General features: G+C 72.4%; 104 protein-coding genes, 1 tRNA gene and 5 pseudogenes (1 of these 110 cut by a window edge). 57 read left to right on the top strand and 53 right to left on the bottom strand.

Annotated elements, in window-relative coordinates; genetic code table 11:
- Window positions 1–83: 83 nt before the first annotated feature.
- Window positions 84–1,352: an Ig-like domain-containing protein gene (locus OG799_RS22110; protein WP_406037074.1), complete on the bottom strand. Its 1,269-nt coding sequence runs from the start codon at window positions 1,350–1,352 to the stop codon at window positions 84–86.
- A 187-nt stretch (window positions 1,353–1,539) separates the two neighbouring features.
- Between OG799_RS22110 and OG799_RS22105 the strand changes: the two genes are divergently transcribed.
- Window positions 1,540–1,615 (top strand) — tRNA-Lys (locus OG799_RS22105).
- 82 nt (window positions 1,616–1,697) lie between these two features.
- On the opposite strand, the gene xerC is transcribed toward OG799_RS22105, so the two are convergent.
- From xerC to OG799_RS22090, 3 genes and pseudogenes are all read right to left on the bottom strand, one after another.
- Entirely contained in the window at window positions 1,698–2,837 is a 1,140-nt protein-coding gene (gene xerC, locus OG799_RS22100) for a tyrosine recombinase XerC (RefSeq protein ID WP_406037072.1), read from the bottom strand.
- Entirely contained in the window at window positions 2,834–2,938 is a 105-nt protein-coding gene (locus tag OG799_RS22095) for a hypothetical protein (RefSeq protein WP_231929916.1), read from the bottom strand. Before OG799_RS22095 ends, xerC begins: the two co-directional genes overlap by 4 nt.
- Window positions 2,938–4,658 (bottom strand): annotated as a pseudogene (locus OG799_RS22090) (replication initiator). Before OG799_RS22090 ends, OG799_RS22095 begins: the two are co-directional and overlap by 1 nt.
- A gap of 24 nt (window positions 4,659–4,682) precedes the next feature.
- Here OG799_RS22090 and OG799_RS22085 point away from each other — a divergent pair.
- From OG799_RS22085 to OG799_RS22075, 3 genes and pseudogenes are all read left to right on the top strand, one after another.
- Window positions 4,683–4,928 (top strand): annotated as a pseudogene (locus tag OG799_RS22085) (sigma factor); the annotation flags it as partial.
- 127 nt (window positions 4,929–5,055) lie between these two features.
- Window positions 5,056–5,265 (top strand): sigma-70 family RNA polymerase sigma factor, encoded by a 210-nt coding sequence (locus OG799_RS22080; protein ID WP_406046369.1) that lies wholly within the window; start codon window positions 5,056–5,058, stop codon window positions 5,263–5,265.
- A 2-nt stretch (window positions 5,266–5,267) separates the two neighbouring features.
- Window positions 5,268–6,434 carry a hypothetical protein gene (locus tag OG799_RS22075; RefSeq protein ID WP_406046517.1) on the top strand — a complete coding sequence of 389 codons (1,167 nt, stop codon included), beginning with the start codon at window positions 5,268–5,270 and terminating at the stop codon, window positions 6,432–6,434.
- Between the two features lie 132 nt (window positions 6,435–6,566).
- On the opposite strand, the gene OG799_RS22070 is transcribed toward OG799_RS22075, so the two are convergent.
- Window positions 6,567–6,698, bottom strand: coding sequence for a hypothetical protein (locus tag OG799_RS22070; RefSeq protein ID WP_406037069.1), 132 nt, complete (start codon window positions 6,696–6,698; stop codon window positions 6,567–6,569).
- 324 nt (window positions 6,699–7,022) lie between these two features.
- On the opposite strand from OG799_RS22070, the gene OG799_RS22065 reads away from it, so the two are divergent.
- Window positions 7,023–7,937, top strand: coding sequence for an IS982 family transposase (locus tag OG799_RS22065; protein WP_406037067.1), 915 nt, complete (start codon window positions 7,023–7,025; stop codon window positions 7,935–7,937).
- A gap of 249 nt (window positions 7,938–8,186) precedes the next feature.
- Here OG799_RS22065 and OG799_RS22060 read toward each other — a convergent pair whose 3' ends face one another.
- Complete coding sequence (locus tag OG799_RS22060) at window positions 8,187–8,450, bottom strand: YrhB domain-containing protein (RefSeq protein WP_406037065.1); 264 nt, start codon at window positions 8,448–8,450, stop codon at window positions 8,187–8,189.
- A gap of 122 nt (window positions 8,451–8,572) precedes the next feature.
- On the opposite strand from OG799_RS22060, the gene OG799_RS22055 reads away from it, so the two are divergent.
- From OG799_RS22055 to OG799_RS22040, 4 genes are all read left to right on the top strand, one after another.
- On the top strand, window positions 8,573–8,869 hold the full coding sequence (locus OG799_RS22055) for a hypothetical protein (RefSeq protein WP_406037063.1): 297 nt from the start codon (window positions 8,573–8,575) through the stop codon (window positions 8,867–8,869).
- A gap of 293 nt (window positions 8,870–9,162) precedes the next feature.
- On the top strand, window positions 9,163–9,672 hold the full coding sequence (locus OG799_RS22050; RefSeq protein WP_406037061.1) for a hypothetical protein: 510 nt from the start codon (window positions 9,163–9,165) through the stop codon (window positions 9,670–9,672).
- Between the two features lie 261 nt (window positions 9,673–9,933).
- Window positions 9,934–11,223, top strand: coding sequence for an MFS transporter (locus tag OG799_RS22045; RefSeq protein ID WP_406037059.1), 1,290 nt, complete (start codon window positions 9,934–9,936; stop codon window positions 11,221–11,223).
- A 791-nt stretch (window positions 11,224–12,014) separates the two neighbouring features.
- A complete protein-coding gene (locus tag OG799_RS22040) occupies window positions 12,015–12,425 on the top strand; it encodes a hypothetical protein (protein WP_406037057.1) in 411 nt (136 codons plus the stop codon).
- A gap of 1,199 nt (window positions 12,426–13,624) precedes the next feature.
- Here the strand turns inward: OG799_RS22040 and OG799_RS22035 are convergent.
- Genes OG799_RS22035 through OG799_RS22025 form a run of 3 tightly spaced genes read right to left on the bottom strand, consistent with a single transcriptional unit; the run spans window position 13,625 to window position 15,564 of the window.
- Window positions 13,625–14,293: a lysophospholipid acyltransferase family protein gene (locus OG799_RS22035; RefSeq protein WP_406037055.1), complete on the bottom strand. Its 669-nt coding sequence runs from the start codon at window positions 14,291–14,293 to the stop codon at window positions 13,625–13,627.
- 15 nt (window positions 14,294–14,308) lie between these two features.
- A complete protein-coding gene (locus OG799_RS22030; RefSeq protein ID WP_406037053.1) occupies window positions 14,309–14,944 on the bottom strand; it encodes a DJ-1/PfpI family protein in 636 nt (211 codons plus the stop codon).
- 26 nt (window positions 14,945–14,970) lie between these two features.
- Window positions 14,971–15,564, bottom strand: a complete 594-nt coding sequence (locus OG799_RS22025; protein WP_406037051.1) for a TetR/AcrR family transcriptional regulator — start codon at window positions 15,562–15,564, stop codon at window positions 14,971–14,973.
- 150 nt (window positions 15,565–15,714) lie between these two features.
- Here OG799_RS22025 and OG799_RS22020 point away from each other — a divergent pair, with 150 nt between their 5' ends.
- The gene (locus tag OG799_RS22020; protein ID WP_406037048.1) at window positions 15,715–16,170 is read left to right on the top strand and encodes a MaoC family dehydratase; all 456 of its coding nucleotides are present in this window, start codon (window positions 15,715–15,717) and stop codon (window positions 16,168–16,170) included.
- A gap of 536 nt (window positions 16,171–16,706) precedes the next feature.
- On the opposite strand, the gene OG799_RS22015 is transcribed toward OG799_RS22020, so the two are convergent.
- Both OG799_RS22015 and OG799_RS22010 read right to left on the bottom strand, forming a co-directional pair.
- On the bottom strand, window positions 16,707–17,426 hold the full coding sequence (locus OG799_RS22015; protein WP_406037046.1) for a sulfite exporter TauE/SafE family protein: 720 nt from the start codon (window positions 17,424–17,426) through the stop codon (window positions 16,707–16,709).
- A 346-nt stretch (window positions 17,427–17,772) separates the two neighbouring features.
- A complete protein-coding gene (locus tag OG799_RS22010; protein ID WP_406037044.1) occupies window positions 17,773–19,197 on the bottom strand; it encodes an RNA-guided endonuclease InsQ/TnpB family protein in 1,425 nt (474 codons plus the stop codon).
- A gap of 137 nt (window positions 19,198–19,334) precedes the next feature.
- On the opposite strand from OG799_RS22010, the gene OG799_RS22005 reads away from it, so the two are divergent.
- Window positions 19,335–22,478 (top strand): BTAD domain-containing putative transcriptional regulator, encoded by a 3,144-nt coding sequence (locus tag OG799_RS22005; protein ID WP_406037042.1) that lies wholly within the window; start codon window positions 19,335–19,337, stop codon window positions 22,476–22,478.
- 91 nt (window positions 22,479–22,569) lie between these two features.
- On the opposite strand, the gene OG799_RS22000 is transcribed toward OG799_RS22005, so the two are convergent.
- Window positions 22,570–22,974 (bottom strand): hypothetical protein, encoded by a 405-nt coding sequence (locus OG799_RS22000; RefSeq protein ID WP_406037040.1) that lies wholly within the window; start codon window positions 22,972–22,974, stop codon window positions 22,570–22,572.
- Between the two features lie 419 nt (window positions 22,975–23,393).
- On the opposite strand from OG799_RS22000, the gene OG799_RS21995 reads away from it, so the two are divergent.
- A complete protein-coding gene (locus OG799_RS21995; protein ID WP_406037038.1) occupies window positions 23,394–23,609 on the top strand; it encodes a hypothetical protein in 216 nt (71 codons plus the stop codon).
- A gap of 26 nt (window positions 23,610–23,635) precedes the next feature.
- The gene (locus tag OG799_RS21990) at window positions 23,636–26,770 is read left to right on the top strand and encodes a BTAD domain-containing putative transcriptional regulator (protein ID WP_406037036.1); all 3,135 of its coding nucleotides are present in this window, start codon (window positions 23,636–23,638) and stop codon (window positions 26,768–26,770) included.
- Here OG799_RS21990 and OG799_RS21985 read toward each other — a convergent pair.
- From OG799_RS21985 to OG799_RS21970, 4 genes are all read right to left on the bottom strand, one after another.
- Window positions 26,754–27,503, bottom strand: coding sequence for an ABC transporter permease (locus OG799_RS21985; protein WP_406037034.1), 750 nt, complete (start codon window positions 27,501–27,503; stop codon window positions 26,754–26,756). The genes OG799_RS21990 and OG799_RS21985 overlap by 17 nt on opposite strands.
- A complete protein-coding gene (locus OG799_RS21980) occupies window positions 27,500–28,441 on the bottom strand; it encodes an ATP-binding cassette domain-containing protein (protein WP_406046368.1) in 942 nt (313 codons plus the stop codon). Before OG799_RS21980 ends, OG799_RS21985 begins: the two co-directional genes overlap by 4 nt.
- A gap of 199 nt (window positions 28,442–28,640) precedes the next feature.
- Window positions 28,641–29,216 carry a flavoprotein gene (locus OG799_RS21975; RefSeq protein ID WP_406037032.1) on the bottom strand — a complete coding sequence of 192 codons (576 nt, stop codon included), beginning with the start codon at window positions 29,214–29,216 and terminating at the stop codon, window positions 28,641–28,643.
- The gene (locus tag OG799_RS21970) at window positions 29,213–30,559 is read right to left on the bottom strand and encodes a hypothetical protein (protein ID WP_406037030.1); all 1,347 of its coding nucleotides are present in this window, start codon (window positions 30,557–30,559) and stop codon (window positions 29,213–29,215) included. Before OG799_RS21970 ends, OG799_RS21975 begins: the two co-directional genes overlap by 4 nt.
- Window positions 30,560–30,978: 419 nt before the next feature.
- Between OG799_RS21970 and amcA the strand changes: the two genes are divergently transcribed.
- From amcA to OG799_RS21955, 3 genes and pseudogenes are all read left to right on the top strand, one after another.
- Complete coding sequence (gene amcA, locus OG799_RS21965) at window positions 30,979–31,146, top strand: multiple cyclophane-containing RiPP AmcA (RefSeq protein WP_406037028.1); 168 nt, start codon at window positions 30,979–30,981, stop codon at window positions 31,144–31,146.
- Window positions 31,143–31,490 carry a hypothetical protein gene (locus OG799_RS21960; protein WP_406037026.1) on the top strand — a complete coding sequence of 116 codons (348 nt, stop codon included), beginning with the start codon at window positions 31,143–31,145 and terminating at the stop codon, window positions 31,488–31,490. The genes amcA and OG799_RS21960 overlap by 4 nt, the downstream gene beginning before the upstream one ends.
- Window positions 31,491–31,498: 8 nt before the next feature.
- A pseudogene (locus OG799_RS21955) lies at window positions 31,499–31,633 on the top strand (radical SAM protein); the annotation flags it as partial.
- 51 nt (window positions 31,634–31,684) lie between these two features.
- On the opposite strand, the gene OG799_RS21950 reads toward OG799_RS21955, so the two are convergent.
- A complete protein-coding gene (locus OG799_RS21950) occupies window positions 31,685–32,572 on the bottom strand; it encodes an aldo/keto reductase (RefSeq protein WP_406037024.1) in 888 nt (295 codons plus the stop codon).
- Window positions 32,550–33,521, bottom strand: coding sequence for a reductase (locus OG799_RS21945; protein ID WP_406037022.1), 972 nt, complete (start codon window positions 33,519–33,521; stop codon window positions 32,550–32,552). Before OG799_RS21945 ends, OG799_RS21950 begins: the two co-directional genes overlap by 23 nt.
- A 71-nt stretch (window positions 33,522–33,592) precedes the next feature.
- Here OG799_RS21945 and OG799_RS21940 point away from each other — a divergent pair, with 71 nt between their 5' ends.
- Complete coding sequence (locus tag OG799_RS21940) at window positions 33,593–34,516, top strand: LysR family transcriptional regulator (RefSeq protein WP_406037020.1); 924 nt, start codon at window positions 33,593–33,595, stop codon at window positions 34,514–34,516.
- An 82-nt stretch (window positions 34,517–34,598) separates the two neighbouring features.
- Complete coding sequence (locus OG799_RS21935; protein ID WP_406037018.1) at window positions 34,599–35,333, top strand: Clp protease N-terminal domain-containing protein; 735 nt, start codon at window positions 34,599–34,601, stop codon at window positions 35,331–35,333.
- Window positions 35,334–35,383: 50 nt separating this feature from the next.
- Here the strand turns inward: OG799_RS21935 and OG799_RS21930 are convergent, their stop codons facing one another.
- The 5 genes from OG799_RS21930 to OG799_RS21910 all read right to left on the bottom strand — a co-directional run bounded on the left by OG799_RS21930 (window position 35,384) and on the right by OG799_RS21910 (window position 39,557).
- A complete protein-coding gene (locus tag OG799_RS21930) occupies window positions 35,384–35,902 on the bottom strand; it encodes a hypothetical protein (RefSeq protein ID WP_406037016.1) in 519 nt (172 codons plus the stop codon).
- Between the two features lie 116 nt (window positions 35,903–36,018).
- Window positions 36,019–36,204, bottom strand: coding sequence for a DNA repair protein (locus tag OG799_RS21925; protein ID WP_406037014.1), 186 nt, complete (start codon window positions 36,202–36,204; stop codon window positions 36,019–36,021).
- 64 nt (window positions 36,205–36,268) lie between these two features.
- On the bottom strand, window positions 36,269–37,291 hold the full coding sequence (locus tag OG799_RS21920; protein WP_406037012.1) for a sensor histidine kinase: 1,023 nt from the start codon (window positions 37,289–37,291) through the stop codon (window positions 36,269–36,271).
- Window positions 37,284–37,976, bottom strand: a complete 693-nt coding sequence (locus OG799_RS21915; protein ID WP_406037011.1) for a response regulator transcription factor — start codon at window positions 37,974–37,976, stop codon at window positions 37,284–37,286. Before OG799_RS21915 ends, OG799_RS21920 begins: the two co-directional genes overlap by 8 nt.
- A 132-nt stretch (window positions 37,977–38,108) precedes the next feature.
- Entirely contained in the window at window positions 38,109–39,557 is a 1,449-nt protein-coding gene (locus OG799_RS21910) for a hypothetical protein (RefSeq protein WP_406037010.1), read from the bottom strand.
- Between the two features lie 148 nt (window positions 39,558–39,705).
- Between OG799_RS21910 and OG799_RS21905 the strand changes: the two genes are divergently transcribed.
- The 4 genes from OG799_RS21905 (at window position 39,706) to OG799_RS21890 (ending at window position 42,654) form a co-directional block, all read left to right on the top strand.
- Entirely contained in the window at window positions 39,706–40,377 is a 672-nt protein-coding gene (locus OG799_RS21905) for a glycosyltransferase family 2 protein (RefSeq protein WP_406037009.1), read from the top strand.
- Window positions 40,374–41,147, top strand: coding sequence for a DUF2064 domain-containing protein (locus tag OG799_RS21900; protein WP_406037008.1), 774 nt, complete (start codon window positions 40,374–40,376; stop codon window positions 41,145–41,147). Before OG799_RS21905 ends, OG799_RS21900 begins: the two co-directional genes overlap by 4 nt.
- Window positions 41,144–41,815: a class I SAM-dependent methyltransferase gene (locus OG799_RS21895; RefSeq protein WP_406037007.1), complete on the top strand. Its 672-nt coding sequence runs from the start codon at window positions 41,144–41,146 to the stop codon at window positions 41,813–41,815. Before OG799_RS21900 ends, OG799_RS21895 begins: the two co-directional genes overlap by 4 nt.
- A gap of 173 nt (window positions 41,816–41,988) precedes the next feature.
- Complete coding sequence (locus OG799_RS21890) at window positions 41,989–42,654, top strand: GNAT family N-acetyltransferase (protein ID WP_406046367.1); 666 nt, start codon at window positions 41,989–41,991, stop codon at window positions 42,652–42,654.
- A 41-nt stretch (window positions 42,655–42,695) separates the two neighbouring features.
- On the opposite strand, the gene OG799_RS21885 is transcribed toward OG799_RS21890, so the two are convergent.
- From OG799_RS21885 to OG799_RS21875, 3 genes are read right to left on the bottom strand one after another with little or no spacing between them, the layout of a single operon-like run.
- Window positions 42,696–43,409 (bottom strand): TetR family transcriptional regulator, encoded by a 714-nt coding sequence (locus OG799_RS21885; RefSeq protein WP_406037006.1) that lies wholly within the window; start codon window positions 43,407–43,409, stop codon window positions 42,696–42,698.
- Window positions 43,336–43,857 (bottom strand): thiol-disulfide oxidoreductase DCC family protein, encoded by a 522-nt coding sequence (locus OG799_RS21880; protein WP_406037005.1) that lies wholly within the window; start codon window positions 43,855–43,857, stop codon window positions 43,336–43,338. Before OG799_RS21880 ends, OG799_RS21885 begins: the two co-directional genes overlap by 74 nt.
- A complete protein-coding gene (locus tag OG799_RS21875; protein WP_406037004.1) occupies window positions 43,854–44,375 on the bottom strand; it encodes a hypothetical protein in 522 nt (173 codons plus the stop codon). The genes OG799_RS21880 and OG799_RS21875 overlap by 4 nt, the downstream gene beginning before the upstream one ends.
- A gap of 222 nt (window positions 44,376–44,597) precedes the next feature.
- Here OG799_RS21875 and OG799_RS21870 point away from each other — a divergent pair, with 222 nt between their 5' ends.
- On the top strand, window positions 44,598–44,723 hold the full coding sequence (locus OG799_RS21870) for a hypothetical protein (RefSeq protein WP_406037003.1): 126 nt from the start codon (window positions 44,598–44,600) through the stop codon (window positions 44,721–44,723).
- Between the two features lie 146 nt (window positions 44,724–44,869).
- Here OG799_RS21870 and OG799_RS21865 read toward each other — a convergent pair whose 3' ends face one another.
- Genes OG799_RS21865 through OG799_RS21855 form a run of 3 tightly spaced genes read right to left on the bottom strand, consistent with a single transcriptional unit; the run spans window position 44,870 to window position 48,283 of the window.
- Window positions 44,870–46,321 carry a glycoside hydrolase family 3 protein gene (locus OG799_RS21865; protein ID WP_406037002.1) on the bottom strand — a complete coding sequence of 484 codons (1,452 nt, stop codon included), beginning with the start codon at window positions 46,319–46,321 and terminating at the stop codon, window positions 44,870–44,872.
- 16 nt (window positions 46,322–46,337) lie between these two features.
- Window positions 46,338–47,711: an IS607 family element RNA-guided endonuclease TnpB gene (tnpB, locus tag OG799_RS21860; protein WP_406037001.1), complete on the bottom strand. Its 1,374-nt coding sequence runs from the start codon at window positions 47,709–47,711 to the stop codon at window positions 46,338–46,340.
- Window positions 47,708–48,283, bottom strand: coding sequence for an IS607 family transposase (locus OG799_RS21855; RefSeq protein ID WP_406037000.1), 576 nt, complete (start codon window positions 48,281–48,283; stop codon window positions 47,708–47,710). The genes tnpB (OG799_RS21860) and OG799_RS21855 overlap by 4 nt, the downstream gene beginning before the upstream one ends.
- 218 nt (window positions 48,284–48,501) lie before the next feature.
- Here OG799_RS21855 and OG799_RS21850 point away from each other — a divergent pair, with 218 nt between their 5' ends.
- Window positions 48,502–49,677, top strand: coding sequence for an ROK family protein (locus OG799_RS21850; protein WP_406036999.1), 1,176 nt, complete (start codon window positions 48,502–48,504; stop codon window positions 49,675–49,677).
- A 153-nt stretch (window positions 49,678–49,830) separates the two neighbouring features.
- On the opposite strand, the gene OG799_RS21845 is transcribed toward OG799_RS21850, so the two are convergent.
- Both OG799_RS21845 and OG799_RS21840 read right to left on the bottom strand, forming a co-directional pair.
- Window positions 49,831–50,841 carry an ABC transporter permease subunit gene (locus OG799_RS21845; RefSeq protein WP_406036998.1) on the bottom strand — a complete coding sequence of 337 codons (1,011 nt, stop codon included), beginning with the start codon at window positions 50,839–50,841 and terminating at the stop codon, window positions 49,831–49,833.
- Window positions 50,838–51,857 carry an ABC transporter ATP-binding protein gene (locus tag OG799_RS21840; protein WP_406036997.1) on the bottom strand — a complete coding sequence of 340 codons (1,020 nt, stop codon included), beginning with the start codon at window positions 51,855–51,857 and terminating at the stop codon, window positions 50,838–50,840. The genes OG799_RS21845 and OG799_RS21840 overlap by 4 nt, the downstream gene beginning before the upstream one ends.
- Before the next feature lie 125 nt (window positions 51,858–51,982).
- Here OG799_RS21840 and OG799_RS21835 point away from each other — a divergent pair, with 125 nt between their 5' ends.
- A complete protein-coding gene (locus OG799_RS21835; protein ID WP_406036996.1) occupies window positions 51,983–52,825 on the top strand; it encodes an ABC transporter ATP-binding protein in 843 nt (280 codons plus the stop codon).
- Window positions 52,826–52,842: 17 nt separating this feature from the next.
- The gene (locus OG799_RS21830) at window positions 52,843–53,742 is read left to right on the top strand and encodes a ribokinase (protein ID WP_406036995.1); all 900 of its coding nucleotides are present in this window, start codon (window positions 52,843–52,845) and stop codon (window positions 53,740–53,742) included.
- Between the two features lie 23 nt (window positions 53,743–53,765).
- On the opposite strand, the gene OG799_RS21825 is transcribed toward OG799_RS21830, so the two are convergent.
- A complete protein-coding gene (locus tag OG799_RS21825; protein WP_406036994.1) occupies window positions 53,766–54,452 on the bottom strand; it encodes a hypothetical protein in 687 nt (228 codons plus the stop codon).
- A gap of 1,230 nt (window positions 54,453–55,682) precedes the next feature.
- Between OG799_RS21825 and OG799_RS21820 the strand changes: the two genes are divergently transcribed.
- On the top strand, window positions 55,683–56,120 hold the full coding sequence (locus OG799_RS21820) for a nuclear transport factor 2 family protein (protein WP_406036993.1): 438 nt from the start codon (window positions 55,683–55,685) through the stop codon (window positions 56,118–56,120).
- Here OG799_RS21820 and OG799_RS21815 read toward each other — a convergent pair.
- A complete protein-coding gene (locus tag OG799_RS21815; RefSeq protein WP_406036992.1) occupies window positions 56,066–56,584 on the bottom strand; it encodes a DUF6232 family protein in 519 nt (172 codons plus the stop codon). The genes OG799_RS21820 and OG799_RS21815 overlap by 55 nt on opposite strands.
- Before the next feature lie 98 nt (window positions 56,585–56,682).
- Here OG799_RS21815 and OG799_RS21810 point away from each other — a divergent pair, with 98 nt between their 5' ends.
- The 3 genes from OG799_RS21810 to OG799_RS21800 all read left to right on the top strand — a co-directional run bounded on the left by OG799_RS21810 (window position 56,683) and on the right by OG799_RS21800 (window position 60,311).
- On the top strand, window positions 56,683–57,456 hold the full coding sequence (locus OG799_RS21810) for an enoyl-CoA hydratase-related protein (protein WP_406036991.1): 774 nt from the start codon (window positions 56,683–56,685) through the stop codon (window positions 57,454–57,456).
- A 109-nt stretch (window positions 57,457–57,565) separates the two neighbouring features.
- Window positions 57,566–59,188 (top strand): acetolactate synthase, encoded by a 1,623-nt coding sequence (locus OG799_RS21805; protein ID WP_406036990.1) that lies wholly within the window; start codon window positions 57,566–57,568, stop codon window positions 59,186–59,188.
- 148 nt (window positions 59,189–59,336) lie between these two features.
- On the top strand, window positions 59,337–60,311 hold the full coding sequence (locus OG799_RS21800) for an ATP-binding cassette domain-containing protein (RefSeq protein WP_406036989.1): 975 nt from the start codon (window positions 59,337–59,339) through the stop codon (window positions 60,309–60,311).
- Window positions 60,312–60,429: 118 nt separating this feature from the next.
- Here OG799_RS21800 and OG799_RS21795 read toward each other — a convergent pair whose 3' ends face one another.
- Window positions 60,430–61,542 (bottom strand): RNA-guided endonuclease InsQ/TnpB family protein, encoded by a 1,113-nt coding sequence (locus OG799_RS21795; RefSeq protein ID WP_406036988.1) that lies wholly within the window; start codon window positions 61,540–61,542, stop codon window positions 60,430–60,432.
- Between the two features lie 100 nt (window positions 61,543–61,642).
- Between OG799_RS21795 and OG799_RS21790 the strand changes: the two genes are divergently transcribed.
- Window positions 61,643–62,455, top strand: a complete 813-nt coding sequence (locus OG799_RS21790) for an ABC transporter permease (protein ID WP_406036987.1) — start codon at window positions 61,643–61,645, stop codon at window positions 62,453–62,455.
- Here OG799_RS21790 and OG799_RS21785 read toward each other — a convergent pair.
- From OG799_RS21785 to OG799_RS21770, 4 genes are read right to left on the bottom strand one after another with little or no spacing between them, the layout of a single operon-like run.
- Window positions 62,439–62,627, bottom strand: a complete 189-nt coding sequence (locus OG799_RS21785) for a hypothetical protein (protein WP_406036986.1) — start codon at window positions 62,625–62,627, stop codon at window positions 62,439–62,441. The genes OG799_RS21790 and OG799_RS21785 overlap by 17 nt on opposite strands.
- 38 nt (window positions 62,628–62,665) lie before the next feature.
- Window positions 62,666–63,076: a PLDc N-terminal domain-containing protein gene (locus OG799_RS21780; RefSeq protein ID WP_406036985.1), complete on the bottom strand. Its 411-nt coding sequence runs from the start codon at window positions 63,074–63,076 to the stop codon at window positions 62,666–62,668.
- Window positions 63,077–63,104: 28 nt separating this feature from the next.
- Complete coding sequence (locus tag OG799_RS21775; RefSeq protein WP_406036984.1) at window positions 63,105–63,404, bottom strand: DUF202 domain-containing protein; 300 nt, start codon at window positions 63,402–63,404, stop codon at window positions 63,105–63,107.
- On the bottom strand, window positions 63,401–63,787 hold the full coding sequence (locus OG799_RS21770) for a YidH family protein (RefSeq protein ID WP_406036983.1): 387 nt from the start codon (window positions 63,785–63,787) through the stop codon (window positions 63,401–63,403). Before OG799_RS21770 ends, OG799_RS21775 begins: the two co-directional genes overlap by 4 nt.
- Before the next feature lie 41 nt (window positions 63,788–63,828).
- Between OG799_RS21770 and OG799_RS21765 the strand changes: the two genes are divergently transcribed.
- The 4 genes from OG799_RS21765 to OG799_RS21750 all read left to right on the top strand — a co-directional run bounded on the left by OG799_RS21765 (window position 63,829) and on the right by OG799_RS21750 (window position 67,172).
- On the top strand, window positions 63,829–64,626 hold the full coding sequence (locus OG799_RS21765; RefSeq protein WP_406036982.1) for a GNAT family N-acetyltransferase: 798 nt from the start codon (window positions 63,829–63,831) through the stop codon (window positions 64,624–64,626).
- 2 nt (window positions 64,627–64,628) lie between these two features.
- Window positions 64,629–65,033 carry a hypothetical protein gene (locus OG799_RS21760; RefSeq protein WP_406036981.1) on the top strand — a complete coding sequence of 135 codons (405 nt, stop codon included), beginning with the start codon at window positions 64,629–64,631 and terminating at the stop codon, window positions 65,031–65,033.
- A gap of 388 nt (window positions 65,034–65,421) precedes the next feature.
- Entirely contained in the window at window positions 65,422–66,201 is a 780-nt protein-coding gene (locus OG799_RS21755) for an electron transfer flavoprotein subunit beta/FixA family protein (protein ID WP_406036980.1), read from the top strand.
- 11 nt (window positions 66,202–66,212) lie between these two features.
- On the top strand, window positions 66,213–67,172 hold the full coding sequence (locus OG799_RS21750; protein ID WP_406036979.1) for an electron transfer flavoprotein subunit alpha/FixB family protein: 960 nt from the start codon (window positions 66,213–66,215) through the stop codon (window positions 67,170–67,172).
- Window positions 67,173–67,295: 123 nt separating this feature from the next.
- Here OG799_RS21750 and OG799_RS21745 read toward each other — a convergent pair whose 3' ends face one another.
- A complete protein-coding gene (locus OG799_RS21745; protein ID WP_406036978.1) occupies window positions 67,296–67,628 on the bottom strand; it encodes an anti-sigma factor in 333 nt (110 codons plus the stop codon).
- Between the two features lie 37 nt (window positions 67,629–67,665).
- On the opposite strand from OG799_RS21745, the gene OG799_RS21740 reads away from it, so the two are divergent.
- A complete protein-coding gene (locus tag OG799_RS21740) occupies window positions 67,666–68,841 on the top strand; it encodes a cysteine desulfurase family protein (RefSeq protein WP_406036977.1) in 1,176 nt (391 codons plus the stop codon).
- Between the two features lie 37 nt (window positions 68,842–68,878).
- Window positions 68,879–69,952, top strand: a complete 1,074-nt coding sequence (gene mnmA, locus OG799_RS21735) for a tRNA 2-thiouridine(34) synthase MnmA (protein ID WP_406036976.1) — start codon at window positions 68,879–68,881, stop codon at window positions 69,950–69,952.
- Here mnmA and OG799_RS21730 read toward each other — a convergent pair.
- The gene (locus tag OG799_RS21730) at window positions 69,942–70,448 is read right to left on the bottom strand and encodes an FBP domain-containing protein (RefSeq protein ID WP_406036975.1); all 507 of its coding nucleotides are present in this window, start codon (window positions 70,446–70,448) and stop codon (window positions 69,942–69,944) included. The two genes, mnmA and OG799_RS21730, sit on opposite strands and share 11 nt — an antisense overlap.
- A gap of 71 nt (window positions 70,449–70,519) precedes the next feature.
- Here OG799_RS21730 and OG799_RS21725 point away from each other — a divergent pair, with 71 nt between their 5' ends.
- The 4 genes from OG799_RS21725 to OG799_RS21710 are packed head-to-tail and all read left to right on the top strand — an operon-like array spanning window position 70,520 to window position 73,651.
- Window positions 70,520–71,128: a TetR/AcrR family transcriptional regulator gene (locus tag OG799_RS21725; RefSeq protein ID WP_406036974.1), complete on the top strand. Its 609-nt coding sequence runs from the start codon at window positions 70,520–70,522 to the stop codon at window positions 71,126–71,128.
- A gap of 50 nt (window positions 71,129–71,178) precedes the next feature.
- Window positions 71,179–72,183: a methionine synthase gene (locus OG799_RS21720; RefSeq protein WP_406036973.1), complete on the top strand. Its 1,005-nt coding sequence runs from the start codon at window positions 71,179–71,181 to the stop codon at window positions 72,181–72,183.
- A gap of 36 nt (window positions 72,184–72,219) precedes the next feature.
- Complete coding sequence (locus OG799_RS21715) at window positions 72,220–72,588, top strand: VOC family protein (RefSeq protein ID WP_406036972.1); 369 nt, start codon at window positions 72,220–72,222, stop codon at window positions 72,586–72,588.
- Window positions 72,589–72,637: 49 nt separating this feature from the next.
- Window positions 72,638–73,651, top strand: a complete 1,014-nt coding sequence (locus tag OG799_RS21710; RefSeq protein ID WP_406036971.1) for an ADP-ribosylglycohydrolase family protein — start codon at window positions 72,638–72,640, stop codon at window positions 73,649–73,651.
- Between the two features lie 151 nt (window positions 73,652–73,802).
- On the opposite strand, the gene OG799_RS21705 is transcribed toward OG799_RS21710, so the two are convergent.
- Window positions 73,803–74,372: a type II toxin-antitoxin system PemK/MazF family toxin gene (locus tag OG799_RS21705; RefSeq protein WP_406036970.1), complete on the bottom strand. Its 570-nt coding sequence runs from the start codon at window positions 74,370–74,372 to the stop codon at window positions 73,803–73,805.
- Between the two features lie 402 nt (window positions 74,373–74,774).
- Between OG799_RS21705 and tnpB (OG799_RS21700) the strand changes: the two genes are divergently transcribed.
- The 5 genes from tnpB (OG799_RS21700) (at window position 74,775) to gatA (ending at window position 82,961) form a co-directional block, all read left to right on the top strand.
- Window positions 74,775–76,160: an IS607 family element RNA-guided endonuclease TnpB gene (gene tnpB / locus OG799_RS21700; protein WP_406036969.1), complete on the top strand. Its 1,386-nt coding sequence runs from the start codon at window positions 74,775–74,777 to the stop codon at window positions 76,158–76,160.
- Between the two features lie 54 nt (window positions 76,161–76,214).
- On the top strand, window positions 76,215–78,350 hold the full coding sequence (gene ligA, locus OG799_RS21695) for an NAD-dependent DNA ligase LigA (RefSeq protein WP_406036968.1): 2,136 nt from the start codon (window positions 76,215–76,217) through the stop codon (window positions 78,348–78,350).
- A gap of 154 nt (window positions 78,351–78,504) precedes the next feature.
- Window positions 78,505–81,036 (top strand): putative bifunctional diguanylate cyclase/phosphodiesterase, encoded by a 2,532-nt coding sequence (locus tag OG799_RS21690; protein ID WP_406036967.1) that lies wholly within the window; start codon window positions 78,505–78,507, stop codon window positions 81,034–81,036.
- A 147-nt stretch (window positions 81,037–81,183) separates the two neighbouring features.
- Complete coding sequence (gene gatC / locus OG799_RS21685; RefSeq protein ID WP_334483069.1) at window positions 81,184–81,489, top strand: Asp-tRNA(Asn)/Glu-tRNA(Gln) amidotransferase subunit GatC; 306 nt, start codon at window positions 81,184–81,186, stop codon at window positions 81,487–81,489.
- Window positions 81,486–82,961 (top strand): Asp-tRNA(Asn)/Glu-tRNA(Gln) amidotransferase subunit GatA, encoded by a 1,476-nt coding sequence (gene gatA, locus OG799_RS21680; protein WP_406036966.1) that lies wholly within the window; start codon window positions 81,486–81,488, stop codon window positions 82,959–82,961. The genes gatC and gatA overlap by 4 nt, the downstream gene beginning before the upstream one ends.
- 95 nt (window positions 82,962–83,056) lie before the next feature.
- On the opposite strand, the gene OG799_RS21675 is transcribed toward gatA, so the two are convergent.
- On the bottom strand, window positions 83,057–84,016 hold the full coding sequence (locus OG799_RS21675) for a helix-turn-helix domain-containing protein (RefSeq protein WP_406036965.1): 960 nt from the start codon (window positions 84,014–84,016) through the stop codon (window positions 83,057–83,059).
- Window positions 84,017–84,120: 104 nt separating this feature from the next.
- Between OG799_RS21675 and OG799_RS21670 the strand changes: the two genes are divergently transcribed.
- The 3 genes from OG799_RS21670 to OG799_RS21660 all read left to right on the top strand — a co-directional run bounded on the left by OG799_RS21670 (window position 84,121) and on the right by OG799_RS21660 (window position 89,326).
- A complete protein-coding gene (locus OG799_RS21670) occupies window positions 84,121–85,221 on the top strand; it encodes a WD40/YVTN/BNR-like repeat-containing protein (protein WP_406036964.1) in 1,101 nt (366 codons plus the stop codon).
- A gap of 137 nt (window positions 85,222–85,358) precedes the next feature.
- Window positions 85,359–86,858: an Asp-tRNA(Asn)/Glu-tRNA(Gln) amidotransferase subunit GatB gene (gatB, locus tag OG799_RS21665; protein WP_406036963.1), complete on the top strand. Its 1,500-nt coding sequence runs from the start codon at window positions 85,359–85,361 to the stop codon at window positions 86,856–86,858.
- A gap of 110 nt (window positions 86,859–86,968) precedes the next feature.
- Window positions 86,969–89,326 (top strand): transketolase-like TK C-terminal-containing protein, encoded by a 2,358-nt coding sequence (locus OG799_RS21660; RefSeq protein ID WP_406036962.1) that lies wholly within the window; start codon window positions 86,969–86,971, stop codon window positions 89,324–89,326.
- A gap of 433 nt (window positions 89,327–89,759) precedes the next feature.
- On the opposite strand, the gene OG799_RS21655 is transcribed toward OG799_RS21660, so the two are convergent.
- The 3 genes from OG799_RS21655 to OG799_RS21645 form a co-directional block, all read right to left on the bottom strand.
- Entirely contained in the window at window positions 89,760–91,373 is a 1,614-nt protein-coding gene (locus OG799_RS21655) for a metallophosphoesterase (protein WP_406036961.1), read from the bottom strand.
- 121 nt (window positions 91,374–91,494) lie between these two features.
- Complete coding sequence (locus tag OG799_RS21650) at window positions 91,495–92,670, bottom strand: PQQ-dependent sugar dehydrogenase (protein WP_406036960.1); 1,176 nt, start codon at window positions 92,668–92,670, stop codon at window positions 91,495–91,497.
- A 100-nt stretch (window positions 92,671–92,770) separates the two neighbouring features.
- Window positions 92,771–93,052, bottom strand: coding sequence for a SpoIIE family protein phosphatase (locus OG799_RS21645; RefSeq protein WP_406036959.1), 282 nt, complete (start codon window positions 93,050–93,052; stop codon window positions 92,771–92,773).
- Window positions 93,053–93,150: 98 nt separating this feature from the next.
- Here OG799_RS21645 and OG799_RS21640 point away from each other — a divergent pair.
- Both OG799_RS21640 and tnpB (OG799_RS21635) read left to right on the top strand, forming a co-directional pair.
- Window positions 93,151–93,414, top strand: a pseudogene (locus OG799_RS21640) (IS607 family transposase); the annotation flags it as partial.
- Window positions 93,411–94,832, top strand: a complete 1,422-nt coding sequence (gene tnpB, locus OG799_RS21635; RefSeq protein ID WP_406036958.1) for an IS607 family element RNA-guided endonuclease TnpB — start codon at window positions 93,411–93,413, stop codon at window positions 94,830–94,832. The pseudogene OG799_RS21640 and the gene tnpB (OG799_RS21635), both read left to right, overlap by 4 nt.
- Here the strand turns inward: tnpB (OG799_RS21635) and OG799_RS21630 are convergent.
- From OG799_RS21630 to OG799_RS21620, 3 genes are all read right to left on the bottom strand, one after another.
- A complete protein-coding gene (locus OG799_RS21630) occupies window positions 94,808–95,989 on the bottom strand; it encodes a GAF domain-containing protein (RefSeq protein ID WP_406036957.1) in 1,182 nt (393 codons plus the stop codon). The two genes, tnpB (OG799_RS21635) and OG799_RS21630, sit on opposite strands and share 25 nt — an antisense overlap.
- A 127-nt stretch (window positions 95,990–96,116) precedes the next feature.
- Window positions 96,117–96,332 carry a hypothetical protein gene (locus tag OG799_RS21625; protein ID WP_406046516.1) on the bottom strand — a complete coding sequence of 72 codons (216 nt, stop codon included), beginning with the start codon at window positions 96,330–96,332 and terminating at the stop codon, window positions 96,117–96,119.
- A 42-nt stretch (window positions 96,333–96,374) separates the two neighbouring features.
- Window positions 96,375–97,577, bottom strand: a complete 1,203-nt coding sequence (locus tag OG799_RS21620; protein WP_406036956.1) for a low temperature requirement protein A — start codon at window positions 97,575–97,577, stop codon at window positions 96,375–96,377.
- Between the two features lie 189 nt (window positions 97,578–97,766).
- Here OG799_RS21620 and OG799_RS21615 point away from each other — a divergent pair, with 189 nt between their 5' ends.
- Window positions 97,767–98,693, top strand: coding sequence for a 2-hydroxyacid dehydrogenase (locus tag OG799_RS21615; RefSeq protein ID WP_406036955.1), 927 nt, complete (start codon window positions 97,767–97,769; stop codon window positions 98,691–98,693).
- A gap of 10 nt (window positions 98,694–98,703) precedes the next feature.
- On the opposite strand, the gene OG799_RS21610 is transcribed toward OG799_RS21615, so the two are convergent.
- Window positions 98,704–99,081 (bottom strand): PH domain-containing protein, encoded by a 378-nt coding sequence (locus OG799_RS21610; protein WP_406036954.1) that lies wholly within the window; start codon window positions 99,079–99,081, stop codon window positions 98,704–98,706.
- Window positions 99,082–99,329: 248 nt separating this feature from the next.
- On the opposite strand from OG799_RS21610, the gene OG799_RS21605 reads away from it, so the two are divergent.
- The gene (locus OG799_RS21605; protein WP_406036953.1) at window positions 99,330–101,768 is read left to right on the top strand and encodes a putative bifunctional diguanylate cyclase/phosphodiesterase; all 2,439 of its coding nucleotides are present in this window, start codon (window positions 99,330–99,332) and stop codon (window positions 101,766–101,768) included.
- A gap of 10 nt (window positions 101,769–101,778) precedes the next feature.
- On the opposite strand, the gene OG799_RS21600 is transcribed toward OG799_RS21605, so the two are convergent.
- Together OG799_RS21600 and tnpB (OG799_RS21595) are read right to left on the bottom strand one after the other, a co-directional pair.
- The gene (locus tag OG799_RS21600; RefSeq protein ID WP_406036952.1) at window positions 101,779–101,904 is read right to left on the bottom strand and encodes a hypothetical protein; all 126 of its coding nucleotides are present in this window, start codon (window positions 101,902–101,904) and stop codon (window positions 101,779–101,781) included.
- Window positions 101,905–101,986: 82 nt separating this feature from the next.
- A pseudogene (gene tnpB, locus OG799_RS21595) lies at window positions 101,987–103,249 on the bottom strand (IS607 family element RNA-guided endonuclease TnpB); the annotation flags it as partial.
- A 301-nt stretch (window positions 103,250–103,550) separates the two neighbouring features.
- On the opposite strand from tnpB (OG799_RS21595), the gene OG799_RS21590 reads away from it, so the two are divergent.
- From OG799_RS21590 to OG799_RS21580, 3 genes are all read left to right on the top strand, one after another.
- On the top strand, window positions 103,551–105,992 hold the full coding sequence (locus tag OG799_RS21590; protein ID WP_406036951.1) for a glycoside hydrolase family 2 protein: 2,442 nt from the start codon (window positions 103,551–103,553) through the stop codon (window positions 105,990–105,992).
- 253 nt (window positions 105,993–106,245) lie between these two features.
- The gene (locus OG799_RS21585) at window positions 106,246–106,584 is read left to right on the top strand and encodes an ArsR/SmtB family transcription factor (protein WP_406036950.1); all 339 of its coding nucleotides are present in this window, start codon (window positions 106,246–106,248) and stop codon (window positions 106,582–106,584) included.
- A gap of 26 nt (window positions 106,585–106,610) precedes the next feature.
- Window positions 106,611–108,257, top strand: coding sequence for a SulP family inorganic anion transporter (locus OG799_RS21580; RefSeq protein WP_406046366.1), 1,647 nt, complete (start codon window positions 106,611–106,613; stop codon window positions 108,255–108,257).
- On the opposite strand, the gene OG799_RS21575 is transcribed toward OG799_RS21580, so the two are convergent.
- Together OG799_RS21575 and ilvD are read right to left on the bottom strand one after the other, a co-directional pair.
- Window positions 108,254–108,964: a hypothetical protein gene (locus tag OG799_RS21575; protein ID WP_406036949.1), complete on the bottom strand. Its 711-nt coding sequence runs from the start codon at window positions 108,962–108,964 to the stop codon at window positions 108,254–108,256. The two genes, OG799_RS21580 and OG799_RS21575, sit on opposite strands and share 4 nt — an antisense overlap.
- 55 nt (window positions 108,965–109,019) lie before the next feature.
- Complete coding sequence (ilvD, locus tag OG799_RS21570) at window positions 109,020–110,867, bottom strand: dihydroxy-acid dehydratase (protein WP_406036948.1); 1,848 nt, start codon at window positions 110,865–110,867, stop codon at window positions 109,020–109,022.
- A 129-nt stretch (window positions 110,868–110,996) separates the two neighbouring features.
- Between ilvD and OG799_RS21565 the strand changes: the two genes are divergently transcribed.
- Window positions 110,997–112,406, top strand: the 5' portion of a protein-coding gene (locus tag OG799_RS21565) for a putative bifunctional diguanylate cyclase/phosphodiesterase (RefSeq protein WP_406046365.1). Its footprint extends 1,035 nt past the window's final position; only the first 1,410 of its 2,445 coding nucleotides appear in the window; the start codon lies at window positions 110,997–110,999; its stop codon lies off the right edge, out of view.

Here is a 112,406-nt window from a genome sequence, read left to right as displayed (position 1 = left end):
ACGTCTCCATCGACGGCGGCCGAGCGCGCCTCCATCGTCACGGACCGTTGCCCGACGGGCCCGCCGGGCAACGGTACCCCCGCTCAGAAGGCCGGGCCCGCACCGCCATTCGGCACCGGCAGCGCGCTGCCCGCGATGAACTCCGACCAGCTCATGCTCCACGCCGTCCAGCCGTTGCCCGGCACCAGCTTCCGCGGGGTGCCGGTGACCGTGATCGGGTCTCCGACCAGCGTCCGGTCGAAGAGCCACTTGCCGTTCGCCATGGAGACGTTCACGCAGCCGTGCGAGACGTTCACCCGGCCCTGCACCCCCTCGGACCAGGGCGCGGCGTGGATGTACTCGCCACCCCAGGTGATCCGCTGGGCGAAGTCGATCTTCGTGACGTACTGGTTGTTCGGGTCCGGGTCGTCCCGGGTGTCGAAGACCGTCGACTCCTTCTTCTCCATCACCACCATGGTGCCGCTGGAGGATGGGGTGCTCTTCTTGCCGAGGCTCACCGGCACGGTCCGGATCACCGCGCCGTTCTCGTACACCGTCATCTTCTTGCTGGCGTTGTCGACCTTCATCTCGAAGGCGCGACCGATCTTGGCCGTCGCCGTCCGGTCGACGTTGCCGTACCGGCCGTTGCTCAGCGGGATGCCGGCCAGGGCCAGCCGGACGGAGATCGTGGTGCCCGGTTTCCAGTACTCCGGTGCCCGGTAGTAGGCCTGGGTGCCGTTGTAGAGCCAGTGCCACGCACCCGGCTGCGGCGGGTCGGTGCGGACGAACATCCGCTTCTGTACGGCCGCGCGGTCCTTCTTCGGGATGCCCGGCGAGAATTCGGCCACCACCGGCATGCCGACGCCGTAGGTCTTGCCGTCGAACATGTACAGCCCGGAGCCGATCATCGACTTCGGCTTGGGCATCGTGGTGAAGGTGCTGGTGCCCTGGTGGGTCTGGCCGTCCTCACCCGTGCCGGAGACGGTCGCGGTGTACCGGGTGTTGTACTTCAGCGCGCTGGACGGCACCCACGACGAGCCGTCGCGGCGCAGCCGACCCTCGACCGTCGCGCCGTTGGCGGCGGTGAGCACGACCTTCGACACCTTCCCGCCGCCCGGGATCTTGGCACCGATCTCGGTGCTGACCGGCCGGTGGTCCGCCCCGTCCGCCGGACTCACCTCGAGCGCCGCCGCCGCGGCCGGCTGGCCCGAGGGCTCGGCGCTTGCCGTCCCCTCGGCCGCCGAGACGCTGGCCGGCTGGCCGCCGCTGACGAACGCCGGCTTCTTCTGGTCGTCACCGCACCCGGTCAGTGCCAGCGACGCCGTCAGGATCAGGACGCCCACCATCGCCCCGCTCCGCGCGAACCTGCCCATCCCCACCTCTGTTCTCGCGTGCCTGGCGGACATCGTGCCCCATGAACACCGTCACCTCGGTCCCGTCGCCCGGTGTGATGGGCATTTTGTCACGCTTCATACCTTAAGCTCGGCCGAAGGGGGGAGCCGGGGATCGGATTGGAACCCGGGTCGAGGGCCGTGCTAATGTCTTCTCCGTTGCCAGCGAGCGCCGCTAGCTCAACTGGCAGAGCAGCGGACTCTTAATCCGCGGGTTCGGGGTTCGAGTCCCTGGCGGCGCACCACTGAAGGCCCAGGCCACAGCCCATCTCGGCTGTGCCTGGGCCTTCGCGGTTTTCAGCGGTACAGCCATCGGTACAGCCAAGCTCAACCGAACAGCCGGTCGGCGGCCGCGTCCATGGCCGCCCGCTCGACCTCGGCCAAGACGTGTGCGTACGTGTTCATCGTCAATGTGATCTGGCTGTGGCCGAGGGTCTTCATCACCGTGCGGGGGGATGCGCCCGACGCGAGAAGGAACGTGGCGCAAGCGTGTCGGAGATCGTGCAGCCGCAGCCAGGGCAGGCCTGCGCGCGCTCGTGTCGCATGCCAGGCGCGGTCGACGTTGCGCGGCTCCATGGGCGTACCGATCGTGGAGGCGAAGATCAGGCCGAAGTCCTGCCAGCGCTCGCCCGCCTGAAGCCGTTCGGCAGCCTGCCGGCGCCGATGGGCGCGGATGAGCGCCATGGTCTGTTCGGGAACCGGCACGGTACGCCGCGACCGATCCGTCTTCGGTTCCGCGAAGTGGAGCTGTCCGCCAGCGCGGAGCACGGTTTGCCGAACGGTGAGAGTGCCAGCCGGGAGATCCACATCACTCCAGCGCAGCCCGAGCAGCTCGCCGCGGCGCAGACCGACGGTCAGGGCACAGACCCACAGCGCTTCGAGCCGATCACCCCGGATTGTTTCGATCAGGCGCCGGTCTTCCTCGACCCTCAATGCCCGCCGCTCCTGCTGGCGGATCGACGGGGCCCGGACGGCAAGCGCGGGGTTACGGTGCAACAGCTCCTCGCGTACCGCGTCGCCCAGGACATTGCGGATCATGCCGTGAATGTGACGTACGGTGGTTGCCGAAAGATCTGCGCTCGCCTTCGCGGCGAGGACGCGACGGATCATCGTCGGTGTGAGCTTGCTCAACGCCACGTTGCCGAGCGCCGGCCGAATGTGGCTCTCGATCAACCAGCGGTAGCCGCGAAGCGTGGACGGCCGAGTGCCCTCCTGGGCCTTCATAGCGATCCACTCGTCCAACCAGTCCGACAGAGTGCGCGGCTGCGCGGCGAGGTTTTCGCCCAGATCATGCCGGCGCCGCAGGTCATCACGCTTGCGGATCGCCTCTGCCTCGGATTTCGCGTAGACGTACTTGCGCCTGCGTTTGCCGTCGATCCAACCGAGGTCGACCACGGCCGCCCACATACCGGGCCGCTGCTCATACACAGAACCCTCACCATGAGAGCGGCGACGCCGGCCGGTCATGCCGCGGCCTCCTCGGTTGCCGACAGGAAGTCATCAATCGCGGCGATCGGGATGAGGCGAGCCCGACCGAGCTTCACCGACCGCAAACGCCCGGACCGCATCAGGACGTAGACGGTGTCGCGGCAGACGCCCAGCAGGGCGGCAGCCTCAGCCGGACGAACACTCTTCTTCTCCGTGCTTGCTTCCCTTCCTGCTCCTCCGACCGAGCTGAGCCGACTGCCGAAACGTCGGGCGGGTCGGCGGTGCGTCTTGCGGCGTCGAGCCGCGCGCGCCATTGGATGCGTTCGGATATCGCGCGCAGGACCCGGTGGCCCAGCGGCGGCACGTCCGGGTCGGCGGGCTTGGCCAATTCCCAGGCGTGGCGTTGCTCGCCGCTGGCGGGGACGGTGGCGGCGTCGGTGGTGACGCCGAGCAGGGCCTTGACCCAGTCGCGGCGGTCCGCTCGGTGGTCGGCGAGGGTCTTGCCGGACCACTGCCGGGAGATGAGGACGCGTCGGCCGCCCATGCCGAGGGTTTCCCGCTTGTGGACCTTGTTCTTGCAGTTGCCCGGCTTGAGCCCGGGTCGGGCCTTCTTGGGTTGGACGCCGTAGAGCAGCCAGTTGGCGCACCGCTCCGAGCACGGCGTGTGCCGCAGCTCCAACCAGAGCCGTTCCACGTGAGCGCGCTGCCGGCCAGTGGTCACGTCGTGGCAGTCGGCGGCTTGCTTGGTGAGGTACTTGGTGATGTAGCCGACGCACCGGTCGGCGTCCTTGCTGCCGGCGAGCACGCCCTTGGCGTCGACCTGGCTACCGAACCGGACGACGTGCACGGGTTTGGCGTTGGGGTCGGCGTCGACCAGGTCCAGGGCGTCATCCCAGGACATCAGCAGCCGCCCGCTGCCCGGGTCGGTGTAGCCGCCGCGTCGGCGTCCCACTGCGGCGCCTGCCCCGGTTCGTAGACCCGCCCGTCGACCGGCGGCCACCACACCTGGTGGTAGGTCGCGGCGGCGACCTGCCGTACCAGCGCGCGGGGGATGGTGCCCCGGATGGCGAAGTGCGCGTGCGGTGCAAGGCGGCGTTGCGGCTCGACTGCGCCCGCGTATTGGACGTTCCAGCCGACCGCGCGGCGCAGGTTCTGCCAGAACCGGTCCAGCAGGCGGGGGAAGTGCACCGCGTCCCACGCGGCCCGTCGGTAGTCGTAGGCGTCCGGGTCGATCGGCGTGCCGTCCGAGTGGACGCGGCCGTAGGAGCCGAGCGTGAGGGTGAGGAACATCGACGGCCGGAACACCTGCCCACCGTGCCCCTCATACGTCCGGCCCACCGTCCGGCTCTCCACCGGCATCCGGGGCAGGTCGGGGGCGTCCTGGCGGCGTTTGGTCGATCGCACCCGCCGCTTGCCGTCGCCGTCGTCCTGGTCGTCGGTACCGTGCGGGGGTGCGGGTCGGCCGCGGAGTCCCGTGGTGATCTGCTCCTCTAGCTCTCCGATGGCGTCGTCCAGGTCGGCGACCTGATCCCACTGCGACGCGCGGGCGGCTTCGTCGCGGGCGAACTCGAGGTGGGCGCGGGCGACGATCAGGCCGCGTTGCGCATCGGGGGCCCGTTCGGGGCCGGGGTCGGGTTCGTCGTCGCGGTGCCAGCCCTCGCGGATCTGCTGCTGCCGCAGCCGGCGGGCGCGGGTGGCGCAGGCGGGGCACTTGGCTTCCTGGGTGGCGCCGCAGGGCATGTCGATGACCTCGGTCCGCCCCGAGTCGAGGTCGGTGCGGCGCAGGCTGACGGGGCGGGTGCAGACGCCGTAGTCAGCGGCCAGGTCCTTGACGACGTCGACGGAGCGGGGCATGAGCATCCAGCCATCCTCGGGCCCTGTTCCATGATCGCGTACAACCGTTTCCGGCGCGGTGCCGTCTGGAACAGCGAACCCCAGGGAGGTGGCCGGATGCCGGACGCATCGGACCAGGAATACGTCGAGTACGTCACGGCGCGCCTGCCGGCGCTGCGGCGGCTCGCGTACGGACTCTGCCGCGACCGCGACCTGGCCGACGACCTGGTGCAGGAGACCGCCACGCGGCTCTACCTGCGCTGGGCGCGGATCGCTGAGGTCGAGCAGCTCGACGCGTACGTCCGTACGGTGCTGGTCCGGCACTTCCTGGACACCCGGCGGCGCGGCTGGTGGCGGGTGCACCTGTTCGGCGGGCCACCCGACGTGCGGTCCACCGAGGACCGGAGCGGTCGAGGAACAGACCGTGCTGCGCGACGCCCTGGCCAAGGTGCCGCCCCGCCAGCGAGCGGTGCTGGTGCTGCGTTTCCTGCACGACCTGCCGGTGGAGGAGGTGGCCCGGACGCTGGGCTGCTCGCCCGGCACGGTGAAGAGCCAGACCTCGCACGGCCTGGCGGCGATGCGACGGCTGCTCGGGGACCGCGAGATGGCCGGCCGGACCGGAAAGGAGCGGTGAGGATGAGGACCGATGACGAACACGTCGCCGACCGGCTGCGGTGGCTGGACGACGAGCCGGCCGGCCCGCCCCGGATCGACCTGCCGGGGGCGATGCGGGAGGCCCGCCGGCGGCGGCGCAACCGCCGGGTGGCGGCGGCCGGGGTGGCCGCGCTGGGTGTGCTGGCGATGGCCGCGCTGCCGGCGGCGCTGGGCGGGGTCGGGCGGGCGGCGCCTGCGCCGGCCGCGAGCCCCAGCCCGTCGATGCCGTCGCCGACACCGCGGCCGACCGGCCCGTGGCAGGGGATCTGCACGGCCGCCCTGCTGCCCGTGCCGGGCGATCCACGGGGCGCGGTCACCGGCGGTGACCCGGACGGCCGGTGGCTGGTCGGCCGTCGGGCCCCGCAGGGGCAGGGTCGCCTGGATTTCGGCCTGCTGATCTGGGAGGGCGACCGGGTCCGGGAGGTCGAGCTGCCGGGCTCGGGACAGGAGCTGACGGATGTGAACCGGGCCGGCCTGGCGGTGGGTTCGTCGTTGAGCGCCGGCAACGAGTGGCTGGCGTGGGCGGTGCGCGACGGCGAGGTCATCGGCCTGCCCGGGGGAACGTCCGAGGGCGCGACGGCCGTCAACGACGCCGGCCGGATCGTCGGCTACCGCAATCTGGTTCCCGGGAAACCCTGGATCCAACGGCCGGTGGTCTGGGACTCATACCGGAGCCAGCCGGTCGACCTGCCACTGCCCGGCCCGCAATGGGAGGGCACGGCCATCGACATCGACGAGGACGGCACCATCCTGGCCGCGATGTCCGACGGGCACCCGGACAAGCCCACCCGCGCGGTGGTGTGGCGTCCGGGTGCCGCCCGGCCGGAGGTGCTGCCGCTGCCGCGGGTGCCCGGCGGGAAGGCCGACCGGTTCCTGCCCCTGTCGTTGGCCGGTGGCTGGGTAACCGGCACCGCCGAACGCGACACCAAGGTGGTTCCCCGGAACGGCATAACCAGGTACCCGGTGCGGATCGACCTGCGGACCGGGCAGGCGGACGTACCGAAGGGCGTCCTCTACTCAGGGACCGGCAACGCTCGGGGCTGGATGGCCGGTTCGGTCTCCGGTGACGTCCCCGGCGTGATCACCGACAGGAAGTCGGTGAAGCTGCCCGTGCCGGAGGCTGGCGCGGCGGGCGGCGGGGCGGGGTGAACAGTTTCAGCGACGACGGCCGGGTGCTCGGCGGGAAGCTCGAGCGCGACGACCAGGAGGTCCGGCCGGTGCGCTGGACCTGCCATTGACCGGTCCGGGGGCGGTCCCGCACCGCCCCCGGACCGGAGCCAATCAGCGCAGCCGGCGGATGTCGCCGTACGCCCGGTAGAAGCCGTCCCGCCGGGACTCCCGGACCTCCGTGACCAGGTAGCGGCTGCTGTGGAGAACGCCCTGATCATGACCGAATGTGCTAGCACCCTCCACGGCCAGGCAGGGTTGTCGCCGCGGCATGCCGACCCGTCCGGGCGCCCGAGCCCGGCCTCCTTCGTCAGGTGACAGCGGGGTAGGTAGCCCGATCAGTCCGCGCAGGTTGGCCCGCCGTGCTCGGGACAGGGACCGGCGCATCCTCCTTCGTCGGATGGGGTGGTGTGGTGTTCGTGCCCGGCTTGGTCGACTCGGAGCGCTACCCGTGATCTGTTGCCGAATTGGCCTGTACTAGACGATCTATTCCAAGGGGTGCGGGGCAGCGAACAAGAGCGAGGGTGTCCATGATCGACGTTGCTGAGCAACGATGACCATGGAGGCCACGTGCACGTCGATCGGGACACCCTCGCCACCGCACTCTACGTGAAGATCGACGATGAGTTGAAGGCGTCACCTCAGCTCAACCGGTGGCGGCCAGCGGTCGGTATCGGTCCGAAGATCACCGACGCGGAGTTGATCACCCTTGCGGTGTTGCAGTCCGTGCTGGGGTACCACAAGGAAGCCCGGTGGATCCGCTACGCCCGCAACAACCTGCTCCACCTGTTTCCCGACCTGCCCAAACAGCCCGGATACAACAAGCGACTACGTACCCTGACCTCGCAGATCACCCACTTCATCCGGCTGCTGACCTTGGACACCGACCTGTGGCAGCACCCGGTGCGCATCGCCGACTCCACCCCGGTGGAGTGCGGACGCTCCCGCGAGACCGTGAAACGCTCTGACCTGGCCGGCTGGGCCAGCTACGGCTACTGCGCCTCCCACTCCCGCCGCTTCTGGGGACTGCGCCTACACCTGGTCACCACCGTGCACGGCCTGCCCGTCGCGTTCGCCCTGACCACCGCCAAGACCGACGAACGCGAGGTCCTGGTCGACCTGTTCGACCTGGACAACGGCCTGTTGACCCACCCCGACGGGCTGATCCTGATCGTCGACAAGGGCTACCGCGACGCCGCCATCGAACAGCAGCTGACCGAACGCGGCGTCACCATGATCCGCCCCGCCTACCGCACCGAACCGCCACGCCCCGGACGGGCACTGCTACGCGCCCTGCGCCAGAGCATCGAGTCGGTCAACCAAACCTTCAAAGGCCAACTCGACCTCGAACGACACGGCGGACGGACCCCCGCCGGCGTGGCCGTACGCGTCTTGCAACGCATCCTCGCACTCACCGCCGTGATCTGGCACAACTGGCACACCGGCCAGCCAGTCCTACGGTCCCTGACCGCATACGACCACTGACCCCTTGGAATAGATCGTCTAGATCAAGGCCGCCCGCAGAGCGGGCCGCGCCGGCCCGGGCCCCGGCCTGCTGGCGACCTCCGGCCGGCATCGGCCGGGCCGGCCGGCCATACTGACGGGCGACCAAGAGCACGAAGACCTCGGGGCTCCGCCCCGAACCCCGGCCCTCCTCAGAGATCCCGCCGCGGATCACCTCGCCGGGCACCACAAGGGCTACCAGCCTCCCCGGACGGGGAGATCCGCTCTCGATCAGCGCTGTCCCCCGTCGCCAGAGATCATGAAGCGCGCTTGGCCCGTTCGCTTGTCCACCACGACGGGGGTATTGCCGGCCATCGCCTGATGCCAGTCATCAGCTTCGACGTACGCCTTCCCGTTGTATGGAAAGACATACAAGTCGTTGAGGTCCTCGACGGCGTAGTCCACGATGACCACCGGAAAACTGAAACGTCCTCTGACCTCGGCATCCAGGAACTGTTCGGCGATCTGTCGGGCAGATTCCATTGAGATCACCATCTCATTATCGCACCGGCTACGCCCGCTTGGCGCCGGGCCAGCAGGCGCCAGATGCAGACGGGGAGAGCGACCTGGCGCGGCGCCGCCTACGCTGCCGGGATGAACGCGGACAGGGTCTGGCGGTGTACCACCGCGGCGAGCTGGTCGGTGAGGTCGATGAGCGAGAGTTCGACTTTCCTTGGATCCGAGGTCGCTTTCGGCCCGAGCCGGCTTTCCAACCGCTGCGACCGGTCTTCGCGGCATGGATCGAGGGCCTGAACGCCGGGGATGGTGAGGCTATGCGCCGAGCGCACGAGGCGATCTATCCCGCCGTGACGATGACCTACCCGGACGGGCGCGAAGTGCCGTGGTTCATTCTGGTCATCGAGGGGGACGAGGCACGCTTCCGGTGGCGTGATGAGCCAGCCAGTGAGCGGTAGCAACCCGTGCCATTAGCGTGCCAATAGACGGGGTCAACCGAGGACACTTCAGGCCGCCAGAGGCCGACTTGACCAGGGTGTCGGGCCGCTGGCCAGCCCTATATCGACAATTCCCAAGCTGACAGCGCCGGTTCGATTCCCGTCACCCGCTCCACGCAAAAGGCCCTGGTGAGGACGCAAGTCTTCACCAGGGCCTTCGAAGTTCCAATATCAACGATCATGCCGCGTGCAATTTGGCGTGCCATGCGGCGTTCGCACGTTGGGCGGATCGGGTTGTGATAAGGACTGAGCCCATGACCTCTCCACTGCCCGCCTACGCGGTGCCCGACGTCGAGCCCCTACGCGGCACCGATGACGCGCGGCGCGTTAGCTACCGCGGCGACCAGCTCGCCACCTGCCCACCCGTCGCCGCCGTCCTCGACCGTATCCCGGCGGTCCTGACGACGATCGAGGAGGTGTGGCCGGGTCACACCCTCACCATCACCCGCCCCGACCTCTGCGCTCAAGTCTCGGTCGGCACCGACGACGGCCTGAACTGGGGGCTGAGCTTCGACGACGAAGTGGGATACCTCGTCCAGCCCGGCTTCGTCCCTAGCCACGAGCCCGACCCTGACGACCTGCTCGAGGAGGCGCTCGCCGCGCAGCCCGACGTCGACTCCGCCTACCACTACGACCGCGAGTACTTCGAGGTTCGTATGGCCCGCGTGCTCCGGGCCGACGAGATGCTCGCCCGCTGGCTCGACACGATCATCACCGCCCACCGCGAGTTCGCCCGCCGCCGGGGCATCGACCTGCCGTACTGAGGTCGGCCACTGATCCTTTCCGGCGGTGACGGGCTGCGGGGCGTCACACCCCGCCAGGTCGGATGCTTCGCAAAACTCGATGCCCGGAAGGAGATGGCCTCCTTCGGTTTCTCGAATCGCTTCGTTGCGGAAGCGGACCGCTCGTTGGGGCGTGTAAATGGCGCGACAACCGTCGTACCGCCCCTAGAGAATCCCCAGGTGACGCTCTCAGCCCTCCTTAGCCGTGCCCGCCCACCGTCGCCGCTAGCTGGCCGCCTCTCCGTGCAGTCGCTGCTCTTCGCGCTCGGCCAAGGCACGTTCATGACCGGATCGGCGGTGTTCTTCACCAAGATCGTCGGGCTGTCCGCTGCCCAGGTCGGTCTCGGCCTGACGTTCGCCGGCATCGCCGCCTTCCTTGCCGCCGTACCGATGGGCAAGCTGGTCGACCGCTACGGGCCGAAGAAGATGTGGGCGGTCAGCGCCGCCGGGCAGGCGGCGATGTTCGCCGTCTGGCCGTTCATCACTGATTTCAAGGGCTACGTCGCCATGGCCCTCTGCATGGAGGTGATCGGTGCGCTCGGCGGCGCCGCGTACGGGGCATACACGATCGATGTGCTGCCACCAGACGAGCGGGTGAAGTCACGCGCTTACATGTACTCCGCGCTCAACCTCGGCTTCACCCTTGGCTCCGTGATGGGTGGAATCGCGCTCGCATTCCACTCCAACGACGTGCTGCACGCACTGCCCTGGTTCACCGCTGCGGTCTTCCTGGTCAACGCGGCCGCAGTCACGCGGCTGCCGCGGGCTTCGCACGACGAACGCAGCCCAGAAGACCGCAAGGTGCGCATCCCCGGGCCGGGTCCGCTGCGTAACCCCGGTTGGCTGCTCACCACATTCTTCGGCGGGGTGTTCTGGACCAACCAGGTGCTGCTGAACGTCGTCATTCCGCTCTGGCTGGTCGAGCAGACCGACGCCCCGCGCGTCGTGCTGGCCTTCCTGTTCGCCACCAACACGGTGATGTGCATTTTCCTGCCGATGGTCACCTCCCGCGGCGTCAGGGACTTGCCGACCGCGCTCAAGGCGATTCGGTTGTCCTCAACCTTCTTCGTACTCTCCTGCCTGATCACGCTCGCGACGCACGACACCGTCGGCTGGGTGACGATCTTTCTGGTCTGGCTGGGCCATGTCACTGTGACGGGGGCTGAGCTCTACCTCTCGGCGGCGAGCTGGTCCTTCGAAGCCGAGCTGATGGACCCGCGCCAGCGCGGCGCCTACCAGGGCGCGGCCGAGCTGAGCGGCACACTCGGCAAGGTTTGGGCACCGGCGGTGTACACCTTCCTCGCGTTGAACTGGGGCGCTGCCGGCTGGCTAGTGATCGCCGGCATCATCCTGGCGGCCACCATCGGCATCCATCCGTCGACCCGGCTGGCTCGACGATTCCTCGAGCGGCACGTCCCCGCAGACGTGCTGGCCGACGCCCGCGCCTCCAGCAGCGATGCCGAAGAAGGGACCGGTACACCGTCGCTCCGCCAGGCCGACGTGTCGCCGCCGGAGTCAGTCGGTAGCCGCTAGGCATACCACCCGCAAGGTGACGGGTTGAGCTGTGACTTTGCAGGGCGCTGGCCGAACAAATCCACGCACCACAATAGGCCCAGCCCGTTGGCCAACTAACTTGCAAAATGGCCAACTAAGTTGGAAAGTCACAGCATGACGGACTCCCTGCGTGTGGATCGGCGGGGAATAGCCGTTCGAACATATGTACGAAAGACTAGCAGATCAACGGCCTGCCGCGCGAAGCCTCGCCCTGCCTGCGTTGATCTTCCCTGTCACCGCTGTCACCGCTTGTCACCGCAGGGCGGTGACAGCTATTTATGGGTATGCGGGCTGGTCTGTTTTCCGAATACGTTCCGAGAAGGCGGGCCGCCGGGCGAGATGATTGTTGTCGCAAGGGCGGTGACAGCAACAGATGACAGCAGCGGCGCTGGATGGGCCGACGCCGCAGCGGACGACTGAAGCGCTGCGACCAGTAGTTGTGGAGCCTCCTGCACCGAATCGGACAGTCTGGCTCAAGCTACGGATCAGATGGTCTGCGCCGGCAGGTCGTACAGCCATCCGTACAGCCAAGGACAGCGGCAGTGGCCGACGACGCCCGACAACCACGGACGTGCTGAACAGTGGTGCGACGGCCTGACCAGTCATCCGCGATCTTCTTCTAATCCCCAGGCCGCCGCCGGAGGTGATGACGTGCGAAGTTTCGCTGATCAAGTCCGTGAACTGCTCGGCGTTTCGGTGAGACCGGTCCCGTCCTCCGGGGCTGCTGCTGAGCGGCTATCGGGATGGCGTTGCCCGGCGACTATAAGTCGTTGATCGGCCGTACCGGACCCGTCATCGTTGACGAATGGCTCTGCCTCTTCGGGCCTGACAGCCACAATAGAAACTCTGATATCGCGCTTCTGGTTCAGGAGCGGGAGCGTGCCTGGGCGGAGTTCCGCGATTCTGGTATTGAGTTGCCGGGCAAGTACTTCTCGGCAAGAGGCAGATTGCTCGCGTTCGCAGCTGTCGAGGCGAACTACTTCTTCTGGCACGCTCGGCCTAGGGTCTCGCCGGAGGATTGGGGCGTCGTCATCGTCGATGCGGACCTTGAGGAGTGGTATGAGTTCGACCTGTCGGCGACCGAGTGCATCTACAGGGTGCTAGTGGGAGAGATCGAGTTGGACCCGTTCGAGGATCTATTCGGGGGGTTCGAGCATCGTGTCGAGACCTTTCCCGGGTGAAGCTACGGATCAGATGGCGGCGTGCCAGCCACGTGCCAGTAGCTGGTGCCCCGAACGGGCATGAGCGGGCACGAGCTGTGACCCACTTCCCTCCCGCGAGCAGGCGTTTCGGCCATCCCGGGCCGGTGATCTTCGTCCTTCCAAACTGAGGCTCGCAGGGACAGCGGTGTCGGGAAGCGGTGCCTATCCTCTCGGCCATGGGAGCAATCAAGCTGTGGCACCTGTTCGTCCTGGCGCTCTGCTGCCTCTTGCCGACTGCTGCGGCGATCGTCGGCGGGGTCTGGGCGGTCCGCCGATCCCGTAACCGTCGCTGAGTCCCAACCGCAGTCGAAGCTGCCGGGCCATCCACGGGCCACAAGCAGGTGCCACTAGGGGCCAAGCCAGGCCGTCCAGGACCGGACCGACCAGCGGCTACGACGATCCGATCTTGTCCAATTCCCAAGCTGACCGTGGCCGCCGCTGACAGCAACGACTGACAGCAACGGGGCTGGACGCGCAGCGACGGGCGAGGACAGCAGCAGGTGCAGAACCAGGCGTCAGCACCGGATGCGGACAGTTCTGGACGGCGTCGCCGAGGCTACGGATCAGAAGGTCGACGATGCATGGCTGTACAGCCAGCGGTACAGCCCAGCGGGTCCCCCAAGAACGACAGCAGCCGACATGTCCCGACGGTGCGACCAGGCACCCGGTCCTGTGACCAGGCATCTGCGATCTTCCCTTAATCCGCGGGTTCGGGGTTCGAGTCCCTGGCGGCGCACCAGCAATCATCTGGGCATCCACCCTTCCGGGTGGGTGCCCAGATGTCGTTTTGGGGGGTCCTGACAACAACGGCGACAGCAACCGACTCAGTCGTGAGCGTCATCACCCCGCTACCTTCACGGACTTTTACACCGCTTGGACCGCGTCGACGTCAGCGGCGAGTTCGGTGTAGCCGTACCGGGAGACTCCCGAGACAGAGCGCGGGCGACGACGGCGCAGACCGGCCCGCCGTTGATCGCGGCACCGATCCGCCATCCCTCATCGAGGATGGCGTCGTACACCAGGCCATCATCTGGTCGTGGAGTCACCGTCGTGGCACGGTCAAACTCGCTACAGGAATGGCGGGTCCTGGCTCACGCTTCCACCCGGCTGTCCCACCTTTCCGGCTCCTTCCAGCGTTCGGTGACCGTTCGTGTCACGGCTGAAGGCCGCGGCTTTGGCTAGGCGGAGGCTGACAGTTCGTTGTAGCGGCCGGCCGGCTCTTGGCCGGAGAGTTCCTGGATTGCGGCCATGATCTCGTCGGTGATGGCGCGTCGGATCTGGCCGCTGCTGCCCGACGTGGGCTGCGTGAAGTCCATGGGTGCGCCGAAACGCACGGTTATCTGTCCAAGTCCGGGAAGCCGGGCACCGACGGGTTGGATCCGGTCGGTGCCGAGGACGGCAACCGGGACCACCGGGGCGCCGGAGGCGAGGGCGAGCCAGGCAACACCGGTTCGGCCGCGGTAGATCCGCCCGTCGCGGGACCGGCTGCCCTCGGGGTGGATGCCGAAGGCCCGTCCGTCGGCGAGCACGTCGAGGGCGACCTGGAGTGAGTTCTGGGCCGCGGGGTGGTCGCCTCGTTGCACCGGAATGGCATTGAGGCCGGTGAGGCAAATGCGGGTCAGCCAGCCCTTGAGCCCGGGCTGTTGGAAGTACTCCGCTTTGGCGAGGAAAGCGACCGGTCGGGGGGCCGCCAGCGGGATCACCACGCTGTCGATGAAGGACAGATGGTTGGCGGCCAGGATCACCGCGCCGCGCCGCGGAACGTTCTCACGTCCCTCGATGACGGGCCGGTAGAGCAGCCGGAGGAGCGGAGCGATCACCAGCCGTACGGTCGCCTGCAGCAGCATGTGTTCCCTTCGTTGTCAGTACAGGATGGCGGTGCGGCGGGCGCGCAGCGCATCAACGACTTCGCGGGGGGCTTGGTCGGGTGAACCGGCCTGGTAGGGCGGTCGGGGGTCATACTCGTGGGCGAGCTGGATGGTCTGTGCGACGGTGTCGCCGGCGATGCGTCCGGCGAGGGTGAATGCCATGTCCAGGCCGGCGGAAACGCCGGCGGCGGTGATGTACTTGCCGTCGATGACGACGCGGTCCGCGACCGGGATGGCGCCCAGCGGTGCCAGTAGGTCCTCGGCCAGCCAATGAGTGGTGGCCCGACGGCCGGTAAGCAGGCCGGCCCCGGCGAGCAGGAGCGATCCGCTGCACACAGACGCGGTCCAGGTGCTGTGTTCATTGGCGGTACGTAGCCATTGCCGTACCGGACCGTCGTTCATCTGCGCGTGCCAGCCCGGCCCGCCGGGCACCACGACGACGTCCGGTCGTGGTACGTCGGCAAGGGTGGCGGTGGCGGTGAGTTGCAGGCTGCCCACCTCGTTGACGACCGGACCCAGGCGCTCCGCAACGAACAGGGTCTTGGCGCCGGGCAGGTGGGCCAGAACGTCGTAGGGCCCGACGGCGTCGAGTGCGGTGAACCGTTCGTAGAGAAGGATGGCGATCTGCATTCGGGCTGCTCCTGTGCGGTAGATGATCAGAAATGTGTTGTTGGTCGAAGATGTGCGTCCAGCGCAGCGCGCAGCAACGGTTCGACATCGTCCATCTCCACCACCGCCTGCAAGCTGCCCCACAGCCACAGTTGGGCGATGCCGTGCAGGTTGGCCCACAGTGCCCCGGCGACGACGGAGGACGCCGGCCCACCCGGCGGCGTGGGCCGTGCTCGGGTGACCAGGCCGACCAGGACCCGGAACAGAGGGCCGCTGGCCTCCCGCAGGCCCACGTTGTTGCCCCGCAACAGGTCGTGGCGGAACATGAGTTCGAACATGCCGCGGTTGGCCTGCGCGAACTGCACGTACAGCCGGCCCAGTGCGAGCAGTTGCGCGTACGGGTCCGCGTCCTCATCGCCGACTAGTTCGGCGACCTGCTGGCCGAGGTGCACGTAGCCCTGCCGCGCGATGGCGGCCAGCAGCGCTTGGTAGGTGGGGAAGTAACGGCGGGGCGCGCCATGTGAAACCCCCGCTCGGCGTGCGATCTCGCGCAACGAGAGGGCTGAGCTGCCCTCTCGGGCCACGAGGTCGACACCAACCTCGACCAGGCGAGCGCGAAGGCTTCCGTCCGGCTCCGACATAGACATTGTCTACCAGATCGACGTAGACAATGTCTATCGCTCCGACGCCGTGCTAGCCTCCCGCACGACCGCCATCCCGGTCTCCAGACTCAGCCGGCAGATGGCAACTGGCGCGCATCATTACCGGAGTGCGATAGGAACGGGGATCGCATGAGCACGTACGAGAGCATCGGTGCCTTCCTCAAGCATGAGGGCGAGGTCCTCGGCACGACCGAGTGGCAGGTCATAGACCAGAGCAGGATCAACGCGTTCGCGGACGTCACGGGCGACCACCAGTGGATTCACGTCGACGAGCGGCGCGCCCGTACGGAGAGCCCCTTCGGAAAGACCGTCGCGCACGGCGCGCTCACGCTCTCACTCTGCGCCACCTTCCTGTCCGAACTGATCCACGTCGAAGGCGTCCGACTCGTAATCAACGGTGGCCTGAACAAGGTTCGATTCCGCGCACCGGTGCCGGTCGATTCGCGCATCCGCAGTGTGGCCACGCTCGTGCAGGCCCGGGAACTGTCCAACGGTGCCCGCGTGGTCGTGCAGGTGAAGGTCGAGATCGAGGGCGAGACCACACCTGCGTGCATTGCGGACCAGGTGTTGGTGTTCTATCGGTGATCGGTGATCGGTGATCGGTGATCCGGCATAAAGATGCTGCAGTAGCGCGAGCCTTTGCTTATCGATCATGCTGCCTGCCGGCAGGGTGACAGCAACAGAGGCGCATCATGCCTGGCCAGGCCCCATCGTGGCTGTCGTGTCGACCGAGGTGCCGGCCCGCTGACGACGGTGCGGACTGTGCCCTTAATCCGCGGGTTCGGGGTTCGAGTCCCTGGCGGCGCACCAGCAGTAACACCTCAGGCCCGGTCCTCATGGATTGGGCCTGACCCTTTTCTCGACCCCAACGTCAGCCATCGAAGAGAAAGCCGAGCTTGTCCACGGACGACCGCTGGGACTGCCGGGTGACCTCAACGTAGCTGAGCTTGGTGATGGTCGGGGAACTGTGGCCCAGACCAGCACCGCCTTGGTGATGTGCGGCGGAGTGCAGCGGCACGAGGGGTAACCAGCCTCGACCGGCTCGACGGAGTCGAGCCGCCGGTCGCCCCGGCGTCACGCGAATCGCGCTGACCCGTCGAAGGGGTCCGTGGACGCCCGGCTCAGCTGGCCATGCTCGCGAGCGCGGCGCCGGTGCTGCCGAGCAGCCCGACCAGCACGATCCGTCGGAACATCACGGGGTCGATGCGGTGGAACAGTCGGTTTCCCAGCCACCAGCCGAGCGGCACCGCGGGGAGCGCCACGAGGGAGATCCGCACCACATCGGCGTGTACCTGACCGGCCAGCAGGAACCCCGTCAGCCCTATCAGACTGGTGCCGGAGAAGGTCGCCGCCAGGGTGGCCCGGAAGGTGCGCGGGTCGTAGCCGAGCGACTGGAACGCGGCGACCAGCGGCGGACCGTTCGTCCCGGTGGCGGCGGTCAGCACCCCGACGAGGACGCCGATGGCCCCGAGACCGATCCGTCCGGTGCGGATCCGTGCCCCGGACCAGACCAGCGCGGCGCAGCCGAGCACCACGACCGCGATCAGCGCGCTCAGCAGCCGCTCCGGCGCGAGCGCGAGAATCAGCAGGCCGGCCGGCAGGCCGAGCAGGGCGGTGGCGGTGAGTGCCGCCGCGACCCGCCACCGGGCGTGGGCCCGTTCCCGGACGGCCGCGGTGACGGTCAGCCCGATGCCGGTCAGCGCCGACACCACCACGGCGGCGCGCGGGTCGATGGCAGAGGCAAGCAACGGCACGGTCACCAGCGCGTACCCGAAGCCGCTGACCGCTTGGGCGAAGGCGCCGAGCAGCACGATGCCGAACGCGCTGAGCAGGATGACCACCCGCTGAGAGTGACGCACCGGACGGCGGGCGGACAACCGGCCGGCCCGGAGATCCCCGACACACGGCCAGCGGCCGGCAATGCCAATGAGTCTGCCGGCGGTTGGCCTCCTGCCGGACCGCCGCCGTGAGATCCCGCCAAGCGCCGGCCGAGGTCTTCATCATCCGGTCGACCATCGACCGGGCGGATCCTTCGTCCGCGAAGTCGTACGAGTCCTCCTGGCCTTCGTCAACCGATGGTCCTGGATGGCCTTCGCGAAACGTCAGCTGAGCGGCCGTTATCCGTGCGAGACGCGGTTCGACCCCGGGGCTATTCGCCAGCTGCAGCGATGCCTAGTGCGGTGTCCACTAACGTTCACCGGGTTTGCGGTGGGCGTTGTGGATCCTCGCCGTAGCAGGCGAGCGACTCCCCACCGGGTGGTGGGGCGGGCCTCCGCGGGCCAACTGACCCTCGCGCCGTCCCTGATTCCGCGGGCGACGGGGGTCACGTCGGGACCGTCCGGCACCGGGCAGGTGCCGGCCGGCTCGACGGTGCGCGACCACCCCCGGCAGCACAACGGCTGCCGGGGTGGTGGGTCCGCCGCCCGGAACACGGGTGGCGATGCTGGCGGCCGCGACGAGGTCGCGGTGGCCGGAGAATGCGCAGTGCGGGCAGGACAGGGTCCGGCCACGAGGTTTCGGCACACGCTTTCGGCAGGTGGGGCAGGTCGACGAGGTGCCGCGTTCGTTGACCAGCCGGACGGTGATGCCGGCGAGGGCGGCCTTGTCGGTGAGGATCTGCAGGAGCCGCCCGATCTGCCACTGCCGCAACCGCAGGTTGTGCCGCCGCCCCGCAGGCAGGTCCAGCACCCCGCGGGGGTCGCCGACGTGCAGCACACCTACCCGCTGTCCCACCGCCCAGGAGACGACCGTGCGGGCGGCCTCGTGCTGGGCCTGACGAATTCTGCGCCGGTGCCGGCCCTCCACCAGCCGTGCCCGACGACGGTACTGCCGCCACCGAAGCGACCCCTTCTGGCCCGGCTTCGGCACCCGACGCGATACGGCACGGCGGCGGGCTTTGGTGTCGGCCAGGTGCATCCGGTGCTCGGCGCGGATCGCCCGCCCCGACACCAACAGCCCCTCCCCGCCGGGGCCAGCCACCGCGTAGGGGTGGATGATCCCCAGATCCACCCCGGCCACCCGGCCGGCGTCCGGTCCCTCGCCGGGAGGGTAGACCGTCACCGGCACCTCGGCGGTGACGTCGAGGAACAGCCGGCCGCCTTCACACAGCAGGGTGACCGACCGGACCTGCTCGGCCGGATACGGCACGTCGCGCGCCAGACGCACCCACAACGGGGCAGTGCCTTTCGCGGTCGGGATCCGGACCCGGCGCCCGTCGAGGGTGAACGTGCCGTGATACCAGCGCACCGGCACCAACCCCCGCCGCCGGCGCGGGAACCGCGCCGACAGGTCACCGGCGCTGCGGCGTTTCGCCGCCGCGAACCACGCATCGGAGAACCGGCGCAACACCGACCGCGCACCCACGGAGTCCAGTTCGGCGAACGTGCCCGGCCCCGACGCCGCCAACTCCCGGCACAACTCCTGATAACCGGACAGCGGTACGTCGCGGCGGCGGCGCCGCCACGCGTTCGTCTCCAACACGCACGCCCACACGTCACCGGCCGAGCGCAGCAGCCCGAAACACCGGCGCCGCTGCCCGGGCGTGACCCGCAGCGCGACGCGGGCGGTGCGGTGCACGACCCGCGGGGCGGCGGGATCCCGACGGCGAGGCACGAACCGAAGCAAACACCAGCCCTACGACATTTTCCCAACCCCGACCAACCCGGCCAACGTTTGTGGACACGGCACTAGCTGCGGAGTAGGCGCCGGCAAATGGATGCCTGCCCGTCGCCCATGGCAAGATCAGCTGAGTGAAGATCGGGATGCTCGGATCGTTCGAGGTTCGCACGGACGATGGCGCCTTCACCGACGTGCCGGGCGCGCGGCTGCGCGGGCTGTTGATCGCCCTCGCGCTCGAACCTGGTCGCGTGATCCCCAAGGCAACGCTCGTCGACTGGATCTGGGGTGAACATCCGCCCGCCGACGCGACGAATGCCCTGCACCGCTTGGTTTCCCGGCTGCGAAAGGCGCTGCCGGAGGGATCGGTCGAGGGACAGACGGACGGCTACCGGTTGACGGTGGAACCCGACGCCGTCGACGCCGTGCGGTTCGAACGCCTCATCACCGCGGGCCAGCTCGGCAATGACGACGATCCACGGCGGGTACGACTGCTGCGCGAGGCCGTCGCATTGTGGCGCGGTGCCGCCATGCAGGACGTCGGTCTGCCCCACAGCGCGTCGTTCGACGCGGCGGTCACCCGTCTTGAGAGGCTGCGCCTGACGGCCCTGGAGGATCGGTTCGACGCGGAGATCCGTCTCGGCCACGGTCCGGAGCTGGTCACGGAACTGACCGACCTGGTGGCCGCGCACCCGCTGCGAGAACGGCTTGTCGCCGCGCTGATACGGGCCCTCGTGGCGGCCGGTCGCGACACCGAGGCGCTGCTCGTATACGAGCGCACGAGGGAAGCCCTGGCCGACGCGCTGGGCGTCGACCCCTCACCGGAGCTGTCCGCACTGCACGTCGCGCTGCTGCGGGGGGAGTTGGGACGGCGGGAGGAAAAACGGAAGACGAATTTGCGGGCGGAGTTGACCAGCTTCGTCGGCAGGGACGCTGATGTCGCCGCGGTCCGCGAACTCATCGCCGACCATCGGCTCACCACCCTGATCGGGCCGGGCGGGTCGGGGAAGACGAGGCTGGCCACGGAAACCGCGCGCACGCTGCTTGGTGACCTGCCGGACGGGGCATGGTTGGTGGAGCTCGCAGCCGTCGGCGCGGACGGTGACGTGGCGCAGGCGACGCTCGCCGGGCTCGGCCTCCGGGATGCCCTGCTCAGCGAGGCACCGGGCGCGGAGCCGACGGATCGCGTCATCGCCGCGGTCCGCCAGCGGGAGATGCTGCTGATTCTGGACAACTGCGAGCACGTGATCGAGTCGGCGGCGACATTCGCCCATCGAGTGCTCGGAGAGTGCCGGCGGCTGCGGATCCTCGCGACAAGCAGGGAACCACTCGGCATCACTGGTGAGTCACTATGGCCGGTCGCGCCGTTGGTCCTGCCCGCGGAGGACGCGGACCCCGGCGAGATCGAGTCCGCTCCGGCCGTCCGGCTGCTGCGGGACCGAGCCAGCGCGGTGCGCAGGGACCTCGCGACCGACGCCAACACGTTGGCGATCATGGCGCGCGTCTGCCGGGCGCTGGACGGGATGCCATTGGCGATCGAACTCGCCGCGGCCAGGTTGCGCACCATGTCCATCGATCAGCTCGCCAACCGCCTCGACGACCGGTTCCGCCTGCTGACCGGCGGTAGCCGTACCGCGCTGCCGCGGCACCGGACGCTGCGTGCGGTGATCGACTGGAGCTGGGAGCTGCTCACCGACGCCGAACGGGTGGTCCTGCACAGGCTCTCGGTGTTCTCCGGTGGGGCGAGCCTGGAAGCAGCCGAGCGGGTCTGCGTGGGCGATACGGTCGAGACGGGTCAGGTGCTCGAGTTGCTGACCGCGCTGACCGAGAAATCGCTGGTGCTTACCGAGGGCGAGAGGGCGCCGCGCTACCGGATGCTCGGCACGATCAAGGAGTACGCCGAGCAGCGTCTCGCGGAGGCGGGGGAATCGGATCTGGCCCGCCACGCGCATCTCGCGTATTTCACCGAACTCGTCGAAACCGCGGACCCGCATCTTCGCCGCGCCGAGCAATTGGAATGGCTTGCCGCGCTCGAGGTCGAGCACGACAACATCGGTGCTGCGATGCGCGGTGCGCTCGCGGCCGGCGAGGCAGACGGGGCGATGCGGCTCGCCGCTGCCGCCGGCTGGTACTGGTGGCTCGGCGGGCACAAGGCGGAGGGCAACGAGCTGATCATGGCGGCCACCACCACGCCCGGCGAGGTGGCCGACGAGATACGGGCCACGGTGTACGCGTTCGTCGTAACGTTCCTGGTCTCCGGGCGGGGTGACCAGTACCAGGCGGAGGAATGGATCCACAAGGTGTACGAGATCAGCCAGCGTGTGCAGTGCCGTCACCCGGCGGTGAGGCTCGTCGCCCAACTGGAACTCCTGTCGCAAGCGCCGGACGCGTTCCTGCCCGCGTTCGAACCGCTATTCACCGACGAGGACCCCTGGGTACGCGCCCTTGGCTGGCTGCGCCTCGGCAAGATGCGGATCATGTTTGGCCACGACGGCCGGGAAGCGGACACAAATCTCGAGACGGCGCTCACCGAGCTTCGCGCGCTCGGCGACCGGTGGGGGATTTCGTTCGCCTTGACCGAGCTGGCGAATCGGATCGCGATGCGCGGCGAGTTCGCCGGTGCCTGCGAGTACTACGAACAGGCGATCGCGGTCGTCACCGAGGTCGGTGCCGACGAGGATGTCGTGTCGATGCGGTCGCGGCAGGCCCAGTTGTACTGGCTGTTGGGCGATGCGGAGTCCAGCGCGGCTGCTATGGCGGAGGCGCAGCGGTACGCGGAACGAGTCTCCTGGCCGAATGCGCTGGCCGAGCTGGCCCTGGCGAAGGCGGAACTCGCGCGCTGGAGCGGCGACGCCGAGCAGGCACACCGGCAGCTCGACGTCGCGACAGCGATGCTGGGCGATGACGCCAAGCGGGCATACGTCCGCGCGGTGGCACATGACCTGCTCGGCTACGTTGCCGAGGATCTCGACGAGGCTCGCGAACACCGCATTGCGGCCTTCCAGACGGCGACTGAGACGGGGCATGCACCCCTGATCGCCCAGGTGCTCGTCGGGGTGGCGGACCTGGCACTGCGCCGCGACCAGCCCGAGCAGGCCGCACGGCTGCTCGGGGCGAGCGCCGGCGTGCGCGGACTGCCGGATCGTTCCCACCCAGATGCGGCCCGGGTCGAGCAGACAGTGCGGCGCCGCCTCGGCGAAGCGAAGTTCGCCGAGGCGGCTCGGGAGGGCACGGAGACGAGCTGGAGTCAGCTGGTCGAGGTCACGCTCGCTTCTTGAACGTGGAATGCGCCCGCTGACCCGCCACGACGGGCGTGCCACAGGATCCGGAAAGGATCCTGTGGCACGCCCGGCGTGGGTTGACATCCCGTCAGGCGGCGTCGAGGGCCTTGGTGATCTTGCGGATCATCTCGGCCACGATGGGGCTGGGCTGGGCGTGGTGGGTGGCGGATTCGATCGCGGTGATGACGGTGCTGCGGAAGTTGTCGGCCTCTTCCGGAGCCTGCTCCTTGAGCAGGCTCATGGCCGCCGTCAAGGCCGGCAGCACGCGGTCGGCGATCTCGGCCACGGACTTGCCGTTCAATTCCTTGCCCTTGGGATACTCGGTGAGTACGTGCCCGACCAGGCCGGTGGCCGAGCCCAGCGCGATGCTGCCATTCGTGGCGATCTTGTGGGGTGAGCCGCCGGCGGCACCAGCGGCGGACAGCAGCGTGACGGCGCCGTACGCGGCGATCCGCAGCGTGGTCTTGTCCTGGTCGGAAAGGGTGATGGACATGGTTGTGCACTCCTTGAATCTGGTACGAAGCTCACTTGAACGGACGGATGGGGAATGCGGGTCTTACTGGTGCCCGGGGTAGGCGACCGCGCTGGCGTCCGGCAACAGCACCACGGCCGGTCCGCCGCTGCCCGACCGATGCACGAAAATGCGGCGGCCGTCGATCTCCTGGGGCCCTCCGGGCGGAGGCGTGAGCTGAGTTGAGGAAGCGCTGTCTCCTGTCACGCGTCCACCATCGGCGCCAGGCCTGACACCGCCCTGCCACCGCCCTGACACGACCACTGACACGGTGATCCAACTGGTCGCGCAGGCCAGGACGATGTGCGTGTCTCGGCCGGTGTGCATCGGCCGTGCGCAGAAGAATGACCGGAGGCATCTGTTCAGGGGTGTCGCCGGGGTTGGCAAGGTTCCTTCTGAATGTGACCGACACCGTCGAGTCGGTCGCCAACGTCGATGAATTCGTTTACCTGCCAGACGGGTCGATTTGGGCGCTGACGGTCTTCGCGGTCGACGAGGTGAGGCGCCTCCTCGAGATGTGGCGGGATGCCGGCGAGGTGTTGAACGGCAGCTACTTCAGGGTCGTCGACCAACTGATCGCGTTCCTGACCCGCAGGCGTCGGGCAATTCATCCCTGATCATCATTCATGGCAAGATCTGTTGGGTGCAGATCGGGATGCTCGGACCGTTCGAGGTTCGCACGGACGACGGCACCGTCGCCGACGTGCCGGGCGCGCGGCTGCGTGGGCTGTTGATCGCCCTTGCGCTCGAACCGGGTCGTGTGGTTCCGAAGGCGACGCTCGTCGACTGGATCTGGGGTGAACATCCGCCCGCCGACGCGACGAATGCCCTGTACCGCTTGGTTTCCCGGCTGCGAAAGGCGCTGCCGGAAGGGTTGATCGAGGGGCAGACGGACGGCTACCGGTTGACGGTGGAACCCGACGCCGTCGATGCGGTGCGCTTCGAACGCCTCGTGGGCCGGGCGCGCGACGACGAGGGTCCGCAGCGCGTACGGCGGCTGCGCGAGGCCGTCGCATTGTGGCGCGGTGCCGCAATGCAGGACGTCGGTCTGCCGGACAGTGCGGCGTTCGACGCGGCGGTCACCCGGCTCGAGAGGCTGCGACTGACCGCCCTGGAGGATCGGTTCGACGCGGAGATCAGCCTCGGCCACGGTCCGGAGCTGGTCACGGAACTGACCGACCTCGTGGCTGCGCACCCGCTGCGAGAACGGCTTGTCGCCGCGCTGATGCGGGCCCTCGTGGCGGCCGGTCGCGACACCGAGGCCCTGCTGGTGTACCAGCGTACGAGAGAGGCCTTGGCCGACGCGCTGGGCGTCGACCCCTCACCGGAGCTGTCCGCCTTGCACGTCGCGCTGCTGCGCGGCGAGTCGGGACGGCGGGAGGAGAACCGGAACACCAACCTGCGGGCCGAGCTGACCAGCTACATCGGCAAGGATGTCGATGTGGCTGCGGTCGCCGAACTCGTCGCCGAGCACCGGCTCACCACCCTGATCGGGCCGGGCGGGTCGGGGAAGACGCGGCTGGCCGCGGAAACCGGGCGCAATCTGCTCGGCGACCTGCCCGACGGGGCCTGGATGGTGGAGCTCGCGGCCATCGGCGCCGACGGCGACGTGGCGCAGGCCACGCTCGCCGCGCTCGGCCTCCGCGACGCACTGCTCGGTGAGGCGTCGAACCTGGAGCCGAGGGACCGGCTCATCGCCGCGATCCGCGAGCGGGAGGTGCTGCTGATCCTGGACAACTGCGAGCACGTGATCGAGTCGGCGGCCGAGCTGGCCCATCGCATGCTCGGGGAGTGCCGGCGGCTGCGGATCCTGGCGACCAGCAGGGAACCACTCGGCATCACCGGTGAGGCGCTGTGGCCGGTCGCGCCGCTGGCCCTGCCGGACGGGAACGCCACCCCCGGCGAGATCGAGTCCGCACCGGCCGTCCGATTGCTGCTGGACCGGGCGAGCGCGGTGCGCAAGGATCTTGTGGTCGACGCCAACACGTTGGCGACCATGGCGCGCGTCTGCCGGGCGCTGGACGGGATGCCGCTGGCGATCGAGCTGGCGGCGGCCAGGTTGCGCACCATGTCGATCGACCAGCTCGCGAACCGGCTCGACGACCGGTTTCGGCTGCTGACCGGCGGCAGCCGTACCGCCTTGCCACGGCACCGAACACTGCGTGCGATGGTCGACTGGAGCTGGGAGCTGCTCACCGACGTCGAACGGGTGGTCCTGCGCAGGCTCTCGGTGTTCTCGGGCGGGGCGAGCCTGGAAGCGGCCGAGCGGGTCTGCGTCGGCGACGCGGTCGAGCCGGAAGAGGTACTCGAGCTGCTCACCGCGCTGACCGAGAAGTCGCTGCTGGTCGCCGCGGGTGACAGCGCACCGCGCTACCGGATGCTCGGCACGATCAAGGAGTACGCCGCGTACCGGCTCGCCGAGGCTGGGGAGTCGGACCTGGCGCGCCACGCGCATCTGGCCTACTTCACCGAACTCACCGGGACCGCGGACCCGCACCTTCGCCGCGCCGAGCAGTTGACCTGGCTCGCCACGCTCGACGCCGAGCACGACAACATCAGTTCCGCGATGCGTGGTGCGCTCGCGGCCGGCGAGTCGCAGGCGGCGATGCGGCTCGCGGCGGGTGCCGGCTGGTACTGGTGGCTCAGTGGGCACAGGGCCGAAGGCAGGGAGCTGATCACCGCGGCCACCAGCATCCCCGGCGAGGTGGACGACGAGACCCGGGCCACCGTCTACGGGCTCGCCGTGACGTTCGCCAGCTCCGGGCGGGCCGCCGACGAAGACCAGGTGGCGGAGTGGATCCACAAGGCGTACCGGTTCGCCCAGCGCAGCCAGTCCCGCAACCCCGTGCTGGCCCTGGTCGTCCCGCTGGAACGCATGCTGCAGGCACCGGACGCGTTCCTGCCCGCGTGGGAATCATTGCTGGACAACGAGGACCCCTGGGTATGCGCGCTTGCCCGGCTGCACCTCGGCAAGTCGCGGGTCATGCTCGGCCACGGCGGGCGGGACGCGGACGCGTACCTTGAGATGGCGCTCACCGAGTTTCGGACACTCGGCGAACGGTTCGGGATTTCGTTCGCCCTGACCGAGCTGGCGGACCGCATCGCCACGCGGGGCGAGTTCGCTGGTGCGTGCGAGTACTACGAACAGGCGATCGAGGTCGTGACCGAGGTCGGCGTGATCGAGGACGTCATCCGGATGCGGTCGCGACAGGCTCAGCTGTACTGGCTGCTCGGTGATGAGGACGCCAGCGAGGCCGCGGTAGCCGAGGCGGAACGGTACGCCGAGAGGGTCACCTGGCCGGAGGCTCTCGCGGAGCTGGCCCTGTCGAAGGCGGAACTCGCTCGCTGGCGCGACGACGCCGAAGAGGCTCACCGGCAACTCGATGTCGCAACGACCATGCTGGGGGACAGAGCGGAGAAGCTCCGCGCGCTGACGCACGACCTGCTGGGCTACCTCGCCGACGATCTGGACAAGGCCTGTGAGTACCATGCCGCAGCCTACCGGGCGGCGGCCGAGGCGGGGCACGCGCCCATGATCGCGCAGGTCCTCGTCGGGGTCGCGGACCTGGCACTGCGCCGCGACCAGCCCGAGCAGGCGGCGCGGCTGCTAGCGGCGAGCAACGCCGTGCGCGGACTGCCGGATCGTTCGCTCCCGGACATTGCCCGGATCGAGCGGGCAGCACGAAGCCGCCTCGGCGACACGGGGTTCGCCGAGGCGGCTCGGGAGGGCACCCAGACGAGCTGGAGTCAGCTGGTCGAGGTCACGCTCGCTTCTTGAACGTGGAACGCGCCCACAGGTATCCGACGAGAGCAATCCCGACGCACCAGGCGGCGGCGATGATCGCGTCGCTGGTGTCCGGTGCGCCGTTGAGCAACCCGCGCATGGTTTCGATGATCGGCGTGAAGGGCTGGTACTCCGCGAACTGCCTAAGGCCCGGCCCCATCTTCTCCGCCGGGACGATCGCGCTGCTGAAGAACGGCAGCATGACCAGCGGCACGGCGGCCAGACCCGCCGTCTCTGGAGACTTTGCCGCCAGTCCCAAGGCGACCGTGAGCCAGCCGGCCGCGAATCCGAGCAGCACGATGATGCCGGCCACGCCGAGCCAGTCGAGGAGACTCGCCGACGGGCTGAATCCCAGCAGGAAGGCCACCCCGATGAGCGCCGCGATGGCGACCACGTTGGTCAGCACACTGGCGATGACGTGACCGGTCAGCACCGCACCACGGGAGACGTGCATCACCTTGAACCGGTTGATGATGCCCTTCGTCATGTCGGAGTTCACCGCCGTCGCGGTGGACCCCAGCCCGTAACAGACCGCCAGCAGGATCAGTCCCGGCGTCGCATAGTCGATGTAGTCGACACCGACGTTGAAGGCATCTCCGAACATGTACACGAACATCAACATGATGATGATCGGCATCAGGACCGCGTTGAACACCGAGGTCGGGTTCCTGGCGATGTGCTTGAAGTTGCGGCGCAACATCACCAACGAGTGAGACTTGGCGCTCATTTCGCGTCCACCTTCGTGGTGTGGCCCGTCAGGGCGAGGAAAACGTCGTCGAGGTCGGGTGTGTGCACGGAGCACTCCTCGGAACTGAGTGAGTACTCATCGAGCCTGTCCAGCACAGCCCGCAGCGATTTCGTGCCGCCGTCGCTGGGAACCCGCAGGGTCAGTGCCTCGTCGTCCCGCGTGGAGTCGGTGAGGACCCGTGCGGCCGTGTCGAGTTCGGCGGCGGTGGTGAACCGGAGCCGGACGTGGGTCCCGGGGATCTGGCGTTTGAGCTCGTCGGGAGTGCCCTGGGCGACCAGGCGGCCCTGGTCGAGTACCGCGATGCGGTCGGCGAGCTGATCGGCTTCCTCGAGGTACTGGGTGGTGAGGAAGATGGTCACGCCGTCGGCGACCAGGTCACGGATGATCGACCACATCGTGCGGCGGCTGCGCGGGTCCAGTCCCGTCGTCGGCTCGTCCAGAAAGATGATCTTCGGGTTGCCGACGAGCGTCATCGCCAGGTCGAGCTTCCGGCGCATACCCCCGGAGTAGGTCGACGCGGGCTTCTGTGCCGACTCCACCAGATCGAAGCGCTCCAGCAGCTCCGTGACGATCAGCTTGCCGTCGCCGGAGACCGCGCGGTTCAGATCCACCATCAGCTGCAGGTTCTCCTGCCCAGTCAGCAGCTCGTCCACCGCCGCGAACTGACCGGTGACTCCGATCACCGCGCGCACCGCCTTGGCCTCGGTCGCGACATCATGCCCGGCGACGCGTACCGTCCCACCGTCGGCCTTCATCAACGTGGTCAGCACGTTCACCGTCGTCGTCTTACCCGCCCCGTTCGGGCCGAGCAGGGAGAACACCGTTCCCGTGCGGACATCAAGATCGATGCCGTCGAGCACGACCTTGTCCTTGTAGGCTTTTCGCAGTCCTGAGACCGCAATCGCTGAAGTTGTCATGCGGCCAACCATCGGAATCCGGCCTGTCACCCCCCTGACACGCCCCTGACACGACCCCTGACACGGTGTTCGCCCTCGTCACGCCAGGCCAGGACGCTGCGCGGCCTACTGACGACGACCAGATCGGTCGGAGGCCGCCGAGTCGCGCGTATGGGAGCAGGCTGCCGCCTCATTACTGTCCGGACTGACAGCAGGCGAGTCAGCTGCGATCAGTGCTGCCGGCCGGCGCCTCGCCGGCCAGCCGGGTCGCCGCTTTGAACGCCGTCGTCCACGGGAAGGCTTTCTGGCGACTGCTGCCGCTGCCGGGTGGGTGTGGCTCCCATCCGTCGTCGGGCCCGAGAAGGACCCGGACGCGCTCATCGCGGAGACCCGCCACGGCGCGTTGGAAGGGTGCGCGGGCGGCCAGCGCGGCGTTGACGAACGGGACGAGCACGGTCGGCACCTGACGGCCGATCAGCTCGGCGACCGTCGTCATCGCGTAGTTGTCGGCGATGCCAAGGGCGATCTTGTTGACGGAGTTGTAGGTCGCGGGGGCGATGATGAGCGCGTCCGCGGCGGGGAGAGATTGGCGGGTGCCGGGGGACGACCGGTAGGTGGACCGGACCGGGTGCCCGGATAGCCGCTCTATCGCTTCGGCGTCGATGAAGTCGAGGGCGCTGGGGGTGGCGGTGACCGCCGTGGTCCACGAATGCCGCGTTGCGGTGGTGACCAGTTGTGTCACGTCCGCGGCGGGACCGGCAGCACAGACGACGATCTGCAGGTGGCCGCGAGTCATACGCGGATCCCCGCGTGCTGGGCGAAGTCGAGGACAACGCTGCGAACGTGCGCCCGGGTGAGGACTGCCAGGTCGCTGGCGATCCGTTGAACCGCTGGCCGGCACCGGATTTCCTCTGGTGCCACGTCGTACGCGCTGCGTAGCGCGTTCAGGCCCTGCTCGTAGCGTCCCCACTGCGTGTAGGCGCGGGCCATGTCGACGAACAGGGTGGCCTTGCGTTCGGCGAGGCGGATCTTGTCCAGTGGTACCTGGCGGGCGAGTGCGATGGCGGTGCCGGCGTCGCCCAGGGTCAGCGCGATGTTGACGCGGTGCAGCAGGACGTTGGTGGCACCGAAGCCGGTCCACCGGTCGTTGCCGTCGTAGCCGAGTCGTCCGGCGGCATGGGAGGCCTCGTCGAGCATGGCTTGTGCGCTGTCTCGGTTCTCGTCGCGGGCGGCGGCGATAGCACCGCGCAGCAGCAGGGCGCCGTAGACGGCCACCGCGTCGGTCGAGGCAAGTCGGGTGCCGCTTCGGAGGGTCTCGGCTGCGTCTTCGGCAAGCTGCCGTGCCTGAGTGCTGTGGCCGTTGCTCATGAGGGCGTGGGTCATGATTCGGGCGCTCGCGGCCATCGCCACCGGGTCCTGACTGATCGAGGCGGCGCGGGTGCTGCGTTCGGCGGCGACCAGGGCCATGCCCTTGTCACCGACCTTGAGCAGCACGCTGCCGGCGACGTGGTAGAGGTCGCTGGCCAGGGCATCGACTCGCGTTCGCTGCTCGCCTTCGGCGTCCGCGCGAGTTGGTTCCAGGGCGGGCAACAGGGCCGCAAGCCCGGCGAGAACCTGCTCGTAACGGCACGCCTGGTAGTCGATCTTCGCGGTGGCGACATCCTGTGCGAACTGCCGGAGGGGTAGGGCAACTGGCTCGGCGTTGCGAGGTCGTGGTGCGACCAGTGCTTCGAGCAGGGTTGCGGCGTTCGGCAGGGTGATGCCGCTGATTGTCATGCCGGTCAGGAGATCTCTGCGCCGCACGTCGCCGTCCGAGTCGAGGTCGTGAATGCCGCCTGCGCCAGTATGGATGTGCGCGTCGGTGACGGGCAGCGTCGCGGGATCCGCAGGTGCACCGCTGGTACCTGCTCTCACCAGTGCTTCGAAGCGCTCACGGACGTCCGGGGTGGCCCGCGCCAGCACCGTGTCCAGGGCGGCCTGCATGTCGGCACGCAGATGGATCTTGTCGCCCTGGCTGCTCCACTTGGCCACCGTCCGCCGGGCCGCGCCCAGGTGTTCGGCGAAGCCGGTAACGCTCATCCGCAAGGCCTGGCGCAGAGCGTTTGCTTCCCGGCCGGTCCAGGTCGTCACCGCGGCCATGGCACGTCCTCTCGATGGGGACAGTCGGCCGGACGATCGTAACGGCACTTGGCGTGCTGGCAGGTGCACCGTGAGTGCACCGACAGGTCATCCCCATCGTCGGGCTCACCGGGCGAACCTGATTGTGCTGGTGCCGCCGCTAGCGGCGAGTAGGCGGCCGGCATGCAATCGCAACCTCACGCCAGGGAGCTCGAGATGAACGACGGGATCGCTGGGAGACAGGAGTTCGCCCTGGTGCTTCGGCCGTTGCCGTCCCAGCTCGCTCCCTTACGCGTGCATTTGACGCCCCGCCTGCGTACCGCCGTGAGGGCTGCGTGGGTGGGTGATCGGCGGGCTGCTCCCGGCCGCCGTGGTACGGCGGTGGGTTCGCCTTTCCCCCGGCGAGCCCACCGTCCACCGTCTCGGATGGGGGCGCCGGCATGACGGTTTACCTCTCGCGTAACGCGATGGCCGACCAGTCCCGGCGGCGACCTGAGCCCGGGCGTGCATCTTCGCAGTGGCAGGTGCGGCCTGCTGATCCGCCGCTGCTCACCCACGTGTGGCGTCGGCTGTTCGAGCAGCAGGCCCGAGAGGGAGGTCGCCGGTGACCGGGCAGCAGCGCCGACCCTCGGCGTACCGGGTCGCGCCGGCGGCGGTGGAGCATCTGCCGTTGCGTCCGTTGTGGTTGTGCCGCCGGTGCGGGCAGCCGTGGCCCTGCGGTGCGGCAAAGCTCGCGCTCGTGACCGAGTACCAGGACGCGCCGGTGAGTCTGCTCCTCTACCTGGCTGCCTGCCTGCACGACGCGATCGACGATCTGCACCGGCTCAACCCAAGCGTGACGGGCGGCGCCTCCGACATGTTCGACCGGTTCCTCGGCTGGCCCGCCCGGCACACCCACGCCTACCGCGTCACCACCTTCGAAGGCGCGCGGACCGAGGAGCCGCCGCCGTGAACGGCATCGGTCTCATCGCCGAGTTCGTGACCGCCCTCAACACATGCGCCGATCACTGCGCCTTCTCCGACTTCTGCCGTGGCGCCCAGGCCGGCAACCGCTACTTCGAGCACTCGACGTTCACCGCCCGCGAGACCGCCTACCTCCATGGGCATCCACCTGGGCGTCGACAACGGGTCGCTGGCCGACCATCGTCACGCCGGGATGACGAGCTCCGCCGCGTCCAGCCGGGCCAGGTCCGCCAGGTCGAGGAGCAGGTCGGCGGCCGCCGCCGAGTCACGGATCGTTGCCGGCCGGCTGGCGCCGGGAATCGGCACCACCACCGGGGACCGGGCGAGCAACCAGGCCAGGCAGACCCGTTGCGGGCTCACGCCGTGCTCCGCGGCGACCGCGTGGAACGCCGTACCGGTTGAGGCCGGTCCGCACGGGTCATCGAGGGAACTGCGGGAGATGCCGCCGAGCGGGCTCCAGGGCAGGAAGGCGAGCCCCAGGTCGTGGCAGAGCCGCAGCACCGGCTCGCCGTCCCGGACCGCCGGCGAATACTGGTTCTGCACCGCGACCAGCCGATCGCCGAGGATCTCCCGGGCCTGCCGGAGCTGGTCGACCGTGACGTTCGAGACGCCGGCCATCCGGACCTTGCCGGCGTCGACCAGCTCCCGCACCGCGCCGACTGAGTCCGTCCAGATCTCCGGGTCCGGCTTGTGCAGCTGGTACAGGCCGATCGCCTCGACCCCGAGCCGGCGCAGTGAGGCGTCGCAGGCCCGTCGCAGGTGCTCCGGGGTGGCGGTCACCGTCCACGAGCCGTCCCCCGGGCGGCCCCGCCCTCCCTTGGTCGCCACCAGCACCTCGGCCGCCCCCGGATGCCCGGCGAGCGCCTTGGCGATCAGTTCCTCGTTGTGGCTGGCCTCGCCGGCGTACCAGTGATAGGAGTCGGCGGTGTCGATCAGCGTGACGCCGGCGTCGAGCGCGGCGTGGATGGTGGCGATGGCCCGGTCCTCGGCCGGCCGGCCCTCGATGGACAGCGGCATGGCGCCCAGGCCGATGGCGCCCACCGGGACGTTACCGATCGCGCGTGACCGCATGCCGGTCCTCCTCCCTCGCCGCCAAGGCGTCGTCGATCGCCGTCGGGAGCCAGTCCCGGACGGCGCCGAACCGGAAACCGAGCCGCTCGGCCCGGCCGTTGTCCATCGCGTAGTACCGGTCGAACGAGAACGGTGACGCCGGGCCGTCCTCGACGACCTGGTAGCGGGGCGGCGTGCCGACCCGGGTGGCTACCAGGTCGCACAGCTCGATGGCCGTCAGCTCGCCGTGCGACGTCGCGTTGACCGGCCCGACGAAGTCCGCCGCCGCCGCCCAGCGGAGGAACTCGGCGATCTCCCGTTCCTGGATGAACGAAGTCGGCAGCGGATCAGGGTGCACAGCGACCGGTTGCCCGGCGGTCACCCGCTCGACGTAGTGGGCGAGCCGCCCGGTGAAGTCCCGGGCCCCGCCGCCGAGGACGTGCGCGCTGCGCACGCTGGCGTACCGGAACGGCGCCGACCGGGTGAACATCGCCTCGGCCTGCCGCTTCCCCTCCGCGTAGCCGGTGGCCGGGTCGAAGACCGTGGCGAGCCGGTCGGGGTCGTGCCACGGCAGGTCCGGCCGCACCGGCCAGTCCGCCGGCCGCACCGCGTCCTCCACTACCGGCACGCCGGGGACCGCCGGCAGCCCGCCCGGCGAGGTGGCCGGGTCGTACACCTCCATGGTGGACGTCATGACGTAGCGGCCGACACGGTCGGCGAAGACGCGGCACGCCACCTCCGCCTGCGCCGGCGTGTAGCAGACCTGGTCGATGACCACGTCAAAGGTACGGGGGCCGCACGCCGCCCGGAGCGCTGCCTCGTCGTCCCGGTCGGCGACCAGGTGTCCGACGCCAGCCGGGGGCGGGGAACCACGGTTGACGACGGTGACCCGGCTGCCGGCCTCCTGGAGCAGGGTGACCAGCAGCCGACCGAAGTACCGGCTACCGCCGATGACCAACACCTCTCGCATGCGATCGACCTTGACAGCCCGTGGCTTCCAGCGGAACTGTCGATTTGATTAACGCCTTGTTAGGAGATCTGATGATCGACCCGCACCGGTTGCGGATCCTGGAGGCGGTTGCGCTGCACGGCAGCTTCAGCCGGGCGGCGGCGACCCTCCGGCTCACCCCGTCCGCCGTCTCGCAGCAGATCGCCGCGCTGGAGCGCAGCGTCGGCACCGCGGTGGTGGCCCGCAGCACCCGCGGGGTGACGCTCACCGAGGCGGGCCGGCTGCTGGTCGACGCGGCGGCCGCGATCTCGGCCGAGTTGCGCCAGGCCCAGGCGCAGATCGACCGGCTGGCCGGGCCGCTCCGGCTGACCATCGCCACCTTCAGCAGCGGCGGCCGGCACCTGCTGCCGGCCGTGCTCACCCGCTTCGTCGCCGCACACCCCGATGTCGAGGTGAACGTGGTGGAGATGGAACCGGAGAGCAGCCTCCCGGCGGTCCGCGACGGGGCGGCGGACCTCGCCGTCGCGTACCAGTTCGACGGTCCCCTACCCGGCCGGGCCGGGGACCGGTCCGGCCTGGAGTGGACGCCGCTGCTCGCCGACCCGCTGTCCGTGGTGACCCCACGGAACCACCGGTTGGCCGGCAAGGAGTCGGTCGACCTGGTCGACCTGGCCGACGAGCGGTGGGTGCTGGGTTGCCGCCGGACGGAGGCGTACCTGCGGCGGTTCGCCGCGCTCGCCGGCTTCGAGGCCCGGTTCGCGGGCAGCACGAGCGACTACTTCTTCGCCCAACTGCTGGTCGGTGCGGGCGTGGGCGTGTCGCTCATCCCGGAGATCGCGCTCCTCCCCTCGGCACCGGAGCTCGCCGTCATCCCCCTCGAGCCGCCCCGGCCCACCCGGCACATCGGCGTGGTCACCGCCCGCCGTCGCCGGCCGCGCCCGGAGGTGGACCTGCTCGTCACGGAGCTGGGGGCCGCCGCCGGAGCACCGCACCGGACCGGGTCCGTCCACCTCTGAGGCCCGGCGGGGCGCGGCGGGCCGCGAGCCGCAACGTCAACCGCTGGTTGACGAAGGCGGATCGTCAACCTATGGTTGACGCATGACGAATCCCGTGCAGATCAGCAACCCGGTACGCCTCGACGAGCTGATCGAGGCCATCAAGAAGGTGCACACCGACGCGCTGGACCAGCTCAGCGACGCCGTGCTGGCGGCCGACCACCTCGGCGACGTCGCCGACCACCTGATCGGCCACTTCGTCGACCAGGCCCGCCGCTCCGGCGCCTCGTGGACCGAGATCGGGCGCAGCATGGGCGTCACCAAGCAGGCCGCCCAGAAGCGGTCCGCCGCCAAGGCGGAGACCGCGGCCGCCCTCGACCCGAACGCCGGCTTCGGCCGCTTCACCGACCGGGCTCGCAACGTGGTGGTGTCCTCCCAGAACGAGGCGCGGGCCGCCGGCAGCCCGGAGATCCGCCCGGAGCACGTCGCGCTCGGGCTGCTCGCCGAGCCGAATGGGCTCGCCGCCCGGCTGATCGTGGCGCGGGGCGTACCGCTGGAGCGGCTGCGGGAAGTCGTCACCGCGACCTTCCCGGCGCCGGCCGACCAGATCCCCGAGCTGATCCCCTACGACGCGCGCGCCAAGAAGGTGCTCGAGCTGACCTTCCGGGAGGCGCTGCGACTCGGCCACAACTACGTGGGCACCGAGCACATCCTGCTCGCCCTGCTGGAGGAGGAGGGGGGCGACGGCGTGCTCAGCGGGCTCGGCCTCGACAAGTCCGACATGGAGGCGGCGGTCACCGCCGCCCTCGCCGAGGCCGCGCGACGCCACCAGTCCTGACCTCCCACCCGCCCGGGTCCGCCGGACGCGCCCGGGCGGGGCGGCGGGGATCAGTCGGCGGTGGGGAAGCCGTAACGGGCGGCGTGCTCCGGGTCGGCCGGGTCGATCTGGCGGATGCCGGCGTCGGCGAGGCGCTTGTTCACCTCGTCGAGCCGCTCCCGCACCAGCCGGGACTCCTCCTCGGTGACCCGGCCGCGGTGCGGCTTGCCGGCGTGCTCGATGGTGCCGTAGTCGATCTTCTCCGCGCTCTTGCGGGCCTTCGGCGGCCGCACCCGCTCGGCGGTGCGCAGCAGTTGCGCCATCGGCACGTCGGTGGCCATCGCGTCGAACTCGCTGGCGGTCAGCACCACCCGACGCGGCTCGCCGTGACCGTGCTTGTCGTGGATCTCCACCACCGCCACGTCCAGCGCGGCGTCGTCGATGCTCTCGATCTCGACCGGGGTGGCGTCCAGCTGCACGGGGCCGGCGACCAGGTCAGGGTGCTCCAGCACGACGACGCGGACCACCTCGTCGTCCCGCTGCAGAACCGTGCCGCTGAAGTCGGAGACGTGGATCGTCTTCTTGCCCATGCGCGGAGCTTCTCCTGTCGTAGGCCGAGTTTTCGGACCAGGAGACGCTACCCGACACCTGTGCGAAAGGCCCGGCTGGAACGCCCGGGTGTGTCGTCGCTTTCCTCCGACCCCGCTCAGCGGGCGCTGAGGCCGCGCCGGGTGGCCGCGGGTGGCAGTGCGTTCAGCTCGGCCCAGGAGAGTGGGGCAGCGCTCCGGGCCTCCCGGTACGGCGGCTGCGCCGGGAACCGCCCGGCGGCCCCGGCCGCCCGCCAGCTCCGCTCGGTGTCCTGCTGGTACCGGTCATTCGGCTGATTCGGCATGACCATTACCGTCCCAGAGAAAGTTGTACATGTATGGAAATAGATATGACGCCCGATCGATGCGTCAGGCTCCCGCGACCGGCAACCGGACCACGAACCGGCACCCATCGGTGATGTTCTGTACGTCTACCCGCCCACCGTGCGCCTCAATCAGCCCGCGCACGATCGCCAACCCCAACCCGCCCGAGCCCTCACCGCCGCCGTTGCCCGGGGTCCGCGCCGGTTCCCCCCGGAACGCCACGTCGAAGAGGCGGGGCAGGTCCGACTCTGGGATGCCGCCGCAGGTGTCCGCCACCGCCAGCCAGGCGGTGTCCGCGTCCCGGCCGGCGTCCACGCGGACCGTGCCGTCCTCCGGCGTGTAGCGGACCGCGTTCAGCAGCAGGTTGCCGATCACCCGGGCCAGCTCCGGCTCGCTGGCGGTCACCGTCGGCCAGCCCGACTCGGCGGCGACCAGCCGGATCCGCCGGGCCGCGGCCAGCGGGGCGGTGCTGGCGAGGGCGTCGGAGACGACGTCGCCCAGCGGCACCGCGGCCAGCGACAGCCGCAGCGCGCCCGCGTTGATCCGGGACAGCTCGAACAGGTCGTCGACCAGCCGGGTCATCCGGTCGGTCTCCACCCGGATCCGGCGGTGGTACTCGTCGACGGTCTCCGGGTCGCGGACCACCCGGTCCTCCAGCGCCTCGGCCATCGCGCGCAGCCCGGCGAGCGGGGTGCGCAGGTCGTGCGAGACCCAGGCGACCAGGTCGCGGCGGCCCTTCTCGATCCGCCGCTCCCGCTCCCGCGCCTGGTCCGCCCAGACCGCCGCCGCGGCCAGCCGGCGGCCGAAGAGCCAGCCCACCGCGAGGCTCACCACGGCGGCGGCGGAGACGGTGATCAGCACCACCTCCAGGTCGTGCCGGGAGAGGAACATCGCCTCGGCGATCACCGCCACCCCGGCCACCACCGCGGAGACGGTCATGGTCAGCAGCACGACGACGTGCACCAGGATCGAGCGGCCGCGCAGCAGTCGCAGCGCGACCGCCCCGAGCAGCCCGACGCAGAGCGCCGCGGCGAGCGCCGCCCCGAAGATCAACGCCAGGTCACGCATCGGCCGGCTCGTACCGGTAGCCGACGCCCCAGACGGTGACGATCCGTCGGGGACTGGCCGGGTCGGCCTCGATCTTCTCCCGCAGCCGGCGGACGTGGACGGTGACGGTGGACTGGTCGCCGAAGCTCCAGCCCCAGACCCGGTCCAGCAGCTCCGCCCGGCGGAACGCCCGCGCCGGATGCCGCATCAGGTGGGCCAGCAGGTCGAACTCCCGCAGGGTGAGGGTCAGCTCCCGGCCGTGCAGCCGGGCCACCCGGGGGCCCGTCTGCACCTCCAGGCCGTCGTCGCGCAGCACCTCCGGCGGCGCGACCGGCTCGCCGCCGGCCCGGCGCAGCACCGAGCGCACCCGCAGCACCAGCTCCCGGGGGGAGAAGGGTTTGCTCAGGTAGTCGTCCGCGCCCAGTTGGAGGCCGAGGATCCGGTCGGCCTCGTCGCCGCGCGCGGTCAGCATGACGATGGGTACGCCGTCCGGCCGCTCCCGCAGCCGGCGGCAGACCTCCAGCCCGTTCAGCACCGGCAGCATCAGGTCGAGCACCACCAGGTGCGGTGTGTGCCGCGCCACGGCGGCCAGCGCGGCGGCCCCGTCGCCGACGTGGTCGACCTGGTAGCCGGCGTGCTCCAGGTACCGGCAGACCACGTCGCTGACCGTCCGGTCGTCGTCGACCACCAGCACCCGCTGCGTCACCGCGTACCTCCCCCTGGTGTCGCCCAGCGTATCGACGGGTGGGCCGGCGGAACCATTGCGAGGTTCTTACGGGCCGCCCGGGCCGCCCGGGCCGCCCGGCCAACCCGGCCCGCCCGAGGCTCCCGCACCCGGTCAGGACACGGTCCAGAGCAGGTGGTTGACCGCCAGCGCGGTGACCGCCTGCCCGGCCAGCCACCAGCGCCGGTCGCCGGCCGGGAGCCGGGCGACGGCGACCAGCAGCCAGACCGCGAAGGGCAGCCAGATCCGTTCCGCCTCGGCCTTGGAGAGCCCGGAGACGTCGGCGGCGGCCACGGTCAGCGCGGCGGCCAGCGGCAGCCAGACGGCTGCGCCCGTGGCGACACCGGTGCCGGCGTCGGTCAGGGCGGCGGTCCGGGCGTCGGCTTCGGCCGGGGCGACGGTGCGGGCGTCGGCGTCGATCGGGGCGGCGGTCCGGGCGGGACCGCGGGTGAGCGCGGCGATCCGGGCGCGGGCCCCGGCCAGCGCCGGGCGGAGGGTGCGGGCCAGGGCCGGGCCGGCCACCGGGCCGGCGCTGAGCAGCAGCGCGGCCAGGTTCGCCCAGACCCAGTAGGCGTACGGGCGGTCCGCCGCCCAGCCCTGGTAGTAGCGCCGCACGACCAGGTGGTAGCCGTCCAGCCACCAGAAGCCGTAGCCGACGAACCCGGCGGTCAGCACGGCCACGCCGAGCCCGGCGGTGAGCAGCGCGCGGACCCGGCCGGCGGCCCGCAGTGCCAGCACGGTCAGTGCCAGCAGCCCGGCCAGGACCAGCCCGTACGACAGGTGCAGGGCGACGCCGAGCAGCAGCCCGCCCACCCCGGGCGCCCATTTTCCCGGGCGGGCCAGCAGGGCGAGCCCGGCGGCCACCACGGCCGCGAAGATCCCGTCGGCGGAGGCACCCACCCAGACCGCGCCGGGCAGCAGCACCAGGAACGGCAGCACCGCGCGGGCGGCCGGCTCGTCGCCGAGCGCCCGCAGCGTCACCGGCACCGAGACGGAGACCGTCGCCCCGACCAGGACGCAGGCCAGCGCCGCCGCCGTGCCGCCGCCGAGACCGATCCGGTCCAGCGCGACGAAGACCAGCAGCGCGCCCGGTGGGTGCCCGGCGGTGTGGGTGGACCAGGAGTCGGGCCGGAAGTCGAGGATCCGCTCGGTGAAGCCGGCCAGCATGGCGGGCACGTCCCGCACCCGGGGCACCTCGTGCAGGTACTCCGCCTGCACGGTGAGCCGCTCGGTCAGCCCGGCCCGCCAGCCGTCCACCAGGGCCAGCGACAGGGTCCAGGCGACCGTGGCGAGCCAGCCGGCGACCAGCAGCCGGGGCCAGGGGAGCCGCCGGGCGAGGTGGGGACCGCGCGCCACCACGCCGACGGCGAGCAGCACCGCCGGGAGGGTGCCCCAGCCGGCGTGCGGCCGCCAGGTGGCGTAGAGCGGCGCGGCGTCGGCGTGCAGCCCGGCGTCGCGGTGGTTCAGCACGGCGCCGACCGCCACCGCCGCGGCCAGCAGCGCCGCCTCGACGGCGAGGACGGTCAGGTCGCGGCGACGGCCGGCGGTCAGGTGGCGGGTCATGGTGACCGCCGAGGCTACGGCCGCCGCCCGCCGGCCGGAAGCGCCCCGACCGGGACGTCAGCGACTCGTAAGGAACCGTTGCGGCGTAAGGGTTCCGTAACCGCGACGGGGGCCCGGACCAGGGCTGGGGCGGCCTAGCGTCCCCGGCATGGAGACAGAGGTCGACGTGGTGCTGCCGTGCCTGGACGAGGCGGCCGCCCTGCCCGGTGTACTGGCCGGGCTGCCGCCCGGGTACCGCGCCGTGGTGGTGGACAACGGCTCCACCGACGGCTCGCCCGAGGTGGCCGCCGCGCACGGCGCCCGGGTGGTGCACGAACCCCGGCGCGGCTACGGTGCCGCCGTCCACACCGGGCTGCTCGCCGCCCGTACCGAGCTGGTCTGCGTGCTGGACGCGGACGGCTCGTTCGACCCGGGGGAGCTGCCCAGTCTCGCCGGGCCGGTGCTGGCGGGGCGGGCCGACCTGGTCGCGGGGCGTCGCCGGGCGGTCACCCGCGCCGCCTGGCCGTGGCACGCCCGGGCCGGCAACGCGCTCCTCGCCGCCGGGCTGCGCCGCCGGGGCGTACCGGTGCACGACCTGAGCCCGATCCGGGTGGCCCGCCGCGCGGCGCTGCTGGACCTCGGCGTCGCGGACCGCGCCTTCGGCTACCCGCTGGAGCTGCTGCTCCGCGCGGCCGCCGCCGGGTGGCGGATCGTCGAGCTGGACGTGCCGTACGCGCCGCGGGCGGCCGGCACCCGGTCGAAGGTCTCCGGCTCGGTCCGGGGCACCGCCCGCGCGGTGCGGGACATGACGGCGGTGCTGCGGGCGGGCGTGACCTCATGACGGTGCTGCTGGTGATGGCGAAGGCGCCGGTGCCGGGCCGGGTGAAGACCCGGCTCTGCCCGCCGGCAAGTCCCGCCCAGGCCGCCGAGGTGGCGGCCGCCGCGCTGCTGGACACCCTGGACGCGGTCCGGGCGGTGCCCGGCGTGGTGCCGGTGCTGGCCCTGGCCGGCGGGCTCGCCGACGCGGCACGCGGTGCGGAGATCCGGGCCGCGCTGGCCGGCTGGAACCTGCAGCCCCAGCGCGGCCGGGACCTCGGCGACCGGCTGGCCGCCGCGCACGCCGACGCGGGCGCGGCGTTCCCCGGCCGACCGGTGCTGCAGCTCGGCATGGACACCCCGCAGGTCGGCGCGGACCTGCTCGGCGCGGCCGTGGCGCGGCTGGCCGGGACGGACGCGGTGCTCGGCCCGGCCGCGGACGGCGGTTGGTGGGCGCTGGGGCTGCGCGATCCGGCGGCGGCGGCGGTGCTGCGGGCCGTGCCGATGTCGACCCCGGTGACCGGTCGGTCGACCCGCGCCGCGTTCGCCGGCCGGGGCCTGCGGATCGACGCCCTGCCGGAACTCGCCGACGTGGACGAGTGGCCGACCGCCGTCGCTGTCGCCGCCGCCGCGCCGGCCGGGCGCTTCGCGGCGGCGGTACGGGCGATCGAGGCTGGTCTGACCGGGCGGTTCGCCGGGACGCCGCGCCACCTCGCGGGCCGACCGACCGCCCGGGCGGGGCCGCCGGCGGGGCCGGGGCCGGTCGCGGCGCGCACGGGCGGGGCCGCCCGGTGACCGGGCCGGCGCTGCTCGCCGGCGGCTTCGAGGCCGCGCTGGCCGACCCCGCCGACCGCCCCGGCGAGGGCGCGCACTGGCTGGTGCTCGGCGACGGGGTACGGGTGCCGCTGCCGGTGCGCCGGTGGCACGGGCCACCCGAGCCGGCCCTGACCGAGCTGGTGCGGCGGTGCGCCGGGCCGACCATCGACCTGGGCTGCGGGCCCGGCCGGCTGACCGCCGCACTGGCCGAGCGCGGACTGGTCGCCCTCGGCGTGGACGTCTCGGCGGTCGCCGTCCGGCTGGCCAGGGGCCGGGGCGCGGCGGCCCTGCGCCGGGACGTCCTCGCGCCGCTGCCCGGCGAGGGACGCTGGGCGCACACCCTGCTGGTCGACGGCAACATCGGCATCGGCGGCGACCCGGTACGCCTGCTGCGCCGCTGCGCCGCCCTGCTGCGTCCCGGCGGCACGGCGCTGGTCGAGCTGGCGCCGCCGGGCGCGGGCCTGTGGCGGGGGCGCGCGTACGTCACCTCGGGCGGGCGTGCCGGCGACGACGAGCGGGGGCCGGCGTTCCGCTGGGCCCGGGTGGGGGTGGAGCTGGCCGGGCCGCTGGCGTCCGCTGCCGGCTTCCGGGTCGCCGCCGTGCTGCCGCTCGACCGCCGCTGGTTCGTCGAACTGGTCCGCCGGTAGGCCCCGCAGTTCCTGACCGGCTACCGGCCGGCGCGAGGGCTTGCCGGCCCGCTGTGGGCGGGGTGCTTGGCGAACGTCCCGGGCGGCCGGGATCCGGACGTCCGGGCGGCCCGCCGCGCGTACCATGATCGTCGGCATGGCGGACGGCCCGGCGGGTGGAGGAGGTGGCCCCGGTGCTCGACCGGCGGTTGTTCCTGCACCTGGCGACCTGGCTGGGGCAGTGGCCGGCCGGTCCGGGGCTGCACGTGGTCCGCTCGCACCGCCGCGCGCGGCCGGCCTGGGACGGCCGGCTGCGGCCCGCCATCGCGGTCGCCGCGCCCGACTGCGCCCTCCTCTCCGTGCCGCCGGACCGGGCCGCGGCGGTCCGGGCCCTGGCCCGCGGACGCTCACTGCCGGGACTGCTGCCCGCCCTGCCGGGAGCGGTCGGGCTGCCGGACTGGCCCACCCACGGGGGCGCCTTCCGGTGGAGCCTCGCCCCGGCGCCGCTGCCCGACGTCGGCGAGTGGTCCGCGCCGACCGGGCCGGGGCTGCCGCCCTGGCTGCGGCTGTTCGACCGGGAGGTGCTGGTGGTGCGGGACGCCGACGGGCGATACCTGGCCGGCGCGGGGATCAAGCGGCACGACGCCCACGGGCACGAGCTGGCCGTTGGCACGGTACCGGCCGCCCGGGGCCGGGGGCTGGCCCGGCGGCTCGTCGCCCAGGCGGCCCGTCGGGTGCTCGACGAGGGCGCCGTCCCGACCTACCTGCACGACTCCGGCAACGCCGCGTCCGCCCGGGTGGCCGAGGCGGCCGGCTTCCCGGATCGGGGCTGGACGTCGTACGGGGTCTTCCCGAGCTGACCGCCGGCGCTGCAACTTCTCCGACCGGACGATCCTCGTCGTCAGTGACGCAGAGTGCGGATCAGGTCGAGCACCTGACGGGTCACCGGGCGCAGCACCCGCAGCCGGGAGAGGCCGACCAGCCGGTCGACCAGGGGCACCGCCCCGTCGATCAGCTTCCGGGTGCGGATCTGCTCGAGGGACCGGTCGTGCACCCAGTAGAGGACCACTCCCATGTACGCGAGCCAGAGCAGCTCCGGCAGCGCCGGCCGCAGCTCCGCGTCGACCCGGGCGGTGGACCCCTCCAGCACCTCGCGAAACAGCGCGATGGACGCCTCCCGGGGCGCGGAGGACTCGGCGGAGAACGGGCTCATCGGTGAGGTGGGCTCGGCCGCGGTCTTGAAGAAGCTCGCGGCGAACGAGTGGTACGGCGTGAGCACGTCGATGCCGGCGTGCAGCACCCCGGCCAGCCGCGCGGCGAACTCGCGTTCCCGGGCGAGCGCCGGCGCGGCCGCCGCCCGGTGCTCGGTCTGGGTGTCCGCGTAGAACTCCTGGATCAGGTGGTCCTTGGAGCCGAAGTAGTAGTAGGCGTTGCCCACCGCCACGCCCGCCTCCTGGGCGATCGCGCGCATCGTGGTCCGGGCGTAGCCGCGTTCCCGGAACAGCCGCATCGCCGTGTCCAGGATGAGCTGCCGGGTCTGCTCACCCCGGGCGGTCGCCGGTTCGCCGGTGGTCGGGCCACCCGCACCGGTCGTCGGGGCAGTCTGCTCGGTCATCGTCGCCACCGTATCCCGGGTTCGGCCATGGTTCGCGGACCAGCTCGCGTACCGAGGAGGCGGTCGCCACCACCCGCCGGGCCAGCGGCAGCAGGTGGGGGCGGGCCAGCCGTTCGGCGGTGGACCGGTGGTCGGCCAGCGCCCAGAGGCAGGCGAACCAGGCGCCGTCCCCGGCGTACACCGCGCCGGTGTCGGCGACGACGGTCAGGTCCCGCAGGGTCGCGTCGTGGTCGAGGCCGGGAAAGCGCCGCCGGGCCTCGGCCGAGCCGGCCGGCACGAACTCCAGGGATACGAGCTGCGGCCGCGACGCCAGCCACCGCCGGGCCGCCCGGCACAGCGGGCAGTGCGCGTCGTAGAGGACGGTGAACCCGCGGACCCCACCGGCCCCGTGCCCGGTGGGGTCCGCCGGCGCCACGCCCGCTCCGCCGCCGTCCGGCGGGACGCTCATCGCGCGGGTGGGGGCGGGGTCGGGCCGGCCTGCGCGGGGCCACCGGTCGCAAGCCCGGGCATCCCGGGACCGGCCATCGCCGGGCCGACCGGCCGGGTGCCGGGCTGCACCGGGAGGTGACCCACCGGCGCGATCGGCGGGTGCGGGGCGAGCTGCCGCAGCCGGCTGCGGCGGTACCGGCCGAGCGCGAAGACGTTGAAGAAGTGCAGCAGGCCGAGGACCAGCAGCACCCAGCCGACCTTCATGGAGAGTTCCTCCAGGGCCTGGCTGGTCGTGGTCACCGGGTCGGCGTGCTTCATCGCTACCGTCACGTAGCCGAGGTTGAGCAGGTAGAAGCCGACCACCAGGAGGCTGTTGACCGCGTCGGCCAGTCGCCGGTCGGCGAAGACCTCTTCCAGGAAGACCAGCCCGTTGCGGGAGAGCGCCCGGGCCACCCACACGGTCAGGCCGATGCTGACCGCCAGGTAGACCAGGTACATCCAGACCTTGACGTCCATCTCGCCGCCTTTCTTGAACACGTTCAAATTGAGGTCGGGCTCAGCGTAGGACAGATTTTGAACATGTTCAAGACCGTCCGGTCCGGTCGTTCGTGGTCGGACCCGGCCCGGCCCGGTATCGTCGCCTCGGCACCGATCGGCGGAGTCGGTGATCGATCTGACCGACGTCCCGTTCCTCGACTCGACCGGAGTGGCCACCCTGCTGCACGGCGCCGCCGAGGCGGTCGGCCGGGGCGCCACCCCTTGGGTGACAACCCGCGGCCCGTGGTGGCCCGGGTCCTGCGGATCACCGCAGTGGACGTCCTGCTCGGCCTGACCGACGGCGACGGCCGATCCACCGTCGGGCCGGGCTGGCGCGGGCTCAGCTGACCCGGGCCGCTGTCACGGCTCGGACCGGGCCGTGGCCTCGCCCGACCACTCCACCAGCACGATCGTCCCGTCGTCCCGGGACGCGCCGCCCCGGTGCTCCGCCACCGCCCGGTTCAACCGCCGGGTCTCGACCCGGTCAGACCAGCTCAGCCGGCGAGACCCAGCACCTGCGCCGCCGCCCGGCCGTTGGCGTGGCTGGCCCCGTACGTGGTGACGAACGCCCGGGCCCCGGTCGGCCGCCAGCCGCTCGGCCAGCCCATCTCCACCACCGTGACCGGGTGCGTGGCGGCCAGCGCGTCGACCAGCTCCGGGCCGCCCGGGAGCCGGTGCAGATGCCGGCCGACCAGCACGATCTGCCTCGGCCCGGCGAGTCGGCGCAGTTCCTCCGGGTCGATCTCGCCGGCCACCGCGCGGATCTCCTCGGCGTCGGCGAGGTGCGGGCCCAGTCCCCACGGCACCCGGCCCTCGGCGATGGTGGAGTCGGCGTGCAGCTGCACCACGAGCGGCTTGGCCAGCTCGGCGACGTCGCCCTCGACGCGTACCGCCCGGAGCGCGGCGGCGTACCCGAGTCCGTCGACGCCGGCCGTCGGGGTGCCGAGGGCGCCGGTCCAGGTGGCCAGGTCGGCGCCGCGCCCGGCGGCCTCCTCGACCCGGTCCCGGTCCAGCCGGCCGTCGGCGAGCGCCGCGACGATCTCCGCCGCCACCTGCTCGACCAGTTCGGCGTCGACCTTCGCGCCGATGCAGAGCAGGTCGGCCCCGGCGGCCAGGGCGCGGACGGCGGCTGGGCCGACGCCGCCCGCGGCCAGCGCGGCGCCCTTCATCTCCAGCGCGTCGGTGATCACGGTGCCGGTGAAGCCGTACTCCCGGCGCAGCAGGTCGACCAGGACCGCCCGGCTGAAGGTGGCCGGGCCGTCGCCGGTCAGCGGCGGCACCCGGATGTGCGCGGTCATCACCGCGCGGACGCCCGCGTCGATGACGGCCGCGAACGGCGGCAGGTCCCGCTGGCGCAGCAGGGCCGGCGGCACGTCGACGGTCGGCAGCTCGTGGTGAGAGTCGGCGACGGTCGCGCCGTGGCCGGGGAAGTGCTTCGCGCAGGCGGCCACCCCGGCCGACTGGAGGCCGGCCACCGCGGCGGCCGAGTGGGCGGCCACCCGGGCCGGGTCGGCGCCGAACGAGCGGGTGCCGATGACCGGGTTGTCGTCCGCGGTGTTGACGTCGACGGTGGGGGCCAGGTCGACGGTGATGCCGAGGGCGGCCAGTTCCGCGCCGATCGCCGCGTAGACCTGGCGGGTCAGCACCACGTCGTCGACCGCGCCGAGCGCGGCGTTGCCCGGGTACGGGCTGCCGGTGGCGTGGGCCAGCCGGGTGACGTCGCCGCCCTCCTCGTCGATCGCGACGATGACGTCCGGCCGGCCGGCCCGCAGCGCGGCGGTGCTCGCCGCCACCTGTCCCGGGTCGTGGACGTTGGTGCCGAACAGAGTGTGCCCGGCGAGCCCCTCGGCCAGCAGGTCCACCGCCCAGTCGGGCGGGACCGGCCCCGGGTACGCGGCGAGCAGGGTGCCCAGCGCGAGCCGGCGAAGTCCTGGATCCAACCCCACGTGTTACCGTTGCCTTTCAGTGAGCGAACGTGAGTTCGCGATCGGCAGTCGGCCGTTGCCGGCCGACGGTCCCCGGTCGGGGTGGACGCTTCACGGCCACCTGCCCCGCAAGCGGGGTCCTACGGTCGGCTTCACGTCCGTTGAAGCCTTGCGGCTCCGGGTCTCCGGCCACTCCGGTACCCGTCTCACGCTCAACCAGTCGCGCGAGATTCCTGGCCGCGTTCAAGTCCCGATCCAGCACCATCCCGCAGGCGTCACACTCGAACGTCCGGACTCGCAGCGGCAGCTTGGCTTTCACTACGCCGCAGTCCGAACAGGTCTTGCTCGATGGGAACCAGCGGCCGGCGGTGACCAGCCGACCACCGCTCCACGTTGTCTTGTGACCCAGCAAGCCGCGGATCGTGGCGAACCCGCAGTCGGAGATGGCCTTGGCTAGCTTGCGGTTGCGGACCATCCCGGCAACGTTCAGGTCTTCCACCACGATCGTGGCATAGTCGGCGGTCAGCGCGGAGGTGAGCTTGTGTAGGCCGTCGCGGCGCAGGTTCGCCACCCGGGCGTATGCCCGGGACCGGTCCGCGTTGGCCTTCTGCCAGCGCTTGGATGCCTCCTGGCCGGTGCGTCGGTCCGGGCCGACCCGGCGGGACACCCGCCGTGACAGCCGCCGCAGGTGCTTGGCCCCGCCCGCCAGATGCCGCGGGTTGTCGATCACGTCGCCGGTCGACAACACGGCCAGGTGCGTGATGCCGACGTCCACGCCGAGCACGGCATCCGACCGGGCGTGGTCGGCGATCTGCCGGTCGACCTCGCAGGAAAACGACACGTACCACCGGCCGCCGTCCAGCTTCACCGTCGCGGACAGGATCCGGGCGGTGCCCGCTTCCAGACGCCGGGCCAACTTGCGGGCCGACTCGTGCAGCTTGATCGTGCCCAGGCGCGGCAGAGTGACGTGCTTGCGGTCCGGCTCGACCCGGATGACGCCGGTCGTGAACGTGCACGACTTCGTCTCCGACCGCTTGTTCTTGAAACGCGGGAAGTTGACCTTCGGCCCTTTACGTTTGCCGGACTTGGAGTCGCGCCAAGCGTCCAGGCCACGGACCAGGTTGCGGATCCCGGCGGCGTCTTTGGAGTTCTCCGCCCACCACGGCGCTACGTCGCCCTTGGCCTCGTTCCATGCCTTACGCAGCGACGGTAGCGTCCACGGCACGGAAGCAGTGAGCCGGTCGCCGGTAAGGCCGTAGGTCTTCTCCGCGGCGCGCTGGTCCATCTGCGCCTTGACCAACCCAAGCGCCCAGTTGAACGCCTTGCGGCTGGCCCCGGCGTGCGATGCCAGCGCGGCCATCTGGGTAGCGTTCGGGTCCAGCGCGAACCGGTACGCCTGGTTGACGATCACGAGTCGTCCTCGGTGATTGCCGCGGCGACGGCTCGGTTGGCCCGGTTCGCGGCGGCCCGGCGGCCGTACAGCCGCGCGCACAGCGAGGTCAGGATCTCCGTGACGTCCCGCACGAGATCATCGTCGACCTCGGCCGGGTCCACCACCAGCAGCCGGCGGCCCTGCGCGGCAAGTGCCGCCTCGACGTACTCGGCGCCGAACCGGGCGAACCGGTCCCGGTGCTCGACCACGACCGTCACCACGGCCGGATCGCGGAGCAGGGCCAGGAACTTCTCGCGACGCCCGTTCAGCGCCGACCCTACCTCGGTCACCACCCGCGACACGCTCAGATGCTGGGCGGTGGCCCAGGCGGTCACCCGCGCGACCTGCCGGTCCAGGTCGGCCTTCTGGTCCGCCGAGGAGACCCGGGCGTACACGACAACCTGATCCTGCGGGGCGGTGTCGGCAACGTCCACCAGGATCGTGCCGGACGGGAGCCGCCGAGCGGGCACCGGCATGGTTCCCTCACGGAACCACCGGTACGCGGTCTGCGGGTGCACCCCGTTGCGGCGCGCCCACTCGGCAAGCTTCACGGCCCCATCATAACAATTGCTCACAGATATGCACGGCTATGCACGAAAGAATGAGCTGTCGTCATCCCCTTTCGGTGCCGGACGGCACGAGTGTCGCACCGGAGCGGCCGTCCCGGACGGCGTCGGGACTCCGGATCCGGGTGGCCGATACGCTAACGGGCACCCGTCTGCAGGTCATTGGTAGTTAGCAAAGTTTGCTGAATATAAGAGGACGTGGCATGAGTGCGACCCGGCTGCCCGGCACCCCCCGCCTGTTGCGGGCGCTCAACGACCGCGCGGCGCTTGAGTTGCTCCTCGAACGCGGCCCTCTCACCCGGGCCCGGATCGGCGAGCTGACCGGGCTCTCCAAGGTCACCGCCTCCCAGCTCGTGGAGCGGCTGGAGGAGCGGGGTCTGGTCACCCGGGTCGGCGAGCAGGCCGGCGGGCGGGGCCCGAACGCCCAGCTCTACGCGGTCCGGCCGGGCAGCGCCCACGTGGTCGGGGTGGACGTCGACGCGGACCGGGTGGTGGCGGCCTGCGCCGACATCACCGGCGCGGTGATCGGCCGGGTCGAGCAGTCCACGAAGGACACCGACGACCCGGTGGGCGTGGTGCACAACGCCGTAATGCAGGCGGCGAGCAGCGCGGGCGCGGAGCTGTCGAGCGTACGGCGGATCGTGCTCGGCACCCCCGGCCTGGTCGACCCGGGCACCGGCGACATCACCTTCGCCTTCAACCTGCCGCGCTGGCACCGCGGGCTGCTCGCCGCGCTCCGCGAGGACCTGCACACCCCGGTGGTGTTCGAGAACGACGTCAACCTCGCCGCCGTCGCCGAGGCGCAGTCCGGCGCCGCGCACGGGGTGTCGGACTTCGTGCTGGTCTGGGTGGGGGCGGGCGTCGGCCTGGCGATCGTGCTCGGCGGCCGGCTGCACCACGGCAGCAGCGGCGCGGCCGGCGAGATCGGCTACCTGCCGGTCCCCGGGGCGCCGATCCCGCGGGACGTCTCGAAGCGGGCCAAGCCGGCGTTCCAGCGGCTCGCCGGCGCCGACGCGGTCCGTGCGGTGGCCGCCGAGCACGGCTTCGCCGCCGACACCGCGGCAGACGCGGTGCGCGCCGCCGTCGCGGCCGGCCGGGCGGGCGGTCCGGTGCTCGACGAGCTGGCCCGCCGGCTGGCCCTCGGGGTGGCCAGCACCTGCGTGGTGCTCGACCCGCCGCTGGTGGTGCTCGCCGGCGAGGTGGGCCAGGCCGGCGGGGCGGAGCTGGCCGAGCGGGTGCAGCACGAGGTCGCCGCGATCACGCTGGTCCGCCCCCGGGTGGTGCCCACCGGGCTCACCGAGGAGCCGATCCTGCGGGGCGCGCTGCGCACCGCGCTGGACGCGGTCCGCGACGAGGTGTTCGGCTCGACGGTCGGCTGACCGGCCGGCGGGCCTGCCGGCCGGTGCCGTCGTCGGTGGCGCCGCCATGTGAAGGAATTCTTCACGAGCGTGTTTATCTCTGCAAGGAGTTGCCGCGCACGGAACGGCCCCCGTCGCCGCCCGGCGGGCGGGAGCGGGGGCCGGACCGTGCGGTCAGATCAGGTCGCGGCGGCGGAACGCGGCGAAGGCGGCCACCACCAGCGCCGCCGTCAGACCGAGCAGCACCGCCAGCCCCGGCACCCAGCTCAGGGTGTACATGTTGTCGCAGAAGCCGGTCGTGTCGCCCTGGCAGGCGTGGTTGTCCCAGAACCGGGCCTCCCCGGTGAGCCAGGCGGCCAGATAGCTGGAGAGCATCCACTGGTCCGGCCGGGCCGCCCCGACGATCTGCAGCACCAGCCGGGCGCCCAGCTCCCACACCACCAGGTACGCGGCCACGGTGCCCAGCGCCGCCGACGTGTGCCGGCCCAGCGTGGCGATCGCGAAGCCCAGCGCGGCGGCCAGCAGCACCAGCACCAGCCCCCGCCCGTACGTCGCGCCCAACGACCGCCAGAACTCGCCGTCCAGCCGGCCCGGCAGCCCGGCCGTCTGCGCGATCAGCCAGAACACGGCCAGGTACGCCGCCGACGCCACCGCCGAGAGCACCAGCAGCGCCCCGAGCAGCGTGCCGAGCTTCGCGCCGAGCACCGCCCACCGGCGGGGCCGCCAGAGCAGCAGGTTCACCACCCCGCCGGAGTTCAGGTCGGCCCCGATGTACGACGCCCCGACCAGGAAGCCGAAGAGCATCAGGAACGCGACGAGGAAGTAGAGCAGCGGGCGGGCCTGGTTGGCGAACGTGAAGACGCCGTTGAGGAAGTCCGCCGCCACCGGCACCCGCTCCATCCGGACCGGGTCGATCTCGCTGCAGTCTGCGGGGACGTAGTCGCTCTCCTCCGGCGCGAGCGTCCCCGCCTTGATCCGCAGGCACCGGTCGTGCGCCGCCTCCATGCTGCTGCGCTGCTCGGCGGCCTGGGCCTGGGCCTGGCTCATCTCGCCCGGGGTCGGCCGGTGCGACCCGGCGAGCGTGGTCGCGGCGGTGACCGCGAACGCGGTCAGCAGCAGCACCACCATCAACTGCACGAAGCGGCGCGCGGACAGCCGCTCCAACTCGGCACGGACCAGGTTCACGCCTGCACCTCCCGGGTCTCGCGCGCGTCGAGGTCGATCACCATGTCGTCCGACCCGCCGTCTGGCCGGACCGAACCGTCCACCTGGCGAGGCACCGCCGGGTGCGGCGTGCTCCCGGTCAGCTCCAGGAAGACGCTCTCCAGGTCCGGCCGGAGCGGGACCAGCTCGCGTACCCAGAGGCCCTGCTCGCCCAGGGTGCGGCTGATCAGCTCCGGCTCGTCCACCCCGGCGACCACCAGGTGGTCGGGGTGCGCGGTGACCGCCAGCCCGAGCGCCCCCAGCAGCTCGGCCGCGCGTTCCGGCTCGGCCACCCGGACCTGCCACTCGTGCTGGTCGAAACCGGCGAGCACCTCGTCCACCGGCCCGGCCGCCACCCGGCGGCCCCGGCTGATGATCGTCACGTGGTCGCAGATCAGCTGGATCTCGGCCAGGATGTGGCTGGAGAGCAGCACCGTCACGCCCGCCGCCGAGAGCGACCGCATCAGGTCCCGCATCTCCCGGATTCCCGCCGGGTCCAGCCCGTTCGCCGGCTCGTCGAGGATCAGCAGCTCCGGGTTCTTCAGCAACGCCGACGCCACCGCCAGCCGCTGCTTCATGCCCAGCGAGTAGCCCTTGACCCGCTCGTCGCCCCGCTCGCGCAGGCCGACCTGCTCCAGTACCTCGTCCACCCGGCTGGTCGGCACCCCCCCGGCCAGGGCGAGCAGCCGCAGCGTCCGGTGCGCGGTGAAGTTGCCGAAGAACTGCGGGCTCTCCACGATCGCGCCGACCCGGCCGGCGACCTCGGGCAGCCGCTCCGGCGAGGACGCCCCGAGCACGCTCATCCGGCCGCCGTCCGCCCGGACCAGCCCCAGCAGGGCGCGCAGCGTGGTGGTCTTGCCCGAGCCGTTGGGCCCGAGGAAGCCGTGCACCTGGCCGGCCTCGACCAGCAGGTCGAAACCGTCGACGGCGACCCGACGCCCGTGGCGGAGCGTGTGGAAGGTCTTACGGAGACCGTCGATCTCGATGACCGCGCTCATCCGCGCGGCTCCTGACAGGGCATGGACCGTCCTCCGGTTAGGTGACCAACGACACGGCGCCTCACCTTATGGCGGCGGCGCCGCCCGTGGGGGGCAGCGCGCGCGGTGCGTGATTGGATGGACCGGTGACTGGTGACCTGATCCCCGGCGCCGCCGGCGCCCCCACCGCCCCCTCGACCGTGGACGCGGATCTGGTGGTCAGCCTCGACGGGGTCGGCGTCAAGCGCTCCGGCACCGCGTTGCTGCACGACGTCGACTGGCGGGTCGAGCTGGACGAGCGCTGGGTGGTGCTCGGGCCCAACGGCGCCGGCAAGACGACCCTGCTCAGCCTGGCCGCCGGGCGGTTGCACCCGACCACCGGCGCCGTGCACGTGCTCGGCGAGCGGATCGGCCGCACCGACGTCAACGAGCTGCGCATGCGGATCGGCCTCTCCACCGCCGCGCTGGCCGAGCGGGTCCCCGCCGACGAGCGGGTCAGCGACGTCGTGGTCACCGCCGCCTGGTCGGTGGTGGGCCGCTGGCGGGAGAGCTACGACCGCACCGACGAGGCCCGCGCCCGGGCCCTGCTCAGGCAGCTCGGCATCGGGCACCTGGCCGACCGCGCGTACGGCACGCTGTCGGAGGGGGAGCGCAAGCGGGTGCAGATCGCCCGCGCGCTGATGACCGACCCGGAGCTGCTGCTCCTCGACGAGCCGGCCGCCGGGCTCGACCTGGGCGGTCGCGAGGACCTGGTGGCCCGGCTGGCCGAGTTGGCGTACGACCCGGACGCCCCGGCGCTGGTGCTGGTGACCCACCACGTGGAGGAGATCCCGCCGGGGTTCACCCACGCGCTGCTGCTGCGCGAGGGCGGCGTGGTGGCGCAGGGCCTACTCGCCGACACTCTCACCGCCGACAACCTGTCGAAGACCTTCGGCCTGCCCCTGGTCGTGGAGCGTGCCGGCGAGCGCTGGACCGCCCGCGCCGCCTGAGGCGGAAAGGAACCACCGTGCAGCAGACCCGGGTGGCCGTGGTGGGCAGCGCCAACATGGACCTGGTCGGCACCGCGCCCGCGCTGCCCCGGCCGGGGGAGACCCTGCTCGGCAGCGACTTCGTCATGCTCCCCGGCGGCAAGGGCGCCAACCAGGCGATCGCCGCGGTCCGCGCCGGCGCGTCCTGCGTCTTCCTCGGCGCGATCGGCTCGGACGCCTTCGGGGTCACCCTCAAGGCCCGGATCACCGCCGCCGGGGTGGACACCGGCCAGCTCCGGGTGGTGTACGGGGCCTCCGGCGTGGCGCTGGTCATGGTGGGCGCCGGAGGCGAGAACGCGATCCTGGTGACGCCCGGCGCCAACGGGGCGTTCGTCGGCCTGACCGAGGGTGAGCTGCACGCCGTACGCGAGGCGGACGTGCTGGTCGCCCAGCTTGAGGTGCCGGTCGAGACGGTGACCGAGGCGGCGGTCGCGGCCCGGGCCGCCGGCACCCGGGTGATCCTCAACGCGGCGCCGGCCCGCCAGGTGCCGGCGGACCTGCTCGCCGCGGTGGACCTGCTGGTGGTCAACGAGACCGAGGCGCAGGCGCTCACCGGCCGGGGTCGGGACGAGCCGGCGGCGCTGCTCGACCTGGTGCCCCGCGCGGTGCTCACGCTCGGCGCGCAGGGCGCCTGGTACGTCGACCGGGACGGCCGGTCGGTGCACGTCCCGCCGGTCAAGGTCGACGCGGTGGACTCCACCGCCGCCGGTGACGCGTTCACCGCCGCCCTGGCCGTCGCCTGGGGCGAGGGCCGGGAGTTGGTCGACGCAGTGCACTGGGCGGCGGCGGCCGGGGCGGCCTGCGTACGACGGCTGGGCGCCTCGGTGGCGCTGCCCCGCCGGCTCGAGATCGACGAGCTGTACTCCCCGCCGGCCTGACCCGGCCCCCCGGAGCGGGACGGTCAGTTGGCGACGTCGTCGGTCAGCTTCTCGCCCCGGCGGCGCAGCATGCCGAGGCCGGGGATGCCGGCGACGGCCAGCTTGAGGTCGCGGGTCACGTCGAGCAGGTCGTGCAGGTCCGGGCCGACCCGGTCCAGGGTGGCCAGGATCGGCAGGATGTCCGCGGTCAGGTGGTCCTTGAGCTTCGGCAGCTCGTCGACCAGCCGGATCGCCGCGGTCACCTCCTCGTGGCTGAGCTGCTCGATGAAGCGGGCCGCCATCGGCGCGGCCCGGCGCAGCGCGGGCTCGTACGCGGCCATCAGCTCGGCGGCGGCGCCGGCCGCCCGTTCGGCCTCGCCGACCACGACGGCGGCCGTGGCGGAGACCCGTTCGGCCTCGCCGACCACCACGGCGGCCGCCGCGGCGACCTCGGTGGCGGTCTCGATCGCGTCGGTTGCGGCGGCGCTGATCACGGCGACCTCGCGGACCGCCGCCTCGGCGTCGTCGAGCACCCGGTCGGTGCGGTCCAGGGTGCCCTCGATCCGGTCCACCACCCCGTTGATCCGGTGCAGCAGCGCCTCCACCCCGTCGAGCACGGCGAAGGCGCGGGCCGGTACGGCGGCGAACGACGCGGCCGAGCCGAACGCCTGGTCGAGGGCGGAGCGGGTGAGGCCGACGACGGCGCCGGGCCGGGGGAGGGGAATCGCCATGTGAACCAGTGTGCGTCGGCCGGGCCAGCAGCGCCGGGTGGCGGCGGGCGGTCCGCGTCACGTCCACCCGCCGCCGGCCCGGGTCGGCGCACGCCCTCTGGGTGGCCCGGCTGATCGAGCCGCTGTCGCAGAAGAGCGATCCGCTGTCCATGAAACCGCAGTGGAAGCCGCCCTTGATGATCCGGTTGCGGGCGGCGGCGAGGAAGCTGGCGCCGCCGCCCATGGAGTGCCCGGACAGGCCCAACCGGTCGACGCTGACGTGCCCGGCGAGCCGGGAGCCGGTGGTGGTGTCCTGGGCGACGGTCCAGGTGAGGGCGGCGTTGAGGTCGTCGGCGAAGGCGCCGTGGTTGGGCGAGAAGCCACCCTGCGAGGCTGCCGGCGGTGGTGGCCGGGTAATAGACGCGGGCCGAGAGGGGGCGGCCGGCCGCGCTGACGGTCGCGTCGACGTAGCCGGCGGCGTGGGCGCCCGGTGCGGACGGGTCGGCCAGCATGCTGGCGGGGCGGAGGGTGGCGCCGGCCGGGGCGGCGCCCTGGGCGGGCGCCGGTAGCACCAGGGTGAGCGCCGCCGCGACGCGACGGTCAACTTTCCTCAACATGACAGCCTCCCCATATCGATGGACACCACTGTCCAATCAGGAGGGCAGAGGAGGGCGACGCTGCTCACGCCCCGGTTGTGCCATAACCAGCGCGATGACGTGCCCGCCGGCGTGGATGGATTCGGAGGTGACCTGTACCGCGTCGTCCCGGTAATAGAGGGTCATCACCATGCCTAACCATCCGCGCTCAAGTCCGGGTCGTGCGTGATCGCCGCCCGGGTGCCCGGGTGCCCGGGTGCCCGGGTGCCCGGGTGCCCGGAGGGTCCGGAGGGGATGGTCGATGTGGGCATCCTTTGGAGCTGAATCGTCTGCGACATCAAAGCTCGGCCGCGGCGGCCTGCCCGGCGCTCCCGCGTCCACGGTCACCGACGTGCCAGCCGGTCCGTTCACAGCTTCCGTCGGGCCGCTCGCTGGTTGTGCTGGTCCGCCGGTCTTGGCCGCCGGTCGTGCCGGTCCGTTCGCCTGTCCTGCTCGGGAGAGTCAGGTCCGATTCGTTTGTGACATCAGCTCCAAAGGCGGTCAGGTAGGGGTCCGGTTGCAGGCCGGGGAGGCGCGGCCGGTGGCTCGGGCAGCGCCCGCGGTGGTGGGTGAGCGGGGCGACGCCGACGCCCCGCGCCGGGTAGCGTCCGGGCTCATGACGGATCGGAGGGATGCCGGCGGCGCGGTGGGCGCGGCCGAGCGGGAGCACAACGTCGAGGTGGTCCGGCGGTACCTGCGGACCTTCGTCACCAAGGACCTGGCGGAGCTGCGCGAGGTCGTCGCGGAGGACGTCCTGATCTACGGCTCCGGCACGGCGGTCCAGGGCCGGCCTTTCGTCGAGGGCGCCGTCTCGTCGCCCGGGCTGACCGTGCTCGACCAGCGGATCGTCGAGTTGGCCGCGTTCGACGACCGGGTGGTCGTCTCGCTGGCGCAGACCTACCGCCGGGACGCCACGGGCGCGACCATCGTGCAGAGCGCCTGCAAGATGTACCGGCTGGCCGGCGGGCGGATCGTCCAGTTCTGGGGCGAGCAGGACACCTACGGGCTGCTGCGCGGCCTCGGGCTGCTGCCGGACGAGCCGATCACGTTCTGACGGCCGGAGGGCGGTGCGGACTCCATCGCCCGCTGTACCGCCCGGTAGATCTGGCCGAAGCGCAGCGCGTCGCCGGTGCGCAGCAGACGTACCGGTTGGCCGCGCCAGCGGGCCCACATCTCCCACTGCCGGGCGCCCCGGGCGTACGAGCGGTCCAGGTGTTCGAAGAGGAAGTCGGCGAGCGGCCCGACCCCGAGCCCGACCAGCACCGACACCCCGACGATGGCGACTGTGACGGTGGGTGAGCGGTGCAGCAGGACCGCCAGCCCGATGCCGAGCAGCGCGGCCACCAGCGGGCCGGCCAACGCGGCGCCGATCGCGCCCCGGCCGGCGAGCACCCGCCAGGAGCGGCTGCCCCGACGGTGCCACACCATGGTGAGTTCAGCGAGCGGGAACGTCCGGCCGTCCACCCGCACGGCGGTGGAGGTGACCTGCACCGACCTGTCGTCGTAGTACGTGATCATGGCCTGACTCCCGGTGGCGGGGCGGACACCACACTACTTACCCCAACGACCCGGGTCGTAAGGTTGGCACGCGACTTCGACGAGGAAGTGAGGGCAGCGTGGGCGAGTTCGTTCGGCTGGAAACCAAGGACGGCATCGGCACCATCCGGCTGGAGCGGCCGCCGATGAACGCGCTCAACACCCAGGTGCAGGAGGAGTTGCGCGCCGCCGCGGCCGCCGCCACCGCCGACCCGGAGGTCCGCGCGGTCATCGTGTACGGCGGGGAGAAGGTCTTCGCCGCCGGCGCGGACATCAAGGAGATGGCCGACATGTCCTACGTGGACATGGCAGACCGGGCCGCCGACCTGTCCAGCGCGCTCGGCGCGATCGCCCGGATCCCCAAGCCGGTGGTCGCCGCCATCACCGGGTACGCCCTCGGTGGCGGCTGCGAGCTGGCGCTGGCCTGCGACTGGCGGATCGTGGCCGAGGACGCCAAGCTCGGCCAGCCGGAGATCAAGCTCGGCATCATCCCCGGCGCGGGCGGCACCCAGCGGCTGGCCCGCCTGGTCGGGCCGGCCCGCGCCAAGGACCTGATCATGTCCGGCCGGATGGTCGACGCGCAGGAGGCGCTGCGGATCGGCCTGGCCGACCGGGTGGTCCCGGCCGCCGAGGTCTACGATGCGGCCGTCGCGCTGGTGAAGCCGTACCTGACCGGCCCGGTGCAGGCGCTGCGGGCGGCCAAGCTGGCCGTGGACGGCGGCTTGGACATGGACCTCAACTCCGGCCTCGCCTGGGAGAGTCAGCTCTTCGCGGCGCTCTTCGCCACCGACGACCGGCGCGAGGGCATGGCCGCCTTCGTCGAGAAGCGCAAGCCGGACTTCACCGGCCGCTGAACCGGCCCGGGTCGGCGGCGCTTACCCCGCCGCCGACCCGAGAACGGTTCACATTCCGCCTACCGGCCAGTAACGTGTGACACCGGTCATGTGACGAAGGGAAGCGGCGATGACGGAACGGGTCGAAGGCCACGGTGGAGAGCTGGCGCTCGCGGCGCTGCGCGCGCACGGTGTACGGGAGATGTTCACCCTCTCCGGCGGGCACGTCTTCCCGCTCTACGACGCCGCGCACTCCACCGGCTTCCCGATCTACGACGTCCGGCACGAGCAGTCGGCCGTCTTCGCCGCCGAGGCGGTGGCCAAGCTCCAGCGCCGGCCCGGCCTCGCCGTGCTCACCGCCGGCCCCGGCGTCACCAACGGCGTCTCCGGCCTGACCAGCGCCTTCTTCAACGCCTCCCCGGTGCTCGTGCTCGGCGGCAGGGCACCGCAGTTCCGCTGGGGCTCCGGCAGCCTCCAGGAGATGGACCACCTGCCGCTGGTCGCCCCGGTCACCAAGCACGCCGAGACGGTGTTCAGCGCCGACGACATCCCGCGCGCGGTGACCGCCGCCCTCACCGCCGCGCTCACCCCGCACCGCGGCCCGGCCTTCCTCGACTTCCCCCTGGAGGCGGTCTTCTCCGTCGGCGACGCCGAGCTGCCGGCGGTGGCCCCGGTCGCCCCGATCGAGGCCGACCCGGACGAGGTGGCGAAGGCCGCCGGCCTGATCGCGGGCGCCAGCCGACCGGTCATCATCGCCGGCTCCGACGTGTACGCGGGCGACGCCATCGACGCCCTCCGGGCCGCCGCCGAGGCCCTCGAAGTGCCGGTCTTCACCAACGGCATGGGTCGCGGCGCGCTCCCCCCCACCCACCCGCTCGCCTTCGCCAAGGCCCGCCGGGTCGCGCTCAAGGGCGCCGACGTGGTCGTGGTCATCGGCACCCCGCTGGACTTCCGGCTCGGCTTCGGCGACTTCGGCGACGCCAAGGTCGTACACGTCGTCGACGCGCCCAGCCACCGCGCCGGGCACGTGCAGCCCGCCGCCGCCCCCGCCGGGGACCTGCGGCTGATCCTCACCGCGTTCGCCGGGCACGCCGGCGCCCGGGCCGACCACACCGACTGGATCGCCCAGCTCCGGGTCGCCGAGGACGCCGCGAAGACCCGCGACGCCGAGGAGATGGCCGCCGAGACCGACCCGATCCGGCCGGCCCGGATCTACGGCGAGCTGCGCAAGGTCCTCGCCCCGGATGCCATCACCATCGGCGACGGCGGCGACTTCGTCTCGTACGCCGGGAAGTACCTGGAGCCGGCGCAGCCCGGCACCTGGCTCGACCCCGGCCCGTACGGCTGCCTCGGCACCGGCATGGGCTACGCGATGGGGGCCCGGGTCAGCCACCCGGACCGGCAGATCTGCGTGCTGATGGGCGACGGCGCGGCCGGCTTCTCACTGATGGACGTCGAGTCCCTGGCCCGGCAGCAGCTCCCGGTGGTCATCGTGGTCGGCAACAACGGCATCTGGGGCCTGGAGAAGCACCCGATGCGGGCCATGTACGGCTACGACGTGGCCGCCGACCTCCAGCCCGGGCTGCGCTACGACAAGGTCGTCGAGGCGCTCGGCGGGGCGGGCGAGACGGTGGAGAAGGCCGCCGACCTCGGCCCGGCCCTGACCCGCGCGTTCGACGCCGGCGTGCCGTACCTGGTCAACGTGCTGACCGACCCCGCAGACGCGTACCCCCGCTCGTCGAACCTGGCCTGACCACGACCGTCCGACCGCCGTCGCCGGGTGACCGGCGGCGGTCGTGCCTTTCTGCCAGCAGGTAAATCAGCGGAATGTCAGCGGCTGTCGACGTAACGTCAGCGCCGTCGCTCATCGTGGGGTGGCCAGCGATACGACGGGAGTTCCGATGACATACGCGATCCAGGCGGAGGGACTGGTCCGCCGCTTCGGCGCGACCACCGCCCTCGCCGGAGTCGACCTCGCCGTCCCCACCGGGACGGTCTTCGGTCTGCTCGGCCCGAACGGGGCGGGCAAGACCACCGCGGTCCGGGTGCTCGCCACCCTGCTCGCCGCCGACGAGGGGCACGCCACCGTGGGCGGGTACGACGTCCGCCGCGACGCGCACCGCGTCCGCCAGCTGATCGGCCTCACCGGCCAGTACGCCTCGGTCGACGAGACGCTCACCGGCACCGAGAACCTGCTGCTGATCGGCCGGCTGCTCGGGCTGAGCCGGGCCGACGCCCGGGCCCGCGCCGGGCAACTGCTCGCCGACTTCCAGCTCAGCGACGCCGCCGACCGGGCGGCCAAGACCTACTCGGGCGGCATGCGCCGCCGCCTCGACCTCGCCGCCAGCCTGGTCGGCCGGCCGCAGGTGCTCTTCCTCGACGAGCCGACCACCGGGCTGGACCCGCGCAGCCGCAACGAGCTGTGGGACATCGTCCGGGGCCTGGTCGCCGACGGGGTGACCGTGCTGCTGACCACCCAGTACCTGGAGGAGGCCGACCAGCTCGCCGGCGAGATCGCGGTCGTCGACCACGGCCGGGTCATCGCCCAGGGCACCCCGGAGGAGCTGAAGGCGCGCACCGGCGGCCAGGTCCTCGCCGTCCGGCCGACCGACCCTGCCGACCTGTCGACCGTGGTGGCGATCGCCGCCGAGGTCACCGGGGCCGCCCCGGAGGTCGCCCAGACCACCGTCTCGGTGCCGGTCACCGACCCGGGCACGCTGCCCGCCGTGGTCCGCCGGCTCGACGCGGCGGAGATCACCGTCGCCGAGCTGGCCCTGCGCGGCTCCAGCCTGGACGAGGTCTTCCTCTCCCTGACCGGCCACCGGGCCGAGCAGGACGGCCGCTCCGACGTTGAATTGGAAAGGATCCCGACTTGACGTCCTCCCCTCCCTCCGGGGAGGGGATTCCCACGGTCGCCCGTGGGGCTTCCTGTTTCACCGCCGACTGCCCGTAGGGAGGACTCCCGTGAGGTCTTACGTCAGCTCCACAGGCGTTTTACCTCTCCGCCAGCCCGGCGGCGAGGATGTTCCTGGCTGCGTTCACGTCCCGGTCGTGGATTACCCCGCAGCCGCCACACGCCCACGACCGGATCGACAGCGACATGGACGTGTCGAGACGGCCGCACGCCGAGCAGGTCTTGGACGACGGGTACCAGCGGTCAACAGCGACAACCGTTCGCCGGTACCAGGCGGCCTTGTACTCCAGCATGCGCCGCAGGTCGGACCACGCCGCGTCGGAGATGGCGCGGGCCAGTCGGTGGTTGCGGAGCATGGTGCGCACGTTGAGGTCTTCGATCACGACCGTTTGGTTCTCGCGGACGAGTCGAGTGGTCAGCTTGTGCAGGTGGTCCCGCCGCCGGTTCGCGATGCGGGCGTGAATACGGGCAACCTTCAGTTGGGCCTTGACCCGGTTCGTGGAGTCCTTCGCCTTGCGGGACAACTCCCGCTGGGCCCTCGCGAGCTTGCGCCGGTCGGCGCGTTCGTGTTTCGGGTTGGCGATCTTCTCGCCGGTGGACAGGGTTACCAGGCTGGTGATTCCGGCGTCCACCCCGACCGCGGTGTCCATCGCTGGCAGGGGCTGTACGGTCGGGTCTTCCACCAGCAGGGATACGAACCAGCGGCCGGCGGCGTCTCGGGACACCGTCACGGTGGACGGCTGCGCGCCCTCGGGCAGAGGCCGGGACCAGATAATGGTCAGAGGTGTATCCATCTTGGCGAGGGTGAGCTGATTGTCCCGCCACCGAAACGCCGACCGGGTGTACTCCGCCGACGCCCGCGACTTGCGCTTGGCCTTGAACCGCGGGTACCGGGAGCGCTTGTCCCAGAACCCGGCGAACGCTGCCTGAAGGTGCCGAAGCGTCTGCTGCAACGGCACCGACGACACCTCGTTGAGGAACGCCAGCCCGTCGGCGCGTTTCCACTCGGTCAGCCACGCCGAGGTCTGCACGTACGTCGTGCGCTGCCGGTCAACCACCCATGCGCGGGTACGCGCCTCCAACGCCCGGTTGTAGACCAGGCGGACGCACCCGAACGTCCGGTTCAACTGCTCTGCCTGTTCAGGAGACGGATAGAAGCGGTACTTGTAGGCCCGCTTTACCACATCGCCCATAGCTCACAGTCTATCACCGCCTTGTGTGAAACGATCATGGAAGGGAGGGAGCGGCGTCTTATCCCCGCCTGATCGCAGGGGTCTGCGCGCCGCAATCCTGATGACCACAGCCACCCTCACCGCCGCCCCGCTGGCCCCGGCCCGCCGGCCGGGCCTCGCCGCCGGGCTGCGGCACACCCTCACCCTGGCCTGGCGCAGCCTGGTGCAGATCAAGCACAACCCGATGGAGCTGCTCGACCTGAGCATCCAGCCGATGATGTTCGTGCTGCTCTTCACGTACGTCTTCGGCGGCGCAATCTCCGGCACGCCGGGCGACTACCTCAAGTTCGCGCTGCCCGGCATCATCGTGCAGAACGCCTTCTTCGCCACCATGACCACCGGCTTCGGGCTGAACAACGACCTGACCAAGGGTGTGTTCGACCGGCTGCGCGCACTGCCGATCGCCCGCTGGTCGCCGCTGGCCGGGCGGATTCTCGCCGACACGGTCAAGCAGGCGTGGTCGGTGTCGCTGCTGATCGGGGTCGGCGCGATTCTCGGGTTCCGGCTCGGCAACGGGGTGGCCGGTCTGCTCGGCGCTTTCGCCCTGCTGCTCGCCTTCTCGCTGGCCGCGTCGTGGATCTCGGTGCTGGTCGGAGTGCTGGTCAGCGAGCCGGACAAGGTGCAGATCTTCGGCTTCATGGTGATCTTCCCGCTGACCTTCACCAGCAACGCCTTCGTGCCGACCGAGACCATGCCGTCGTGGTTGCAGCGTTGGGTCGAGGTCAACCCGGTCACCATCCTGGCCGACGCGCTGCGCGGCCTGCTGGTCGGCGGTCCGGTGGCCGGCCCGGCCGCCCAGGCGATGATCTGGGCCGCCGTCATCCTCGCCGTGTTCGCCCCGCTCTCCGTACGGGCGCTCAAGCGTCGAGTGTGACCCGGACCGCCTCCGCGGCCGTCTCCAGCCGGTAGCCGCCGGGCCGGGCCTCGACCGGCAGTCCGGGCGCGGCGCGGCGCAGCCGGGACACCAGGGCCTGCGCGCCGCCGACCTCGACCGGCGTACCGGAGTCGGCGCGGACCTCCAGCGGCCCGAGCAGGCAGATCTGCACGCCGTCGATTCTGCTCGGCCGGCGCACGGACCCGGTGCTCAGACCTCCGGGCGGTCCTGCCCGGTCTCCCGGCGGCGCAGGTCGTCCTCGCGGCGGCGCAGGTCGTCCTCCCAGCGGCGGAAGAGCTCCTGGTCCTGCTGCCGGGACCGCTCCCCGAGGGACGACAGGAACGCCGGGTCGTCGTCCGGCGCCACCTGCCGGGGAACACGGTCCCGCTCGGAGAAGCCGTTCCCCATCGGCCAGGCGGTCCGGGCGCGGCCCGCGCCCGCCTCGCGACCGGCGACGAACCAGGCGATCGACCCGACCAGCGGGAAGAACAGGATGATCAGCACCCAGGCGATGCGGGGCAGCGCCCGGATCTCGCCCTCCTCGGCGGAGAGGCAGCTGATCAGCGCGCAGATGCCGAGCACGACCTCGGCCAGAAAGAGAAGCCCGTACAGGCGAACCATGTCGGACATCATGGACCACCGATGCCGTTCAGCGCAGCCCGCGTACCACCATCAGCACGCCGAGCACGGCGAACCCGGCGGCGGCCAGCGCGGTCAGCGGGAACGACCAGCGCTGCGCCCGGCGCGGCCCGGCGCCGGTGGCCCGACGCCAGTTCAGGGCCAGCGTGCCCAGCCAACCCAGCACCGCTACGCCGGCCAGCAGCGCGCCGGTCAGGTCGCCGGTGAGCGCGAGCCGGACCAGCAGCACGGCGACCGCGGTGAACGCCAGCAGGGTGCGCCGCCAGGCCAGCCGGGTCCGCTCCGGCTGGAGCCCGGGGTCGCCGGTCATCCGAGCGCCCGGGCCAGCACCGCGATCACCAGCAGCAGCGCGCCGAGGGCGACGGAGAGGGCCAGCACCGCCGGGAAGCGGGACGCGGGCAGCTCCTCGCCGAGCCGGATGGCCCGCTCGGTACGCGCCCAGTGGTCCACCGCCCGGACGGCGACAGCCGCGCCGAGCAGCAGCAGCGCGACGGCGATCACCTCGCGCAGGTGGGCCACGGGCAGCGGCGGCAGGAACTGGGCGGCGGCCAGCCCGCCGGCGATCAGCGCCAGCCCGGTACGCAGCCAGGCCAGGAAGGTCCGCTCGTTGGCCAGCGAGAAGCGGTAGTCGGGCCTGCTGCCGACCGCCCGCATCTCGCGCGGGTCGAACCACCGCCTGATCGCCTCCCACACGTCGTCGATTATCCGCTTTGCCCGGTGAATAGCCTGGGGGGATGACCGATCTTGACGCGCGGACCCTGCGCGACGCCTATGACACCCAGCTCCGTCCGGAGATCCCGGATCCGCTGCCCGCCGGGGTGACCGTCGAACGGGACGGCCCGCTGGTCCGGATCCTGGGCCTGGACCAGCGCGGCTTCCTCACCTACCGGACGCTGGACGGGCTGGCCGGCGCGGAGCTGGACGCGCTGATCGCCCGGCAGGTGGAGTTCTTCCGGGCCCGCGGCGAGGCGGTCGAGTGGAAGCTCAACGGCCACGACGAGCCGGCCGACCTGGGCGACCGGCTGCGCGCTGCCGGCTTCGTCCCCGAGGACCGGGAGACCGTCGTGGTCGGGCCGGTCGCGGCCCTCGCCGGCGCCGTCCCGGTGCCGCCGGACGGGGTACGCCTGCGCGAGGTCACCTCCCACGAGGACCTGCTGCGGATCGCCGCCATGGAGGAGGAGGTCTGGCACAGCGACCGGAGCCACCTGGTGACCGGGCTGGCGAAGGAGATCGAGGCCGACCCGCAGTCGATCAAGATCGTGGTGGCCGAGGCGGGGGAGAGGGTGGTCAGCGCCGGTTGGATCCGTTACCCGGCCAACACCGGCTTCGGCACCCTCTGGGGCGGCTCGACGCTGCCGGAGTGGCGCCGCAAGGGCATCTACCGGGCGCTGGTGGCGTACCGGGCGCGGCTGGCCGAGCAGCGCGGAAAGACCCTGCTCCAGGTGGACTGCTCGGAGGACAGCCGACCGATCCTGGAGCGGCTCGGGCTCGTAGCGGTCACCACGACGACCCCGTACGTCTACACTCCGTGATCATGGACCGGTTGACGGCGGAGGAACAGCTGACCCTCAGGACGGGGGCGTTCGGCGCCGTCTTCCTGGTCTCGAATGCGGAGCCCGGGATGCTGGCCATGGTCCGGGAGAGCATGGCCGCGTCCGGTGCGTTCGCGGACGCCAGCGGGGTGGTGAAGGAGGCGCTCACCACCGGCCCGTTGCCGCAGTTGCCCCGGGACTCCGCGCTGGAGATCGAGTCGCTGGTGCTGCCGGCGCTGGGCCGGGCGGTGGAGATCCTGCGGGAGAAGTCCCCGGGTGACGTCGAGGCGTACCGCTCGGTGGTGCTGGCCGCGGCCGACCGGGTGGCCGGGGTGCACCGGGGGGTGGCGCCGGCCGAGGCGACGGTGATCGAGAAGATCAGGGGTGCGCTGGCCGAGCCGGCGTGACCCGGTTGGGGGACCAGAGCGCCCGGACGCTGGCCCGTACGCAGCGGTCGCGGACCCGCCCGCAGGCGCACCGGTAGGTGTCGGGCAGCATCCGGCGGCAGGCCCGGCGGGCAGCGTCCAGAGCGGGCGTCGCCCGTTCGACATCCGGCAATCTACTCATTTCCGACATATGCCTCACCTCCCGAATCGGGAGTTTACCCGGCGCCGCGATGCTCGGTGAGCTGTGTCACTCTGAGGCCCCGGGAGGGCGATGCTACTTGCGGGTAACATTGCGCCGTGGGCAACTGCACAGCACCCCGCGGTTGACCGACCGTTAAGTCACGCGGGAGGCTGCGCCCGAGACCGGGCGAGTGATCGCTACACCAAACAGGAGGGTCGTCGAAGCGCGATGAACATCGTCGTACTCGTCAAGCAGGTGCCTGATTCGGGCGCGGACCGCAACCTGCGTCCTGACGACAACACCGTCGACCGCGGTTCGGCGAACAACGTCATCAACGAGATGGACGAGTACGCCATCGAAGAGGCGTTGAAGATCAAGGAGGCGCACGGCGGCGAGGTCACCGTCCTGACCATGGGTCCGGACCGGGCGACCGAGTCGATCCGTAAGGCGCTCTCGATGGGCCCGGACAAGGCCGTGCACGTCGTGGACGACGCCCTGCACGGGTCCTGCGCCGTCGCCACCTCGAAGGTGCTGGCCGCCGCGCTCGGGCAGCTCAACGCCGACCTGGTGATCTGCGGCGCCGAGTCCACCGACGGCCGGGTCCAGGTCATGCCGCACATGATCGCCGAGCGGCTGGGCGTCGCCGCCCTCACCGGCGCGCGCAAGCTCACCGTCGACGGCGCCACGCTGACCGTCGAGCGGCAGACCGAGGAGGGCTACGAGGTGGTCACCGCCTCGACCCCGGCCGTGGTCTCCGTCTGGGACACCATCAACGAGCCGCGCTACCCGTCCTTCAAGGGCATCATGGCCGCCAAGAAGAAGCCGGTGCAGACGCTCTCCCTGGGCGACCTCGGCGTCGCCCCGTCCGAGGTGGGCCTCGACGGCGCGACCAGCGCCGTGCTGGAGCACACCAAGCGCCCGCCGCGCTCCGGCGGCGCCAAGATCACCGACGAGGGCGAGGGCGGCGTCAAGCTGGTCGAGTTCCTCGCCACCGAGAAGTTCGTGTGAGAGGTCTGGACATGGCTGAGGTTCTCGTCGTCGTCGAAGCCACCAAGGAATTCGGCGTCAAGAAGGTCACCCTGGAGATGCTCACCCTCGCCCGCGAGCTGGGCACCCCCAGCGCGGTGGTGCTCGGTGGCTCCGGTGCCGCCGACGCGCTGAGCGGCAAGCTCGGCGAGTACGGCGCGGAGAAGATCTACGCCGCCGAGGGCGAGGAGATCGACGGCTACCTGGTGGCCCCGAAGGCCACCGTGCTGGCCGACCTGGTCAAGCGGGTGCAGCCGGCCGCCGTGCTGCTCGCCTCCGCTCAGGAGGGCAAGGAGATCGCCGCCCGGCTGGCCGTCAAACTGGACAACGGCATCCTGACCGACGTGGTCGGTCTCGACGCCGACGGCACCGCGACCCAGGTCGCCTTCGCCGGCTCCACCATCGTCAAGTCCAAGGTCACCAAGGGCCTGCCGCTGGTCACCGTCCGGCCGAACTCGGTCAACCCGACCGCGGCCCCGGCCACCCCGGCCGTGGAGCAGCTCACCGTCGCCGTCACCGACGCCGACAAGCTGGCCAAGGTCGTCGACCGGGTCGCCGAGCAGAAGGGCTCCCGCCCCGAGCTCACCGAGGCGTCCGTCGTCGTCTCCGGTGGCCGTGGTGTCGGCAACGCCGACAACTTCAAGCTGGTCGAGGAGCTGGCCGACCTGCTCGGCGGCGCCGTCGGCGCGTCCCGCGCGGCCGTCGACTCCGGCTTCTACCCGCACCAGTTCCAGGTCGGCCAGACCGGCAAGACCGTCTCCCCGCAGCTCTACGTCGCGCTGGGCATCTCCGGCGCGATCCAGCACCGGGCCGGTATGCAGACCTCGAAGACGATCGTCGCCGTGAACAAGGACGGCGAGGCCCCGATCTTCGAGCTGGCCGACTTCGGTGTGGTCGGTGACCTGTTCAAGGTCCTCCCGCAGGCCGCCGAGGAGATCCGCAAGCGCAAGTGACCTGCCCGGTCACGAAAGAGCCGCCGCCTGGGGTTCCGGGCGGCGGCTCTTTGTGTGTTGCGGCCCTTCCGTGCGGTGGAAGGGAGCTGATCGGCGGGCCGGGGAGCTGAGCCGGCCCGCCGATCAGCCCGTCAGGGTGCCCCTCAGCAAACGGTCGCCGGAGTGGGCGGGCTTGTTGTCGTACTGCTCGGCGGAGAGGTCGACCACCGAGTACGTCCGGAGGTCCACGTTCGGGGGCATCGGCAGCAGGTCGTCTCCCGAGCCCTTGCTCAGCGTACCGACCGAGAACATCTGCATCGTTTTGGGATCGATCAGCCAGACCTCGTAGTACCCCGGAACCTTCGGGAGATTCGCGACGTGCAGGTGGAGCTGGTTGTCCCGGCCACCACGGCGAGCGTGCCGAGTACCCCGACCGCGGCGACGGCCGCCCCCGTACGCCGAGCGGCACTCCGGCATCCGGCGGGCCGGGTGTCGGCCGTTAGGCTGAGCGGTGATGGCTTACCTGGATCACGCGGCGACGACCCCGATGCTCGACGAGGCACTCGAGGCGTACGTCGCCACCGCCCGCGAGGTCGGCAACGCGTCTTCGCTGCACGCGGCGGGCCGGCGCGCCCGGCGGCGGGTGGAGGAGTCCCGCGAGCGGGTGGCCGCCGCGCTCGGCGCCCGGCCCTCCGAGGTGATCTTCACCGGGGGCGGTACGGAGAGCGACAACCTCGCGGTGAAGGGCATCTTCTGGGCCCGTCGCGCCGCCCGTGCCGAGCGGACCCGGGTGGTCTCCAGCGCGGTCGAACACCACGCGGTGCTGGACGCGGTGGACTGGCTGGCCGGCCATGAGGGCGCCGAGGTGGGTTGGCTGCCGGTCGACGCCGCCGGTCGGCTCGACCCGGAGCGGCTCCGCGCGGAGCTGGCCGCGCACGGCGACGCGGTGGCCCTGGTCACCGCCATGTGGGCCAACAACGAGGTGGGCACCGTGCAGCCGGTGGCCGAGCTGGCGGCGGTCGCCGCCGAGCACGGCGTGCCGTTCCACACCGACGCCATCCAGGCCGTCGGTCAGGTGCCGGTCGACTTCGCCGCGAGCGGCGTGGCCGCGCTCACCGTGACCGGGCACAAGCTCGGCGGGCCGGCCGGCGTCGGCGCGCTGCTGCTGGCCCGGGACGTCGCCGCCACCCCGCTGCTGCACGGCGGCGGCCAGGAACGGGATGTGCGCTCCGGCACCCTCGACACCGCCGGCATCGTGGCCTTCGCGGTGGCCGTCGAGGCCGCGGTGAAGGGCCAGCAGGAGTACGCCGCCCGGGTCGCCGCGCTCCGCGACGAGCTGGTCGAGCGGGTCCGGCGGGCGGTGCCCGAGGTGATCTTCAACGGTGGCCCGGTCGACCGCCTCCCCGGCAACGCGCACTTCTCCTTCCCCGGCTGCGAGGGCGACGCGCTGCTGCTGCTCCTCGACGCCCAGGGGATCGCCTGCTCGACCGGTTCGGCCTGCTCGGCCGGGGTGGCCCAGCCGTCGCACGTGCTGCTGGCGATGGGCGCCGACGACGACCGGGCCCGTTCCTCGCTGCGCTTCACCCTCGGCCACACCAGCACCCGCGCCGACGTGGACGCCCTCATCGCCGCCCTGCCGGCCGCGGTGGACCGGGCCCGCCGCGCCGCCGCCCTCCGTACCCCCCGCTGACCCGGTTACGCTCGATGGGAACGAGGGGAGTGGGCTGGTGAGGGTTCTGGCGGCGATGTCGGGCGGGGTGGACTCGGCCGTGGCGGCGGCGCGCGCGGTGGAGGCCGGGCACGACGTGACGGGCGTGCACCTGGCGTTGGCCCGCAACCCGCAGACCTACCGGACCGGCGCCCGGGGCTGCTGCACTCTGGAGGACTCCCGGGACGCCCGGCGGGCCGCCGACGTGATCGGCATTCCGTTCTACGTCTGGGACATGGCCGACCGCTTCCATTCCGACGTGGTGGACGACTTCGTCGCCGAGTACGCGGCCGGTCGTACCCCGAATCCCTGCCTGCGCTGCAACGAGAAGATCAAGTTCGCCGCGGTGCTGGACCGGGCGGTGGCCCTGGGCTTCGACGCGGTGGTCACCGGCCACCACGCCCGCCTCGACGCCGACGGCCTGCTGCGGCGCAGCGTCGACGTGGCCAAGGACCAGTCGTACGTCCTCGCGGTGCTGACCCGCGCGCAGCTGGACCGGTCGTTGTTCCCGCTCGGCGACTCCACCAAGGCCGAGGTCCGCGCGGAGGCCGCCCGGCGCGGCCTCGCGGTGGCCGACAAGCCGGACTCGCACGACATCTGCTTCATCGCCGACGGCGACACCCGTGGCTTCCTCGCGCAGCGGCTGGGCGAGACCGCCGGCGACGTGGTCGACGCGGTCACCGGCGCGGTGGTCGGCAGCCACACCGGCGCGTACGCCTACACCATCGGCCAGCGGCGCGGGCTGCACCTGGACCGGCCGGCCCCGGACGGCCGGCCCCGCTACGTGCTCTCCATCACGCCGAAGACCAACACGGTGACCGTGGGCCCGGCCGAGGCCCTGGAGGTCTCCGAGGTGCGGGCGAGCCGGCCGGTCTGGACGGGTGGCGAGCGGCCCACCGCGCCGGTCGAGTGCGAGGTGCAGCTGCGGGCGCACGGCGACGTGGTGCCCGCGACCGTCGAGGTCACCGCCGACGGGCTCGCCGCCGAGCTGCGCCGCCCGGTCCGCGGGGTCGCCGCCGGTCAGGCCATCGTGGCGTACCGGCCGGACCCGGCCGGGGACGTGGTGCTGGGTTCGGCCACCATCACCGGCTGAGCGCACCCGCGGTCACCTTGGCGACGAACGCGGCGACGTTCGCCACGGTGCGCTGGATCTTCTCCTCCATGGTGAGTGACTCCTGGAGCCGTGCGCCGGCACCCGCGTCCTTCCTGCCCCGCACGTACAGCGAGCAGGCGAGGTCGCTGCAGATGTAGGTGCCGACCGAGTTGCCCTGCTGTCCGGCCTTGCCCGCCTTCGGCGCGACCATCAGGGAGACGCCGCCGGTATGGCTGGTCAGGCACATCGAGCACATGCCGCGCCGCAGCTGCCGGGCGGCGGGGCTGGGGCTGCGCAGGGCGAGGGCCGTGGGACGACCGTCCAGTTGGGTGACGAGGTAGGCGCGGTCGGGGGCCCGAGGGTCCCGCCACCCGAGGTAGTCCAGGTCGTCCCAGGGCTGGTCGGCCAGGCCACGGGGAACGGACAGGCGCTTCGCCTCGCCCTGGGTGCAGTTCACGAACGCGGCCCGGATCTCCGGCTCAGTCAGCGGCTTCATGAACGGCAGGCTAATTTGCCTAAAGATGTTAGGCAAACGCATAATCAGTTCTGGCAAATGAGAGGGAGTTCATGGCACGCGCAGGACTGACCACGGAACGCCTGACCCGGGCGGGAGCGGAGCTGGCCGACGAGGTCGGCTTCGACCAGGTGACCGTCTCGGCGCTCGCCCGGCGGTTCGACGTCACGGTCGCGAGTCTGTACTCGCACCTGAAGAACTCCCAGGACCTCAAGACCAGGATCGCCCTGCTCGCCCTGGCGGAACTCGCCGCCCGGGCCTCCGACGCGCTGGCCGGACGGGCGGGCAAGGACGCCCTGACCGCCCTCGCCAACGTCTACCGCGACTACGCCCGGGAGCATCCCGGCCGCTACGCCGCCGCCCAGCTCAGGCTCGACCCGGAGACGGCGGCCGCCAGCGCCGGCGGCCGGCACGCGCAGATGACGCGGGCGATCCTGCGCGGCTACGACCTGACGGAGCCGGACCAGACGCACGCGGTCCGGCTGCTGGGCAGCGTCTTCCACGGCTACGTCAGCCTGGAGATGGGGGGAGGGTTCAGCCACAGCGCCCCCGACACGCAGGAAACCTGGTCCCGGACCCTCGACGCGCTCGACGCCCTGCTGCGGAACTGGCCCGCGCCCACCCCGCCGGCCACCCACCCGGCAGGGGCCGTCACCAGGTAGGGGGCGGCGTCCGGTCGGGTAGCGGCCGGCGCAGCCGATAGTCTTCGCGCGTGACTGATCACGCATGGCCCTGGCCCGCCGGGGCGGCGACCGGCATCGGATCGCTGCCCGGCACCGACATCGCCGAGGCGCAGCGGATCGTGCTCGGTGAGCTGCCCGCCCTCCCGCACCTGCCCGAGCTGCCCGCCCGGGGTCCCGGCGCCGACCTGATCGGCCGCACCGGTGGCCTGCTGGTGGAGCTGCCGGTCGAGCTGTACGCGGCCCGCTGGCGGATCGCCCCGCGCCCAGGCAGGGACCTGCGCCGGGCCCGTGACCTGATGGAACGCGACCTGGATCAGCTCGCCGAGCAGGCCGAGGGGTACGCCGGACCGGTCAAGGTGCAGGCTGCCGGCCCGTTCACCCTGGCCGCCGCGCTGGAGCTGCCGATCGGCGGCAGGCTGCTGCGCGACCCGGGCGCGGTGCGCGACCTCACCGGCTCGCTCGCCGAGGGGCTGCGCGGGCACGTCGAGGCGGTCCGCCGCCGGCTGCCCCGCGCGTCGGTGCTGCTCCAGCTCGACGAGCCGTCCCTGCCGGCGGTGCTGGCCGGTCGGGTGCCCACCGAGAGCGGCTTCGGCACCCACCGGGCCGTGGCGTCCGAGGTGGCCCGCACGCTGCTGCACACGGTCGTCGAGGCGGCCGGGGTGCCGACCGTGGTGCACTGCTGCGCCCCGGACGTTCCGCTGGAGCTGATCCGTACCGCCGGGGCGGTCGGCGTGGCGCTGGACCTCGGCCTGGTCACCGACCTGGACCCGCTCGGGGAGGCGATCGACGCCGGGCTCGGGCTGCTGGCCGGCGCCGCGCCCACGCTGCCGCCGTCCGCCGGTCGCGCGCCGACCTCGGCCCAGGTCGCCGATCGGGTACGCCAGCTCTGGGACCGGCTGGGCTTCCCCCGCCGCCGGCTCGCCGAGCAGGTGGTGGTCACCCCGGCCTGCGGCCTCGCCGGGGCCACCCCGGGGTACGCCCGCGCGGTTCTCACCGCCTGCCGGGACGCCGGCCGCCGGCTGTACGAGGAGTGAGGTTTTCCGTCGTACCTGGGGGGCAGGATGACCGGCATGATTGGACAGTTGCGTTCCGTGGTGGTCGACTGCCCCGACCCGCGGGCCCTGGCCGGCTTCTACGCCGAGCTGCTCGGCCTGCCGCTGATCGAGGACAACTCCGACGGTGACGACTGGGTAGTGCTCGGCGGCCCACCCGGCCACCTGCCGCGGCTCGCCTTCCAGCGGGCACCCGGCCTGCGCGCGCCGGCCTGGCCCGACCCGGAGCGGCCCCAGCAGTTCCACCTCGACGTCACCGTCGACGACATCGAGACCGCCGAGAAGGCGGCGCTGGCGCTGGGCGCCCGACGGTTGCCCGGCCAGGGCGATGGCTTCCGGGTCTACGCCGACCCGGCCGGGCACCCGTTCTGTCTCTGCTGGGACTGACCGGCACGGGCCGCACGGCCCGCGGTGGCGGGGGTTGCCGGCACGGTGCATGATCGCCACCGTGATCGACACCTCGCTCCACCGGGCCTCCGGCTCGCTCTTCGGTCTGGCCTACGGTGACGCCCTGGGCAAGCCCACCGAGTTCCTCACCGTCGCCGAGATCGTCCGCCGGTACGGCCCGGCCGGCCCCCGGGAGCTGGCCGGCGACCCGGCCCTGGTCACCGACGACACCCAGATGGCCCTGGCCGTGGCGTGGGCGCTGCACGACGCGCCCACGTTCACGCCGGAGGCGGTCGAGCCGCTGCTGCGGGAGCGCTTCGTCGACTGGTCGGTCAGTCCGGACAACAACCGCGCGCCCGGCATGACCTGCCTGCGAGCCTGCGCCGAGCTGTCGCTGGGCACCCGCTGGCAGGAGGCGACGGTGGCCGATTCGAAGGGCTGCGGCGCGAACATGCGGGTCACCCCCGTCGGGCTCCTCGACATCGACCTGGACACGCTCGCCGGGCTGGCCCAGCTCCAGGCCGGCCTGACCCACGGTCACCCGACCGGCCTGGCGGCCAGCGAGCTGACCGCGTACGCGGTCCGGCTGCTGCGCGACGGCGCCACGCTGCCCGACCTGCCCGGGCTGCTGACCGCCCGGGCCAGTGAGCAGCGGGCGGTCTACCGGGCCGACTGGCTCGGCGACCTCTGGCAGCGTCCGGGCGTGGCGACGCCGGCGGAGTTCATCGCCCGGGGCTGGGACGAGTGCCTGCGCGCCCTCGCCCGCCTCGACGCCGCGCTGGCCGGCCCCGACGACGGCGGTGACCCGTGCCGGCTGACCGGGGAGGGCTGGATCGCCGAGGAGGCGCTCGCCACCGCGCTGCTCTGCGCCATCCGGCACGCCGACGACCCGGTCGGCGCGCTGGCGCGGGGCGCCACCACCGCCGGTGACTCCGACTCGATCGCCGCCCTGGCCGGCGCCTTCGTCGGCGCGGCCCACGGCATGCCCGCCTGGCCCGCCGACTGGTCGACCCGCATCGAGTACGCCGCCCAGCTCACCACCCTCGCCACCCCCCACGACTGACCTCGCCGCCCGCACCCGTACCCGTACCCGCACCCGCACCCGTCCGGGCCGGGCCGGACGGGCCGTCGATCATGAAGTTGTTGCCCCGACACGCCGGCGCCGGTGGCAACAACTTCATGATCACCCGGGCGGGGTGGGTGGGGGTGGGGGGTCAGGTGGTCAGGTGAGGGAGTTTGCGCAGCTGGCGCCAGAGGGTCTGGTCGCAGGTGCCGGCGCGGTCCTCGAAAGCGCTGACGGGCACGCGGATGGGCTCGCTGACGTCGAGGAAGCTGTCGTGGTCGGCGTCGGCGTCCCAGCTCCGGGTCGGGATGCGGACGTGGTCGTCGCGGTCCGACTTGTCCTGACTGGTGATCTTGAGGACGTCGGCGCCCCCGTCGCCGGCGCGCAGCACCAGGCAGGGGCGCACCTTCGAGCCGGTGCCGTCCGCGTACGGCACGTCGGCCCACCAGATCTCGCCGGGCCGCGGCGCGGCGGCCGACCGGCGGTCCGCCCCGCGCGGCCGGGGCGGCGCGGCGGTCCCACCCCGGGACCGCTCGGCGCCGCCGGGGCGGGTGCCGGCGCCGCCCGACCGGCTCCTGCCGCGACCGGGACGGGTGCCGGTCCGGCCGCCGTCGGAGGGGGCGGAGCGGCGTTCGGCGGCCCGGCGGCGCCACTCGCTCCACAGCCAGCCGGCCGCGACGGCCAGTACGACGGCCGCCGCCCACGGCACCCACTCCGGCATCCGTACCCCTGCCTCTCGCCCTGCGGCGGGCGCACCCCGCCGCCGTCCGGCGATCCTCGCACGCCCCCGGCCGCTCCGCCGGGCGGCGCGACGGGGTCGAGGCCGCGGGCGCCCGGCCCGGGGACGCGGTGGGGGTGCGCCCAACGCGCGGCCCGGGCGCGGTGGAGCAGGCGAGCCTGGTCAGGGCGGGTGGCGGGACGGTTGTCCGACCCGGGCGCTACCGTGCGGGGGTGTCAAACTGTTGCCGGTTGAGTAGGCGTTGGTATGTGTTGGTGACTTGAAAGAGTGGCTTGCGGTGTGGGTGGTGCATTGTGACGGGGGATCAGGCGGTCGGCGGGTCGGCGCCGTGGGGGCGTTGGTGGTTGCGGGTGAATGTCGGACCGGGTGGTTATGGTGCTGGGCGTGGCGTTCCGGGAGCGGTTGAGTGTGGTGCAGGCGTACCGGTTCGCGTTGGACCTGACGGCCCGGCAGGAGCGGGTGGTGTTGGCTCATGCTGGTGCGGCGCGGGTGGCGCACAACTGGGCGCTTGCCCGGGTCAAGGCGGTCATGGATCAGCGGGCCGCCGAACGCACTTACGGCATCGACGAGGCGGGCCTGACTCCGACGCAGGGCTGGTCGCTGCCGGCGCTGCGCAGAGCGTGGAATCAGGCGAAGTCCGATGTGGCGCCGTGGTGGGCGGAGTGTTCGAAGGAGGCGTTCAACACCGGCCTGGACGCGTTGGAGAACTGGTCCGACTCCCGCACCGGCAAGCGGGCCGGACGCCGGGTGGGGTTCCCTCGGTTCAAGTCTCGGCGCCGGTCGACCCCGTCGGTGCGGTTCACCACCGGGGCCATCCGCGTGGAGCCGGACCGCAGGCATGTGGTGTTGCCTCGGCTGGGCCGGCTGAAGCTGCACGAGTCGGCTCGTAAGCTCGCCCGCCGGCTGGAGGCGGGCACCGCCCGGATCGTGTCGGCGACGGTGCGCCGCGATGGTGGCCGCTGGTACGTGTCGTTCACCTGCGCGGTGCAGCGCACCCAGGGTATGCCGGCCTGCCCGGATGCGACGGTCGGTGTCGACCTGGGGGTGACGCATCTGGCGGTGCTGTCCACCGGTGAGGTGGAGCCCAACCCGCGCCATTTGGACGCCGCCGCCCGCCGGATGCGGCGTCTCGCCCGGCGCGCCGCTCGCCGGGTCGGCCCTGACCGGCGCACCGGCCGACGTGCGTCGAAGCGGTGGGAACGGGCGTCCGCCCGGCTCGGCCGGGCGCACGCGCGGGTCGCTCATCTGCGCCGCGACGGCCTGCACAAGCTGACCACCCGGCTCACCCGCGAGTACGGCACGCTGGTGGTGGAAGACCTCAACGTGGCCGGGATGCTCGCCAACCGGCGGCTGGCCCGGCGCATCGCCGACGCCGGGTTCGCCGAACTACGGCGGCAACTGGCCTACAAGACGGGGTGGAACGGCGGGCGGCTGGTGGTGGCCGACCGCTGGTACCCGTCCTCGAAGACCTGCTCGGGCTGCGGCGCGGTGAAAACCAAACTCGCCCTGTCCGATCGCACCTACACCTGCACCACGTGCGGCCTCGTCCTGGACCGGGACGTCAACGCCGCACGGAACCTGGCCGCCCTGGCGGCCACCGTCGCCGGGAGTGGCCCGGAGACGCGAAACGGACGCGGAGCCGACCGTAAGACCCCGCTCGCGGGGCCGGTGGCCGTGAAACGTCAACCCGGCACCGCCACCGCGGGGAAGACCGGGACCGTCCCACCGCAAGGTAGGACATCCAATCATGAGCTCACCTACGCATCATGAGAGGAAACGGAGCACGATCACGGGAGGTCGACAGCGGTGTCCGAAGGCGGCAGGGTGTCCGAAGAAGCGGTTCCCCAGCAGGTCAGCGCCGAGCAGGAGGCGGCGGCGGGCGCCGAGCCGACCCCGGAGGCGCGGGAGCGGCACGCCACGCTGAGCCAGGAGCTCACCGAGCATCAGTACCGCTACTACGTCCTCGACGCGCCGACCATCTCCGACGCCGAGTTCGACAAGCAGCTGCGTGAGCTGGAGGCGCTGGAGGCGGAGTTCCCCGCGCTGCGCACCCCGGACTCGCCGACCCAGCGGGTCGGTGGCACCTTCTCCACCGACTTCACCCCGGTCACCCACGCGGAGCGGATGCTCTCGCTGGACAACGCCTTCGCCGACGAGGAGCTGGCCGCCTGGGCCGAGCGGGTCGAGCGGGACGCCGGCGGCCCGGTGCCTTACCTCTGCGAGCTGAAGGTCGACGGCCTGGCGATCAACCTCACCTACGAGCGCGGGCGGCTGGTCCGGGCCGCCACCCGGGGCGACGGGCGCACCGGCGAGGACGTCACCGCCAACGTCCGCAGCATCAGGGACGTGCCGGCGAAGCTGACCCCCTCCGACGACTTCCCCGACGTGCCGGAGCTGCTGGAGGTCCGGGGCGAGATCTACTTCCCGATCGCCGCCTTCGCCGACCTCAACGCCGGCCTGGTCGAGCAGGGCAAGGCGCCGTTCGCCAACCCGCGCAACGCCGCCGCCGGCAGCCTGCGGCAGAAGGACCCGCGGATCACCGCCTCCCGGCCGCTGCGCCTGGTGGTGCACGGCATCGGCGCCCGCCGGGGTTTCCAGCCGGCGGCGCAGTCCGAGTCGTACGCGGCGCTGCAGGCGTGGGGGCTGCCGACCAGCGACCGGGTCCGGGTGGTGCCGGACCTGGCCGGCGTCGCCGAATACATCGCCTATTACGCCGAGCACCGGCACGACGTCGAGCACGAGATCGACGGCGTGGTGGTCAAGGTCGACCCGGTCTCCATCCAGGGCCGGCTCGGCTCGACCAGCCGGGCGCCGCGCTGGGCGATCGCCTTCAAGTACCCGCCGGAGGAGGTGACCACCAAGCTGCTCGACATCGACGTGAACGTCGGGCGCACCGGCCGGGTCACCCCGTTCGCCGTCCTCGAACCGGTGCGGGTGGCCGGTTCCACGGTCGCCCTCGCCACCCTGCACAACGCCCGCGAGGTGGAGCGCAAGGGGGTGCTGATCGGCGACACGGTGGTGCTGCGCAAGGCCGGCGACGTCATCCCCGAGGTGCTCGGCCCGGTGGTCGACCTGCGGCCCGCCGACGCCCGGCCGTTCGTCATGCCCACCTCCTGCCCGGCCTGCGGCACGCCGCTCGCCCCGGCGAAGGAGGGCGACGTGGACATCCGCTGCCCGAACACCCGCAGCTGCCCGGCGCAGCTGCGGGAGCGGGTCTTCCACCTGGCCGGCCGGGGCGCCTTCGACATCGAGGTCCTCGGTTACAAGGGCGCCGCCGCCCTGCTCGACGCGCAGATCATCGCCGACGAGGGCGACCTGTTCGCCCTCGACGCCGACCAGCTCGCCCGCTCGCCGTTCTTCGTCAACAAGGACGGCACTCTGGGCAGCAACGCCATCAAGCTGCTGGACAACCTCGCCGTGGCCAAGGAACGCGACCTGTGGCGGGTGCTGGTGGCGCTCTCCATCCGGCACGTCGGGCCCACCGCGGCGCAGGCCCTCGCCCGGCACTTCCGCTCGATGGACGCGATCGAGGCGGCCAGCGAGGAGGAGCTGTCCTCGGTGGACGGTGTGGGGCCCACCATCGCCGCCAGCATCAAGGAGTGGTTCGCCGTCGACTGGCACCGCGAGGTCGTCGAGAAGTGGGACCGGGCGGGCGTACGGATGGCCGAGGAGGCGGTGGACGAGGGGCCGCGCCCGCTGGAGGGGCTCACCGTGGTGGTGACCGGCACCCTCGCCGGGTTCAGTCGGGACCAGGCCGCCGAGGCGATCCAGAGCCGGGGCGGCAAGGTGACCGGCTCGGTCTCCAAGAAGACCAGCTTCGTGGTGGTCGGTGACAACCCGGGCTCCAAGGCCGACAAGGCGGCCAGTCTCAAGCTGCCCGTCCTGGACGAGGCGGGCTTCCGGGTGCTGCTGGAGTCCGGCCCGGACGCGGCCCGGGAGGTTGCCCGCACCGAGGAGTGACCCGGACGGCTCGGGTGGGGCCTGCACCGCATACCAACTTAATTACGACTACGACCGATTCGTGACTGTCGTATCGGGGAAATCGGTACCGAGGGCGTTTCATTGGTGCACGGCGTGTCAGCGGAGCACGCCACGGCCGATCCCGGGAGGTGCGATGGCGGCGGCCGATCCGCGAAACTCCGTCCCACCGGGGCGGGTGACGCCGTTCTTCGGCTTCGTCGCCGCGGTCTTCGTCCTCGCCGTGCTCCTCTCGGCCGGCCCGCTGGTCGGGCTGCCCGACCGGCTGCCCGACCTGCCGGCCGCCTTCTGGACCATGGCGGCGCTCGCCGTCGCCTGCGACGCCCGTCCGTTCGTGCCGCCCGGCCGCCGGCAGTCCTCGGCGGTCTTCCCGTCCACCTGCTTCACCTTCGCCATCCTGCTCGGCTGGGGGCTGGGCCCGGCGGTCGCCGTGCAGGCGGTGGCGGTCGCCGTCTCCGGCTGGCGGATGGGACACACCGGGTGGCGTACCGGCTTCAACGCCGCCCAGTACGCCTGCGCCCTCGCCGCCGCGTACGGGGTCACCCGGCTCGGCCCGGGCGCCATCTTCGACGGCGGCCGGCTGCACTGGACGGACGTCGCGGCCGTCGGTGGCGCCACCGCCGCCTGGTTCGCGGTCAACTACGGCCTGGTGACCAGCGCGATCCGGCTGCGGTTCGAGGGCCGCTGGTGGCCCAGCGTCCGGCTCGGCCTGGCGTACGAGCTGCTCTCCACCGGCTCGCTGCTGCTGCTCGCCCCGGTCCTGGTCGCCGCCGCACGGGCCAGCGCGGCGCTGATTCCGCTGGTGCTGGTGCCGCTGTTCGCGGTCTACCGGATGGCCCGGCTCTCCACCGAGCAGGAGCAGCTCGCCGCGCTCGACCCGCTCACCGGGCTGCCCAACCGCAAGGCGCTGCTGGCCGAGGTGGCCGAGCAGGTGCACCTGCACGCCGAGCGGGCCGCCCGGGGAGAGCCCGACCCGCACCTCGCCCTGCTGCTCATCGACCTGGACCGGTTCAAGCACGTCAACGACGCCCTCGGGCACGCGGTGGGGGACCGGCTGCTGGTCGAGGTGAGCGCCCGGCTCACTGACGTGGTCCGCGACGGCGACCTCGTCGCCCGGCTCGGCGGGGACGAGTTCGCCATCGTGCTCCCGCGGTTGACCGGCACCGAGGAGGCCCGTGCCCTGGCGGACCGGGTGGCCGCCGCGCTCACCGAGCCGGTCTCCCTGGACGGCCTGCCGCTGGACGTCGGCGGCTCGATCGGCATCGCCATCTTCCCCGAGCACGGCGAGGACTTCGCCACCCTGATGCGCCACGCCGACGTGGCGATGTACGACGCCAAGCACCGCAACGACACCGTCGCCGTCTACGCCGCCGAGTCCGACCACAACTCGGCCGAGCGGCTGAGTCTCCTGGCCGACCTGCGCCGCGTACTCGAATCGGGGCCGGCGGGCCCGGCCGACCGCCCGGGTGACGTCGCGGCGCCGGCCGGGGTGCGCGGCGGGGACGGCGCCGCCCTCGCCCCGACCGGCCGGCTGGCCCCGGCCGTGCCCGAGCCCGGCGGGCCGGGCGCCGACGGCGCCGGGGCGACGCGGGCGGCGGACCACGCCGGCACGGCCGCCACCGGGCGGTGGCGGCTGCGGCGCCGGCGTGACCCGGTGCAGCTCCGCCCCGATGACGAGCTGATCAACCGGATCGTCACCGGGGCCGACCCGATCCGGCGGCGGGCCGCCCGCGCGGCCGCCAACGGCCTCGACCCGGCCCCCGACGAGACGCTCACCCAGCCGGAACCTGAGCCGGACCGCCCCGCGCCGGTCGCCGCCGGCACGATCACCGAGGAGCCGACCGGCGGGCCCGCCGCGCCGGCCCGGGCCAGCGGCGACGGCGACGACCCGGGCGAGATCACCATGTACTACCAACCGCAGATCGCCATCGCCACGGGGGAGGTCGTCGGGGTCGAGGCGCTGCTGCGCTGGCGGCACCCGCGCCGCGGCATGGTCGACCCCGGGGAGCTGATCCAGGTCGCCGAGCAGAGCGCGGTGATGCGGCTGCTCACCCGGCGGGTGGTGGACGACGTGGTCGAGCAGTTGGCGAAATGGTCGGCGGCGGGGATCACGCTGCGGGCCGCGCTGAACGTCAGCGTTCGCGACCTGCACACCGGGGAGATCGCCGACCAGATCGCCGACCGGCTCGCCCGCTACGGCGTGCATCCCGACCGGTTGCAGGTGGAGATCACCGAGGGGGCGCTGATGGCCGACCCCCGGCGGGTGCTGGCCAGCATCTCCCAGCTGCACCGGATCGGGGTGGGGATCGCGCTGGACGACTTCGGCACCGGCTACTCGTCGTTGCAGCACCTGCGCCGGCTGCCGCTGTCCGAGGTGAAGGTGGACCGGTCGTTCGTGCTCGGGATGGCCGACGACCCCGACGACGCGGCGATCGTCCGGTCGATGATCGAGCTGGCCGGGGCCTTGGGGCTGCGGGTGGTGGCCGAGGGCGTGGAGGACGAGCGGACGTGGCGGCTGCTCCACGCGGCCGGCTGCGACGTGGCGCAGGGCTGGTTCCACGCCCGGCCCATGCCGGCCGAGGAACTGGCCGCCTGGCTGGCCCGCTACCGCCCGGTGCGCCCGGCGATGACGGCGGACACGGAGGGCCCCCGCCGCCCCACCCGCTGAACGGACCGGTGCGTGGACGGAGGGGGAGTCGGAGGCGTCGGCGCGGGCGCAGGACAATAGACTCGCTCCGGTCACCGCGCGTCATCTCCACCTCGGCGCGCGGCCGGCACACGCAGACGCAGCAGGACAGCCACGAAGGGGGCACCGATGGCCGCCATCTCCCGCGAGGAGGTCGCGCACCTGGCGCGACTGTCGCGGCTCGCCGTCACCGAGGAGGAGCTGGACACCTTCGCCGGTCAGCTCGACGTGATCCTCCAGTCGGTCGCCCAGGTCGGCGAGGTCGCCGCGGCGGACATCCCGCCGACCTCCCACTCGGTGCCGCTGACCAACGTGCTCCGCGAGGACGTGGTGACGCCGTGCCTGACCCCGGAGGAGGCGCTGTCCGGCGCGCCCGACGCCGACCAGCAGCGGTTCCGCGTCCCGCGGATCCTGGACGAGGATGTGGCTTCATGAGCGACCTGATCAAGCTCACCGCGACCGAGATCGCGGGGCTCGTCGCGAGCGGGGAGACCTCCGCCGTCGAGGTGGCGCAGGCCCACCTCGACCGGATCGCCGCCGTCGACGACCGGGTGCACGCGTTCCTGCACGTCGACTCCGAGGGCGCGCTGGCCGCGGCTCGCGCGGTGGACGAGCGCCGGGCCGCCGGCGAGGAGCTGGGCCCGCTGGCCGGCGTGCCGGTCGCGGTCAAGGACGTGCTCACCACCAAGGGCGTGCCGACCACCGTCGGGTCGAAGATCCTGGAGGGCTGGCGCCCGCCGTACGACTCGACGATCGTGCAGCGGCTGCGCGACGCCGGCACGGTGATGCTCGGCAAGACCAACATGGACGAGTTCGCGATGGGCTCCTCCACCGAATACTCGGCCTACGGCCCGACCCACAACCCGTGGGACACCGACCGGATCCCGGGCGGCTCCGGCGGCGGCAGCGCCGCCGCGCTGGCCGCGTACGAGGCGCCGCTGGCGATCGGCTCGGACACCGGCGGCTCGATCCGCCAGCCCGGGGCGGTCACCGGCACCGTCGGCGCGAAGCCCACCTACGGCGGCACCTCCCGGTACGGCCTGGTGGCGTTCTCCTCGTCGCTGGACACCCCCGGACCGTGCGCCCGTACAGTGCTCGACGCCGCGCTGCTGCACCAGGTCATCGGCGGCCACGACCCGCGCGACTCGACCTCCATCCCGGCCCCGGTGCCAAACGTGGTGGCCGCCGCGAGGCTCGGCGCCACCGGCGACCTGACCGGCGTGAAGCTCGGCATCGTCACCGAGTTCACCGGCGAGGGCGCGGAGCCGGGCGTGATGGCCGCGTTCCGTGAGTCGGTGGACGCGCTGGCGAAGCTGGGCGCCGAGATCGTCGAGGTGTCCTGCCCGCACTTCAAGTACGCGCTGCCGGCGTACTACCTGATCGCGCCGAGCGAGTGCTCCTCCAACCTGGCCCGGTTCGACGGCGTCCGGTTCGGCCTGCGGGTCGGCGACGACGGGAACCGGTCGCTGGAGGAGGTCATGTCGCTGACCCGGGAGGCCGGCTTCGGCCCCGAGGTCAAGCGCCGCATCATGCTGGGCACGTACGCCCTCTCGTCGGGCTACTACGACGCCTACTACGGCCAGGCGCAGAAGGTCCGCACCCTGATCACCCGGGACTTCAACTCGGCGTTCGAGCAGGTCGACGCGCTGATCTCGCCGACCACGCCGTTCGTGGCGTTCCCGATCGGGGCGCGCACCGCGGACCCGTACCAGATGTACCTGGCGGACCTGTTCACCATCCCGACCAACCTGTACGGCGGCCCGGGCATCTCGGTGCCGTGCGGCCTGTCCGACGGGCTCCCCGTCGGCCTGCAGGTGATGGCCCCGACGATGGCCGACGACCGGATGTACCGGGTCGCCGCCGCGCTGGAGTCCGTGGTCGGCACGTTCACCCCACCGGCACTCTGAGCGCACGAGACGGCTGACCGGCGCCGGCGGTGTTCCGCCGGCGCCGGTTTGCGTCCGATGCTGATCGGCCCCGGATCTCGGCGAGCGGCCGAGGTTCACGACAGGCCGCGGCGCACGGCCTGCAGGCCGGCCTGGAAGCGGGTGCGGGCGCCGAGGGCGGCGAGCAAGGCCGACGAGCGGCGTCCCAGCGTCCGTACGCTCACCCCGAGTTCCCGGGCGATGGCCTCGTCCTTGAGACCGGTGGCGAGCAGTCCCAGCAGCTGCAGGTCCAGGTCGTCGACCCCGGTGGCGGGCTGGTCCGGGTCCCAGGCCGGCAGCGGCGTGGCCTGCACCCACAGCAGTTCGAAGAGCTTCACCAGCGCCGACACCACCATCGGGGCGCGTACCACCAGGGCGGCGTCGACCGCTCGTTCGCTGGCCAGCGGCAGCAGTGCCACCGACCGGTCGCCGATCGCCAGCTTCAGCGGCACGTCCGTGTGCACCCGCGCCTGTTCCCCCGCGGCCACGGACGCCATCGCCTGCTCGTAGGCGCCGGGCAGCTCGAAGGCCTCCGGGGCGTAGATCCCGCGCACGTTGGCGTCCCGGCCGAGCAGCTCGGTCTCGGACACGTTCGCAGACGCCACCTCCTGTGCGTACGGCGGGCGATCCAGCACCAGCAGCTCCTTCGTCGCGCCATGCGTGAGCTGGACGAATTGAGCCTCGACGGCCGCCCGGCCGGTGACGATCTCGAGCAGCTGGTCCGGCCGGGTGAGCAATTCCTGGGGGAACTCCTCCGCCATCCGCTCGGCGGCTCGGCGTGCCTTGGTGAACTCCTCGGTGCGCCGCACGACCAGCGCGTTCACGGCGACGTCCGGGCGGGTCGCCACCAGCCGAGTGCCGGAGCCGACCAGGCGGCTGACGAAGCCGAGGTCCTCCAGCCGCTCGGTCGCCGCACGTACCACCCGCAGGCTCTCCCCGACCTGCTGGGCGATCTCCGGCACGCTCGACTGTCGTCTCCGCAGGAGGGCCAGGTAGACCGACTCCTCCACCGGGGTCAGACCCAACGACTCGAACATCCGAGCCCCTTCCCGCCTCGCGGGGTGTCCGATCCAGGCCATGGCCGGGCTCGGACACCCCGAAACTGTGGCGATCGGCGCATGTCCACGTCTAGACATGCCTCATGATCTTCTCCCGACTTAGCGGCGCCCTCGTGTTGGCCGTCACGGCCGCCGGTGCCGTCAACCTCTCCACCGCAAACCCCGCCGCCGCTGACGACGGCTGGCACCGTCCGCTGTGCGGCGTGGTGCAGGGCGACGGCTCGGTGACGATCACCCGCACCGACGGCACCTTCCTGGCACCCACCACCACCGACCTCACCCCGGTGGCGTACACCAAGCTCGCCGCGCTGAGTACGCCGAACACCCTGGTCGCCATCTCGAAGAGATCGATCCAGCGCTCCACCGACGCCGGCTGCAGGTGGCACCAGATCGGCAGCACCGAGCAGGACCTGGCAGCGTACGACGTCGCCGCCGGGCCGGACGGCACGGCGTTCGCGTACGGCATCAACGACCAGCCGATCTACCGTGTGCAGGGCGACACCGTCACCACCGTCGCCGGCCCGGTTCTCTACGACGGGGTGGTCGGGCTGGCAGTGGATCCGGCCGACGCGCGGGTCCTGCGGGTGGTCAGCAAGGCCGGGCAGGTCTACGACTCCTCCGACGGCGGCGCGACCTGGACCCCGATGGGGCTGCCGGCCGGACCGGACCAGTTCCTCTACAAGGCGGCCATCGACCCGGCCGACCTCGACCACGTCGTCGTCGGCACCATGGGCAACGGCAGCTTCGTGACGTTCGACGGCGGCCGCAGCTGGGCGCAGTCGACCGGCGTCGGTGCCGGTCGCTCGAACGGCTTCGCGGTGGCGATCTCGGCGGCCGACCCGGGGACGGTGTGGCTGGAGGGCTACGACCTCAGCCAGAACGACAACGGTGCGCGGCACATCTGGCGTTCGACGGACGGCGGCCGCAGCTTCGCGTCGATGCTCGACGGCAACCAGGCGGTGTTGATCAACGGCACCCCGATGTGGCCGAGCCCGGCCGACCCGGACGTGCTGTACTTCGCGTTCGGCACGTGGTTCGGCGGCTACGGCACCGACCTCTACCGGTACCAGGCGTCGACGGGCCGGCTGACCTCGCAGCACAACTCCCACGACGACATCGCCAGCGTCGCGTTCAACCCGGTCGACCCGCGGGTGATGTACCTCGGTCTGGTCGAGGAGCGCTGACGTCCGGGCCCGCCCGGGGCCTGCGCCTCGGGCGGGCCATGCGTGGTCCGGGTGACGGTGTGGAAACCCGGGCGAGATGTCCCCAGGCAGCCCCATTAGGCTGGACCGGTTCCGTCCGGATCGCGCCTGGAGCTCAGATGACGACGACACTGCCCGCGTACGACGAGGTCGTCGCGCGCTACGAACCGGTGATCGGCCTGGAGACCCACGTCGAGCTGGGCACGAACACCAAGATGTTCTGCGGCTGCCCGACGGACTTCGGTGGCGAGCCGAACACCCGGGTCTGCCCGGTCTGCCTGGGCCTGCCCGGTTCGCTGCCGGTGGCGAACAAGGCGGCCATCGAGGCGACGATCCGGATCGGCCTGGCGCTGAACTGCTCGATCGCCGAGTGGTGCCGGTTCGCCCGGAAGAACTACTTCTACCCGGACATGCCGAAGGACTTCCAGATCAGCCAGTACGACGAGCCGCTGTGCTTCGACGGCTACCTGGACGTCGAGGTCAACGGCGAGCTGGTGCGGATCGGCATCGAGCGGGTGCACCTGGAGGAGGACACCGGCAAGACGCTGCACGTCGGTGGCGCCACCGGCCGCATCCACGGCGCGACCGAGTCGCTGGTCGACTACAACCGGGCCGGCATCCCGCTCGTCGAGATCGTCACCAGGCCGGTTCCCGGCACCGGCGCGCTGGCGCCGGAGGTGGCCCGGGCGTACGTCACCGAGCTGCGCGACGTGCTCCGCTCGCTGGGCGTCTCCGACGTCCGGATGGAGGAGGGCTCGCTGCGCTGCGACGTCAACACCTCCCTCAACCTGCCGGGCGAGGAGTGGGGCACCCGCACCGAGACCAAGAACGTCAACTCGCTGCGGTCGGTGGAGCGGGCGGTCCGCTCGGAGATGCTGCGGCAGGCCTCGGTGCTCGACGCGGGTGGCAAGATCACCCAGGAGACCCGGCACTTCCACGAGGACACCGGCGACACCACGCCGGGCCGGTCCAAGGAGACCGCCACCGATTACCGGTACTTCCCGGAGCCAGACCTGGTGCCGCTCGCCCCGGACACCGCCTGGGTGGCCGAGCTGAAGGCCGCCCTGCCGGAGCTGCCCCGGCTGCACCGCCGCCGGCTCCAGGAGCAGTGGGGCCTGTCGGATCTGGACATGCAGTCGGTGCTCAACGCCGGCGCGGTGGAGCTGATCGAGCGGACCGTGGCCGCGGGCGCCACCCCGGCCGCCGCCCGCAAGTGGTGGCTGGGCGAGCTGTCCCGGCGGGCCAACGAGACCGGGGTGGAGCTGGCCGACGTCGGGGCCACCCCGGAGCAGGTCGCCGAGCTCCAGGGCCTGGTCGACGCCGGCAAGCTCAACGACAAGCTGGCCCGGACCGTCCTGGAGGGCGTGGTGGCCGGCGAGGGCTCGCCGACCGAGATCATGACCAACCGGGGCCTGGAGGTCGTCTCCGACACCGGCGCGCTCACCGCCGCCGTGGACGAGGCGATCGCCGCCAACCCGGCCGTCGCGGACAAGATCCGCAGCGGCAAGGTCGCGGCGGCCGGCGCGCTGGTCGGCGCGGTCATGAAGACCACCCGCGGTCAGGCCGACGCCAAGACCGTCCGCGAGCTGATCCTGGAGCGCCTCGGCGCCCAGGGCTGAGCGGTAAGGAAGGGCCCCCTCTTAACGCCTACGGTATAGGAGGGGGCTTCTCCTAACCCTGCGCTTCCCCCCTCGAAGGGCGTCAACGGCGACGCCCGGATGGAGTCACCGTGAACCAGCACGACCTCGACGTCCTCGACGAGATCCAGCGCCGGGTGCTCTGGCTCGCCACCCGGATCGTGGACGCCGCCAACCACGACCGGAACACCGGCGACGGGGTGAAGGTCGGCGGCCACCAGGCGTCGAGCGCCTCGCTGGTCACCGCGATGACCGCGCTCTGGTTCGCCCACCTGGACGCCGAGGACCGGGTGGCCGTCAAGCCGCACGCCTCCCCCGTCTTCCACGCCATCCAGTACCTGCTGGGCAACCTGGACCGGTCGTACCTGCCGAAGCTGCGGGCGCGGGGTGGGCTCCAGTCGTACCCGTCGCGGACCAAGGACCCCGACGAGGTGGACTTCTCCACCGGCTCGGTCGGGCTGGGCGCGGCGGCGCCGCTGTTCGCCGCGGTCACCCGGCGATACGTCGACGCGCACTTCGGCGCCCGGCCACACTCCCGGTTCGTCGCGCTGATCGGCGACGCGGAGCTGGACGAGGGGAACATCTGGGAGGCCGTGGCCGACCCGGCCACCACCGGCCTGGGCAACGTGATGTGGCTGGTCGACTTCAACCGCCAGTCCCTGGACCGGGTGGTGCCGGGCATCCGGATCGACCAGTGGCGGGGCCAGTTCGAGGCCGCCGGCTGGCACGTCGTGGAGGTCAAGTACGGCCGTAAGCTCGCCGAGGCGTACGCGCGGCCGGGCGGGGCGGCGCTGCGCGACTGGATCGACCGGATGCCGAACGAGCAGTACCAGTCGCTGTTCGGGCTGGCCGGGCCGGCGCTGCGCAAGCAGTTCCTCGACGGCGCGCCGGCCGGCATCGCCGAGTTCATCGCGGACATCGCCGACGACGAGCTGGGCCCGCTGGTCACCGACCTGGGCGGACACGACCTCGAGGCGATGCTCGACGCGTACGCGCAGTGCGACGCGGTGACCGACCGGCCCAGTGTGGTGTTCGCGTACACGGTGAAGGGTTGGGGTCTGCCCATCGCCGGCAACCCGCGCAACCATTCGGCGCTGCTCACCACGGAGCAGGTCGACGCGCTGCGCGCCGCGCAGGGCCTCGCCCCGGAGACCGAGTGGGACCGCCTCGACCCGGCATCGGCGGCCGGCATCCGGGCCGGCGAGCGTCGGGAGGCGCTGTCCCGCGCGCCCCGCGAGCGGGCGCTCGGGGTCACCGTCCCGGAAACCACGAAGGTACGCGCGAACAAGCCGGTCTCCACCCAGGAGGTCTTCGGCCGGGTGCTGGTCGACCTGGCCCGCGACCCCGCGGTGGCGCCCTACCTGGTGACCACCGCGCCGGACGTGGCCACCTCCACCAACCTCGCCGGGTTCATCAACAAGACCGGCGTCTTCGCCCCCACCGAGCAGCGCTCCTGGACCGAGGACCGGATGCTGCGCTGGACGGAGAGCCCGTCTGGTCAGCACATCGAGCTCGGCATCTCGGAGATGAACCTGTTCCTGCTGCTGGGGCAGCTCGGCCTGTCCTGGGATCTGTCGGGCCAGCCGCTGCTGCCGGTCGGCACGGTCTACGACCCGTTCGTGCTGCGCGGCCTGGACGCGTTCCTGTACGGCACCTACTCCGGTTCCCGGTTCGTGGTGGCGGGCACCCCGTCCGGCATCACCCTGGCCCCCGAGGGCGGCGCCCACCAGTCCACCATCACCGCCTCCGTCGGCCTGGAGCTGCCTGGGGTGACCTTCCTCGAACCGGCGTACGCCGGCAGCCTGGACTGGCTGCTCTGCGACGCGCTCGGCCAGATCGCCGGGGGAGCGGCACCCGCCGCCACCGCCGCGCCGGCCGAGGACGGGGCGTACTACTTCCGGCTCAGCACCCGGCCGATCGACCAGGCGCCGTTCGAGGCGGCCCGGGCCCGGATCGGCGACGCGGTGCTGCGCCGGCAGGTGGTAGCTGGGGCGTACCGGCTGGTGGACGCGCACCAGGCGTACCCGCACCTGGCGGACGCCCCGGTGGTGCAGCTCGCCGTGTCCGGCGCGGTGCTGCCGGAGGTCCTCGCGGCCGCCGCGGAGCTGGCGGAGGAGGGGGTGGCCGCGCACGTCGTGGACGTCACCTCGCTGGACCGGCTCTACCGGGCCTGGCAGCGGACCCTGCGCCAGGGCGTGCGGACCGCGACCGTGCCGAGCGTGCCCGGCGCGCTGCGGTCGGCCTTCGCCGACCGGGTGCCGGTGGTGACCGTGCACGACGCCGCGTCGCACGCGATGGCCTGGCTGGGTTCGGCCGTCGGCGCCCCGGCGGTGCCGCTCGGCGTGGACGAGTTCGGCCAGTCCGGCAGCGTGCAGGAGCTGTACGAGCTGCACGACCTGTTGCCCGGCAGCATCGTCAACGCCGCCCTGGCCGCCCTGTCGCTGCGCTGAGCCGCCACCGTCCGGCCCCCCGCCCCCGGAGGCGGCCGTCGCCCTCCGCCGCCGCCCGCGCGCCGACCGCCAGGCGCGGGTGGCCCGGCGGCGGTCACCGTGGTGTGTGCCGCCGCCCGTGCGGCCTCACCGTCGTGTGGCGCTCACCCGGCGTCACCGGTCCTCGGCCCCACCCAGGGTGAAGGGCTGGCGGCGATCGACGTTGCTCGTCGAGCCCTTTGCTCTGCTTCACCCCCGGCAACACCGCCCCCCAGCTGGGCGACCTTTCAACCGACCGCGCGGCACCCGGTCACTCTGGGTGCCTGTTGCCTCCGCTGCAGCAGAGCAAAGGTCGTGCGGTGAGTGCCCGGGGCTCGGCCGGCCGGCGCGGAGAGTGACGTCCAGGGTGCACCGGGACCGCAACCTGAGGACCGGTTCTCGCGGCGCAGGCTGGTCAACGGGTCGGGGTCGGGCTGGCCGACTCGGGGCCGCCCCGGGTCGGGGTCGGGGTGACTGGCACCTCCGCGCCCTGCTTCGGGTCCTTGATCACGTGCCGCTCCAGGTTGACCTGCGACTGCCCGGTCCCGCCGACGGTGATCGCGTCGTACGCCTGGAGCATCTTCTGGTCGTCGAAGTAGAGCACGCTCATCTCCAGCGGGGTCGGCTTCTCGCCCTCCAGGCCGCGCAGCCCGGCGCCGCCGGTGGAGCCCTCCACCAGCAGCTGGGTCGGCTGCTTGCCGGGCGCCTGCGGCAGCTTGAAGACCTGCCGGGCATGGATGTGCCCGGCCAGCACCAGCGGGCAGGTGCCGGAGAGCGGCCCGGCCGAGGCGGGGTCGTGCACCAGCGCGATGTTCACCGGTCGCGGCGAGGCGGTGACGGTGGTGGCGAGCTGCTCGCCGGCGCCGATCACCTGGTCGGCCACCTGCTTGGTCAGGCCGCTGCCAGCCGGTGAGGTGTTCTTGTCCGGGGTGAACCGGGGATCACCGATTCCGGCGATGGTCAGCCCGGCCACCGTGGTCGTCGAGTTGTCCAACACGATCGCGTTCGGCTGCTGGGCCACCGCCGCGGCCGTCTTCGCCGAGTCGTGGTTGCCCCGGATGAAGACGTACGGCTTCTTGAGCAGACCGATCGAGCCGACGAAGGACGCCTCCGGCTCGCTGCCCCAGTCGGTGATGTCGCCCGTGTCGATCACCACGTCGATGCCGAACTGCTCCACCACCGTCCGGATCAGCTGCCACCCCGTCGGGTTGAGGTGCATGTCCGAGACGTGCAGCACCCGCGTGGTGCCGGGCGCCGGCTCGTACACGGGCAGCGCCGAGACGGTGGTGTAGAGCTGGCTGACGTTGCCCACCAGGCGCTGGAGCTGCTCGGCGTACTTCGTGTAGTCGTTCGCGATCCGGCGGGCGTCGCCGACGATCGCCGGGGCGTTGACCAGCAGTCCCTCGTACCGGGGCTCCTCGATCGCCTGCGGGCGCATGGTCGCGGCGGCCAGCCCGAGGCTGCCGGCCGTGATCACCAGGGCCAGCCCACCGGCCCAGGCCGTCCGCCGGGCGTTGCGGAAGACCAGCCCCGCCAGCAGCAGGGTGGCGAGCACCGTCGAGCCCAACGTCTTCAGGCCCAGGCGCATCACCCCGGCCCGGACATCGGCGACGGCGGACTGGCTGGCCCGGCTGATGCTGGCCGGGTCGTCGATCAGCGCCTCGGTACGCCGCTGGTCCAGCGCGCCCAGCCGGACGGTGAGGTAGGTCGGCCCGTCGTGGCTGTTCAACAGCAGAGCGCCCAGCGGCGGGACGTCGACGGTGGTGCCGCCCTCCAGCGACGGGCTCAGGCTGAGCTGCGCCCGGAACGGCCCGATGTCGGTGCCGACGTGCCCACCGGCGTACGTGCCGGCGACCACCCCGCCCAGGGCGACCGCCAGGACGGCCAGCGCCACGCCGAGCCGCCGCAGCCAGCCGTTCCCACCCGACCGCCCCTTACGCCCCAGCCAGCTCGCCCAGCGTCGGGCACGTTCGGTCGCCGAGGTGCCCTCGCCCCCGGTGTCGCGCTGCTCGTTCTCCTGGCCGTCCATGCTGAAATTCTGACCTGCCCGTCGAGGGATCCTGGCAAACCCGAGGAAGCCGGCGCGTCCCCACCCGTCCGGTCCGCGTGTCGGCCCCCGCCCCGCCCGGTGGCCGGCACCGGCGGGGTCGTCAGCTGCGTCCGGCCCCGCCTCCGGCGAACACCAGCCGCAGGATCCGGTCGTCCTCCGGCGCCGGCTGGCCCCGCCCGTCCCGGTTCGAGGTGGTGACCCAGAGCGACCCGTCCGGGGCGGCGGCCACCGCCCGGAGCCGACCGTACTTTCCGGTCAGCAGCTCACGGGGCTGGCCGAGCACGGTGCCCGTGTCGGTCAGCTCGACCAGCCAGAGCCGCTGGCCGCGCAGGCATCCGGTGACCAGCAACCGGTCGACCGCGGCCAGCCCGGAGCAGGAGGCCTCGGTGGTGCGCCACTGCACGATCGGGTCGGCGTACCGCTTGTCGCCGGCGCGCCCCTCGACCTGCGGCCAGCCGTAGTTGCCACCCTTGGTGATCTGGTTGATCTCGTCCCAGGTGTTCTGGCCGAACTCGACGGCGTACATCCGCTTCGCCGAGTCCCAGGCGAAGCCCTGCACGTTGCGGTGCCCCATCGACCACACCGGCGAGCCGGGGAAGGGATTGCCGGCAGCCGGCCTGCCGTCCGGGGTGATCCGGAGGATCTTGCCGCCGAGGCTCTTGCGGTCCTGGGCGTTCGGCTGCCGGCCGGCGTCGCCGGTGCTGACGTACAGGTAGCCGTCCGGGCCGAAGCTGAGCCCGCCGCCGTTGTGGACCCCGGCGGGCGGGATACCGGTGAGGATCGGGGTGGGCCGCCCGCCGAGCGGCAACCGGGCGACCCGGTTGTCCCGGGCGGTGGTGTAGTAGACGAAGACCGTGCGGTCCCTGGCGTACGACGGGGACACGGCGATGCCCAGCAGCCCGCCCTCGCCCCCGGCCGCCACGTCGGGCACGGTCTGCACGACGGTGACGGTCAGCCCTTCCGGCCCCGAGCCGGGCCCGACCTGGAGGATCCGTCCGCTGTCCCGCTCGGTGACCAGCGCGGCGCCGTCCGGGAGGAACGCGACGGCCCACGGCACCCGCAGCCCCTTCGCCAGCACCGTCGCCACCACCTGCTGACCGGCGCCGCCCGGGTCGGCCGTGGCCGACGGCGTCGGGAGGTTCGGCGGCTCGCCGGCCGGGTCGGGCTCGGGCTCGCCGAAGGCGCAGCCGGCGGTGCCCAGCAGCAGCGCCGCGCAGGACGCCGCCAGCGCCGCGCGGAGGCGGCCGGTGCGGGGGTACGGGGGACGGGCGCTCACCCGGCCCAGCCTAGTCCGGCCGGCTGACCGTCCGGGCGCGACGGAACCGGCGGGTCCCGGTCGGCGGCGACGCCCGTCCGCCCCGATTGGCGGCGCAGGCTCAGCGGGCCCGGAGGGCGAGCATGGCGATGTCGTCCTCCCCGCTGTGCACGATAGCCAGCAGTTGGTCGCAGAGGTCGCCCAGCGGGAGCGCCGCCGTGCCGGCGAGCCCGTCGACCAGCTCGGCCAGCCCCTCGTCGATCGGCCGGTCCCGGCGTTCGATCAGGCCGTCGGTGTAGAGCAGCAGCGTGTCGCCCGGCGCGAGCGCCAACTCCCGGCTGGTCCGGCGGGTCGGCCGGGCCAGGCCGAGCAGCGGCTCCCACGCCCCGTCGAGCACCTCCACCCGGCCGGCGGCGCGGATCAGCAGCGGCGCCGGGTGCCCCGCGTTGCATCAAGTCACCGCGAGCCCGTCGGCAGCGGCTGGGCAAGGAGTTCCTCGCCCTGCTGCGCGACGCGGCCGTGACCACGATCGTGGTGGAGCACCGCGACAGGTTCGCCCGGTTCGGTGCGGAGTACGTCGAGGCGGCGCTCGCCGCGCAGGGCCGGCGACTGCTCGTGGTCGACCCGGCCGAGGTGGACGACGACCTGGTCCGCGACGTGACCGAGATCCTCACATCCTTGTGCGCCCGGCTGTACGGTCGGCGCGCGGCGGCGGATCGGGCACGGCGGGCCGTGGCCGCGGCGACCGGGTCGGGTGTCGAATGAGGCGCTACGAGCCGCCGCCGGGCTGGACGGTGCAGGCGTACAAGTTCGCGCTGGACGCGACACCGGCGCAGGTTCAGAATCTGCGTCGGTATGCCGGCGCGGCCCGGTTCGCCTACAACCACATGCTCAGGCGGCTGTCCGCGGTCAAGGCGCAGCGCGCGTCTGAGGCGTCGTACGGGGTCGCCGAGACCGACCTGACACCCTGGCAGAGTTGGTCGCTACCGAGCCTGCGGCGCACCTGGAACGACACCAAGCCGTGGGTGGCCCCGTGGTGGCAGGAGTGCTCCAAGGAAGCGTTCAACACCGGCCTGGACAACCTGTCCCGAGCGTTGACCAACTGGTCGGACTCCCGCAACGGCAAGCGCAAGGGCCGCAAGATGGGCTGGCCCACACTCAAGCGCAAGCACGCTGCCCGCTCTGTCCGGTTCACCACCGGAGCGATCCGGGTGGAGCCCGATCGACGCCACGTGGTCCTGCCTCGACTGGGGCGCGTCCGCACCGACGAATCGACCCGCAAGCTGGCCAGGCGGCTGGAAGCCGGCACCGCGAAGATCCTGTCCGCGACCGTGACTGAAACCTCCGGCCGGTGGTTCTGCTCCTTCCAGGTGGCCGTGCGGCGTGCCACCGGTCGACCCGCGCACGCACCCCGAACGGGCCGCGTCGTCGGGGTCGACGCCGGCGTGAAGCACCTCGCGGTGCTATCCACCGGCGAGATGGTGGAGAATCCGGCCCCGTTCAAGGCCGCGCTCAAGCGGCTCGGTAAGGCGCAGCGCCGCGCCAACCGGCGGGTCGGCCCGTTCGATCCGGCGACCCGCGAGCGCCGTGACCCGTCGAACCGCTGGCGGCGGGCGCAGGACCGGGTTGCCCGGATCCAGGCGACAGTGGCCGCGGTACGCGAAGATTCGTGGCATCAGCTGACCACCCGGCTGGCCCAGCGTTACGACCTGGTCGTGGTGGAGGACCTGCACGTCGCCGGGATGAAGCGCAACCGCAGGCTGGCCCGCGCCCTGTCCGACGCGGCGCCGGCCACCCTGCGGCGGCATCTGGCCTACAAGACCAGTTGGTACGGCAGTGCGCTGCACGTCGCCGACCGGTGGTATCCCAGCTCCAAGACCTGCTCTGGCTGCAAAACAGTGAAACCCAAGCTGTCCCTGGCAGAGCGCACATTCACCTGCGTCGCGTGTGGCCTGTCCCTGGACCGGGACGTCAACGCCGCACGAAACCTTGCCGACCTGGCTCGGCATGTCGACCCGGAGTTGCCGGGCGACGGAAAAACAGGACGTGGAGCCTACGTAAGACCCGTAAGACCCGCACCCGTGCGGGCTGGGCAGTCGGGCGTGGAAGCGTCAAGACCGCTTGCGGTCAACGCCGTCAGGCAACTGACGGCTGCCGATCATGAGCTATCTATCGCTTCATGAAAAGGTAACGGCAGCATGCTGTGCTGCAGCACCAGCACCTCGGCGACGTGCCGCTGCTCGCCGTACATCCAGCTGTTGCCGACCGCCTGGCCGGCGCGGCGGCCGATGTCCAGCGCGGTGTGCAGGTCGCCGTCGTCGAACGGGCGCCGGCGCGGCCCGTTGACCAGGGTGATGCAGCCGATCGTGCCGCCCCGCCCGGGCGCGGTCACCGGCACGCTGAGCTGGGAGGCGATGCCGAGGCGGGCCGCCAGGGACGGCAGCTCGGGGTGGGTGGTGCCGCGCTCGACGTCGGCCACGCCGGCCGCGCTGCCGAGAACCGGCCGGCCGGTGCGCAGCACCGACCGGGTGATCGACTCCGGGCCGAGGCCGGTGACCATCAGCTCGGCGAAGCGGGCCACGTCGGCGGCCCGCTCCGGGTCCCGGTGCACGGCGGAGGCGGTACGCGGCGCTCCGGTCGGGTCGACCAGGGTGAGCAGGCACCAGTCCGCCAGCAGCGGCACCATCGCGTGACCCAGCCGGCTCACCGCCGTGGTGATGTCCAGCGTGCCGGCCAGGGTCTCGCTCATGCCGGCGAGCATGGCCAGCCGGTCGTGCGCCTCCTCGGCGCGTCGGCGGGCCTCCTCGGCGCCCTCCAGCGCGATCCGCAGCCGCAGCTCGGAGGAGCAGGCGGCGGCCAGGTCGGCGAGGGTGCGCAGCTGCTCGGCGGTCCAGGCCCGGGGCTTGCTGTCGATCGCGCAGAGCGAGCCGAGCACCCGGCCGTCCAGGTCGGTCAGCGGGATGCCGGCGTACGCGATGACGCCCAGGTCCTCGATGGCCAGGTTCCGGCGGACCCGCGGGTAGAGCCGGGCGTCCGGCAGCACCATCGGCACCTCGATGCCCACCACGTGCTGGCAGAACGAGTGGCTCAGCGGGGTCTGCCGCCGGCTGGCCCACGGCTCGGGCAGGCCGACCGCGCCGGGGAAGAACTGCCGTTCCGGCGTCACCAGCGAGACCAGGGCGACCGGTACGTCGAGCAGGTCGCTGACCAGCCGGGCGAACCGGTCGAAGGCCTCGTCGGGCGTGGCGTCCAGCTGGGTCTCGGCGAGTGCCCGCAGCCGCTCCGGATCGGCGAGCGCTTGGCTGGGCACGGCCGAACGGTCGACGGTTTCCTCGGTCATCGGCCACCTGTCTGCGGGCGTGGGAACGCCGGCCGACGTTCCGTCATCGGTTATACCCGGCGGGGCGCTCCGGCATCTCGGTCGCACCGCAGTCGTCATGGTCACGTTGCCCGTCTCCCGGCGCGCCTTACCGGGTATGACCGGCGTATCGGGACACCGCGCGCCGCCCGCGGGCGCGCCGGTTATCGTCGGCGGCCGTGAAGGTATGGACTGTCTTGGTCAGCTGCTTGAGTAGCCCATCTGGCCCGGTCAGCGACAGCCCTTGTTCCTTGGCCGGCCGGACCAGCTCGGCGGCAGCCTTCGCGTCCGCTGACTGATCGGCCTTGGCCTCCAGTTGCCTCATCTGCCTTCTTCTTGTTTTTGGTTTGGGGTCACCAGAACAGTCTCAAGACGTGGGTGACACTTCCGGCTCGCCGGGTGGCGAGGGCGGTGCGGATGGGCGCCGCCGGGCGCGGGTCGTGTCGGCGACCGCGATTGCGGTGAGGACTGCGGTTGCGGCGAGGGCGGCCATCAGCGGCGGTACGAGGAGCATCATCGGGGCTATGGCGGCCAGCACGAGCAGTCCGATCGGCCGATCCCGGGACACCCGGCCGTACACGGCGTACTCGAAGTGGGCACGTCCGGCCAGGAACAGCGCGGGTCCGCCGAGGATGACGGCGATCCAGCCCGGTTGGGTGTGTCCGAGTGGATGGGTGATGGCGAATTTGTCGCCGACGGAGGTGACGACGATGCCGGCCACCATGACTATGTGGGCGTATGTCGCCGAGAGGGCGAGGCGGAGTGGGGCGGAGGATGCTTCGATGGCCGCGGCCAGTACCTCCCCGGCGCGGTAGATGTAGATCCGCCAGAGCAGCACGGTGGTGGCGATCGAGACCAAGAACGCTGCGGTCTGGTCCGCCGCGAAGTCGCTGCGACCGAGGGTCAACGCGGTGACCAGGATCAACTCGCCGAGTGCGATGATGAAGAACTGGCGGTAGCGCTCGGCCAGGTGCTCGGCCGCGACTGACCACTCCGTCCTTGGCGAGCGGCCCAGCCCGGGCGTGGGCCAGCCGAGCGCGAATGCCGCGTAGTCCACGGCCACCGCCAGCGTCCATAGCACCCCGCGCGCCGTACCGTGCGCGATCGCCCCCGCGATCCACGGCACCCCGGACACACCGAACCAGAACAGCGACCGTCCGATTCTGCGCTTCAGTTCGTGGCCCCGCAGGGCGAGCAGGAGGGCGAAGCCGCGGCCGATCTGGATGGCAACGTACGCGCCTGCGAAGATCAGGCCTCGCTTGCCGAACGCCTGGGGCGCCGCGGCGGCCATCACTAGAGTGCCGCCCAAGGTCGCGAGGACCAGCAGCTGTATCGCCGGCCGCTGCGGGTCGTACCTGTCGGTTACCGCCGCCGTGATGGACCAGACCCACCACGTGGCCAGCAGCAGCACGAGCGTCTGGAAGGCGCCGCGCCAGCTGAGATCATCGGCCAACCCTTGGGAGAGCTGGGTGAGCGCGACGACAAACGCCAGGTCGAAGAACAGTTCCAGGAACGTCGCCCGCTGTGGCTCCTCCGGTCTCCGCAGGAGCTCGCCCGTCCTACTCGTCATCTGCTCGTCCGTTCTGTCGGCTTTGCGCCAGCATTGAGGCAGTAGTACCACGCCGTCGCGCCTCCAGATGGCGACCAGAGCAAGGCGCCAATGGTCACGTTGCCCGCCTCCCAGCGCGCATCACCGGGATGACCGGCAAATCGGGACACCGCGCGCCGCCGGCGGGCGCGGCGGTTATCGTCGGCGGTCGTGAAGCTATGGATCCCGCACCGCGCCGGTCAGGCCCTCCTCGGTGAACTCCCCCCAGGCGCCACCGTGGAGGTGATGGAGGAACCGGCCCGGCTCCCGTCCGCCCCGGACGACGTGCGGTTCTGGGTGCCGCCGTTCCTCGCGGGCCCCGGCGCCGGCGCCCTGCTGGCCGAGCTGCCCGACCTCGAGGTGGTGCAGCTGCTCTCCGCCGGGGCGGACGCCTGGGTGGGCCGGATGCCCGAGGGGGTCACGCTCTGCGACGCCCGCGGGGTGCACGACTCGGCCACCGCCGAGTGGGTGGTCGCCGCCGTGCTGTCCCAGCTGCGCGGCTTCGGTCCGCTGGCCCGGGCGCAGGGCCGCCGCGAGTGGGCGTACGACGAGGTGGCCCCCACCGACGAGCTGGCCGGCAAGCGGGTGCTGATCGTCGGAGCCGGCTCGATCGGCGCGGCGGTCCAGGCCCGACTGGCCCCGTTCGAGGTCACCTTCACCCTGGTCGCCCGCACCGCCCGGCCCGCCGAGGGGGTGCACGGGGTGGACGAGCTGCCCGGCCTGCTGCCGGCGGCCGACGTGGTGGTGCTGCTGGTGCCGCTGACCGAGCAGACCCGGGGGCTGGTCGACGAGAAGTTCCTCGCCGCGATGCCCGACGGCGCGCTGCTGGTCAACGCGGCCCGTGGCCCGGTGGCCCGGACGTCGGCGCTGGTCGCCGAGCTGACCACCGGTCGGCTCCGGGCCGCGCTGGACGTCACCGACCCCGAGCCGCTGCCCGCCGACCATCCCCTGTGGACGTTGCCGAACGTGCTGCTCACCCCGCACGTCGCCGGCTCGGTGCGCGGCCTGCTGCCGCGGGCGTACCGGCTCGTGGGGGAGCAGCTGCGCCGGTTCGCGGCCGGCGAGCCGTTGATCAACCGGGTGGTGGACGGCTACTGAACCGGCCCGGTCAGCGGGTGCTGTCGGGCAGTTCCTGCCCGGTGGCGGCGATCAGCCGGGGCAGATCGGCGGCGCGGACGGCGGGCAGCACCAGGCGCTCGCCGTCGTCGAGCCGGACGACCACCCGGCCCCGCTCGTCGGCGCCCAGCGCCGCGACCCGTTTCCAGGCGATCCGGCGCTGCCCGGCGAGCGCCCGCAGTCGCAGCTCACGCGGGTCGGCCTCGGTGCCGGACCGCCATGCCCAGACCGCGACGGCCAGCGGGATCAGCAGCACCCAGAGCAGCCACCAGCGGGCGGTGGCCAGCGGCAGGGCGCCGATGAACGCGACGATCGCGGCGACCAGGATCGCCTGGTTGGGCCGGAAGCGGACGGTGTCGGCGGCACTCACCCCCTGATGATCGCACCTCGGCCTGGCCCGCTTCCGGTCGGGCGGGCAGCGCCCGGCGGCACGGGCGATGTGACCGGCGTCACCGAGTGGACTCGTAACCGCTCGTCGTAGGAATCGTTGGTTCGCGTGGTCGCGCCGGGTTGCCGCCCGGCGGGCCCGCCGCACCCCACCGTCGCCCGTACCGCCGACACACCTCGCACGTTGTTCCGTAACGCACCGCCCCGTGCCCCCTCACGAAGGCGACCGTCGTGTCCGTCGCGTACCCCTCCGGCGATCACCGTCGCCGCCCGTCGCCGCCCGACCTCGTCGTGCTGACGGTCGGCGCGCTGCTCGTCCTGGCCGGCGCCGCCGACCTCGTCCCGCCGTCGGCCGCCCTGGCGCTCGCCGTCGCGGCCGCTTCCGCGCTGGCCTGCGTCCGGCTCTCCTGGCTGGCGGGTGTCCCGTCCGCCGCCCCGGCCCCGCCCGCCGTGCCAGCTCCGGCCCCGCCCGCCGGGGTCGGCGTGCCGCTCGTCGGCCCCACCCACCCGCCGGTCCGCGTCCAGCCCGGACCGGCGGCGACGCCCGGAGCGGGCCGGCCGGGCGGGCGACGGGCCCGACGGCTCGCGCCGTCCCGCCGGACCGTCGCGATCCTCGACGCGGCGGTGCTGGCGGCCGGGCTCACCGTCGCCGTGCTGCCGCTGACCGAGCCGGCGCACCGACCGCCGGTCGTCCTGGTCGGGCTGACCGTTGTCGCCGCGCTCCAGGCCGTGGGTCTGCTCCGGCTGCCCGGACGCTCCCGGCTCGCCGGCCCGCAACGGCTTCGCCGGACCGTGGACGTTGTGGGCCTCGGTGTCAGCCTGGTCTTCGCCGGCTGGGTGCTGCTGCCGGCGGGCCCGGTGCCGGCGCTGGCCCGGACCGTGAGCGTCGCCGGCGCGGCCGGGCTGGCGGTGCTGCTCGTCGCCGCGCTGGCCGACCGCTGGCGCCGCCCGGGCGCGGCGCTCTGCCTGTCCGGAGCGGCGGCGACGCTGGCCGGGCTGGCCGGTCTCGTGGTGCTGCTGGCCCACCCGGCGCCGGAGCGCGCCGTCCTCGTCGTGGTGCCGCCGCTGGTGGCGGGCGCGCTGCTCACCGCCGCGGGGGCCCGACGCGCCTCGGCCGGGGAGACCCGCCGCCCCCACGGGCCGCCCGCGACCTGGCCCCGGGTGACCGCCCCGGCCGGCATCGCCGCGCTCGCCGCCGGCCACCACCTCTGGGCGGTGGGGGAATTCGGCGCCCCGGCCATCGCGCTCGGGCTGGCGGTGATCCCGCCGGTGGTCCTGCAGGAGTTGCTGACCGCCGCGGAGCATCGCCGGCACGCCGAGCGGCTCACCGCCCGGGAGGCGCGGCTGCGGGAACTCGTCGGCCACCTCGACGACCGGGACCGGCTGGCCCGGACGGTGCGCCGGCTCACCGCCACCGACCAGCTCACCGGGCTGGCCAACCGTCGCGAGCTGCTGCGCGGGCTGGCCGGCCGCGACCCGGGCTCGCCGCCCGGGGCGCTGCTCGTCGTCGACCTGCACGGGCTGGGCGTGGTCAACGACGGCTCCGGGCACGCGGTGGGCGACGAGGTGCTGGTCGAGGTCGCCAAGCGGCTCCGGGCCGGCTGCGGGCCCGGGGACCTGGTGGCCCGGCTGGCCGGGGACGAGTTCGCGGTGCTCACCGACGTCGGGCCAGTGCTGGCGTACGCGCTGGCCACCCGGCTGCTCACCGCGCTCACCGAGCCGTACCCGCTGCCCGGCGGGGCCGCGCGCCTGCAGGCCAGCGTCGGGCTGGCGGAGACCGCCGGGGGTGACCCGGAGGACGTGCTGCGCCAGGCGGACCTGGCCCGCCGCCGGGCGGTGCAGCTCGGCCGGGACCGGGTCGAGTGGTACGACGCCTACCTGGAGGAGCAGCTGGTCCGCCGGCTGGACCTGGAACGCGAGCTGCCCGGGGCGGTCGCCCGGGGCGAGCTGGACCTGGTCTACCAGCCGGTGCTGGCCCTCGCGGACCGGCTTCCGGTGGGCACCGAGGCGTTGCTGCGCTGGCGCAGCCCGGTGCTGGGCACGGTGCTCCCCGCCGAACTGCTGCCGGTGGCCGAGGACCTGGACCTGGTCGGCGAGGTGGGCCGCTGGGTGCTCGACCGCGCCTGCCGGCAGCTCGCCGAGTGGTCCGAGGGCGGCCGGGAGCTCTGGATGTCGGTGAACGTGGGGCTCCGGGAGCTGGCCGCGCCGGACTTCGTGCCGCGTACCGCCACCGCGCTGGCCGCGTACGGCGTGCCCGCGGACCGGCTGGTGGTGGAGGTGGCGGAGCCGGCGGTCGCCGCCGAGCTGCCGACCGTGGTGGCCCGGCTGGCCGGGCTCCGCTCGCTGGGGGTGCGGACGGCGCTGGACGAATTCCGGGCTGAGCACGCCTCCCTGGCGCAGCTGCGCCGGCTCCCGATCGACCTGCTCAAGGTCGGCCCGCACCTGGTCGGGACGGCCGGCGACGCGCGGCGGCCGCTGATCGACGTGGTGGTCAGCCTCGGCGACCGGTTGGGGGTGGACGTGGTGGTGGAGGGGTTGGAGTCCGACGCCCAGGTCGCCGGGGCGTGCCGGGCCGGCTGCCGGTACGGGCAGGGGTTCGCGCTGGCCCGGCCGGCGACCGCGGAGCGGGTGGAGGCGTGGTTCGAGGAGTTCCGGTCGACCTCCCGCTGAGTCCGTTCGTTCAGGCGGTGCTCGGGCTGCTCACCTTCGTGGCCACCTGGAACGACTTCCAGTGGCCGCTGATCACGCTGAGCGGCACCGACTTCCCGACCTCGATGGTGGCGGTCTCCGACCTGGCCAGCGGCAACTACGTTATCTACCGCCGGGTGCTGGCCGGCGCGTTCGGTCCCGGTCTTACCCGCGGTGGCGGTGCCGGGTTGACGTTTCACGGCCACCGGCCCGCCGGGGCGGGTCTTACGGTCGGCTCCACGTCCGTTTCGCGTCTCCGGGCCACTCCCGGCGACGGTGGCCGCCAGCGCGGCCAGGTTCCGTGCGGCGTTGACGTCCCGGTCCAGGACGAGGCCGCACGTGGTGCAGGTGTAGGTGCGTTCGGACAGGGCGAGTTTGGTTTTCACCGCGCCGCAGCCCGAGCAGGTCTTCGAGGACGGGTACCAGCGGTCGGCCACCACCAGCCGCCCGCCGTTCCACCCCGTCTTGTAGGCCAGTTGCCGCCGTAGTTCGGCGAACCCGGCGTCGGCGATGCGCCGGGCCAGCCGCCGGTTGGCGAGCATCCCGGCCACGTGGAGGTCTTCCACCACGATGGTGCCGTACTCGCGGGTGAGCCGGCTGGTCAGCTTGTGCAGACCGTCACGGCGCAGATGAGCGACCCGCGCGTGCGCCCGGCCGAGCCGGGCGGACGCCCGTTCCCACCGCTTCGACGCACGTCGGCCGGTGCGCCGGTCAGGGCCGACCCGGCGAGAGGCGCGCCGGGCCAGACGCCGCATCCGGCGGGCGGCGGCGTCCAAATGGCGCGGGTTGGGCTCCACCTCACCGGTGGACAGCACCGCCAGATGCGTCACCCCCAGGTCGACACCGACCGTCGCATCCGGGCAGGCCGGCATACCCTGGGTGCGCTGCACCGCGCAGGTGAACGACACATACCAGCGGCCACCATCGCGGCGCACCGTCGCCGACACGATCCGGGCGGTGCCCGCCTCCAGCCGGCGGGCGAGCTTACGAGCCGACTCGTGCAGCTTCAACCGGCCCAGCCGCGGCAACACCACATACCTACGGTCCGGCTCCACGCGGATCGCCCCGGTGGTGAACCGCACCGACGGGGTCGACCGGCGTCGTGACTTGAAACGCGGGAACCCCACCCGGCGTCCGGCCCGCTTGCCGGTGCGGGAGTCGGACCAGTTCTCCAACGCGTCCAGGCCGGTGTTGAACGCCTCCTTCGAACACTCCGCCCACCACGGCGCCACATCGGACTTCGCCTGATTCCACGCTCTGCGCAGCGCCGGCAGCGACCAGCCCTGCGTCGGGGTCAGGCCCGCCTCGTCGATGCCGTAAGTGCGTTCGGCGGCCCGCTGGTCCATGACCGCCTTGACCCGGGCCAGCGCCCAGTTGTGCGCCACCCGCGCCGCACCAGCATGAGCCAACACCACCCGCTCCTGTCGGGCCGTCAGGTCCAACGCGAACCGGTACGCCTGCACCACACTCAACCGCTCCCGGCCCGCCACGCCCAGCACGATAACCACCCGGTAGGACGTAAACCCGCAACCACCAACGCCACACCCCACACGGCACCGACCCGCCGACCGCCTGATCCCCCGTCACAATGCACCACCCACACCGCAAGCCACTCTTTTAATGTCACCAACGCATACCAACGCCTACTCAACCGGTGAGGTTCCCCCGTTAGCGTGGAGGCAACAGTTGACGCCCCCTGCTGGTGATGCTCTTCGTCGGTGGACGGCAGATCGTCCGCGGAATCATGGAAGGCGCGGTGAAGTCGTGAGCCGTCAAGCGCTGCACGAGGGTTGGGTGCTGCGGGCCGTACCCGGTCCGCAGGTGCCGCCGGAGATCGCCGACCGGGCGGTGCCGGCGACCGTGCCGGGCTGCGTGCACACCGACCTGCTCGCCGCCGGCCTCATCCCCGACCCCTATCTGGACGACAACGAGACCCGGCTGTCCTGGATCGGGCGCACCGACTGGGTCTACGAGACGACCTTCGACTGGCAGCCCGGCGACGACGACCGGGTGGATCTGGTCTGCGCCGGGCTGGACACGGTCGCCGCGGTCACCCTCAACGGCACCGAGGTCGGCCGCACCGAGAACATGCACCGTGGTCACCGGTTCGCCGTCCGGTCGAGGCTGCAGCCGGGTTCGAACACGCTGACCGTGCGCTTCGACTCGGCGTACCGCTACGCCGAGGCGCACCGGGACCGGCTCGGTGACCGGCCGAACGCCTACCCGGAGCCGTTCAACTTCATCCGCAAGACGGCGTGCAACTTCGGCTGGGACTGGGGCCCGACCGTGGTGACGGCGGGCATCTGGCAGGAGATCGGGCTGCACGCCTGGTCCACCGCCCGGCTCGGCGCGGTCCGCCCCCTGGTCACCGTGGACGGCGACACCGGCCGGGTGGAGCTGCACGTCGAGGTGGAGCGGGCCACGGACGCGCCGGTCACCGTCCGCACCACGGTCGCCGGCGCGGCCGGCGAGGCGACGATCCCTGAAGGGCAGCGCACGGCCGTGCTGACCCTCACGGTCCGCGACCCGGAGCGGTGGTGGCCCCGGGGGTACGGCGAGCAGCCGCTGTACGACCTCGACGTGACCCTCCGCGCCGCCGACGGCCGGGCGCTGGACGGCTGGTCCCGCCGGATCGGCTTCCGCTCGATACGCCTCGACACCGCCCCCGACGCGCACGGCTCCGCGTTCGCCCTGCACGTCAACGACGTGCCGGTCTTCGTTCGCGGCGTCAACTGGATCCCCGACGACGCCTTCCCGAACCGGGTGACCCGGCAGCGCCTGGCCGAGCGGTTCGACCAGGCGGCCGGCGCGAACATCAACCTGCTCCGGGTCTGGGGCGGTGGCCGGTACGAGTCGGCGGACTTCTACGAGCTGGCCGATGAGCTCGGCCTGCTGGTGCAGCAGGACTTCCTCTTCGCCTGCGCCGCGTACCCGGAGGAGGAGCCGTTCCGCACCGAGGTCGAGGCGGAGGCGGTCGAGCAGGTGACCCGGCTGGCCGCGCACCCGTCGCTGGTGCTCTGGACCGGCAACAACGAGAACATCTGGGGCTGGCACGACTGGGACTGGCAGGAGCCCCTGGCCGGCCACACCTGGGGTCGCGGCTACTACCTGGACCTGCTGCCCCGGATCGTCGGCGAGCTGGACCCGACCCGGCCGTACTGGCCGGGCAGCCCCTGGTCGGGCAGCGACGACGTGCACCCGAACGACCCGGCCCACGGCACCATGCACATCTGGGACGTCTGGAACAACGACGACTACACGAAGTACCGGGAGTACGTGCCGCGCTTCGTCGCCGAGTTCGGCTACCAGGCGCCCCCGGCGTACGCGACGCTGCGCCGGGCCATCTCCGACGAGCCCCTCGCTCACGATTCGCCCGGCATGGCCCACCACCAGAAGGCGACCGACGGGGACCGGAAGCTCCAGCGCGGGCTGGACGCGCACCTGCCCGCCCCGGCCGACTTCGACGACTGGCACTACCTCACCCAGCTCAACCAGGCCCGGGCCATCCAGCTCGGGGTGGAGCACTTCCGCTCGCACCGCCCGGTGTGCATGGGCGCCATCGTCTGGCAGCTCAACGACTGCTGGCCGGTCACCTCCTGGGCGGCCGTGGACGGCGACGGCCGGCGCAAGCCGCTCTGGTACGCGCTGCGCCGGGCGTACGCCGACCGGCTGTTCACCGTGCAGCCACGGGACGGCGGGCTGGCCGTGGTGGCGGTGAACGACACCGGCGAGCCGTGGCGCGCGCCGGCCACGGTCACCCGGATCACCCTGGGCGGGGAGCCGAGGGCGAAGACCTCGGTGGAGCTGGACGTCCCCGCGTACGGCGCGGTGGTGCTGGCGCTGCCGGCGGAGCTGGCGCGGCCGGACGAGGCCCGGCGGGAGCTGCTGGTCGCCGACGCCGGCGACCAGGCGGAGCGGGCGTTGTGGTTCTTCGCCGAGGACCGGCAGGTCGACTGGCCGGCGGCGGAGCTGGACGCGGTGGTCGAGCACGGGGAGGACGGCCAGCGGGTCCGGGTGACCGCCCGGACCGTGCTGCGCGACCTGGCCCTCTTCCCCGACCGGCTCGACCCGTCGGCCCAGGTGGACCAGGCGCTGGTCACCCTGCTGCCGGGGGAGTCGACCACCTTCACCGTGCGGGCCGACGCGCCGCTGGACCCGGCGGCGCTGACCGCCCGCCCGGTGCTGCGCTGCGTCAACGACATCTGAAGGCAGGGGTCCCCTCTTCACGCCTCGCGTACAGGAGGGGGCCGCCCGGACGGGACCTCGCGGCCCGGGTGGTCACTCCTGGTAGCGACGTTCGCGACGGGTACCGCGGAGAGCGATATGCCTCTGCGTCATATTTATGCCTCTCAGTCATATCGCTCTCCGCTCACCTGTCCTCGACCGGTCCCACCCCCGCGCTCGATGATTTGAAGAATTCTTCAAGTGCTAAAGTCTTCAGGGCGAAAGGGGGGCGTTCATGTCGGTGCCGCTGTACCAGGCCAAGGCCGAGCTGTTCCGCACGCTCGGGCACCCGGTGCGGATCCGGGTGCTCGAACTGCTCCAGGACGGCCCGAAGCCGGTCCGGGACCTGCTCGCGGCCATCGACGTCGAGGCGTCCAACCTCTCCCAGCAGCTCGCCGTGCTGCGCCGCGCCGGGATGGTGACCTCGCACCGCGACGGCCCGCTGGTCATGTACGCGCTCAGCACCCCCGACGTGGCCGATCTGCTGGCCGCCGGGCGGCGCATCCTCGGCGCGGTCCTCACCGACCGGGACGGCCTCCTCGACGAGCTGCGCTCCGCCGGAGAAGGCCGGTGAGCGCAGCCACCTTCGTCCGGGAGCGGATGCTCGGGCTGCTGCCCGGCCGGACCGACTGGGCGGCCGTGCGCCGCTCGCCCCGGCGGGACCTGCTGGCCGGGCTGACCGTGGCGGTGGTGGCGCTGCCGCTGGCCCTGGCCTTCGGCGTCACCTCCGGGCTGGGCGCCCAGACCGGCCTGGTCACCGCCGTGGTGGCCGGGGCGGTCGCGGCGGTCTTCGGCGGCTCCAACCTGCAGGTCTCCGGCCCCACCGGGGCGATGACCGTGGTGCTGGTGCCGGTGGTGCAGCGCTTCGGCCCCACCGGCGTCCTCATGGTCGGGGCGATGGCCGGCCTGGTGCTGATCGCCCTCGCCCTCGCTCGCCTCGGCCGGTACGTCCGCTACCTGCCCACCCCGGTGATCGAGGGCTTCACCGCCGGCATCGCGGTGGTGATCGCCCTGCAACAGGTGCCCGCCGCGCTGGGCGTGACCGGCGCCCACGGCGAGAAGGTCTGGGCGGTGGCCGCGGACGCGGTCGGCCGGTTCGTCGTACATCCGAAGCCGGCGGCTCTCGCGGTGGCCCTCGGCGTCGCGGCGCTGCTGCTGCTCGGCGCCCGGTGGCGGCCCGGGCTGCCGTTCTCGCTGCTCGGGGTGGCCGCCGCGACCGTGCTCGCCGAGCTCGCCCCGGTCGACCTGGTCCGGATCGGCGCCCTGCCCCAGGTGTTGCCCGCGCCGTCGCTGGGCTTCCTCGACCTCGACGCGGTCGGCGTGCTGCTGCCCTCGGCGCTCGCGGTGGCGGCGCTCGCCGCGCTGGAGAGCCTGCTGTCGGCGACCGTGGCGGACGGGATGACCGTCGGCGAACGCCACGACCCGGACCGGGAGCTGTTCGGCCAGGGCCTGGCCAACCTCGCCTCGCCGCTCTTCGGGGGCATCCCGGCGACCGCCGCCATCGCCCGCACGGCGGTGAACGTCCGGGCCGGGGCGGCCTCGAAGCTGGCCGCCCTCACCCACGCCGTCGCCCTCGCGGCGATCGTGCTGGCCGCCGCGCCGCTGGTCGGCCGGATCCCCCTCGCCGCGCTGGCCGGCGTGCTGCTGGCCACCACCGTCCGGATGGTGGAGGCCGGCTCCCTCTGGGCGCTCGCCCGGGCCACCCGGGGCGACGCGGTCGTGCTGGTGCTCACCTTCGCCGTCACGGTGATCTGGGACCTGGTGACCGCGGTGGCGGTCGGCATCGCCGTGGCGGTCGTCCTCGCGCTGCGCGCGGTGGCCCGCAGCGCCAGGCTGGAACAGGTCCCCCTCGACCGCGGCGAGCACAGCGCCGAGGAGCACGCGCTGCTCGCCGAGCACATCGTGGCGTACCGGCTGGACGGGCCGCTCTTCTTCGCCGCCGCGCACACCTTCCTGCTGGAACTCTCCGAGGTCGCCGACGTCCGGGTGGTCATCCTGCGAATGTCCCGGGTGTCGACCATCGACGCCACCGGCGCGCACGTCCTCGGCGACGCGATCCGCCGGCTGCGCGGACGCGGCATCACCGTGCTGCTCTCCGGCATCACCCCCGGCCACGACCAGGTGCTCAGCACCCTCGGGGTGGCCGACGAGCTGCGCCGCGAGGGGCTGGTCTTCCCGGACACACCCGCCGCGATCCGCCACGCCAGGGCGCTCGCGTTGGGCACGCCGGAGGCGGTCGCCCGCTAGCCCGGCAGGGCGCCGAGGCCGGCGAGGAGTTCCAGGCGTTCGTCGGCGGAGAGCACGGCGTACGCCGGCTCGTCGCGGCGGTCGGTGTCGGCCTCGATCGCCTGCCGCCCGGGCCCGTCGGGTAGCGACCTGATCTGCTCGGCGGTCAGCCCGGCGGCGCGCCACGCCGCCCGGTGCGCGTCAGCGCGGTGGTGGCGCAGCGAGCCGAGGCGGGTGGTCAGCAGCATCGCCGGTGCGGCGTCGTCCGGCTCGTAGGGCGGGGTCATGGCCCGGAACGCCGGGCCGCCGGTGGCCAGACCGTGCGCAAGCACCCGGCCGACCAGTTCGGCCAGCCGGGGCACCGAGGCCAGGCCGGGCAGCATGCCGGACCTGGCGGACCACAGCTCCTCGGCGGCCACGGCGGTTGCCCGCTGCGCGAAGAGCGCCAGCTCCCGGCCCAGCTCGGTCAGGTGCCAGGTGCCCTCGGCGTCCACCTTGGTCACGCCCTGGGCCAGCTCGCGGCTCATGTCACCGTCGGTGTAGACCAGCCCGTCGGCCAGCGCGTCGGCCGGCATCGGCCGGGCCAGCACCCCGGAGAAGAAGCTGTTCTCGTAGCCGAGGTTCACGCCCCGCTCGGCGTAGAACGCCTCCATCCGCGCCCGCGCCGCCCAGCGGGCGCCGACGTACACCCGATCGATGACCGGCCGGATCTGTCGTGCGTAGCTCATGATCGCCTCCCCGACGCAGGACGATACCGGCGCCGGGGCGCGACGTGGGGGCCGGTCACTCCGGGACGCGGCGGTAGGCGCCGTCGCTGGCCGAGGTGGCCATCGAGGCGTACGCGCGGAGCGCCGCCGACACCGGCCGCTGCCGGTCGGTCGGGGTGTACGGGCGATCCCGCTTCTCCTCGGCGACCCGGCGGGCCTGGAGCACATCGTCGGGGACGTTCAGCTCGATGGAGCGCCCCGGGATGTCGATGACGATCTCGTCGCCCTCGCGGACCAGCGCGATCAGCCCGCCGGAGGCCGCCTCCGGGGAGACGTGCCCGATCGACAGGCCGGAGGTGCCGCCGGAGAACCGGCCGTCGGTGAGCAGCGCGCAGGACCGGCCCAGCCCCCGGCCCTTGAGGAAGGAGGTGGGGTAGAGCATCTCCTGCATGCCGGGGCCGCCCTTCGGGCCCTCGTACCGGATCACCACCACGTCGCCGGCGACGACCTGCTTGGCCAGGATCGCCGACACCGCGTCGTCCTGGGACTCGTAGACCTTCGCCGGGCCGCGGAACGTCAGGCACTCCTCGGGCACCCCGGCGGTCTTCACCACGCAGCCGTCCGGGGCCAGGTTGCCGTGCAGGATGGCCAGCCCGCCGTCGGCCGAGTACGCGTGCTCGCGGTCCCGCACGCAGCCGCCGGCGGCGTCGGTGTCCAGCGACGACCAGCGGTTGGTGGTGGAGAACGGCTCGGTGGTGCGCACCCCGCCCGGCGCGGCGTGGAACAGCTCCACCGCCGCCGGCTTCGGTGACCCGCCGCGGATGTCCCAGTCCGTGAGCCACTGTGCCAGCGAGGGGGAGTGCACCGCGTGCACGTCCCGGTTGAGCTGGCCGGCGCGGTCCAGTTCGCCGAGGATGGCCGGGATGCCGCCGGCCCGGTGCACGTCCTCCATGTGGTACTGCGGCGAGTTCGGCGCGACCTTGGCCAGGCAGGGCACCCGCCGGGAGATCGCGTCGATGTCGGCCACCGAGAAGTCCAGCTCGGCCTCGCGGGCGGCGGCGAGCAGGTGCAGGATCGTGTTGGTGGACCCGCCCATGGCCACGTCCAGGGCGACCGCGTTCTCGAAGGCGGCCCGGTTGGCGATGGCGCGGGGCAGCACCGAGGCGTCGTCGCCGTCGTACCAGCGCTTGGCGATCTCCACGGCGGTCCGGCCGGCCTCGACGAAGAGCGACCGGCGCGTGGCGTGGGTCGCCAGCGTCGAGCCGTTGCCCGGCAGCGCCAGGCCGATCGCCTCGGTCAGGCAGTTCATCGAGTTGGCGGTGAACATGCCGGAGCAGGAGCCGCAGGTCGGGCAGGCCGAGCGTTCGATCTCGCCCAGCTGGTCGTCGGTGACCGCCTCGTTGGAGGACGCGATCATCGCGTCGATCAGGTCGATCTTGGAGTGCACGATCCCCTCGATCGCCACCGTCTTGCCGGCCTCCATCGGGCCGCCGGAGACGAAGACGGTCGGGATGTTCAGCCGCAGCGCGGCCAGCAGCATCCCCGGGGTGATCTTGTCGCAGTTGGAGATGCAGACGAGGGCGTCCGCGCAGTGCGCGTTGACCATGTACTCCACCGCGTCGGCGATCAGCTCCCGGCTGGGCAGCGAGTAGAGCATGCCGCCGTGGCCCATCGCGATGCCGTCGTCCACCGCGATGGTGTTGAACTCCCGGCCCACCCCGCCGGCCTCGGCCACCGCGTCGGCGACCAGGCCGCCGAGATCCTTGAGGTGTACGTGACCGGGCACGAACTGGGTGAAACTGTTGGCGATGGCGACGATCGGCTTGCCGAAGTCGTCGTCGGTCATCCCGGTGGCCCGCCACAGGGCCCGGGCGCCGGCCATCGTCCGACCGTGGGTGGATGTCCTCGACCGCAGCTCAGGCATGCCTACCAGTCTGACACCGACATCGCCGCGCCCCCCGGGCGCGCGTGCCGTGTCCCAACAGTTGCACACCCGGTGCCCCACAAAGTGCGCTCATCCGGCACAGTTGATGTCGTGCACTTCCCCCCGGGCATGGTCACTGTCGCGGTGCTGAGCGGGCTCGTCGCCGCCGTCGCCACGGCGCTGCTGACCGCGTCGGCCCGCCGCCGGGTCGGGCCCCACCGGCAGGCGCACGTGCTGCTCGCCGCATCGGCCGGGATCGCGCTGCTCACCCTCGTCGTCGGGGTCACCGCCACGCTCGCCGACGCGCCGCACTGGGCGCACCACCAGGGGCAGCGCACCGGGTGGGCCACGCTCATCTCCGTCGGCACGGCGCTGTGCGGGCTCGCCCTCGGCGCCGCCCTGCTCCGGCTGCCCGGCACGGCCGCGGCCGGGTCCGCCACCGCCCGGCTGCTCCTCGACGGCCTGATCATGGCCAGCGCGCTCTGGTTCGTCGGCTGGGTGGTCTTCTCCGAGCCGACCCGGCTGCTCGGCGCGGCCACCCCGATGGCCTGCGTACCGATCGTGCCGGCCACCGTGACCGCCGCGGGCACCGCCGGACTGACCATGATCATGGTGCTGCGGGCCGCCCCGCCCCGCGGCCGGCTCGCCCTGCTCGGCGCCGGTGTCACCGCGGTGACCAGCGGCGGGCTCGGCCTCGCCGCCGGGCTCTGCCAGGCCGGCCCGCAGATGGCACTGACCGGCGGGGCGGTGCAGGCGGCCGGGCTGCTGGCCATCCTGCTCGCGGTGCACCGGGTCGATCCGCCCGGTCAGGTGGACGTCGACCTGATCCGTCGCGACGGCGAGTACGCCTTCGTGCCCATGTTCGCCATGGCCGCCTCGGCGATGTTCCACCTCCTGCAGGGCGGCCGGTTCGACGCGTTCGGCATCGTCGCCGGCAGCCTCGAGGGCTTCGCGCTGGTGGCCCGGCAGTATCTGGCCCTCAACGACGTGCGCCGTTACGCCGGCCGGCTGGCCGAGCGGGAGGCGCACTTCCGCGAGCTGGCGCATACCGACCCGCTGACCGGCCTGGCCAACCGGCGCGGGCTGCTGCGGGCGCTGCAGCGTTGCGTCGAGGCCGACGTGCCCTGCGTGCTGCTGGGGCTCGACCTGGACGGCTTCAAGAACGTCAACGACATGCGCGGCCACGACGTCGGCGACGTGGTGCTCGCCGAGGTGGGCCGCCGGCTGCGCGGCAACCTGCGGCCGGGCGACCTGGCGGCCCGGCTCGGCGGCGACGAGTTCGCGGTGCTGATGCACGGCTCGACCGACGCCGACCGGGTCGCCGAGCGGCTGCTCGGGGTGCTGGGTCGCCCGTACGACCAGCCCGAGGGGCCGGTCTTCCTCTCGGTCAGCATCGGGGTCGCCGGGAACTGCGGCGAGCCCGACGTGGAACTGCTGCTGCGCAACGCCGATCTGGCCCTGCGCTACGCCAAGCAGCAGGGCAAGAACCGGATCGAGCGGTACGACGCCGCGTACGACCAGCTGCTGCGCCGGCGTACC

The organism is Micromonospora sp. NBC_00898, from assembly GCF_045207895.1.
Lineage (GTDB): Bacteria > Actinomycetota > Actinomycetes > Mycobacteriales > Micromonosporaceae > Micromonospora.
The sequence above is the reverse complement of the archived record's forward strand: the minus strand, read 5'-3'. Positions and strand labels throughout refer to the sequence as shown.

Bases quoted from the DNA above. Each gene is read 5' to 3' on its own strand.
- OG799_RS21765 (WP_406036982.1), top strand. From the start codon at position 63,829: ATGACCGATCTTGACGCGCGGACCCTGCGCGACGCCTATGACACCCAG.
- tnpB (WP_406036958.1), top strand. From the start codon at position 93,411: ATGAGGCGCTACGAGCCGCCGCCGGGCTGGACGGTGCAGGCGTACAAG.
- OG799_RS21900 (WP_406037008.1), top strand. From the start codon at position 40,374: ATGACGGTGCTGCTGGTGATGGCGAAGGCGCCGGTGCCGGGCCGGGTG.
- OG799_RS22000 (WP_406037040.1), bottom strand. From the start codon at position 22,974: ATGTCCATCACCCTTTCCGACCAGGACAAGACCACGCTGCGGATCGCC.
- OG799_RS21880 (WP_406037005.1), bottom strand. From the start codon at position 43,857: ATGAGCGTCCCGCCGGACGGCGGCGGAGCGGGCGTGGCGCCGGCGGAC.
- OG799_RS21730 (WP_406036975.1), bottom strand. From the start codon at position 70,448: ATGAAGCCGCTGACTGAGCCGGAGATCCGGGCCGCGTTCGTGAACTGC.
- OG799_RS21825 (WP_406036994.1), bottom strand. From the start codon at position 54,452: ATGGCGATTCCCCTCCCCCGGCCCGGCGCCGTCGTCGGCCTCACCCGC.
- OG799_RS21780 (WP_406036985.1), bottom strand. From the start codon at position 63,076: ATGGTTCGCCTGTACGGGCTTCTCTTTCTGGCCGAGGTCGTGCTCGGC.
- OG799_RS22060 (WP_406037065.1), bottom strand. From the start codon at position 8,450: ATGGTGATCTCAATGGAATCTGCCCGACAGATCGCCGAACAGTTCCTG.
- OG799_RS21950 (WP_406037024.1), bottom strand. From the start codon at position 32,572: ATGCGGTCACGCGCGATCGGTAACGTCCCGGTGGGCGCCATCGGCCTG.
- OG799_RS21820 (WP_406036993.1), top strand. From the start codon at position 55,683: ATGACGGATCGGAGGGATGCCGGCGGCGCGGTGGGCGCGGCCGAGCGG.
- OG799_RS21920 (WP_406037012.1), bottom strand. From the start codon at position 37,291: ATGCGTGACCTGGCGTTGATCTTCGGGGCGGCGCTCGCCGCGGCGCTC.
- OG799_RS21690 (WP_406036967.1), top strand. From the start codon at position 78,505: ATGGCGGCGGCCGATCCGCGAAACTCCGTCCCACCGGGGCGGGTGACG.
- OG799_RS21745 (WP_406036978.1), bottom strand. From the start codon at position 67,628: ATGCCGGAGTGCCGCTCGGCGTACGGGGGCGGCCGTCGCCGCGGTCGG.
- amcA (WP_406037028.1), top strand. From the start codon at position 30,979: ATGACGGTTTACCTCTCGCGTAACGCGATGGCCGACCAGTCCCGGCGG.
- OG799_RS21945 (WP_406037022.1), bottom strand. From the start codon at position 33,521: ATGCGAGAGGTGTTGGTCATCGGCGGTAGCCGGTACTTCGGTCGGCTG.
- OG799_RS22020 (WP_406037048.1), top strand. From the start codon at position 15,715: ATGAGCACGTACGAGAGCATCGGTGCCTTCCTCAAGCATGAGGGCGAG.
- OG799_RS22035 (WP_406037055.1), bottom strand. From the start codon at position 14,293: ATGCTGCTGCAGGCGACCGTACGGCTGGTGATCGCTCCGCTCCTCCGG.
- OG799_RS21675 (WP_406036965.1), bottom strand. From the start codon at position 84,016: ATGTTCGAGTCGTTGGGTCTGACCCCGGTGGAGGAGTCGGTCTACCTG.
- OG799_RS21620 (WP_406036956.1), bottom strand. From the start codon at position 97,577: ATGACGAGTAGGACGGGCGAGCTCCTGCGGAGACCGGAGGAGCCACAG.
- OG799_RS21795 (WP_406036988.1), bottom strand. From the start codon at position 61,542: ATGGGCGATGTGGTAAAGCGGGCCTACAAGTACCGCTTCTATCCGTCT.
- xerC (WP_406037072.1), bottom strand. From the start codon at position 2,837: ATGACCGGCCGGCGTCGCCGCTCTCATGGTGAGGGTTCTGTGTATGAG.
- OG799_RS21940 (WP_406037020.1), top strand. From the start codon at position 33,593: ATGATCGACCCGCACCGGTTGCGGATCCTGGAGGCGGTTGCGCTGCAC.
- OG799_RS21815 (WP_406036992.1), bottom strand. From the start codon at position 56,584: ATGATCACGTACTACGACGACAGGTCGGTGCAGGTCACCTCCACCGCC.
- OG799_RS21630 (WP_406036957.1), bottom strand. From the start codon at position 95,989: ATGACCGAGGAAACCGTCGACCGTTCGGCCGTGCCCAGCCAAGCGCTC.
- OG799_RS22075 (WP_406046517.1), top strand. From the start codon at position 5,268: ATGAGGACCGATGACGAACACGTCGCCGACCGGCTGCGGTGGCTGGAC.
- OG799_RS21655 (WP_406036961.1), bottom strand. From the start codon at position 91,373: ATGGACGGCCAGGAGAACGAGCAGCGCGACACCGGGGGCGAGGGCACC.
- OG799_RS21790 (WP_406036987.1), top strand. From the start codon at position 61,643: ATGACCACAGCCACCCTCACCGCCGCCCCGCTGGCCCCGGCCCGCCGG.
- OG799_RS21800 (WP_406036989.1), top strand. From the start codon at position 59,337: ATGACATACGCGATCCAGGCGGAGGGACTGGTCCGCCGCTTCGGCGCG.
- OG799_RS22050 (WP_406037061.1), top strand. From the start codon at position 9,163: ATGACCTCTCCACTGCCCGCCTACGCGGTGCCCGACGTCGAGCCCCTA.
- gatB (WP_406036963.1), top strand. From the start codon at position 85,359: ATGACGACGACACTGCCCGCGTACGACGAGGTCGTCGCGCGCTACGAA.
- OG799_RS21575 (WP_406036949.1), bottom strand. From the start codon at position 108,964: ATGAGCTACGCACGACAGATCCGGCCGGTCATCGATCGGGTGTACGTC.
- OG799_RS21775 (WP_406036984.1), bottom strand. From the start codon at position 63,404: ATGACCGGCGACCCCGGGCTCCAGCCGGAGCGGACCCGGCTGGCCTGG.
- ilvD (WP_406036948.1), bottom strand. From the start codon at position 110,867: ATGCCTGAGCTGCGGTCGAGGACATCCACCCACGGTCGGACGATGGCC.
- OG799_RS22025 (WP_406037051.1), bottom strand. From the start codon at position 15,564: ATGTCGGAGCCGGACGGAAGCCTTCGCGCTCGCCTGGTCGAGGTTGGT.
- OG799_RS21935 (WP_406037018.1), top strand. From the start codon at position 34,599: ATGACGAATCCCGTGCAGATCAGCAACCCGGTACGCCTCGACGAGCTG.
- OG799_RS21925 (WP_406037014.1), bottom strand. From the start codon at position 36,204: ATGCCGAATCAGCCGAATGACCGGTACCAGCAGGACACCGAGCGGAGC.
- OG799_RS21885 (WP_406037006.1), bottom strand. From the start codon at position 43,409: ATGACCGAGCAGACTGCCCCGACGACCGGTGCGGGTGGCCCGACCACC.
- OG799_RS21910 (WP_406037010.1), bottom strand. From the start codon at position 39,557: ATGACCCGCCACCTGACCGCCGGCCGTCGCCGCGACCTGACCGTCCTC.
- OG799_RS21670 (WP_406036964.1), top strand. From the start codon at position 84,121: ATGATCTTCTCCCGACTTAGCGGCGCCCTCGTGTTGGCCGTCACGGCC.
- OG799_RS21905 (WP_406037009.1), top strand. From the start codon at position 39,706: ATGGAGACAGAGGTCGACGTGGTGCTGCCGTGCCTGGACGAGGCGGCC.
- gatA (WP_406036966.1), top strand. From the start codon at position 81,486: ATGAGCGACCTGATCAAGCTCACCGCGACCGAGATCGCGGGGCTCGTC.
- OG799_RS21930 (WP_406037016.1), bottom strand. From the start codon at position 35,902: ATGGGCAAGAAGACGATCCACGTCTCCGACTTCAGCGGCACGGTTCTG.
- OG799_RS21760 (WP_406036981.1), top strand. From the start codon at position 64,629: ATGGACCGGTTGACGGCGGAGGAACAGCTGACCCTCAGGACGGGGGCG.
- OG799_RS21975 (WP_406037032.1), bottom strand. From the start codon at position 29,216: ATGACTCGCGGCCACCTGCAGATCGTCGTCTGTGCTGCCGGTCCCGCC.
- OG799_RS21850 (WP_406036999.1), top strand. From the start codon at position 48,502: ATGAGTGCGACCCGGCTGCCCGGCACCCCCCGCCTGTTGCGGGCGCTC.
- OG799_RS21705 (WP_406036970.1), bottom strand. From the start codon at position 74,372: ATGCCGGAGTGGGTGCCGTGGGCGGCGGCCGTCGTACTGGCCGTCGCG.
- OG799_RS21725 (WP_406036974.1), top strand. From the start codon at position 70,520: ATGGCACGCGCAGGACTGACCACGGAACGCCTGACCCGGGCGGGAGCG.
- OG799_RS21980 (WP_406046368.1), bottom strand. From the start codon at position 28,441: ATGACAACTTCAGCGATTGCGGTCTCAGGACTGCGAAAAGCCTACAAG.
- OG799_RS22110 (WP_406037074.1), bottom strand. From the start codon at position 1,352: ATGGGCAGGTTCGCGCGGAGCGGGGCGATGGTGGGCGTCCTGATCCTG.
- gatC (WP_334483069.1), top strand. From the start codon at position 81,184: ATGGCCGCCATCTCCCGCGAGGAGGTCGCGCACCTGGCGCGACTGTCG.
- OG799_RS21750 (WP_406036979.1), top strand. From the start codon at position 66,213: ATGGCTGAGGTTCTCGTCGTCGTCGAAGCCACCAAGGAATTCGGCGTC.
- OG799_RS21985 (WP_406037034.1), bottom strand. From the start codon at position 27,503: ATGAGCGCCAAGTCTCACTCGTTGGTGATGTTGCGCCGCAACTTCAAG.
- OG799_RS21755 (WP_406036980.1), top strand. From the start codon at position 65,422: ATGAACATCGTCGTACTCGTCAAGCAGGTGCCTGATTCGGGCGCGGAC.
- OG799_RS22030 (WP_406037053.1), bottom strand. From the start codon at position 14,944: ATGCAGATCGCCATCCTTCTCTACGAACGGTTCACCGCACTCGACGCC.
- OG799_RS21580 (WP_406046366.1), top strand. From the start codon at position 106,611: ATGCTCGGGCTGCTGCCCGGCCGGACCGACTGGGCGGCCGTGCGCCGC.
- OG799_RS21840 (WP_406036997.1), bottom strand. From the start codon at position 51,857: ATGAGCGCGGTCATCGAGATCGACGGTCTCCGTAAGACCTTCCACACG.
- OG799_RS21970 (WP_406037030.1), bottom strand. From the start codon at position 30,559: ATGGCCGCGGTGACGACCTGGACCGGCCGGGAAGCAAACGCTCTGCGC.
- OG799_RS21585 (WP_406036950.1), top strand. From the start codon at position 106,246: ATGTCGGTGCCGCTGTACCAGGCCAAGGCCGAGCTGTTCCGCACGCTC.
- OG799_RS21710 (WP_406036971.1), top strand. From the start codon at position 72,638: ATGATCGCCACCGTGATCGACACCTCGCTCCACCGGGCCTCCGGCTCG.
- OG799_RS21740 (WP_406036977.1), top strand. From the start codon at position 67,666: ATGGCTTACCTGGATCACGCGGCGACGACCCCGATGCTCGACGAGGCA.
- OG799_RS21715 (WP_406036972.1), top strand. From the start codon at position 72,220: ATGATTGGACAGTTGCGTTCCGTGGTGGTCGACTGCCCCGACCCGCGG.
- OG799_RS21805 (WP_406036990.1), top strand. From the start codon at position 57,566: ATGACGGAACGGGTCGAAGGCCACGGTGGAGAGCTGGCGCTCGCGGCG.
- OG799_RS22095 (WP_231929916.1), bottom strand. From the start codon at position 2,938: ATGCGGTCCGGGCGTTTGCGGTCGGTGAAGCTCGGTCGGGCTCGCCTC.
- OG799_RS21625 (WP_406046516.1), bottom strand. From the start codon at position 96,332: ATGAGGCAACTGGAGGCCAAGGCCGATCAGTCAGCGGACGCGAAGGCT.